The following is a 115,343-nucleotide window of genomic DNA, read 5'->3' as shown; positions in this document are numbered from 1 at the left end:
AGCGTACGCGCCACCGACACCGTGGCGCGGCTGGCGGGGGACGAGTTCGTCGTCGTGCTGGAAAACCTGCCTGCGCGGGACGCGGCGGCAGCCGTTGCACAGAAAATCCTCGCGCAGATTCGCGCACCCGCGTTTCGCCTCGACAGCCAGCGGCTGCAGGTCACGACGAGCATCGGCATCGCATTCCGCCAGGGCGGCGATGCACCGGTCACCGCCGAGGAATTGCTGGCGCATGCGGACAGCGCGCTGTACGCCGCCAAGTCGGCGGGAAGGAACAGGTTCGAGTTCTTTTCCGATTGATCCATTCATTGCCCATGAACCGCGGCCCCGGCCGCAGCACCGCTCCACGCCAAGGCACGTCATGCACGCCGGCGCGGAGAAACCAGAACAGGAGATCCCATCCATGCCATCCGCCGAAGTCACCACACCGGAACAACTGCTGGCCGAACTCGATGCCCAGACCCGCATGCCGATTGCGCAGATCGGCCAGACGCTGATGTCGCTGGGCATGATCACGGCGGAGCAGCTGCACGGTGGGCTGGCGCAGCAGCAGCTCGCCCCCACGGTGCCGCTGGGCGAGACGCTGGTGCGCATGGGCATGATCAACCGCGCCCAGCTGCAGACGGCGCTGGTGCACAAGATGGGCTATCCGCTGGTCAACCTGCACCTGTTCGCGCCGTCCGCCGAGGCCTTGCGCAAGATCGGCCACAGCGCGGCGCAACGCCTGCAGGTGATGCCGCTGATGCTGCACGAGGGCCGCCTGGTCCTCGCGCTGGACGATCCCTCGAACCGGCGTTCGGCGATCGACGAGGTGGAATTCATTGCCCAGGTGAAGGTGGTTCCGGTGGTCGGGAAATGCCTCGACCTGGACGGCGTGCTGCACAAGGCCTACGAGAAGCTCGGGGACCCCGCGACACCGCGCCCGGCCAGCCTCGATCCGATGCGGCCGCTGGAATTCGACATGGCCGGCACCAGCGAACTGCTCGAAACGCTCGAGAAAGAAGGCCGCTCGATCGCCAGCACCGAGGCGCCGATCGAGCAATCGGACAACTCGCTGGTGCGCATGATCAACAGCATGATCCTGGAAGCGCACCGCGAAGGCGCATCGGACATCCACGTCGAAAGCTCGCCCGGCGACGAAAAGACCCGTATCCGGTTTCGCCGCGACGGCCGGCTCTATACGTACCTGGAGCTTCCGTCCAGCTATCGCAACGCCGTGGTGGCGCGCATCAAGATCATGTGCGACCTGGACATCAGCGAGAAGCGCAAGCCGCAGGACGGCAAGATCAACTTCGGCAAGTACTCGCCGCAGCACCGCATCGAGTTGCGCGTTGCCACCATCCCGACCAACAACGGCCTGGAAGACGTGGTCATGCGCCTCCTTGCGTCGGCCAAGCCCATCGCGATGAACGCGCTGGGCCTCTCGCCGCGCAATCTCGCGCAACTCACCCAGGCGGTCGAGCGCCCCTACGGCATGGTGCTGTGCGTCGGGCCCACGGGTTCGGGCAAGACCACGACGCTGCACTCGGCGCTGATGCACATCAACACGCCGGAGCGAAAGATCTGGACGGCCGAAGACCCGATCGAGATCACGCAGGCGGGGCTCAGGCAGGTGCAGGTCAATCCGCGGATCGACTGGACCTTCGCCAAGGCACTGCGCGCCTTCGTGCGCGCCGACCCCGACGTGATCATGGTGGGCGAGATCCGCGACGAGGAAACCGCCAGGACGGCCATCGAGGCGTCATTGACCGGGCACCTCGTGCTTTCGACACTGCACACCAACAGCGCCCCCGAGACCGTGACACGGCTGCTCGACATGGGCATGGACCCCTTCAATTTCGCGGACTCCCTGCTGGCGGTGCTGGCACAGCGGCTGGTGCGTCGCCTCTGCACCCAGTGCACCACCCGCAGCCCCGCGAGCCCCGAGACGGTCGAGGAACTGCTCTCCGACTACATGCATGCGTTCGGCGCGGAGGCCACGCCCGCCGAACGCAAGGCGTTGCACGGCGACTGGATCGCGCGCCATGGGCACGACGGCCATCTGCACACCTTCAGCAGCACCGGGTGCGCGCATTGCGGCGACACCGGCTTCAAGGGCCGCGTCGGCATCCACGAACTCATGGTGGTGTCCAGGACGCTTCGCCGCCTGGTGCAGAACGGGGCGCGTGCCGAGGAACTGCAGGAGGCGGCGCTGCGCGAAGGCATGCGCACGCTGCGTCAGGACGGTATCGAGAAGGTGCTGGCCGGTCAGACGACCATCGAGGAAGTGCGCGCGACCAGCAACGTGTGAGCGGGAATCGCCCGCCCCGTCAGGCGGTGCCCCATGCCACGGGCGGCAAGGCGGCAATGGCGGGCCTTGCGAAGAAGTAGCCCTGGAACAGGTCGACGCCGAGCGCATGAAGGGTGCCGACCTCTTCCGGTATTTCGACGCCTTCGGCAATCACCCGGATGTTCAGTTCGCCGCAGGTGGCGACGAAGCCTCTCACGATGGCCAGCCGGACCGGGTCTGCATGGATGTTCCGCACCAGGCTCATGTCGATCTTCAAGACGTCGGGCTGGAACACGGCGAGCATTCCGAAGCCGGCATAGGCGGCGCCGAAATCGTCGATGGCCGAGGTGAAGCCGTGGCGCCTGAAGTCCTGGAAGACGGCCGCGAGTCCGGGCAGGTCGATCGTCCGCTCGCCCTCGGTGACCTCGAACATCAGGCGGTTCACCGGAAAATTGCAATGCTGCGCGGCCGCCATGGCGGTGCGAAAGCACTCGGGCCGACCGGCCACATCGTTGGGCAGCACGTTGAGGCTGAGCCTGGATGCCATGCCCAGCCCCGCCGCCATCTCGATGGCCTTCACGCGGCAGGCTTCGTGAAACGCGAAGCGCTGCGAGGCGTCGATGCCGGCGAGCACCTCCGTGGCGCCTTGTCCGGAGAGGCCGCGCACCAGCGCTTCATGCGCAAAGATTTCGCGCCGCGCGACATCCACGATCGGCTGGAACGCCATGGTGAACGACGAGCCGAAACCGGGAAAGCAGGCATCGGCGAGGTTGTGGGCTGTCGCGGACATGGGACTCGCGGTTGGGAAGGAAGGCGTTCTGGCGGGAGTGCGGGGCGACCACTGTAAGCGTTTTTTTACTTCCGGCGGTCGCGCTTGCGCACCGGGTCGCAGCAGCATCGTGCCGCAGGGGAGCTTCGAACTCGTCGACAGCGGAAATCGTGGTCGCGGGCCAGCGCACCGGCAAGCGGTAGACACCAAAGTTTGCGTGACCTATGGCACTGGTGAACATGGGTACTCCCGCGCCATAGTTCGGCGCGCCCGGAGGCGAATCCAAACCTCCGGGCTTCTTTTTAGAACAAAGAGGGAAGCTCATTCATGAACGCAAGATTTGTACTGGCGGCTGTGGCTGCTGCAACGCTGGCCGCCTGTGGCGGAGGCGGTGATGGTGGTGGCGGATTTCCGGCCGTGCCGGTTGTACCGATCGGCCCACCAGCCCCGGCCCCGGCCCCAGCGCCAGCCCCCGCACCGGCCCCCAACCCCGACAACACATCCTCCGCAGCCTGTTTCAACGAAGCCGACCTGCACGAGGGCACCACAGCGGTGGTGGAACTGGACGTCACCGCCAAGGACCAGACCTTCAAGCAGCGCGTGACCACCGTCACCCGCACCCGCGAGTCCTTCGCCGATGCGAACCCGGTGCGGCTGCTGCGCACCACCTTCAACTACTTCAACAACTCCGAAGGAACGGACCGGCAGTACATCGATTTCGTGGACGGCAAGATCCTGCGTTACGGCTCCCGCAACGGCGGCGAAGGCGCCGACCCTGCGCTCGGCACCAACACCAACGTGCCGACGTTCGCGATGCCCGTCATGTCGCCGGGTCAGGCGCTGGAGTTGAACTACGTGGTCAAGTCCGTGAGCGGCGCGAATGGCGAGATCCGGAACGAGCAGCCGATCTCGGGAACGGACACCTACGTCGGGCGCGAGACCCTCACGACGCCGATGGGCTCGTTCAGCGCCTGCAAGTTCTCGGGCATCACGCGCGTGCGGCAAGTGGACGGGACAGACCTCATCCAGAACCAGGACAACTGGATTGCCGCCGACGGCCCCTACCGCGGCCAGATGCTCAAGCTGGTGACACGCATCGGCGAGGACGTCGGCACGATCATCGCGACGCAGATCACCTACACGCCGAAATAAAACACGCGCCGCCGCCTGCCCTTGTGCTCAGGGGCAGACGAGCTCCGTCTTCGACGCCGCGCACAGCCGGGCCACCTCGGCTTTCGACAGGAACTCCGTCGCGAGGCTGTTGAGCATCAGCACGGCGGGATAGAGGCGCGCGTCCTGCGGGTTCGCGCGATACGCCTTCTGCAGCAGCTGCTGGCCCGCCTTGTTGCAGTTCTTGCGCTGCATGCGGTTGATTTCCTTGTCGCGCGCGGAGCCGTCGCCGTTGAACTCGCCCGCGAAGTGAAAGCACATCTCGGTGTCGGAGACGGCCTTCTGCAGGGCTTGCTCGTCCTTCGAGAATCTTGCGGGTCCGGCGGCAAACGACAGCGAGGCCGACAGCAGTGCGGCACCTGCGGCAATGAACATCATCGGCTTCATGGTGCGAATCTCCTCCTCGAATGAAAAAAGGGCCGCCCTGGGCGACCCTTTCCTTCTGCATCGCCGAAGCGATTACTTCTTGTCGCCGCCCGGCACCTTGCCTTCCACGCCTTTGACGTAGAAGTTGATGCCCGTCAGGAACTTGTCGTCGGCCACCGCGTCCTTGGCGACCACTTCCTTGCCGTCCTGGCCGAGGATGGGGCCCTTCCAGATCACGAAGCTGCCGTCCTTCAGGCCCTTCTTCACTTCCTCGACCTTGGCCTTGGTTTCGGCCGGCACGTCCTCGGCGATCGAGACGAGGTCGATGGCGCCTTCCTTCACGCCCCACCAGGCCTGGCCGGTCGTCCACTTGCCGTCGAGCGCGTCCTGCGTGGCCTTGATGTAGTACGGCGCCCAGTTGATGGTGGCCGAGCCCAGGTGGGCCTTGGGACCGTAGGCGGTCATGTCCGAATCCCAGCCGAAGGCGCGCTTGCCCTTTTCCTGTGCGGTCTTGAGCACGGCGGGCGAGTCGGTGTTCTGGAACAGGACGTCGGCGCCGCCGTTGATGAGCGCGGTGGCCGCTTCGGTTTCCTTCGGCGGGCTGAACCATTCGTTGACCCACACGACCTTGGTGGTGATCTTCGGGTTGACCGACTGAGCGCCCAGCGTGAAGCTGTTGATGTTGCGCAGCACTTCGGGAATCGGCACCGAGCCGACGACGCCCAGCGTGTTGCTCTTGGTCATGGCACCGGCAATCACGCCGGCCATGTACGCGCCTTCGTAGGTGCGGCTGTCGTAGGTGCGCATGTTGTCGGCGGTCTTGTAGCCGGTGGCATGCTCGAACTTCACATCCTTGCTGTCGTTGGCGACCTTGAGCATCGGTTCCATGTAGCCGAAGGTGGTGCCGAAGATCAGCTTGTTGCCCTGGCCGACCATGTCGCGGAACACGCGCTCGGCGTCGGCGCCTTCGGGCACGCTCTCGACGAAGGTGGTCTTGATCTTGTCGCCGAATTCCTTCTCGAGGGCCTTCCGGCCGTTGTCGTGCGCGAAGGTCCAGCCGCCGTCGCCCACCGGGCCGATGTATGCGAATGCGATGTTGAGCGGCGCTGCAGGCGCCGGCGCGGCGGCCGCGGGTGCCGGGGCGGGCGCGGGGGCCGCGGCCGGTGCTGCCGCTTCTTCTTTCTTGCCGCAGCCGATCAGGGCCGCCGAAGCGACCGCCGTGAGGGCGGCCAGCTTGAGCAGGGAGCGCTTGTTCAGATCATTCATTGTCGGAAATCCTCAAAAAAGGACGGGTTGGCGGGAAAACGAAAAACGCGATTATGAGCCGGGGTAGAACGGTTTCCCTATGGAAGCCGGCATGTTGATGCGGATGAACGCGGGGTTGCGCGAGATCAGCGCCAGCACCACGATCGGCGCGATGTACTGCAGCATGCTGAGGAACTGGGGCGGCACGTCGACGCCGCTGCTCTGCAGGTGGAAACCCAGCATCGAAACGCCGCCGAAGAGGTAGGCGCCCAGCAGCACGCGAATCGGCCGCCAGGTGGCGAAGGTGGTGAGCGCCAATGCGATCCAGCCGCGGCCCGCGACCATGCCTTCGACCCACAGGGGCGTGTAGACGGTCGAGAGGTACGCGCCGGCCAGCCCGCAGAGCGCGCCGCCCGCGATCACCGCCATGAAGCGGATGCGCCGCACCGGATAGCCGAGCGCATGCGCCGACTCGGGCGATTCGCCGACCGAGCGCAGCACGAGGCCGGCGCGCGTGCGGTACAGGAACCAGATGAGCCCGAAGGTCAGCACCACCGCGAAGTACACCATCGGGTGATGGCGAAAGAGCGCGGGGCCGACGAGCGGGATGTCGGCCAGCACCGGGATCGCGTAGGTCGCGCTTTCGGGCAGCTTGGCCTGCACGAAGTTGATGCCGGCGAAGGCCGAGAAACCGACGCCGAACAAGCTGAGCGCCAGTCCGGTTGCGTACTGGTTGGTGTTGAGCCAGATCACCAGCACGCCGAAGAACGCGGCGAGCAAGGCGCCCGCTGCCATGCCGGCCAGGAAGCCGAGCCAGGGGTTGTGCGTGGTGACCACCGTCGCGAAGCCCGCGATGGCGGCGCACAGCATGATGCCCTCGGCACCGAGGTTGACGATGCCGGCCTTCTCGTTGATGAGGAGGCCCAGCGCGGCGATCGCCAGGACGGTGCCGGCGCTCAGCGTGGAGCCCAGAAGGAGTGCGTAGCTGTCCATTTCAGAGGGCTCCTTCGGAGGAACGCGTGACCGGCGCGGTCAGTGGCGTGCTGGCTTGCAGCGAGCTCGTGGTCAGCACGGCCTTCGCGGCGGCCTTGCGGCGGATGCGGTACGCGATGAGCGTGTCGCAGGCCAGCAGCGTGAAGAGCAGCAGCCCCTGGAACACGCCGGTGAGCGACTTCGGCAGGCCCAGGCGCGACTGCGCGAGCTCGCCGCCGATATAGAACATGCTCATGAGGATGGCCGAGAACACCATGCCCACCGGATGCAGCCGCCCGACGAAGGCCACGATGATGGCCGCGAAGCCGTAGCCGGCCGGCACATACGGCGTGAGCTGGCCGAGCGGCCCGGCGACCTCCAGCGCGCCGGCGAGACCCGCCGCGCCGCCCGAGGTGAGCAGCGCGATCCACACCGCGCGCCGTGCCGAAAAGCCCGCATAGCGCGCCGCCGCGGGTGCGAGGCCGCCGACCTGCTGCGCAAAACCCGCCCGCGTTCGGAACAGGAACACCCACAGTGCACCGACGCCCACGAGCGCGATGATCAACCCGATGCTCACGCGCGAGCCCTTGAAGAGCCGCGGAATCTGCGTGACCGCCTCGAAGGTCTTGGACTGCGGGAAGTTGTAGCCCTGCGGGTCTTTCCAGGGGCCGAAGACCATGTAGCTCAGCAGCAGCGTGGCCACGTAGACCAGCATCAGGCTCACGAGGATTTCGTTGGCGTTGAACTTGTCGCGCAGGAACGCCACGATGCCCGCCCACACCATGCCGCCGAGCGTGCCCGCCACGAGGATGGCGACGACGATCCACGAGCCCGTGTTCTTGTCGGCCAGGAGCGCCACGCCGCCCGCGACGATGGCGCCGAACACGAACTGCCCTTCGGCGCCGATGTTCCACACGTTGGAGCGAAAGCACACCGCAAGGCCGAGCGCGATGATGAGCAGCGGCGTCGCCTTGATCATCAGTTCGCCGAGCGCATAGCCGCTCTTGATGGGCTCGTAGAAGAACACCATGAGGCCCTTGACCGGGTCCTTGCCGAGCGCGGCAAACAGCGCCACGCCGATCAGCACCGTGATGAGCAGCGCCAGGATCGGTGACGCAAAAGTCCAGAAGCGCGAAAGCTCCGGGCGGGGTTCGAGCTTAAGCATGGGCCGCCTCCTTGTTCCACAGGCCGCTCATCCATTCGCCGATCTGCGGCAGCGTGGCCGCGGCGCGGTCGATGGAGGGCGAGAGCCGCCCCTTGGCGATCACGTGCAGGCGGTCGCTGATGTCGAACAGCTCGTCGAGCTCTTCGCTCACCACCAGCACCGCGCAGCCGGCATCGCGCAGCGCGAGGATTTCGCCACGGATGAGCGCGGCCGCGCCCACGTCCACGCCCCAGGTGGGTTGCGAGACGATGAAGAGCTTGGGGTTGGCGTCGATCTCGCGGCCGACGATGAATTTCTGCAGGTTGCCGCCCGAGAGCGAACGCGCCGCGGCATTCGGGCCGCCGGCCTTGACGTTGAAGCGCTCGATGATTCCCTTGGCGTGCTTTTCGAGCGCCGAAGTGCGGATCCAGCCGCCCTTGCCCACCGCATTGCTGCGCGTGAGCAGCAGGTTGTGCGCGAGCCCCAGCGTGGGCACCGCGCCGCGGCCGAGGCGCTCCTCGGGCACGAAGTGCAGACCCAATGCCCGGCGTTTGCGAGGACCAAGACTGCCCGACTCGACGCCTGCGATGCGAATCGACGAATGCTTGACCCGTTCATCGAGGTCGTCCAGCTTGTTCCTGAATGCCCAGGTCTTAAAGGCCGGATTACCCGACCTGATGTCTTCGCCGGACAGCGCGTACAGCAGCTCACGCTGTCCATTCCCAGACACACCCGCAATGCCGACGACCTCACCGGACTGGACTGTCAGAGAGATCCCGTGGAGGTCTACGCCAAACTGGTCTTCGCGCGGCAACGAGAGATCGGAGACCTCCAACACAGCCGCCCCTCGTTTGGAAGGCCGGTGCTGCAACGGCGGCGGCTCGCTGCCGATCATCAGCCGCGAGAGCGATTCGTTGCTCTCGTTCTGCGGATTGCACACGCCCGTGACCTTGCCGCCGCGCAGCACCGTGCAGGCGGTGCACAGCTCGCGGATCTCGTGCAGCTTGTGGCTGATGTAGAGGATGCTGCAGCCTTCCGACGCCAGCTTGTTGAGCACCGTGAAGAGCTTGATGACGGCCTGCGGCGTGAGCACGGAGGTCGGCTCGTCCAGGATCAGGAGCTTGGGGTTGGTGAGCAGCGCACGGATGATTTCCACCCGCTGCATTTCGCCCACCGACAGCGTGTGCACCGGGCGCGAGGGGTCGATGTCCAGCCCGTACTCACTGGCCTTGGCGGTGATGCTGCGGGCCACTTCGGCCAGTTGCAGCGATTTGTCGAGGCCCAGCCACACGTTCTCGGCCACGGTGAGGGTGTCGAACAGGCTGAAGTGCTGGAACACCATGCTGATGCCCAGCGCCCTCGCCTGCTGCGGGTTGCGCAGGGTGACAGCCTGGCCATCGAAGGTGACGGTGCCTTCGTCGGGTTTCACCGAGCCGTAGATGATCTTCATCAGCGTCGATTTGCCCGCGCCGTTCTCGCCGAGAACGGCATGGATTTCGCCGGGGGCAACGGCCAGCGAGATGTCGCTGTTGGCCACCACCGCGGGATACCGCTTGGTGATGTGCGCGAGCTGGAGTCGGGGGGTTGTCATGCCGGGTTTCGTGGGTTTGTCTCGTTCAAAGCAACAACGCTGGGACAGCTATCAGTTTAATAGCGTCCCAGCAACCATCGGCGCCCGACGGCGCTCGGCTCAGTGTCCGCCGATGTAGGCGAACTTGAACAGGAAGATCGCCGCGATCACCCACACCATCGCATGCACTTCCCGTGCCCGGCCGGTGCAGAGCTTGAGCACCGCGTAGGTGATGAAGCCGAAGGCCAGGCCGTTGGCGATCGAGTAGGTGAAGGGCATGGCCAGCGCGGTCACGGCGGCAGGGATGACTTCGGTGGTGTCTTCCCAGTCCAGCTCGACCAGGTCGCGCAGCATGAGGCAGCCCACGAAGAGCAGCGCCGGCGCGGTGGCGTAGGCCGGCACCGAGCCCGCGAGCGGCGAGATCATGAGGCAGGCCAGGAACATCGCCGCCACCACCACGGCCGTGAGGCCGGTGCGGCCGCCGGCTTGCACGCCGGCCGCGCTTTCCACGTACGCCGTGGTGCTCGAAGTGCCGAGCAGCGAGCCCGCGAAGATGGCGCCGCTGTCGGCCAGGAGCGCCTTGTTCATGCGCTCCATCTTGCCGGGCACCAGGAGGCCCGCGCGCTTGGCCACGCCCATCAGCGTGCCGGTGGCGTCGAACATCTCGACCAGGAAGAACACCAGCACCACGTTCAGGATGCCGCCCTTCAAAGCACCGAGGATGTCCAGCTGCATGAAGGTGGGCGCGATCGACGGCGGTGCATCGAACACGCCATGGAACTTGTTGCCGCCGAAGAAGAACGACAGCACCGTCACCAGCAGGATCCCGATGAGGATCGCGCCGCGCACCTTGAGCTTGTCCAGCGCCACGATGACCAGGAAGCCCAGCGTGGCCAGCACCACCGGCGCCGAGTGCAGGTCGCCCAGCGTGACGAAGGTGGCGGGCGATGCGGCGACGACGCCAGCGCTCTTCAATGCGATGAGCGCAAGGAACATGCCGATGCCCACCGTGATCGCCGTTCGCAGCGACTGCGGTATGCCCGCAATGAACAGCTCCCGCAACCCGGTGACCGTGACGATGAGGAACAGGCACCCCGAGATGAACACCGCGCCCAGCGCGACCTGCCACGTGTAGCCCATGCCCAGCACCACCACGTAGGCGAAGTAGGCGTTCAGGCCCATGCCCGGCGCCATGGCGATCGGGTAGTTGGCGTACAGGCCCATGATCAGCGTGCCCAGCGCAGCGATGAGGCAGGTGGCCACGAAGACCGCGCCCTTGGGCATGCCCGCGTCGCCGAGGATCGTCGGGTTCACGAAGATGATGTAGGCCATCGTGAGGAAGGTGGTGAGCCCCGCGATGACCTCGGTGCGCACCGTCGTGTTGTGCGCACTGAGCTTGAACATGCGCTCAAGCAGACCCGAGCCGCTTGCGCTGCCCACAGCCGCACGCGGACGTGCGGACTCGACATGCCCCGGGGTGTGGGGCTCGGCGCCTTTGGGCGCCTGTTCCAACGTACTCATTTCGCTTGTCTCCAGCTGTTGTAGTGGCGGTTTCATCGTTGCCCCGCTCACGACGCCGGCGCGAACGGGGGTTTCTCAGGGGTCCGGGGTTTCAGGGGCGGCGGATGGGCGGGCCGCGCCGGATATCGCGGAAACCGGAGGCCGCAGCGACGCCGCCACCTCCTTGATGCATTCGCGGAGCCACCGCGCCGAGCTCGACGAATGGGTGCGTTCGTGCCAGAGCTGGTAGTACATGAGGCGCGGCAGCGCCACCGGGCAGTCGAGGATCTTCACCGGCAGCCGCGCGGCGAAACGCTCGCAATACTGGCGGCCGGTGGTGAGCACCAAGAGGCTCGAGGCCACCATGTCGGGAATGAGGCTGAAATGCGCGCAGCGCGCGGTGATGTTGCGCTGCCGGCCCAGCTCGTCGAGCATCTGGTCGATGATGCCGCGCCCGCCCGGGTGCATGGGCGTGGGCGCGATGTGCTCGGCCGCGAGCCAGGTCTCCAGGTCCCAGCCGCGGCGCACCGCCGGATGGTCCTGGTTGACCAGCGACACCACCTCGTCGCCGAAGAGCCGCGCCATGTGCAGGTCTTCCGGGGGCTTCCGCCAGTTGCCGATCACCAGGTCGACCTGCCCGAGCGCCAGGTGCCCGTGGTAGTCGGAGTCGGGCGAGAGCGCGTGGATCTCGATCTGGCAGAGCGGCGCCTCGCGCTTGACGTGCGCGACCAGCATCGGCAGGAAGAGCGGGTCCATGTAGTCGCTCGCCGCGATGCGGAAGGTGGTGGCCGCCGACTGCGGCTCGAAGCCGCGCGCATCGGAGAACAGCATCTCGGCCGCACGCAGGATGCTGGCCGCGGGCTCGATCATCCGAAGCCCCGCATCGGTGGGCACCATGCCCGAGCCCGAACGCACCAGCAGCGGATCGCCCGAGAGTTCGCGCAGGCGCTTGAGCGCCGCCGAGACGGCCGGCTGGTACATCCCCAGGCGAATGGCGGCGCGCGAGACGCTGCGGTCGGTCAACACGGTGTGAAGCACCCGGATCAAATGGAGATCGATCTTGTCGAAAAGCGCTTGGTCACGCATGTGGCTCCCCCCCAGTCTTCGCGCACTTCGTGTCGCTTCGCCAACCCCCTACCGGGGGCAACACCTGCGGCCCGGCAAAGCCGGTTCCGCGGTGTTTCGCGAAGGGGATCAGGGCGTAGGGCATTGGGATGACTTTGGACATGCGCCAAAGTCTACGAGTGACTATGCGGACTGGACAGCGGTGATGGCACGAAGGATCGATTCGCTCGTGGCGGGCGCCTTCAGCGGCGGATCGGTCCGATGTCCACCGGCCGCCGACACCGCATCGCGGATCGCGAAGAACACCGAGAACGGCAGCAGCAGCGGCGGCTCGCCCACGGCCTTGCTGCGGTGGATCGAGTCCTCGAAGTTCTGGCCTTCGAACAGGCGCACGTTGAAGACAGGCGGGCAGTCGTTGGCGGTCGGGATCTTGTAGGTGCTCGGCGCGTGCGTGGTGAGCTTGCCGCTTTGCGGATGCCACACCAGCTCCTCGGTCGTGAGCCAGCCCATGCCCTGGATGAAGGCGCCTTCGACCTGGCCGATGTCCACGGCCGGGTTCAGCGACTTGCCCGCGTCGTGCAGGATGTCGGCGCGCAGCAGCTTCCATTCGCCGGTGAGCGTGTCGACGACCACTTCGCTCACCGCCGCGCCATAGGCGTAGTAGTAGAACGGGCGGCCCTGCATCTTGTCCTTGTCCCAGCTCAGTCCAGGCGTGGCGTAGAAGCCGTCGGACCAGAGTTGCTTGCGGTCGAGGTAGGCCTCGCCCACCACGGTGCTGAAGGCCAGCGACTTGCCGTTGACCTCGACCTTGTCGTTGGCGAAACGCACCGCGCTCGCCTTGCCGCCGTGGCGCTCCGCCGCGCTCTCGGCGAGGCGCTCGCGGATCTGCCGTGCCGCATCCTGCGCAGCCTTGCCGTTGAGGTCGGCGCCGGTCGATGCGGCCGTGGCCGAGGTGTTCGCCACCTTGGTGGTGTCAGTCGCGGTGACGCGCACGCGCTCGAAGCTCACGCCCAGCTCGTGCGCCACCACCTGCGCCACCTTGGTGTTGAGGCCCTGCCCCATCTCGGTTCCGCCGTGGTTCACGAGGATCGAGCCGTCGGTGTACACATGCACCAGCGCGCCGGCCTGGTTGAAGTGCTTCACATTGAACGAGATGCCGAACTTCAGCGGTGCCAACGCCAGGCCCCGCTTGAGCACCGAGCTCTTCTTGTTGAAGGCCGCGATCTCCTCGCGCCGCGCGCGGTAGTCGCTGCTGGCCTCCAGCTCGGCCACGAGTTCGTGGACGATGTTGTCGGTCACAGTCTGGCGGTACGGCGTGACGTTGTTCTCCGCCTTGCCGTAGAAGTTGACCCGCCGCACGTCGAGCGGATCTCGCTTCAACTCGCGCGCCACCGAATCCATGATGTTCTCGATGGCGATGGCGCCCTGCGGGCCGCCGAAGCCGCGGAACGCGGTGTTGCTCTGCGTGTTGGTCTTGCCCGAGAAGCCGTGCATCGCCACGTTGGGCAGCCAGTAGGCGTTGTCGAAGTGGCAGAGCGCGCGCGTCATCACCGGGCCCGAGAGGTCGGCCGAGTGGCCGGCGCGCGAGACCATGGTGATCTCCGCGCCGAGGATGCGGCCTTCGTCGTCGAACCCCACGTCGTACTCGTACCAGAAGCAGTGGCGCCGGCCGGTGATCATGAAGTCGTCGTCGCGGTCCAGCCGCAGCTTCACCGGGCGCTGCAGTTGCCGCGCCGCGATGGCCGCCACACACGCGAAGATGGCCGACTGCGATTCCTTGCCGCCGAAGCCGCCGCCCATGCGCCGGCATTCGACATGCACTTCGTTCGACTGCAGATGAAGCGCATGCGCCACCAGGTGCTGCATCTCGCTCGGGTGCTGCGTGGAGCAGTGGATGTGCAGCGCGCCGCCTTCCTTCGGAATGGCGTAGCTGATCTGGCCTTCCAGATAGAACTGCTCCTGTCCGCCCACGTCGAGCGTGGCCTTGTGGCGATGCGGCGCCTTGGCGATGGCGGCGCGCACGGCCGCCTCGTCGCCTTCGTTGGCGCTGCCGCCGCTGCGCACGATGTGCATCGGCGGCACGACGTACTGGCCGCGCGCATGCGCGTCCTGCGGCGTGATGACAGGCGGTTGCGCTTCGATGGTCAGCGCATCTTTCGCTTTCGAGGCGGCGCGGCGCGCGGCCTCGCGCGTCTCGGCGATCACCGCGAACACGGGCTGGCCAAGGTAGCGGATCTCGCCGCCGTCGTTCACCGGCAACAGGATCGGGTCGTCGTGAATGATCGAGCCGCAGTCGTTGGTGCCTGGGATGTCGTCGGCCGTCAGCACCGTCACCACGCCGGGCATCGCGCGGATCGCGTCGAGCGACAGCGCCGTCACGCGGCCGCTGGCCACGGGCGAGAGGCCGAGCGCGCAATGCAGCGTGCCGGCGATTTCGGGAATGTCGTCGATGTAGGTCGCTTCGCCGGCCACATGCAGGTGCGCCGATTCGTGCGGCCGGCTGATGCCGACGCGTGCGCCCAGGTCGTGCGCGACGGCTTCGGCTGCGGGGTCGATGCGCGCGGCGGTGTTCTTCAGGTAATCGGCAAAGGCCTCGGCGGGCTGCAGCAGGCGGGCGTCGATGGGTTTGTTCATGGTCAGACTCCTTCCGCCTGCGCTTTGGCCGGGGCATGGGGCATCACGCTCCAGACGCTGGTTTCTTCGAGGGAAAGCGCGTCTTCGGTACGGGTTTCGAGCCACAGGCGCTGGATGAGGTTTTGCGCCACCTGCAGCCGGTAGTCGGCCGAGGCGCGCATGTCCGACAGGGGCTTGAAGTCCTGCGCCAGCGCGAGCTTGGCGGTGGCGACGCTGGCCTGCGTCCACGGCTTGCCGACGAGCGCGGCTTCCGCGTTCGCTGCGCGCTTGACGGTGGCGGCCATGCCGCCGAAGGCCAGTCGCACGGCCTTCACCGTGTCGCGGCCGGCCTCGAGTTCGATGGCGAAGCCCGCGCACAGCGCCGAAATGTCGCAGTCGAAGCGCTTGCTGATCTTGTAGGCGCGCACCTGGCGGCGCATGGCGGCCAGCGGAATCGCCAGCCCCTGCACGAACTCGCCGGGCTGCAGCTGGTTCTTCATGTAGTCGATGTAGAAGTCGGGCAGCGGCATGCGGCGCACCACATCGCCGCGGCGCAGCTCGATCTCGGCATCGAGCGACATCAGCACCGGCGGCGAATCGCCGATGGGCGATCCGTTGGCCACGTTGCCGCCCATGGTGCCGGCATGGCGGATGGGCGGCGAGGCGAAGCGAAGCCACACGTCCTGCAGGCTGGGCACGCGCTGCACCAAGGCTTCGAAGGCGGATTCGAGCGAGGCGCCGGCGCCGATGTAGAGCTCATCGGCCCGGGTCTCGATGGTCTTCATTTCGGCCACGTCGCCCACGTAGATGATGTCGCCCAGGTCGCGGAACTGCTTGTTGACCCAGAGGCCGACGTCGGTGGAGCCGGCCAGCAACTGGGCACGCGGCTTCTGTTCGCGCAGCGCAGCGAGCTGGGCGAGGGTCCTGGGGGCGTGGAAATGGTCGATGCGGGCACCGAGCGGCGCGGCGTAGTTCAGGTCCTGCCCGCCGTTCTGCAGCGCGGTGAGCGCGGCCACCACGGGCTTGGTGTCGAGCCGCACGGCCGGCAGGTCGAACATGCGCTGGCCCGCATCGAGGATCGGGCGGTAGCCGGTGCAGCGGCAGAGGTTGCCCGAAAGATCGTCGGCCAGTTGCTGGCGCGTGGGCTGCGTGCCCTCGGCCTGGTGGTGTTCGTAGGTGGACCACAGCGACATCACGAAGCCCGGCGTGCAGAAGCCGCACTGGGAGCCGTGGCAGTCGACCATCGCCTGCTGCACCGGGTGCAGCGTGTGGACGGGGTGCTTCTTGTCCTGCAGCGGCGGGGCGGCGCACTGTGCCTTCAGGTCCTCGACCGTGAAGAGCGCCTTGCCGTGCAGCGTGGGCAGGAACTGGATGCAGGCGTTGACCGTTTGCAATTGCAGGCCGCCGATGGCGCCCGGGGCATTCGCGTCGGCGGCCAGCTCGCCGATCACCACCGTGCAGGCGCCGCAGTCGCCCTCGTTGCAGCCTTCCTTGGTGCCGGTGCAGTGCGCGTCCTCGCGCAGCCAGTCGAGCACCGAGCGGGTCGGATGCACGCCGCTGACGTCGACGATCTTGCCGCGATGGAAAAAACGGACGGGCTGGATATTGTTGGACTCTGTACTCATGCGCTTCGCTCGTGGGCGGCTCGGTGTTTCCGGCCAAGCCTGGACGTTAGTCGCTTGCGCCGCAACCCACATACCGCGGGAGCCATATTGCGTATGTGGGCGCGGGTATGCGACCTAGGGGGAAACCCTGGAAAGCGAGAGCAATTCCCGGGCCACGGCCGCATGGGCGCGCCCGGAGCGCCTCTTCAGGTCAGCTCGGGCACCGCCGCGACGGCCGCTTTCGGCTGTGCGCAGCGCCAAGCGATCAGCGCGCCGATGCAGAGGAACACCGCGGCGATGAAGAACGGCGCGCCCGGCAGGTGAACCGGCGCGTCCGCGCCGATGAAATAGCCGAAGCTGCCGGCAAACATCGCCGGCCCGACGATGCCTGCCACTGACACCAGGCTCGTCAGCGCGCCCTGGATTCGGCCTTGCTCGCCAGCGCCGACCTCCCGGGTGACCAGCGCCTGCGCCGCCGGCCCGGCGAACGCCAGCAAGGTGCCGAACGGCAGCGCGGCCAGAAGCATCCAGCCGGCGTCGGCGAACCCGATGACGACGAAGCCGAGCACGCCAAAGCCCATGCCGAACAGCAGCGCACGGCGTTCGCCCAAGCGCTTCACGCCCGGCCCGATCAGCAGCGCATTGACCAGCACGCTGAGCACGCCCACCGCGCCGAGCACCCAGCCCACGGCGTCCTCCTTCCAGTGGTAGCGGTAGTCGGCAAACAGCACGAACACGCTCGGGTAGACGTACTGGGCCAGGTTGACGAGGAAGATCACCGCCGCCAACCCGAACACCTGCGGATAGCGCTTGAGCAGCAGCAGCGATCCGAGCGGATTGGCGTGAGACCAGTCGAACTTGCGGGCGCGCCGCTCCGGCGGCAGCGATTCGGGCAACACGAACCACCCGTAGCAAAAGCTGAGCAGCGTGAGGCCGGCCGCGAACCAGAACGGCAGGCGCGGATCGATGTGGCTCAGCTGCCCGCCGAGCACCGGCCCGAACACCAGCCCCATGCCGAAGGCCGCACCCACGATGCCGTAGCTCCGGGCGCGATCTTCCGGTGGCGTCACATCGGCGATGTAGGCATTGGCGATGGTGAAGCTGGCCGAGAACACGCCGGACACCACCCGGCCGACGAACAGCCACGGCAGGCTGTCGGCCAGGGCCATGAACACGAAATCCACGCCGAGGCCGAGGCACGACAGCAGAATCACCGGCCGCCGCCCGAAGCGATCGGACAGCGCGCCCTGGATCGGCGAGCTCACGAACTGGATCGCCGCGAACGCGGTGCCGAACACCGCGATCCAGTACGCCGCCGTCGCGGTGCTGCCGCCGGCCAGGCGCTCCACCAGGTGCGGCAGGCCGGGCAGGATCAGGCCGAACGCCAGGAAGTCGATCAGCACCGTGACGAAGATGAAGGCGAGCGCGGCGCGGCGCACGCGCGGCGCTGGAAGGGTCGAGGGGGTCACTCGCTGCGGCTCAGGTATTTGCCCATCCGGGGATGCGCCTCGACGAGGCCCCCGAGCCGCCCGAACATGCCATCGAAGCAGCCGAGCATCAGGGCGATGGTCTTTTTCAGGCGATCGCGCTCGAACACCAGCATGGGCAGGATCTGCTTGAGCGTGTAGACGTTGATGAACAGGATCGCGGGAAAGGCGCGCACATGCGCCCGCGAGAGATCGATGGCATTGCGCGCAATGTAGTAGCGCCGCGCTGCCGGATAGTTGATGAAGTGGATCTTCCAGCCGAACAGCGACCGGGCCCGGATATCGCCGATCTGGTGCCGCAGAACGACGTGGGGGTTCAGGTAGAGCGGCACCTCGCGGCCGAGGGCGCGCATGCAGTAGTCGGTGTCCACGTGGTCGATCACGTAGCGCTCGTCGAACCGGCCGACTTTGTTCCAGGCACCGCGCGAAATCAAGGAGCCCGAGGAGATCATGAAAGCGCAGCGCATCAACGGCTCGGTGAAAGGCTGCCGCAGGTCGAGTTGGTAGACGCGCTTGCCCTGGAGGCCGAATTGCGGGATCAGCGCGTCCAGGTTCGTGTCGTGGACGAGCGGTCCGATCAGGAAGGCCGCGTCTTCTTCGCACTCGCCCTTCCGCTCCCGGGCCACCATCGCAGCCGCACACATGGCATCGAAGTAGCCGGGCGGCAGCCTCGAATCCTGGTCGAGCAGGAAGAAGAGTTCGGCGCCCCGCGCCTCGAGTTCGGCGATGCCGCAGTTGAAGGCGCCCGCGATGCCGCCGCGGTTGCCGTTGTGCAGCACCGGGACGCCCGCATCGGCGAGCGCCCGATGCCAGCCACCCGCCTGCGGCGTGTTGTCGACCACGCACAGGCGCTCGCATGCCCCCGCAAGCGAATGCAGGTTCGCTACTTGCGCGTCGGTCGGGAAATAGGTAACGACGACGGCACCGAACGGGAGGGCCATCGCCAGTTTCAGCTGGCGTCGGCAGCCGTGGCCGCCACCAGCGAGCGCGGCCGCATGTCCTGCCAATTCGCCTCGATGTAGGCGCTGCAGGCGTCGCGGTCGGTCGGCGCCAGCGCCACCTGCCAGCCGGCGGGCACGGCGATGAAGGCGGGCCACAGCGAGTGCTGGCCCTCGTCGTTCACCAGCACCTGGAAGCTGGCGTTCTTGTCGTCGAACGGGTTGCTCATCGGCAATTTCCTTGGTTGTACGGATCGTGTGGGGGGGTCAAGCCATTTCCGCGGATGCGGAGGTTTGCAGAAGTGCCTCGAGGGCACCGGCGATGCCGGTCAGCGCGCGATGGCATGCGAAGTCTTCGCGCAGCACCGCCGCGCGTTGGCGGTAGGTGGAGTTGCCCAGCACCTTGCGCACCGCATCGCCGACCTGGCGCGCGGTCGGCTGGCCGGTGGCGAGGTTGATGCCCGCGCCCGACCAGGCCACGCGCGCGGCGATCTCGGGCTTTTCTTCGGAGGTCCCTGCGACCACCAGCGGCACGCCGAGGCTCAGCGCATGGTTGACCGAACCGTAGCCGCCGTTGGTGACCATCGCATGCAGCTTGGGCAGCAGCCGGTCGTAGGGCAGGAAGGGCACCACGCGCGCGTTGGCCGGCAGGTTCACCGCCAGGCCCGGCGGCACCGGGCCGCCGGTGGTGGCGATGACGAGGATGTTCTTGTCGCCGGCCAGCGCCTGCAGCGTCGGGCCGATCAGTTGCGACGGGTTCTGGTTGGCCAGCGTGCCCTGCGTCACCAGCACGACCGAACGGCCGTCGTCCAGTTCGTGCCACCACTCGGGCGGCGTGAAGTCGCGGCTCGCGGGCGAGAGCAGCGGACCGACGAAATGCACCGATGCGGGCAGGTCGCTGCGCGGGTATTCGAACGAAGGTGCGGTGAGCTGCAGGTAGAGGTCGGGCAGCTTCACCATCGCATCGACGAAGAAGTCCGGCAGCGCGGGCAGGCCCGAGCGTGCGAGCAGCGTGTCGAAGTAGCGCTGCACCTCGCCGAACATCGCCTGCTTGAGGTTGGTGTTCATCGCCTTGTTGCGCACCCGCCCTTCCGGCGTGGACGACGGCGGCAGCGCAGTGCCGAAGAAGGCGGTGTCGCAACTGGACAGCGGCAGCGCCGAGATGCCGATGCCGACGATGGCCGGGCGGTCTTCGCGCTCCTTTCCCAGCAGCAGCGGGAAGGTGCCGCAGAACATCGTGTCGACGAGGATGGCGTCAGCCTCGAAGTCGTCGAGGATCGACTGCAGGCCCGCATGCTGCGCGGCCATCGCATCGGCGAAGAAGTGCTTCAGGCCAAAGCACATCTGCGCATGCGCCGAGGCGATGCGCTGGCGTTCAGGAAAGCGCTTGTCCAGGTCGCGGTAGTCGAAGTCGATGGCGCGCTCGAAGGGCGTGAAGCCCGCGCCGGTCGCCTCGGCCTGCGCCTTGAACTGGCTCGCGGTGTGCACCCGCACCTCGTGCCCCTGGTCCACCAGGTGCTGCGCGATGGCCAGCATCGGCAGGACGTGTCCCGGCAAGGCGGTTGCGGCGATGAGATAGCGTGCCATGGCGTGGCTCCTTTGCTTCAAGAGGTGGTGGTTTCCAAAGCGCGGCGCGCCTTGGTGTCGATGCCCAGGTCGACGAAGTAGCGCTGCAGCAGGTCGCGGTCCACCGGGCGGATCGGCGCGCCGATGGCTTCGAGCTGCGCATGCGTGGCCGCACCGCTCACCTGCGGCGGCGTGGCCGTGGTGTCGTAGCGGTCGAGGATGGCGAGCACGGCGGCCAGGTCGCGGTCTTGCGCAACCTCCAGCCGTGCATGCGCGCGCTGCAGCCAGGGCTCCAGGCCGACCGGCTCCAGCCGCATGCCCATGCGCTCGAAGACGTGCGGAATGTCGCGCACCCGCAGCGCCGCCTGGCTCATCAGGTGGAACACCTGGCCCCACGAGGACTCCTGCGCCGCCAGGCCGAGGATGGCGCGCGCCACGTCGTCCACCGGCGTGAGGTTCAGCGGCAGGTCCATGTCGGGAATCGCTTCCAGGTCGGCATAGAGGTGCGCCACGCGCCAGATCAGGTCGTCGGCATTGCAGATCGCGTGCGTGTGGTCGCCGGTGACAGCGCCGAGCCGGTAGATGGCGACCGGCATGCCGCGCGCCTGCGCCTCTCGGGCCAGCGCATCGCCGACCCACTTGCTCTGGCTGTAGCCGTCGACCAGCCCGCTCCACGAGGCCAGCGCCGATTGCTCGGTGATGGTGTCTTCCTTGTTGTTCTGGTCGATCACCGCCAGCGTGGAGACGTAGTGCATGCTCTTCGCGCGGCCCTGCGACGTCCATTCGAGCAGCGTGACCACGCTGTCGACGTTCGCGGGTTTGAGGCTCGCGTAGGGATGCAGGAAGTCGACCTGCGCGGCGCAGTGGTAGATGGCGTCGCAGCCATCGCGCACCAGTTGCACGGCCGCGTCGTCCAGGCCCAGGCGCGGCTTGCCGAGGTCGCCGGTAACGACCTTGATGCGCGCGTCGTCCCAGATCGCGCCGAGCTGGCGCTGAGCCAGCGTGCGCTTCAGGCGCTCTTCGCCGGCCTGTTCGTCGGGCGCACGCACATGGCAGACCACGCAGGCCGCGGTGTCGCGCAGCAGTGCTGCCAGCAGGTGGCTGCCGACGAAGCCGCTCGCACCGGTGAGGAACACGCGGCGCGGTGCGAGCTTCGGCGCGGTGGCCTGCGGGCGGATGTGCGCGGGCAGATCGAGCTCGCGCGACAGGTCCAGCGCCTCGGCCGCGCCGCCCGCGTTGTCGAGCCACGCGGCCAGGCCGGCAATCGTCGGCCGGTTGTAGACCTCGGCATGCGGGAAGTCCGCGCGCACCTGCTGGCGGATGCGCATGCCCAGCTGGATGGCCATGAGTGAATGCCCGCCGATCTCGAAGAAGTTGTCGTGAATGCCGACGCGCTCAAGGTGCAGCGTCTCGGCCCACAGGCCCGCGAGCAGCTTCTCGGTCGGGGTGCGGGGCTCCACATACAGCGCAACGGGCTGCTGGTCGGGCACCGGCAGCGCCTTCTTGTCGAGCTTGCCGCTTTGCGTGAGCGGCAGCGACGGCAGGCGCACGAAGGCCGACGGCACCATGTAGTCGGGCAAGCCCTGCGCCATGTGGGCGCGCAACTCGGTCGGCTGCGGCTCGGAACCAGCGACGAAGTAGGCGACCAGCCGCTTCTCGCCGGGCACGTCTTCGCGGGCGATGACCGCGGCCTGCGTGACGAGCGGGTGCTTGAGCAGCACGGACTCGATCTCGCCCGGCTCGATGCGGAAGCCGCGGATCTTCACCTGCTGGTCGGCGCGGCCGAGGAAATCGAGCGTGCCGTCGGCGCGCCAGCGCGCGAGGTCGCCGCTGCGGTACATGCGGCTGCCGGGTGCGCCATGCGGGTCGGCGATGAAGCGCTCGGCGCTCAGCGCGGGCCGGTTGAGGTAGCCGCGCGCGAGGCCGCTGCCGGCGATGTAGAGCTCGCCCGCGACGCCTTGCGGCACCGGCTGCAGGGCGCTGTCGAGCACGTACATCCGCGTGTTCCAGATCGGCTGGCCGATGGAGGGCAGTTCCCCGGCCGTCATCGGCGCGCTCATGCTCGCGCAGATGGTGATCTCGGTCGGGCCGTAGGCGTTGATCATGCGGCGGCCCTGCGACCACTTCGCCGCCAGCGCAGCGGGGCAGGCATCGCCGCCGACCACCAGCGTCTGCAGGTGCGGGAACTCGCCATGCGGCAAGGTGGCGAGTGCGGCGGGCGGAATCAGCGCATGGCTCACGGCCTGCTTTTCGAGCAGGTCGGCCAGTTCCGTGCCGAGCAGTTGCTCCGGCCCCGGGACCACCAGCGCGGCACCGGCGCAAAAGGCCATCAGCTGGTCCATCACGGAAGCGTCGAAACCGCTGGAGGAGAACTGCAGCACGCGCGAGTCGTGGCCGATGACGAGCCGCTCCGCCATTGCCGTGCCGAGGCTGCTCAGGCCCGCATGCGGCACCACCACGCCCTTGGGCACACCGGTGGAACCCGAGGTGTAGATGAGGTAGGCGGCATCCTGTGGATTGGCCGCGTGCGCCAGCGGCGCATCCGACTGGATCGCCAGCGCGGCGACCATGCTGTCGCTGTCCAGCGCGATGCAGCGGGGAACACCGGCCAGTTCGGGCAGCAGCGCATCGTGCGTCAGCACCGCTGCGGGCGCCGCCTCCTCGAACACGAAGGCGCTGCGCGCGGCCATGTGGTTCGGGTCGATGGGCAGGTAGGCCGCGCCGGCCTTCACGATGGCCAGGTGCGCCACGATGAGGTCGAGCGAGCGCGGCAAGACGGTCGCGACGATCGCGCCGGCCCCGATGCCCTGCGTGCGCAGCAGGTGCGAGAGCCGGTTGGCCCGTGCATCGAGTTCGGCGTAGCTGACGGTCGCGTCGTCGAGCACCACCGCGTCCGCATGCGGGCGCTCTGCGGCGTGCGACGCCACCATGGCGGCGAACGAGAGCGGCGCGAGATCGCGCGTGCGGCCGCTCCAGTCGGACAGCAGGCGGCCGGTTTCCTCGGCGCTCAGGATGGCGAGGCCGCTCACCGCGTCGTCGGGCGCATCGCAGGCTTCCTCCAGCAAGCGCACCAGCCGCTCGCTCATGGCCTCGATGGTGCTGCGCTCGAACAGATCGGTGCTGTACTGGATGCCGCCGGAAATGCCACCGGGCAAGCCATCGGCGCCGCGCTGCTCGCCGAGGATGAACGACAGGTCGAACTTCGCGGTGTCGATGGCCACCGGCTGCGGCGTGATCGACAGGCCCGGCAGGCTGAACGACAGGCGGCTCGTGCCCTGGAAGCCCAGCATGACCTGGAACAGCGGCAGGTTGGCGCGCGAGCGGCCCGGGCGCAGCAGCTCCACGAGGCGGTCGTACGGGAACTCCTGGTTCGCATAGGCCGCGAGGTTGGTGGCGCGCACGCGCGAGACCAGCTCGCGCAGGCTCGGCTGGCCCGAGGTGTCGGTGCGCAGCACCAGCGTGTTGACGAAGCAGCCGATGAGCTCGTCCAGCGCATGGTCGCTGCGCCCGGCCACCGGGCTGCCGATGACGATGTCGTCGCCCGCGCCGAGCCGGCTCAGGAGGCCCGCAAGCGCGGCCTGCAGCACCATGAAGACGCTGGCCTGTCCGTCGCGCGCCAGTTGCAGGATGCGCTCGTGCACGTGCGCCGGAATCTGCAGCGGAACCACGTCGCCGCGGTAGGTGGGCGCGAGCGGCCGCGCGTGATCGACAGGCAGCGCCAGCTGCTCGGGCAGGTCGCTCAACGAGGAACGCCAGAACTCGCGTTGGCGGCCGGCCATGCTGTCGGCATCGTCTTCGCTGCCCAGCAGCTCCTGCTGCCACAGCGCGTAGTCGGCGTACTGCAGCGGCAGCGGCTCCCAGCCCGGCGCCTTGCCCTCGCAGCGCGCGGCGTAGGCGACGCTGAGGTCGCGCGCCAGCGGCAGCAACGAAGCGCCGTCGCCGGCGATGTGGTGGGTGAGCAGCAGCAGCACGTGCTCGTCGGCCACGAGCTTGAACAGATAGACGCGCAACGGCGCCGCGCTGCCCAGGTCGAAGGCGTGGCCCGCCGCGGCGTGAAGCTGTGCCGCGATTTCTTCTTCGCTGCTGTCGGCCTCGATCACCGCCGGGCGCGCATCCGCGCCGTCCAGGATGTGCTGGTACGGCAGCCCGTCTTCGTTCGGATAAACGGTGCGCAGGCTTTCATGGCGCTGCACAAGGTCGTCGAGCGCCGCATGCAGCGCGGCGCGGTCGAGCACACCTGAAAGGCGCAATGCCAGCGGCATGTTGTAGGCCGGGTTCGCACCTTCGAGCTGGTTCATCAGCCACAGGCGGCGCTGCGCAAACGACAACGGAATGCGCGCCGGGCGCGGCATCGGCACGAGGCTCGGGCGTGCGACCGATTCCTGGTCGAGCAGTTCGGCTAGGCCCGCGATGGTGGAGACCTGGAACAGCGTGTCGACCGGCAGATCGATCATGAACTGCTGCCGGATCATCGACATCAGCTGCACGATCATCAGCGAGTGCCCGCCGAGTTCGAAGAAGTTGTCGTTCACGCCGACGCGCGGCAGGTGCAGCGTCTCGGCCCAGAGGCCGGCCAGGATCTTTTCGGTCGGCGTGCGCGGCGCGGCGTACGGCGTGGCGGCCTGCACTTCGGGCGGTGGCAGTGCCTTGCGGTCGAGCTTGCCGCTCGGTCCGAGCGGCAGCGACGGGAGGCTGACGAAGGCCGAGGGGACCATGTACTCGGGCAGCGATTGCGCGAGGTGCGTTCGGAGTTCGGCCGCTTGCGGATCGGTTGCATCGGCGGCGACGACGTAGGCCACAAGGCGCTTTTCACCGGGCGTGTCTTCGCGCGCAATCACCGCCGCTTGCGCGACCTGCGGATGCTGCAGCAGCGCCGATTCGATCTCGCCCGGCTCGATGCGCAATCCGCGGATCTTCACCTGCTGGTCGGCACGGCCGAGGAAGTCGAGGCTGCCGTCCTTGCGCCAGCGCGCGAGGTCGCCCGTGCGGTACATGCGGCTGCCGGGCGTGCCGTAGGGATTGGCGATGAAGCGCTCGGCGCTCAGCAGCGGGCGCTTGAGATAGCCGCGTGCGAGGCCGACGCCCGCGATGTACAGCTCACCGGTCACGCCGGCCGGCACGGGCTGCAGGCCGCTGTCGAGCACGTGCATCTGCGTGTTCCAGATCGGGCGGCCGATGGGAACGCTCGCGGCTTCCGCGTCGTCCGTGCGCTCGCACTCCCACGAGGTGACGTCGACCGCGGCCTCGGTCGGACCGTAGAGGTTGTGCAGCTCGCACGACAGGCGCTGCTGGAACTGCGACTGCAGCGCGGGCGACAGCGCCTCGCCGCTGCAGATCACGCGGCGCAGCGTGCTGCATGCGGCGGCCGTGGGTTCGAGCAGGAAGACCTCGAGCATCGAGGGCACGAAGTGAATGGTGGTGATGCCCTCTTCCGCGATCAGCCCGGCGAGGTACGCCGCATCCTTGTGGCCGCCCGGCTTCGCGAGCACCAGCGTGGCGCCGTCGATCAGCGGCCAGAAGAACTCCCACACCGACACGTCGAAGCTCGAGGGCGTCTTCTGCAGCACGCGGTCGTCGGCCCGAAGGCCGTAGCGGTCCTGCATCCAGCGCAGGCGGTTGACGATGGCGCGGTGCGACACGACCGCGCCCTTGGGCATGCCGGTCGAGCCTGAGGTGTAGATCACATAGGCCGGATGCGAAGGATCGATCGCGATGCCGGGATCGGCGTCGTCGCAAGTCACCAGTTCGGCAATCGTTTGCGCTGCATCGAGCAGCAACTTCGGAGCGACTGCCGGCAACGACTCCGCGAGGGCTTCGGTGGTGACGAGGCACACCGGTTGCGCATCGCCGAGCATGAAGGCGATGCGGTCCTGCGGGAAATCCGGGTCGACCGGCAGGTACGCCGCGCCGGTCTTCAGCGTGGCGCACAAGGCAATCATCAGGTCCATCGAACGCGGAATCGCGAGCGCCACGGTGCGCTCCGGGCCCGCACCGCGTGCGCGCAGCAGGTGCGCAAGGCGATTGGCGCGGCGGTTCAGTTCGTCATTGCTCATCGCCTCGCCGTCGAAGCGCAACGCGATGGCTTGCGGGTTGGCGGCGAGCTGCGTTTCGATGAGCGCGGTGAGGTGCGTATCGGGCACCGCGCGGGCCGTGTCGTTCCACTCGACCAGCAACTGCTTGCGTTCGTCGGCGCCGAGCAGGTCGATCTGGCCGACGGCCTGCAACGGCAGCCGGATCACGGCATCGATGAAGGCAAGCAAGCGGCGCTGGTGGTCGGCCAGCTCCTGTGCGGTGTGCACCGCGGGGTTGGCGTCGAAGTCGATCTGCAGGTCCTGTCCGTTGCCGCGTTCGTACAGGAAGATGCCGAGGTCTTCCGCCGTGCCGTTCGAGAGGTTGCGCGGCTTGGCTGCATGGCCCGCAAAGCGGAAGTCGTAGTCGAAGGGCTCGACGTTGACCACGGTGGTGAAGAGCTGCCGGTTGTTCACCAGCATGTTGAGGTCGCTGCGCAGGTGCTCGTAGCGGTACGACTGGTGCCGCAGGATCTGCCGCATCTGCCGGCCGACTTCGCGGATCAATTCCGGAATCGGCAGGTCCGCGCGCATCGCAAGGCGCAGCGGCAACGCGTTGGCCACCATCGCGGGCACGCGGCGCATGCGGTCGTTGTGGCGCGCGGTGACGGGGATGCCGATCGCCATGTCCTCGATGCCGGTCGCGCGGTACAGGTAGGCCGCGGTGGTGGCGATGAGGATCTGCGGCAGCGTGGTGCCGAGCTCTTGCGCAATGACCTGCAGGGCCTGCACGCTGGCCGCGGGCAGGTGCACCGTCTGGCGCAGGAGGCCGCCGATGTTGACCGAACGGCGCGAGGCGAGGCTCAGTGGGTCGGGGGCGTCGGCGAAGCGCTCGGTCCAGTACTGGCGGTCACGCGGAAAGCGGCCGGACTCGCGGTAGGCATGCTCCTCGTCGGCCAGCTGCGAGATCGGTGCGAGGCGCGAGTCTTCGGGCACCGCTGCGTTGCCGTTGGCCATCGCGGTGTAGATGTCGGCGAAGCGGCGCGCAATGAGCCCGCCGCTGAAGCCGTCGAGCGCGATGTGGTGGCTGCGGTGGTACCAGATGTGGCGATCGGGCGCGAGGCGGATCAGCGCGGACAGCCACAGCTGCCCGTGCGCGAGGTCGATGTTCCGGGTGTAGTCGGCGCGCATCCAGCGCTCGGCCTCGGCCTGCGGATCGCTGTCGCCACTGAGGTCGAGGTAAGGCATCTCGCCAGTGAAAACAGGCGCGACCACCTGCCGCGGCCCTTGCGGGGTGTCGACGAAGCCAAGGCGCGTGGCCTCGACTTCATCGGCCACCTGCCGCATGGCCGCGAGAAAGATTTCGGGATCGATCTCGCCAGCGATGTCGATGGCTTCGGCGAGATTGAAATTGGTGTCGGGCGAGGCGAACTTTGCGCCGAGCCACATCGCCATCTGCCCCGAAGTAAGGGGGGCGGTGCGGCCCAGCTGATCGACGGTACTCATGCACTTCTCCAGGTCTTGAGTGAAATTGGCAACGATGCATGTGCGCGTGAAATGGACGCGTCATGCATCGGCCGCTCAAGGAGAAATGCCGGTGCTCCGCGGTAACAATCCGTTCACATTGCCAATCCACTGTACAAGTGGTTGCAACACTTTCAATGACGGTTTTTGGGTTGAAAACATTTCACGAACGTCTTTGAGCGCGAAAGATTTCATCCTTGCGATGCGATGTGAATCGCGGCTTTCGGAATCGAAGGCTTTCATCGTATTTCGGGGGCCATGCACCCCAAAAGCATGTTGCGATGCAGCAACTTGGCGAGGAAGTTGTAGGGGCATCGCTCGCCGTGTTATTCGTAAAGGCTGGCGCGTGCGCGCAGCGTGGCGCGTACTTTGGTTGTCGAACGCGTCGCCTCAGACGCGCTCGGAGAAGAGCGCAGTGATCACCTGCCGCAACCAGCGATTGGCCGGGTCGCCCTCGAAGCGTTTGCTCCAGTGCAGCGACACGCTGAAGTCGCGCAGCGGAAACGGCGGCTCGACGATCGCGTAGCCGCCCTCCTCCGCAAATCCGCGCGCGATGTTGCGCGGCATCACCACCGCGAGATCGGTGGCGCGCACGATGGCCGGCAGCACCATGAAGTGCTCGGTCGTGAGGCGCAGGCGGTCTTCGAGGTTGAGCAGTTGCAGGATGCGCAGCGTGTCGGCGTGCGTGCGCACCGCCACGTAGTCGAGCTCCTGCAGTGCCTTGAGCAGCGCCTGCCCCTTGCGCCGGCGCCTCACGAAAGGATGGCCCTTGCGCAGCAGCACGATGTAGCGGTCTTTCAGGAGATGCGTGCGCTGCGTGTCGCGCACGCTCGACAGAAAACCGAAGGCGAAATCGATGCGGCCGCTGTCGAGCGCGGGCGCGACCTCCGCGGGCTGCAGCGGCAAGGTCTCCAGCCGCACGCCGGGCGCCAGCTCGCCCAGCCGTGCCATCAGCGCGGGCAGGAAGCGCCCTTCGCCGATGTCGCTCATGTGAATACGAAAGCTCTTGCGCGAGACCTGCGGCTCGAAGCGATCGGGCTCGAGCAGCGCCGCCTCGATCGTGCTGAGCGCCGCCTGCACCGCCACCGCAAGCCGATCGGCGCGCGGTGTCGGCGCCACGCCCCCGGGGGTGCGCGTGAAGAGCGCGTCTTTCAAGAGCAACCGCAGTCGGCCCAGGCCGTGGCTCGCCGCGGGTTGCGTGAGACCCAGCGACTCTGCCGCGCGACTCACGCTGCGCTCGCGATAGACCGCATCGAACAGACGCAGCAGGTTGAGATCGACCGAGTCGATATGCATGCCATTCATATTGCTTAGCTTGATTATTTTATTGAGCGCAGACCCCATGGCACGCACACTGGCGAGCGGTTTTCAGTCGCCCCCAAGTCGACCCGTTTGAACACCCCACGACAAGAAGGAGACACGACATGGCCCTACGCCGTTCGCACGCGGTACTCGCCGCCCTGCTCTTCACAGTCACCGCCGCATGGGCCCAGCAGCCCCCGGCCGAGGAACCGGGGTGGGCCAAGGGCCGCCCCAAGAACGAAGCCGCCACGCGCCTGGCACCGGTGCCTTCCTTCCCGATTCCCACCGCGCCCGACCAACTGCCCACCGCCAAGTTCAAGCTCCCGCCAGGCTTCAAGGTCGAGACCTGGGCCTCGGGCGTGCTCGATGCGCGCGAATTGCGCCAGGGCGCCAAGGGCACGGTCTTCGTGAGCACGCTCTTCGTGGGCAACAAGGTCTACGCCATTCCCGAGAAGGGCGACCGCAAGCCCAGGACCATCATCGACAAGACCGAGTTCGCCACCGGCATCGAGTTCTACAAGGGCGCGCTCTTCCTGGCCACGCACAAGCAGATCGTGCGTTACGACGGCATCGAGGACAAGCTGGACAACCCCGGCACGCCCGTGGTGCTCAACGACAAGCTGCCCGGCGGCCAGGACCATAGCTGGCGGTACCTGCGCATGCACAAGGACAAGCTCTACTACGCCGTCGGCGCGCCCTGCAACCTCTGCGAGCCCGACGATGCGCATGCGCGCATCTTCCGCATGAACCCCGACGGCAGCGGCATCGAGACCGTGGCGCGCGGCGTGCGCAACACGGTGGGCTTCGACTTCGACCCGAAGACCGGCAACCTCTGGTTCACCGACAACGGCCGCGACTGGCTCAGCGAAGACCTGCCGAACGACGAGCTCAACGTGGTGACCAAGCCCGACCAGCACTTCGGCTACCCGTACTGCCACCAGGGCAACATCCTCGATTCGGAATTCGGCTGGGGCAAGCGCTGCGAGGACTACCAGAAGCCCGCAGCCCTGCTCGGCCCGCACGCCGCCGCGCTGGGCCTCACCTTCTACAACGGCAAGAGTTTCCCGGCCAAGTACCGCGGCGCCATGTTCATCGCGCGCCACGGCCCATGGAACCGCACCACCAAGTACGCCGACATCGCGGTCGCGTGGCCAGACGGCAAGGGCGGCGCGAAGGTCGAGCCTTTCATGACGGGCTTCGTCGAGAACAACACCTACCTCGGCCGGCCAGTGGACTTCCTCGTGCTGAAAGATGGCTCGATGCTGGTGAGCGACGACCACGCCGGTGCGATCTATCGCATCAGCTACGGCGGCCGATGAAGAGAGCAAGCGTCATTGCAAAAGCGATAGCGGCGGGCTTCATGGCGGTGGCGCTGTCGTCGGCGGTTGCGCAGCAGGGCACGACAAGGGCAGCGCAACCAGCGCCATCGGCCCAGCCCGGCTATGCGCACCGCTACGCGTCGCTGTGCGCCTCATGCCACGGCGCGAACGGGCGCAGCGACATGGCGGGCACGCCGGTGCTCGCGGGCCAGCATTCGTTCTATGCGATCACGCAGCTCTTTCTCTTTCGAGAAGGCCGGCGCGACAACCCGGCGATGACCGCAGTCGCCAAGACCATGACCGACGCCGACCTGCGCGGCTTCTCGGATTACATCGCCACGCTGCCCGCGGTGCCCGCACCGCCGGCCGCCACGCCGCCGGATGCCGCGCGCATGACACGCGGCCAGGCGCTCGCGCAGGAGCATCGCTGCGTGATCTGCCACGGCGCCGACCTGAGCGGCGGCCAGCAGGTGCCGCGCATCGGCCAGCAACATGAAGACTATCTGCAGCTCACGCTGCACGGCTTTCGCACGGGCAAGCGCCCGGGCTACACGCAGGCGATGGGCGAAGCGGTGAGCCGCATCGCACCGGAGGACCTGGACACGCTCGCCTACTACGTGGCGCGCTTCCCCGCCGCGCCCGCGAAGCCTCCACCACCGAAGTAACACCGTCGTACGACATCAGCGAATGCGCGAGGCGAGCGCAGCGCGCCGCGTACCCGTCACATCCCCAAACCATCAACATCGGAGCCGACTCTCTTGGAAGTCTCATTCAGCAAGGAAGTGGAAATGCTGCGTCTCGGCAGAGGCGAAACCTTCCATGGCGAGGGCATCCTCGCCATCACCAAGGGCCTCCTGCAGTCGGGCGTGGCCTACGTGGGCGGCTACCAGGGCGCGCCCGTCTCGCACCTGCTCGACGTCATGGTCCAGGGCAAGACCTACATGGACGAACTCGGCGTGCATGTCGAGGCCTGCTCGAACGAGGCCTCGGCCGCGGCGATGCTCGGAGCCTCCATCCACTACCCGCTGCGCGGCGCGGTCACCTGGAAGTCCATCGTCGGCACCAACGTGGCGGCCGATGCGCTGTCTAACCTCTCCTCGCCGGGCGTGACCGGCGGCGTGCTGATCGTGGTGGGCGAGGACTACGGCGAAGGTGCCAGCGTGATCCAGGAGCGCACGCATGCCTACGCGCTCAAGTCGAGCATGTGCCTGCTCGATCCGCGGCCCGATCTCGGCGTGATGGTGCGCATGGTCGAAGAAGGCTTTCGCCTCTCCGAGACCTCGAACATGCCCTGCCTCATGGAGTTGCGCATCCGCACCTGCCACGTGCGCGGCAGCTTCGAGTGCAAGGACAACATCGCGCCCGCCGTCTCGACGCGCGCGCTGATGACAGAGCCCGCGGGCTTCGACTACATGCGACTCGCGCACCCGCCCGTCACCTTCCGCCACGAGAAGCTCAAGGGCGATGCGCGCATTCCGGCGGCGCGCCGCTACATCGTCGAGCACGGGCTCAACGAGCTCATGCCCGGCAAGCGCCATGCGGACCTGGGCATCGTGGTGCAGGGCGGGCTCTACAACGCGCTGATCCGCAGCCTGCAGCAGCAGGGCCTGGCCGATGCGTTCGGCGAGACCGACATCCCGATCCTCGTGCTCAACGTGACCTACCCGCTGGTGCCCGAGCAGGTGGCCGACTTCTGCATCGGCAAGCGCGCGGTGCTGGTGGTGGAAGAAGGCCAGCCCGAGTACATCGAGCAGGACATCGCGACCTTGCTGCGCCGCCGCGACATCCAGACGCCGCTGCACGGCAAGGACATGCTGCCCGCAGCCGGCGAGTACGGCGTCGAGGTGCTGTCGGGCGGCATCGGCGCCTTCGCTGCGAAGTACATCGGGGCCGACGCAGCGTTGTCGTCCGCACAGGCCTGGCTCGCGGGCAACCGCGAGCGCCGCGAAGCGGTTGCGCGCCAACTCACGGCGCCGCTGCCCAACCGCCCGCCGAGCTTCTGCATCGGCTGCCCCGAGCGCCCGGTATTCTCCGCGCTCAAGCTCGCGCAACAGGAGACGGGGCCGGTGCACATCGCGGCCGACATCGGCTGCCATGCCTTCGGCACCTTCGAGCCGTTCTCGATGGGACACTCGATCCTCGGCTACGGCATGAGCCTCGCGAGCCGCGCGGGCGTGGCGCCGATGATGAACCGCCGCACGCTGTCGATCATGGGCGACGGCGGCTTCTGGCACAACGGCCTGCTCACCGGGGTGCAGAGCGCGCTCTTCAACGACGACGACGCGGTGCTCCTGATCTTCAAGAACGGCTACACCTCGGCCACCGGCACGCAGGACATCATCTCCACGCCCGACGACGAAGTGAAGGAACGCGCCGTCGACAAGCAGCAAAGCCTGGTCGACAAGAACCAGACCATCGAGGCCACGCTCACGGGCCTGGGCGTGAAGTGGATGCGCACCGTGACCACCTACGACGTGGAGCGCATGCGCAAGACGCTGACCGAGGCGCTCACCAGCGACTTCAACGGCCTGAAGGTGGTGATCGCCGAGGGCGAGTGCCAGCTCGAGCGCCAACGCCGCATCAAGCCGTGGATCGCCGGGCTGCTGAAGAAAGGCGAGCGCGTGGTGCGCGTGAAGTACGGCGTCGACGAAGACGTGTGCAACGGCGACCATGCCTGCATCCGCCTCTCGGGCTGCCCCACGCTCACGCTCAAGGACAACCCCGATCCGCTGAAGGTCGACCCCGTGGCGACCGTGATCGACGGCTGCGTGGGCTGCGGCCTCTGCGGCGCGAACGCGCATGCGGCCACGCTGTGCCCGAGCTTCTACCGCGCCGAGGTAGTGCAGAACCCGAAGTGGCACGAGCGCATCGTGCATTCGCTGCGCGGCGCGGTCGTTCGCGCACTGCAACCCGCATGAGCCTCGCCATGGAACAGAACCGTCCCATCACCCTCCTCGTCTGCGCCCTCGGCGGCGAAGGCGGCGGCGTGCTCACCGAATGGCTGGTGGACATTGCCCGCCACGCCGGCTACGCCGCGCAGAGCACATCGATTCCCGGCGTCGCGCAGCGCACCGGCGCCACCACCTACTACATCGAGGTATTCCCCGTGCCGCTCACGCAGCTCGCCGGCAGGCGCCCGGTGTTCAGCCTGAGCCCGGTGCCGGGCGCGCTCGATGCCATCGTTTCGTCGGAGCTGCTGGAGACCGCGCGGCAGATCGGCAACGGCATGAGCGCGCCGCTGCGCACGCTGGTCATCAGTTCGTCGGGGCGCATCTTCACCACCGCCGAGCGCATGGAGCCCGGTGACGGACGCGCCGATGCGCAGCGGCTGGTCGACGTGGTGAAAGCCTTCAGCCGCGAACACCACGTGTTCGACATGAACGCCATCGCGCGCGACACCGGCACGGTGGTCAGCGCGGTGATGCTCGGCGCCATCGCGGGCAGCGGCCTCTTCCCGTTCCCGCGCGAGGCGTATGAGCATGTGGTGCGCGGAGGCGACACGAGCGCACCCGAAAAGCTCGGCAAGATGGCCGCCGCCAGCCTGCGCGGTTTTGCGGCTGCCTTCGATGCGGTGAGCGCACCGCGCACGCAGGCCGCCTTCGTGAACAGCGTGATGGCGGGCGACACCGCCGATGCGCCGCCACCCGCACGCGCCCTGCCCGACGAACTGGCGCGCCGCTTCCCGCCCGCCGTGCACGACATGCTCGCGCTCGGCCATGCGCGCGTGCTCGACTACCAGGACGCTGCCTACGCGGCGCAGTACGCCGATCGATTGGGCAAGCTGCTGGATGCCGAGCGCGCCGCCGATCCGGCCGGCGCCCACGGCTTTGCCATCACCCGCGAGGCGGCACGCTGGCTCGCACTGTGGATGGCCTTCGACGACATCGTGCGCGTGGCCGCGCTCAAGGGCCGCGCGAGCCGCGCCCAGCGCGTCAGGCAGGAAGTGCGCGCCACCGATGAAGACATCGTGAAGCTCTACGACCACTTCAAACCCGGCGCTGCCGAGTTCGCAGCGCTGCTGCCGCCGGCGCTGTCGCGCCGCGTGACCGCGTGGGACCGCGGCCGGCAGGCGCGCGGCCGCGAGCCCTGGGCACTGCCGCTGAAGGTGGGCAGCCACTCGGTGCTGGGCATGGCGTCGCTGCGCCTCCTTTCATCGCTCAAGTGGCTGCGCCGCCGTGGCAGCCGTTTCGCCGAGGAGCAAGCGCTGATCGAACGCTGGCTTGCGGCCGTGGAAGCCGGCACGCGCGAAAGCTGGGCACTGGGCCACGAACTCGCGCTGTGCGGCCGGCTCATCAAGGGCTACGGCAGCACCAACGAACGCGGCAAGCACAACCTGCTCCATGTGATCGACGCCCTCGCGGCGAACCCGGCCCTGCCTGCGCCGGCCCGCGCGGAAGCGATTGCCGCAGCGCGCGAAGCAGCGTTGGCCGACGAAGGCGGCAAGGCGCTCGACGCGGCGCTGGTACGCCACGGCGCCGCGCCGCGGCCTGTGGTGGCGCAGCCGATCCGCTGGATGAAACGGCCGCCCTCCAAGGCCGCTTGAACCTCCCGCCTCACGAATCCATAACGACATCAGAGACAACCGCCATGACATCGACGCCACTCCCTTCCAAACGCCGGCTCGCGCTCGCCGCAGCCGCCGCGGCACTTCTGGTTTGCGCACAAGCGCAGGCCAACACGGGCTCCAGCGCTTGGCCCGCCAAGCCGATCAAGGTCATCGTCAACTTCCCGCCCGGCGGCGCAGCCGACCAGATCGCGCGCGCCATCTCGCAGCCGCTGCAGGAGGCGCTGAAGCAGCCGGTGGTGATCGAGAACCGCGCGGGCGCCAACGGCAACGTCGGTGGCGAGGCGGTGGCGCGCGCACCGGCCGACGGCTACACGCTCCTGATGAGTTCAGGCGGCATGGTGTCGGTCAACCCGCACCTCTACGCGCGCATGAGCTTCGACCCGGCCAAGGACCTCGTGCCGGTGGCCGCCGCCGCGCGGGTGCTGGTGTTTCTGGTGACCAAGCCTTCGCTGCCGCCCGCGAACGTGCAGGAGTTCATCGCCTACGCCAGGGCCAACCCCGGCAAGCTGTCGTACGGCTCGCCCGGCAACGGCAGCTCGCCGCACCTGGCGGGCGAGATGTTCAAGAGCCAGGCTGGCCTCTTCGCGCTGCACGTGCCGTACCGCGGCGCGGCGCCCGCGCTGCAGGACCTGCTCGCGGGCCAGGTCGACTACAGCTTCGACCCCGGCATCGCGCTGCAGCAGGTGCGTGCGGGCAAGCTGCGACTGCTCGCGGTCGGCAGCCCGAAGCGCTCGCCGCTTTTCCCGGACGTGCCCACGCTCGACGAGGCGGGCCTGCGCGGCTTCGATGCCGACACGGTGTTCGGCTTCTATGCACCTGCCGGCACGCCGCCGGAGGTGGTGGCGCAGCTCAATGCGCAGATCAACCGCGCGCTCGCGCTGCCGGCGGTGAAGGAGCGCATCGCGTCGCTCGGCGGAGAGGCGGTTCCCGGCTCGCCGGCCGACTTCCAGCGGCGCGCCGCCGCCGACTCGCAGCGCTTCGGCGCACTGATCCGCGAAAGGAAGATCGCCGCCGACTGACCGACACCGCCTCCGTATCCCCAGGCTGCTCCCTCGTTGCCGATATCGGCGCTTCAGAAGATTCACAACACAGAAAGAGAGACAAGACATGCAGACCCCTTCCGCCATCCGCTTCCGCTCCCGGGCGCCCGTGCTCGCACTCGCTGTCGCGGGCTTCTGCGCGGCGCTGGCTGCACCGGCCCTCGCGCAGGACAAGCCGGTGCAGCTCAAGCTCTCGAGCTGGGTGCCCGCGCAGCATCCGCTCAACCCGGCCCTGCAGGCCTGGGCCGACGACATCAAGAAGGCATCGAACGGCACCCTCACCGCGATCCTGTTTCCGTCGGAGCAACTGGGCAAGGCCTTCGACCACTACGACATGGCGCGCGACGGCATCGCCGACTTCTCGTACGTGAACCCGGGCTACCAGCCGGGCCGCTTCCCGGTGATGGCCGGTGCCTCGCTCCCCTTCCTCTTCGCCAACGGCAAGGAAGGCTCGGCCGCCATCGACGCCTGGTACCGCAACTACGCGGCCAAGGAAATGAAGGACGTGAAGTACTGCTTCGCGTTCGTGCACGACCCCGGCACCTTCCATTCGCGCAAGAAGATCACGCTGCCTACCGACATCAAGGGCATGAAGGTGCGCCCGGCCACCAGCACCGTGGGCCAGCTCATCACCTCCCTGGGCGGCACCAACGTGCAGGCCTCGGCGCCCGAGTCGCGCGACATGCTGGAGCGCGGCGTGGCCGATGCCATCACGTTTCCGTGGGGATCGATCGGCCTCTTCGGCATCGACAAGGTGGTGAAGTACCACATGGATGCGCCGCTCTACGTCACGCCCTTCGTCTGGGTGATGAACAAGGGCAAGTACGACGCGATGTCCGCCGCGCAGAAGAAGGTGATCGACGACCACTGCACCAGCGAATGGGCGCAGAAGGTGGCAGGGCCGTGGGCCGACTTCGAATTCGGCGGGCGCGCGAAGATCGCGGCGCAGTCGGGGCACGAGGTCTACAAGCTCACGCCGGAGCAGCTCGATGCATGGCGCAAGGCGGCCGCGCCGTCGGAAGCGCAATGGGCCGAGGGTGTGAAGAAGGTGGGCGAAGACCCGAAGGCGGTGATGGATGCGCTGAAAGGCAGCCTCGCCAAATACAAGTCGGCGCTCTGAGCGATGGCTGCCCGGTCCGCCAGCTACATGGACCGCGCGATCAATACGATCGAATGGCTCGCTGCCATTTTTGTAGGGATCGTCGCGCTCAACATCTTCGTGGCCGTGGTGCTGCGCAAGTTCTTCGACACCTCGATCCCCGACGCCTACGACTTCGGCCGCATGCTGCTGGGCATCCTGATCTTCTGGGGCATTGCGGCCACCAGCTACCGGGGCGGCCACATCACGGTGGACCTGGTGTGGACCGCGGCAGGCCCGCGCATGAAGCGGGTGATCGACGTGTTCGCCACGCTGGTGCTGCTGTTCGTGGTGGCGGTGCAGACCGCGATGCTGTTCGACAAGGTGCGCGGCACCTATGTCGACAACGTGCTCACCTACGACATGAACATTCCCACCTGGCCCTTCTATGCGGTGGCCTGGGCGGGCGATGTGTGCGCCGTGCTGCTGATCGCGATTCGCACCTACCGGCTGATCTTCCATCCCGAGCAGCTCGAAGAAATCCACGCTGAACAGAAGGCCGACGAATGAGCCCCGATGCAGTTGCCATCCTGGGCTTCGTCGCCCTCTTCGTGCTGATGCTGTTGCGCGTGCCGGTCGGCATGGCGATGGGTCTCGTCGGCGTCACCGGCTACAGCTACCTCGTAGGCCCCGGGCCCGCGCTCAAGCTCGTCGGCCAGACCTCCATGCGCACCGTGACCGACTACACCTTCGGCGTGATCCCGATGTTCATGCTGATGGGCGCGCTGGTGTCGGTGTCGGGCGTGAGCCGCGAGCTCTTCAAGGCGGCCAACTCGATGATCGGCCACCTGCGCGGCGGCCTGGGCGTGGCCACCGTGGTGGCCTGCGGCGGGTTCGCGGCGATCTGCGGTTCGTCGGTGGCCACGGCCGCCACGTTCTCGGCGGTGGCGTATCCGGAGATGCGGCGCTTCAACTACCCGCAGTCGTTCTCCACCGGCGTGATCGCCGCGGGCGGCACGCTGGGTGCGATCTTGCCGCCATCGACGGTGCTCGCGGTCTACGCCATCCTCACGCAGCAGGACATCGGCAAGCTCTTCATGGCGGGCATCGTGCCGGGCATCCTGGCGATGGCGATGTACGTGCTGACGATCGCGATCATCGTGAAGCTCAGGCCCGACTGGCTCCCCGGCGGCGAAGTGAAACCGTGGTCCGAGCGCTTCAAGGACCTGCGCAACGTGTGGGCGCCGCTGGTGCTGTTCGTGTTCGTGATCGGCGGGCTCTACGGCGGTTTCTTCACGCCGACCGAGGCGGGCGGCGTGGGCGCGAGCGGCGCGTTCATCCTCGGGCTGCTGCGGCGCAAGCTCGACGGCCCGAAGATCCGCGAGGCGCTGCTCTCGGCCACGCGCACGGCGGCGGCCGTGTTCACGGTGCTGATCGGCGCGCTCTTGTTCGGCTACTTCCTCACCATCACGCAGAGCCCGCAGAAGCTCACCGAATTCCTCACGGGGCTGGGCATCGGCCGCTACGGCGTGCTCGCGCTCATCATGGTGATGTACCTGGTGCTCGGCTGCCTGATGGATGCGATGGCGATGATCATCCTCACGGTGCCCATCATCTTCCCGGTGATCGTGCACCTGGGGTTCGACCCCATCTGGTTCGGCGTGATCATCGTGATGACGGTGGAGCTGGGGCTCATCCATCCACCGGTGGGAATGAACGTCTTCGTCATCAAGAGCGTGGTGAAGGACGTGAGCTTCACCACCATCTTCAAGGGCGTGCTGCCGTTCATCGCGACGGACATCGTGCGCCTGGTGATCCTGATCGCGTTCCCGGTCATCGCGCTGTGGCTGCCAACGAGAATGGGCTGATGAGTACAGGCAAAGAAATCATCTACACCGCACGCGTCGAATTCGGCGACTGCGATCCGGCCGGCATCGTCTGGTTTCCCAACTTCTTCCGCTGGATCGATGCGGCCTCGCGGCATTTCTTCGCCGGATGCGGCGTGCCGCGCTGGGAAGAAACCACGAAGACGCTCGGCGTGATCGGCACGCCGCTGGTCGATACGCACACGCGCTTCGTGAAATCCGCAAGCTATGGCGACACGCTGGAGATTGCAGTGCGCATCACCGAGTGGCGCGACAAGAGCTTCGTGCAGACCTACCGCGTGACCCGCGGCGAAGACCTGATCCTCGAATGCGAAGAGGTGCGGATATTTGCTGCGAAGCGCGAAGGCGGGGGCATCCGTGCGGTGCCGATTCCGCCGAGCATTCGCGCGCTCTGCGAATAGCCGGTCAGCGGGTCCCGGCCTCGGCCCGGAGCTTGGCGAGCAGGCCGTCGACGCCGCGATCGATCAGGTCGAAGGCCTCCATGAAGGCCTGCTGGCCGCCATACCAGGGGTCGGGCACATCGCCTTCGTCGTCCTTGGAAAAGTCGGTGAGCAGGTGCAGCTTGTGGGCCGTGCCCGCGGGCGCAAGGCGGCGCAGCGCGGCACAGTGATGCGCGGTCATGCCGACGATCCGGTCGAAGCGCTCGAAGTCGCTCGCACGAACCTGGCGCGCACGGTGCGCGGGCATCTCGATGCCGCGCCGGCGCGCCTCGGCGATCGAACGCGGATCGGGCGGGTTGCCGCGCTCCTCGTCGGAGATGGCGGCGCTGTCGACATCGACCGGAATGCCGGCGAGGCGGGCTTTGTGCAGCAGGAGCGCGTGGGCGGTCGGAGAGCGGCAGATATTGCCAGTGCAGATGAACAAGACGGCGGTTTTAGTCATCGAATTGAAAGCCTGTTGAAAGGTTGCAGCGCGGGCCGAGGCGAAATCGCAACAACGAGGCGATAACGACCCTGCTGGCATTGCAGGACAGGCGCTAAAAGGTTGACTCTCATTGTGACGCGGTGCAACAATCCTGCATCTTTACTTCGGAGCCCCGTGCGTGGACAGTGCCAGTTGGATCAGTGACAAGAAGACGCGTGCCTCGGCAGGCGTGACACATCCGGCCCTCTAGCGCAGGCTCTTTCGCGCTGTGGCCGCCGTGCACGCAGCGTGACCCGTTCGCCATTCAGGCCAGCGGTTCTCCCCTTCCGAAAATCCCGTCGTTCTCCGTCACTGACTTTTTCAGTCAGCTTGCGTGTCCGTGCGCGAGGTCCTTCCACACGAAGGAGCCTTGTCATGCGTCAGATTCAACTTCGTCAGCAGCAGCAACTCCAGCCGGTGCAGCAGCCTGCGCGCCCGTCGGCACACGTGCCTGCGCGCGCGGTGTCGGCGCAGGACGTGGAAAACGAAACGCTGGACCGGGCCGCCGCGCTCTGGACCACGCGGCGCATCCGCAGCTTCTTCCTGCTGCTTGAGCAACCGCCCCGCGCAGCGCAACGCTGACGCGCTGGCACACCGGACCGCACCACAGATCGCAAGGAGGCCACCATGGACCCAGACCCTCTCTGGCGCCCTAGCGCGCCCCACCCATCGATGCCCACCACAACGCAGCGCGCCGTGCTGCGAAGGATGCCTGCCGGCTGATTGAAGCGGGAGGTTCTTCCTTCGCGGGCGCCGCACCCGAACGAAGGAGAACCTCACCATGACCCGCGAACGCCTGCGGCGTGTCGTGCGGCGAACGGCCACGGCCGCCCGCCTCACCGCCCCCCGCCACTACCCTCACCGTCCTCTGTCTCGCCTGTGGGCGGCATACCTCTGCGGCCTCGCGGCAACGCAGACGCATGCCGCCGGCGGACACCATTCGGTGGACGACGCCGCGATCCTCGATGCGGACCAATGCCAGATCGAGACCTGGACCGACCGGCACGCGGACAGCGCGCAAGGCCTGCTCCACATCGGTCCTGCGTGCCGCGTCGGTGCGGTCGAACTCGGCCTGAACCTGGAGCGCGAGCACAGTGGCGAAGGCCGCACCGTGCGCGTCGGCCCGCAGGTCAAGTGGGCCTTCGACATCAATGACCGCCTGAGCGTCGGCGTGCTCGCCACGGTCGGCTGGCAAAGCGCCGCGCATGAAACCGCATTGCGCTTCGCGAGCAGCAGCGTCGTGGTCCCTGTGACCTGGCAGATCGACGAAAGCTGGCGCGCCCACGTCAACCTGGGCCGCGACTTCCGTCGCGCGCAGCCCAGCACCAGCCATTCGGGCGCGGCCATCGAATGGAGCGCCCTGCCCTCCGTTTCGTTCGTCGCCGAGCGCTTTCGCGAAGGCGGCGGCAACGCATGGCGCGCCGGCGTGCGCTGGATGCCGATGCAGGCGCTGAGCATCGACCTGAGCCGCGCACGCGGCCTGCGCGCCGACGCACCCGCGTGGTGGACGCTGGGCCTCACCTGGACCTTTGCGCGCTGATCCCATCGCTTCCCTCATCAAGGAGAAAACAACATGAAGAAAAACGTCCTGAAGTCCCTCTTCGAGAGCTTCCTGCGCAGCCGCCACATGCTGCATCACTTCGAGCGCTGGCAGACGCTGCTGGGCGCCAAGCCCGTCGGCGTGAGCTCGGTCGCGATGCCGCCCGACATCGCGAAAGCGCTGGCCACGGCATCGCGCACCGACGCGGGCGAAATGCTCGTCAAGCTCAACAGCTCGCCGCAGGGCTTGAGCGAGGGCCATGCGCAGGTGCTGCGCAAGCGCCTGGGCAGCAATGAGGTGCGCCACGAGCAGCCGCTGCCGTGGTGGACGCATCTGTGGCAGTGCTACCGCAATCCCTTCAACCTGCTGCTCACGGTGCTGGCACTGATCTCGTACGTGACCGAGGACATGAAGGCCACGCTCGTGATCGGCAGCATGGTGGTGCTGTCGACGGTGCTGCGCTTCCTGCAGGAGTCGCGCTCCAACAAGGCGGCCGACCGGCTCAAGGCGATGGTGAGCAACACCTCCACGGTGCTGCGGCCCGCGCCGGGTCGCAAGGCCGGCGCCGCGGGCGACGAGGGCTTCGATGCCACGCACGCGGGCACGGTGCGCGTCGAGGTGCCGATGCGCGACCTCGTGCCGGGCGACGTGATCGCGCTCTCGGCCGGCGACATGATCCCGGCCGACTGCCGCCTGCTGACCGCCAAGGACCTGTTCATCAGCCAGTCCGCGCTGACGGGCGAGGCCATGCCGGTCGAGAAATTCTCCATCGACCGCGGCGACCACGAAGCCGGTGTGCTCGAACGCGAAAACCTGCTCTTCATGGGCACCAACGTGATCAGCGGCACCGCCACCGCGGTCATCGTCCACACCGGCGACCGCACCTTCTTCGGCGCCCTCGCACAGCGCGTGACGGCCACCGACCGCGGCACCAGTGCCTTCCAGGCCGGCATCAACCGCGTGAGCTGGGTGCTGATCCGCTTCATGCTGGTGATGGCGCCACTGGTGCTGGTGATCAACGGCGTGGCCAAGGGCGACTGGTGGGAGGCGGCGCTGTTCGCGCTGTCGATCGCGGTGGGCCTCACGCCCGAGATGCTGCCGATGATCGTGACCGCCACGCTCGCCAAGGGCGCGGTCGTGATGTCGCGCCAGAAGGTGATCGTCAAGCGCCTCGAAGCGATTCACAACTTCGGCGCGATGGACGTGCTGTGCACCGACAAGACCGGCACGCTCACGCAGGACCGCATCGTGCTGGAGCGCCACACCAACGCGTGGGGCGAGGCCTCCAACCATGTGCTGCAGCTCGCCTACCTGAACAGTTTTCACCAGACGGGCCTGAAGAACCTGCTCGACAAGGCGGTGCTGAACCACGCCGAGATGCAACCGGAGACGCGGCTGCAGACCGCCTATCGCAAGATCGACGAAGTGCCCTTCGACTTCTCGCGCCGCCGCATGTCGGTGGTGGTGGAGAACGGCGGCAGCGAGCACCTGCTGATCTGCAAGGGCGCGCTGGAAGAGATTCTGTCGGTGTGCACGTCGGTCGAGCGCGGCGCCGAGGTGCTGGCACTCGATGCGGAGCTGCTCGCACGCATCCACAACGTGGCCTCGGAGCTGAACGCCCAAGGCCTGCGCGTGGTGGCCGTGGCAAGCCGCACGCTGGCGACAGAAGCACGCAAGGCGGCCTACAGCGTGGCCGACGAATCGGGGCTCACGCTGCTGGGGTACGTGGCCTTTCTCGATCCGCCGAAGGAATCGACCGCCCCCGCATTGCGCGCGCTGGCCGAGCACGGCGTGGCGGTGAAGGTGCTGACGGGCGACAACGAACTGGTCACGCGCAAGGTCTGCGGCGACGTGGGCATCGCGGCCGGCCACATCGTGCTCGGCCGCGAGATCGAGGACCTGCGCGACGACGAACTGCGCGTGCTGGTCGAACAGCACCAGGTGTTCGCCAAGCTCACGCCCGCGCACAAGGAGCGCATCGTGCACGCGCTGCATGCCAACGGGCACGTGGTGGGCTTCATGGGCGACGGGATCAACGACGCGCCGGCGCTGCGCGCGGCGGACATCGGCATCTCGGTGGACGGCGCGGTGGACGTGGCCAAGGAATCGGCCGACATCATCCTGCTGGAGAAGAGCCTGATGGTGCTGGAGCAAGGCGTGGTCGAGGGTCGCCGCACCTTCGCCAACATGCTCAAGTACATCAAGCTCACCGCGAGCTCGAACTTCGGCAATGTGTTCTCGGTGCTGGTGGCGAGCGCGTTCCTGCCCTTCCTGCCGATGCTGCCGCTCCACCTGCTGGTGCAGAACCTGCTGTACGACGTGTCGCAGATCGCGATTCCGTTCGACAACGTGGACGAGGAATTCCTGAAGTCGCCGCAGCGCTGGAACCCGGCGGACCTCGGGCGCTTCATGGTGTTCTTCGGGCCGCTGAGCTCGGTGTTCGACATCCTGACCTACACGGTGATGTGGTTCGTGTTCGCGGCCAACACGGTGGAGCACCAGACGCTGTTCCAGTCGGGCTGGTTCATCGAGGGGCTGCTGTCGCAGACGCTCATCGTGCACCTGATCCGCACCCGCAAGATCCCGTTCCTGCAAAGCCGCGCGGCCTGGCCGCTGCTGGCGATGGGAGCGGCGATCGCGGCCGTGGGCATCTGGCTGCCGATGGGGCCGCTCGCGCACTACTTCAAGCTGCAGGCGCTGCCGCTGGCCTACTTCCCGTGGCTCGTGGCGATGCTGGTGGGGTATGCGGTGCTGACGCAGACGGTCAAGGGGTGGTACGCGCGGCGGTATGGGTGGCAGTGAGGGCTGTTTGTTTGACGCTCTTGTTCAGGGCGGGTGCCGCCCTGAACAAAGCTACATGCAGATGACACCCAAGCCCCGCAAACTGGGCACAAAACATCGAAAGCCGTCTGATGCAAGCCATCCAAAACTTCAACCTGCCCTCGCTGCTCGACACCTTCGTCAGCGTGGCAGTCGCCTTCGCCCTCGGCTCTCTGATCGGCCTGGAGCGCCAGATACGCCAGCGCGCCGCGGGCCTGCGCACCAACACGCTCGTGGCGGTGGGTGCGGCGGTGTTCGTGGACATGGCGAATCGCCTGCACGGCCACGACGGGGCCGTGCACGTGGCGGCCTACGTGGTCTCGGGCATCGGCTTCCTGGGCGCGGGCGCGATCATGAAAGAAGGCACCAACATCACCGGACTGAACACGGCGGCCACGCTGTGGGGGTCGGCGGCGGTGGGTGCTTGCGCGGGCGCCGACCTGATCGGCGAAGCGATGATCGCCGCCATGTTCGTGCTGGCCAGCAACACGCTGCTGCTTCCGGTGGTCAACCGCATCAACCGCCGCCCGATCAAGGAGGAGTCGAGCGAGGCGACCTACACGGTGCGGGTGATCTGCTCGCGCGCAGCACGGCCCGAGGTGATGGACCAGCTGCTGCTCCTGCTCGAAGCCGCGAACTACCCGGTGCGCGATGTCGACCAGCACGCCTTCGGGCCGGCCGACACGGAAATCGAAGCGACGTTGTATGCCACCGCGGTCGAGCCATTGGAGCTCGACCAGGTGATTACAGAACTCGAAGCGCTGGATGGCGTCCAGCAGGCCTTCTGGAACGCCAGCGCAGACGACTGATCAGACGCCGAGGATCGACACCGCCTTGGTGTTCAGGTAGGCCTCGAGCGCTTCGGGGCCGCCTTCCGAACCGTAGCCCGAATCCTTCACGCCGCCGAACGGCATTTCGGGCGACGGGGTGGCGGGCTGGTTGATCCACAGCATGCCCAGCTCGAGCTTCTGGCTCAGCAGGTGCGCGCTCTTGATCGACTTGGTGAAGGCGTAGCCGGCCAGGCCGAAGGGCAGGCGGTTGGCTTCGGCGATGGCTTCGTCGAGGGTGTCGAAACCGCGGATCGCAGCGATGGGGCCGAAGGGTTCGTTGTTGAACACGTCGGCGTCCAGCGGCACGTCGGTCAGCACGGTGGGGGCGAAGAAGTTGCCCGAGTCGCCAACACGTTCGCCGCCGGCGGCCACGGTGGCGCCCTTCTTGCGCGCGTCTTCCAGCACATAGGCCATCGCGGTGAGGCGGCGGGCATTGGCCAGCGGGCCGATGGTCGTGCCTTCGGCGAGGCCGTCGCCGAGCTTCAGGCCCTCGGTGTACTTGACCAGCGTGCGGGCGAATTCTTCGCGCAGGCTGTTGTGCACCAGGAAGCGGGTCGGCGAGATGCAGACCTGGCCGGCATTGCGGAACTTGGCGGCGCCGGCGGCCTTGACGGCCAGGGCGACGTCGGCGTCTTCAGCCACGATCACCGGTGCGTGGCCGCCCAGTTCCATCGTGACGCGCTTCATGTGCGAACCGGCCAGCGCGGCCAGTTGCTTGCCGACCGGGGTCGAACCGGTGAAGGTGACCTTGCGGATGATCGGGTGGGCGATCAGGTAGTTCGAGATTTCGGCGGGGTTGCCGAACACGAGGCCCACGGTGCCGGGCGGAATGCCGGCGTCCACAAAGGCCTGCAGCAGCGCGGCGGGCGATGCCGGGGTTTCTTCGGGCGCCTTCACCAGGAACGAGCAGCCGGTGGCCAGCGCCGCGCCGAGCTTGCGCACGATCTGGTTGATGGGGAAGTTCCACGGCGTGAAGGCGGCGACGGGGCCGAGCGGCTCCTTCAGCACGAGCTGCTGCGCGGCCAGGTTGCGCGAGGGCACGATGCGGCCGTAGACGCGGCGGCCTTCGTCGGCGAACCATTCGATGATGTCGGCGGCGGCCAGCGTCTCGCCCTTGGCTTCGGCGAGCGGCTTGCCCTGTTCTTGCGTCAGCAGCTTGGCGATGTCGCCGGCGCGTTCACGGATGAGGCCGGCGGCGCGGCGCATGACGGCGGCGCGTTCGTTGGCGGGGGTGTTGCGCCACTTCTCGAAACCGCGTTGCGCGGCGGCCAGGGCGCGGTCCAGGTCGGCAATGCTGGCATGCGCCACCTTGCCGATGGCCTTGCCGGTGGCGGGGTTCACGACGTCCAGCGTCTTGCCGCCGGTGGCGTCGACCCATTCGTTGTCGATCAGCAGGCGGGTGTCGGTGTAGGTGGCGGTCATGGCGAACTTTTCCTTCGGGACGGGATGATGAAAAGGGGAAATCTGGGTGCGCGGCGCGGCACTCCGGGAGAGGCGCGCATGCGACAACGGCGGCAAATTGCCGCCGGGTGCATAGATTAACCCGAGTTAACAGTCTCCGCCGGGGCTCGGAAATCGCCCTTTCTGCCCCATTCAGCCATCGTTACAGGATCAAAAGCGCACGGAAGTCGTTGACGTTGGTGTTCGTCGGCCCGGTCACGAACAAGTCGCCGATGGCATCGAAATAGCCATAGGCGTCGTTGCGGTCGAGGTGGTCCGACAGCTTCCTGCCCGCAGCCGTGGCGCGCGACAGCGTGTCGGGCGTGACGAAGGCACCGGCGTTGTCTTCCACGCCGTCGATGCCGTCGGTGTCGGCGGCCAGCGCCCACACGTTCGGCACGCCCATGAGCGCACCGGCCAGGCCCATGCAGAACTCGCCCGCCCGGCCGCCGCGGCCCTTGGCCTGGCCCGGCTGGCGGGGGCGGATCGTGACCGTGGTCTCGCCGCCCGAAAGAATGACGCAGGGCCGCGCGAACGGCTGGCCGCGTTGGGCTGCGGCGCGGGCCAACGCGGCATGCACCTTGCCGACCTCGCGCGATTCGCCTTCGATCTCGTCGCTGAGGATGTGCGCCTCGATGCCGGCTTCGCGCGCCGCCTTGGCCGCCGCTTCGAGCGACTGCTGGGGCGTGGCGATCATGTGGGTCTCGTGGCCGGTGAAGGCCTTGTCGTTCGGCTTGGGCGTTTCGAGTTCGCCGCTTTGCAGCTGCGCCCGCACGGGTGCGGGCACTTCGATGCCGTAGCGGTCGAGGATGGCGAGCGCCTCGGCGCAGGTGGTCGCATCGGGCACCGTGGGACCGCTCGCAATGACCGCCGGGTCGTCGCCCGGCACGTCGCTGATGGTGAGCGTGACCACGCGGGCCGGCGCGCACGCCGCCGCCAGGCGGCCGCCCTTGATGCGCGAGAGGTGCTTGCGCACGCAGTTCATCTCGCCGATGTGCGCGCCGCTGTCGAGCAGTTGCTTGTTGATGCGCTGCTTGTCGGCCAGCGTGAGGCCTTCGGCCGGCAGCACCAGCAGCGACGAACCGCCGCCGGAGATCAGGCACAGCACGAGGTCGTCGGCCGTGAGCCCCTGCGTGAGCGCGAGGATGCGCTCGGCCGCCTGCTGCCCGGCCGCATCGGGCACGGGATGCGCGGCCTCGACGAGCTCGATGCGCTGCGGCACGCCTTCGGGGCGCGGCGGAATGTGGTCGTAGCGGGTGACGACGAGGCCCGAGAGCGGCGCATCGGCCGGCCAGAGAGCTTCGAGCGCCTGCACCATCGAGCCGCCTGCCTTGCCGGCGCCAAGCACCAGCGTGCGTCCCTTGGGCGGCTTGGGCAGATGGGCGCCCAGCGTGGACAGCGGCAGCGCGCGGTCCACCGCCACGCGGTAGAGGTGTTCGAGGAATGCGCGGGGTGCTTCGCGCGGATCGGGCGCGGGCCCGAAGGACGGGGTCGATGCGGTCATGGCTTGCTTTGTCTCCATCCGGCGATTGTGCGGGGAGCGGCAGCCCCGCTCTCTTGACCGCGGTCTATCTAGTTCGTCTTTGCCCCGGCCTGGAACCAGCGGCCGATGAGCGCCCGCTCCTCGTCCGTGATGCCGGTCGCGTTGTTCATCGGCATGATCTTCGTGACCACCACCTGCTGGTAGATCGCCTGCGCATGCGCCGTCACCTGGTCGGGCGTGTCGACGCGCACGTTCTTCATCTGCACCGCCGCGCCGTGGCACATGAAGCAGCGCTGCTCGAGCACCTTCTGCACATCTGCATAAGCGACTGCGGGCGCCGCAGCGGCTGCCACGGGAGGCGCAGCGGCCGGCTCGGGCTTCATCCAGACAATCGTGAGGCCCAGCACCACGATGCCGACCAGCGCATAGGGCAGCGGATTGCCCGCGTTGCCGAGCTTGAAGCGGTGGCGCACCACGAAGAACTGGCGAATGGCCGCGCCGCCCAGCATGATGAGCAGCAGCACCACCCAGTTGTACTTGTGCGTGTAGGTGAAGCTGTAGTGGTTGCTCAGCATCGCGAACAGCACCGGCAGCGTGAAGTAGGTGTTGTGCACGCTGCGCTGCTTGCCGCGCTGGCCGTGCACCGGGTCGACCGGACGGCCTTCGCGCAGTGCCTGCACGTTCTTGCGCTGGCCCGGGATGATCCAGAAGAACACGTTGCCGCTCATCGTCGTGGCCATCATGGCGCCCACCAGCAAGAAGGCCGCGCGGCCCGCGAACCACTGGCAGGCCAGCCAGGTCGCGAAGACGATGAAGATCGCGATCAGCACGCCGACGATGGTGTCGCCGTTCTTGCGGCGTCCGAAGATCTGGCAGATGCCGTCGTAGACCATCCAGAACACCACGAAGAACGCCAGCGCGACGGCGATGGCGGCGCCGGGCTGCCAGTCCATCTTCGACTTGTCGATGAGGTAGGTGCTCGCGTTCCACAGGTACGACATGGTGAAGAGCGTGAACCCGGTGATCCAGGTGGAGTAGCTCTCCCAGTACGACCAGTGCAGGTGGTCCGGCAGCTTCTTGGGCGCCAGCGCGTACTTCTGCATGTTGTAGAAGCCGCCGCCGTGCACGGCCCACTGCTCGCCGCCCACGCCCTTGTCGAGCGATTCGGGGTCCTGCGGCTTCTCGAGGCTGTTGTCCAGCATCACGAAGTAGAAGGAGGCGCCGATCCAGGCGATGGCGGTGATGACGTGGACCCAGCGCAGCAGCAGGTTGGCCCAGTCGAGGTAGTAGCTTTCCATGTGGTGCTCTCTCAACCCGGTCGGCGCGTGAGGACACCGAGACGGGGTTTCAGCCTGCTCACCACTGCGGGCGCTGTAAGCAGAGAAAGTGCCGCGAACGCAGGCTCCAGAAAATGGGCCTCGCTCCGCTGCGGCTTGTTGTGGACCGAAAGTGTATACAGTTTTGGCAAGAGGCGGAACGCTTTTTTGGGGCGTCGCCGCCGGGAAAACCCTGTTCAGCCCAGCGATTGCAACAACTGTGCCGCCACCGCCACCGCGATCACCTCGGGCTCCTTGCCGGTGATGCCGGGCACGCCGATCGGGCAGGTGATGCGCGCCAGCTCGTCCGCCGTGAAGCCGCGCGCCTCGAGCCGGTGGCTGAAGGTGGCCCACTTGGTCTTGCTGCCGATGAGGCCGATGTAGGGCAGGTCGTTGCGCGTGCGCAGACGCTTGAGACAGGCGATGACGATGTCGAGGTCCTCGGCATGGCTGAAGCTCATGATCAGCACGCGGCTGCCCGGGGCGAGTGCGGCGACGGCGTCCTGCACGGGCTCGGAATGCTCTGTGTCGATCTGCGCGGGGAGTTCGTCGGGGAAGACGCCGTCGCGGCTGTCGATCCAGCGCACCGAGAACGGCAGCGCGGCGAGCAGTCGCGCGAGCGCGGCGCCCACGTGCCCGCCGCCGAACAGCGCCACGGGCTTGAGCTGGGCGACCAGTTCGCGCTGCAATGCGGGCGCGTCGGCGGCCGTGATGCGCTGGTACGACAGGAACATCACGCCGCCGCAGCATTGGCCGAGGCTCGGGCCGAGCGGGTAGCGCTGGATGCCGTCGATGGCGCGCCTGCCCGCGAGCAGTTCACGCGCTTCCTGCGTAGCCTGGAACTCGAGCTGCCCGCCGCCGATGGTGGCCGTGAGCGCATCGGCCCACACCGCCATCCACGTGCCGGCCTCGCGCGGTGCCGAGCCCTGCGTGGACTCGACGCGCACCAGCACCGCGTCTTCTTTTCGAAGACGCGCCAGCAATTGATCGACCGCACCGCTCATGCCCGATACCTTCGGTTGCCGGGCCCGCGAGGACTCACGGTATAAACCCGGCGATGAATGCCCAGCTTACGCCGCGCCGCCTTGCATTGGCGGCATCCGTTCTTTCGTGCGCCCTCTGGCTCGCCGGGTGCGGAAGCCCCGGGGCCGTTCCCGGCCAGTTGAGCAGCGCCAAAGGTGGCGCATCCGGCGCCGTGCCGCGCGCATCGAATGCGGCCACCGCGCGCGACTACCGGCGCGATGCGGCGCGCCATGTGTACGACCTCAATCGCTCGCGCATCTACAGCGGGCAACTGCCGCCCATCCTCTACGCCGTCGGCACGCTGCAGGTGAACCTGGACACCGGCGGCAAGGTCGTCTCGATGCACTGGCTGCGCGCGCCGCAGCATGCGCCCGAGGTCATCGCCGAGATCGAACGCGCCGTGCTGCAGGCCGCGCCCTTCCCGGCCGCCACGCGGCTCGGCGCGGTGACGTGGACGGACACCTGGCTCTGGGACAAGAGCGGCCGGTTCCAGCTCGACACGCTCACCGAAGGCCAGCAACAAGGCGACTGACATCAAGACCCGCGGTAGGTGGAGTAGCTCCACGGGCTGACCAGCAGCGGCACGTGGTAGTGCTGGTCAGTGTGCGCCACGCCGAAATCCAGCGACACCTTGTTCAGGAAATTCGGCTCCGGCAGCTTCACGCCGCGCGCCTTGAAGTAACCCGCCACGTCGAACACCAGGCGGTAGGTGCCGACCTTGATCGAGTTGTTGTCGTAGAGCGGACCGTCGCTGCGGCCGTCCGAATTCAGCGTGAAGCGCTTCACCAGCGTGGCGGCGTCGCCATCGGTGGTGTACAGCGCCACTTCCATGCCGGCCGCGGGGCCGCCGTGCATCGTGTCCAGTACGTGAGTGCTCAAGCCCATGGGGCGCTCCTTCGAAGATCGAGCGCCAGGGCTCGGATCGGGTGCGGGATATTCCGGTGGACAAAAGTGTATACAGTTCCCGGCTTTGGGTCTATCATGAAAAACATGGAGTCCTCCACCACCCGTTCGATCGTCGATGCCCTCACGAAGGCCATCGTCGAGCATCGCCTGCAACCCGGCACCAAGCTCGCCGAGCAGAAGCTGGCCGATCACTTCGGCGTCTCGCGCACGCTGGTGCGCCAGGCGCTGTTCCAGCTCTCGCAGAACAAGCTGATCCGCCTGGAGCCCGCGCGCGGTGCCTTCGTTGCGGCGCCGGCCGTTGACGAAGCCAAGCAGGTGTTCGCGGTGCGCCGCATGCTCGAGGCCGAGATGACGCGCGAGTTCGTGCGCACCGTCACGCCCGCCAAGATCAAGGCGCTGAAAGAACACGTCGCGCTTGAAAAGTCGGCGGTCTCGGGCGAAGACATTTCGGGCCGCACCGAGCTGCTCGGCGACTTCCACGTGCGCATGGCCGAGCTCATGGGCAACCAGGTGCTGGCGCAGATCCTGGGCGAGCTGATCTCGCGCTGCGCCCTCATCACGCTCATGTACCAGAGCGCGAGCGCGGCCGAGCACTCCAACGACGAGCACGCCGACATCGTGAAGGCGCTGGCCGCCCGCGACGAAGAACGCGCCGTGCGCCTCATGACCGAACACCTGGAACACGTCGAGGCCAACCTCACCTTCGACCGCAAGGTTCCGACCAACGACATCTCCCTCGCGCTGTCCTGAAAAGCCTATGACCGTCTACGACACCACCCTGCCCTATCCGCGCGACCTCGTCGGCTACGGCCGCAACCCGCCGCATGCCCAGTGGCCGGGCGGCGCGCGCATTGCGGTGCAGTTCGTCCTCAACTACGAAGAGGGCGGCGAGAACGCCACGCTGCACGGCGACGCGGGCTCCGAGCAGTTCCTCTCCGAGATGTTCAATCCGGCGAGCTTCCCGGACCGCCACATCAGCATGGAAGGCATCTACGAATACGGCTCGCGCGCAGGCGTCTGGCGCATCCTGCGCGAGTTCGAAAAACGCGGCCTGCCGCTCACCGTGTTCGGCGTGGGCATGGCACTGGAGCGCTACCCCGAGTTGACGGCTGCCTTCAAGGAACTGGGCCACGAGATCGCCTGCCACGGCTGGCGCTGGATTCACTACCAGAACCTCGATGAAGCCACCGAGCGCGAGCACATGCGCCTGGGCATGGAGGCCATCGAAAAGCTCACCGGCGAGCGCGCCCTCGGCTGGTACACCGGCCGCGACAGCCCGCGCACCCGGCGCCTGGTGGCCGACTACGGCGGCTTCGAGTACGACAGCGACTACTACGGCGACGACCTCCCCTTCTGGATGAAGGTGCAGAAGACCGACGGCACCGTCGTGCCGCAGCTCATCGTGCCCTACACGCTCGACTGCAACGACATGCGCTTCGCGCTGCCGCAGGGCTACTCGCACGCCGATCCGTTCTTCCAGTACATGAAGGACACCTTCGATGCGCTCTATGCCGAAGGCGATCCCGACGGCGACAACAGCCCCAAGATGATGAGCATCGGCATGCACTGCCGCCTGCTCGGGCGGCCCGGCCGCATCACCGCGCTGCAGCGCTTTCTCGACCACATCGCGCAGCATGACCGCGTGTGGGTCTGCCGGCGCGTGGACATCGCGCGGCACTGGAAGCAGGCGCATCCCTTCACATCGGCCGTCACAGGAAGCTGACCATGAGCCTCACCATCGCCCAACTCAATGCTGCCGTGCCGGCCGAAGCCGTTGCCCTGCTCGATGGCATCTATGAACACTCGCCGTGGATCGCGCAGCGCGCGCTCGCCGCGCGCCCCTTCCGTTCGCTCGCGCACCTGAAGCACGCGTTGGTGAAGGCGCTGGCCGCATCGTCCGCCGACGAGCAGATCGGCCTCATCCGCGCCCACCCGGAGCTCGCGGGCAAGGCCATGGTGAGCAAGACGCTCACGGCCGAATCGACCAACGAGCAGAGCAAGGCCGGCCTCACCGACTGCACGCCCGAAGAGTTCGCCAAGATCCAGAAGCTCAACGCCGACTACAACGCGAAGTTCGGCTTTCCGTTCATCCTCGCGGTGCGCGGCCCGCGCGGCACGGGTCTGGCCAAGCGCGAGATCATCGAGACCTTCGAGCGGCGTCTCTTCAACCATCCTGAGTTCGAACTCGGCGAAGCGCTGCGCAACATCCATCGCATCGCCGAGATCCGCCTCGACGACAAGTTCGCCGCCGACGTCACGCTCGGCAACGACGTGTGGGACTGGCAGGAACAGCTCTCGGTGCACACCGACCCCGGCTATGCCGAGAAGGGCCAGCTCACCGTCACCTACCTCACCGACGCGCACCGCGCCTGCGCCGCGCAGATCAGCGCGCTGATGCGCGACGTGGGCTTCGACTCGGTGCACATCGACGCAGTGGGCAACGTGGTCGGCCGCTACGAAGGCGCGACCGCGGATGCCAAGACCCTGCTCACCGGCTCGCACTACGACACCGTGCGCAACGGCGGCAAATACGACGGGCGCCTGGGCATCTTCGTGCCGATCGCCTGCGTGCGCGAACTCGCGCGGCAAGGCAAGCGCCTGCCATTCGCCTTCGAGGTCGTCGGCTTCGCGGAAGAAGAAGGCCAGCGCTACAAGGCGACCTTCCTCGGCTCGGGCGCGCTCATCGGCCACTTCGACCAGCGCTGGCTCGACCAGAAGGACGCCGACGGCATCACCATGCGAGAGGCCATGCAGCACGCGGGCCTGAAGCAGGAAGACATTCCGAAGATCCAGCGCGATCCCGCGCGCTACCTCGGCTTTGTCGAAGTGCACATCGAGCAGGGCCCGGTGCTCACCGAGCTCGACCTGCCGCTGGGCATCGTCACCGCCATCAACGGCGGCGTGCGCTTCGTGGGCGAGGTGATCGGCACGGCCAGCCACGCCGGCACCACGCCGATGGACCGCCGCCGCGACGCCGCCGCCGCGGTGGCCGAACTCATCCTCTACACCGAGCAGCGCGCCGCGAAAGACGGCGACTCGGTCGGCACCGTCGGCATGCTCGAAGTGCCCAGCGGCTCCATCAACGTCGTGCCGGGCCGCTGCAAGTTCAGCCTCGACATGCGCGCGCCCAACAACGCGCAGCGCGATGCGCTGACCGCCGACGTGCTCGCCGAATTGAAGGCCATCTGCGAACGCCGCGGCGTGCGCTACGAGATCGAGGAAAGCATGCGCGCCTCGGCCGCACCGAGCGCTCCCGCGTGGCAGCAGCGCTGGGAGAAGGCGGTCGATGCGCTGGGCATTCCGCTGTTCCGCATGCCCAGCGGCGCCGGCCACGACGCGATGAAGCTGCACGAGGTGATGCCGCAGGCCATGCTCTTCGTGCGCGGCATCAACTCGGGCATCAGCCACAACCCGCTCGAATCGAGCACCAACGACGACATCCAGCTCGCGGTGCAGGCCTTCCAGAACCTGCTGAACGACCTCGCAGCCGAACAAGCCCACTGACTCTCAAAAGAACAAAACCATGACCGACTACGCCAAGCTCGACGCCTGGATCGACGCCCACTTCGACGAGGAAGTGAAGTTCCTGCAGGAACTCGTGCGCGTGCCCACCGACACCCCGCCCGGCAACAACGCACCGCACGCCGAGCGCACCGCCGAGCTCTTGAAGGACTTCGGCCTCGACGCCGAGAAGCACGCCGTGCCCGCGCAAGAGGTGAAGGACTACGGCCTCGAATCGATCACCAACCTGATCGTGCGCCGCCAATACGGCACCGGCGGCCGCACCGTCGCGCTCAACGCCCACGGCGACGTGGTGCCGCCGGGCGAAGGCTGGACGCACGACCCCTACGGCGGCGAGATCGCCGACGGCAGCCTCTACGGCCGCGCCGCCGCGGTGAGCAAGAGCGACTTCGCAAGCTTCACCTTCGCCCTGCGCGCACTGGAAGCCGTCGCCAAGCCGAGCAAGGGCAGCGTCGAACTGCACTTCACCTACGACGAAGAATTCGGCGGCATCCTCGGCCCGGGCTGGCTGCTCCAGAAGGGCCTGACCAAGCCCGACCTGATGATCGCGGCCGGCTTCAGCTACGAAGTCGTCACCGCCCACAACGGGTGCCTGCAGATGGAAGTGACGGTGCACGGCAAGATGGCCCACGCCGCCATTCCGACGACCGGTGTCGATGCGCTGCAAGGCGCGGTGAAGATCCTGAACGCGCTCTATGCGCAGAACACGCTCTACGAGCAGGTCACGTCGAAGGTCGAGGGCATCACGCACCCGTACCTCAACGTCGGCCGCATCGAGGGCGGCACCAACACCAACGTCGTGCCCGGCAAGGTGGTGTTCAAGCTCGACCGCCGCATGATCCCCGAGGAGAACCCGGTCGAGGTCGAGGCGACGATCCGCAAGGTGATCGCCGATGCGGCCGCCGAGAGTGCCGGCATCACGGTGGACATCAAGCGCCTGCTGCTGGCCAATTCGATGAAGCCGCTCGCGGGCAACAAGCCGCTGGTCGACGCGATCCAGAAGCACGGCGGCGAACTGTTCGGCGAGCCGATCAAGGCGATGGGAACGCCGCTCTACACCGATGTGCGCCTGTACGGCGAAGCCGGCATTCCCGGCGTGATCTACGGTGCCGGCCCGCGCACCGTGCTCGAGTCGCACGCCAAGCGCAGCGACGAGCGCGTGGTGCTCGAAGACCTGCGCCGCGCCACCAAGGTGGTGGCGCGCACGCTGAGCGACCTGCTGGCCTGAAGTCCGAGAGGCCCCGAGGCCGCCCTGCCCGTCAGCGGGCGGCCTTCAGCCGCTCGAGCTCGGCCTCTTCCTCGCGCAGCTTGCGCTCGCGCTGGCGCTCGGCACTTTCATCGCCGTGTCACGACGGGATTCCAGACTCCGGGTCTCTTTGAAACCCTGAAGCAACGGCCAGCCTCGTGCTGGCCGTTGCCTTGTCTGCCGTCATGAAATTGCATCCTCCCGCTCCCCGCTCCCCCGCCGCCCGCTTCTCCACCCTTGCGCTCGCCGCGGCCGCGCTGACCGCCTGCGGCGGTGGCTCCGGCGGTGGTGGCAATCCGTTCGCCGGGCTGCCTATCGTTCCTGCAGCACCGGCGCCTTCGCCTGCTGCACCGCCACCTCCCGCGCCGCCGGCCGCACCGACCGGCCGCTGGACCGTCGGCGACCTGCATGTGCACACCATCCAGTCGGACGACACCCAGCAGATCTCCACGCTCGACCAGGTGCTCGCCAAGGCCTTCGACCAGTTCGGGCTCGACTGGGCTGCGCTCTCGGACCACCTGCGCCTGTCGTCCTACGACAACGACGGCAACAAGCTGCCGGCGCAGACTCCCTTCTCGCTGGGCATGGCGAAGTACCAGGTGCCGCGCATCAAGGCGCTGCAGGCCGGCGGCAAGTACGCCGACAAGACGATCTTCTCGTCCTTCGAGTGGGACATGGCCACGCACGACCACGGCAACGTGGGCATCCTCACCGACAGCCCGATGTCGGATGCCGCGCTCAAGGCCGCGAGCCAGTTCGAATACCTGTTCACCAACCGCGACCCCGCGCTGTTCCCGGCCGACGACGTGGCGGCGTGGAATGCGAAGGACGCGCGCGCCTTCTCCACGCACGCCGACGTGCTCGCGGCCATCGCCTGGCTCAAGAAGAACTACCCGGACACGAGCTACCTGCAGATCAACCATCCCTCGCGCAACCCGGGCAAGTACACGGCCGCGCAGCTGCGCGAGATGAACGACGCCGCGCCCAGCATCGTGTTCTCGCTCGAAGGCATGGTCGGCAACCAGATGGAGCCCGACCGCGGCGGCTACAACAGCGCCTACATTCCGGCCAACCTGCCGTCCCGCACCTACGGCGGCGTGGACTACCTGGTCGCCAAGCTCGGCGGCACCTGGGACGCGCTGCTGTCCGAAGGCCGCCACATCTGGAACGTGGCGGATTCCGACTACCACTTCACCACCTCGCAGGGCCAGTACAGCAGCGGCTACGCGCCAGGCGAGTATGCGAAGAACCACCTCTGGGGCGACATCAAGGATCCGAAATCGCTGCTCGCGGCATTCCGCGCGGGCAAGCTCTTCGCGGTGAATGGCGGCCTGATCGATGCGCTCGACTTCAAGGTGCAGAGCGCCAAGGCCACGGGCGAGATGGGCGCCGAAGTGGTGGCCGCGCCGGGCGAGGACCTGAAGATCACCATCCGCTTCAGGAGCCCCGAGCGCAACAACTACGAGTTCCAGCTCGGCAGCGGCGTTTTTGCCAACGTGAAGCCGGTGGTCGATCACGTCGACCTCATCGCAGGCGACGTGACCGGCCGCGAAACCCCGGGCACGCCGGGCTACGCACGCGACACCAATCCATCGACCCGCGTGCTCAAGCGCTTCACGCGCAGCGACTGGAAGCTCGATGCCGACGGCTACTTCGCCGTGAGCTACACGGTGAAGGCCGGCAGCAACCAGTATTTCCGCCTGCGCGGCACCAACCTCGGAACCGACGTGCCCAACGAAACGGCCGGCGGCGAGCCGCTGTTCGATGCGCAGACGACCGGCGCGGACAACGTGGCGCGCTTCAACGCCATCAATGCGCGCAACTACGCCGACCTGTGGTTCTACTCGAACCCGGTGTTCGTGAAGGTGGCGGCGAAGTAAGCCGGCGCGAGCGGCCCGGCGCGCTCAGGCGTTCAGGCGTTCAAGCAGCGACGAAGCGGCGCTCGCGCATCCACTTCGTCATGACCCACTTGTCGCCCCGGGTCACGGGCGCGCTGGCATGCAGGGACCGCGTGTCGACGCGCCCGTTGCCATCGCAATACTCGAAGTAGCACGCATTGCCGCGAATCGGCGAGACCGCCAGGCCGAGCTGCGGAAAGACGGTCTGGCCGCCTTCCGGCACGTCATTGAGATAGGTCACCAGCGTGCTCACGCGCTGGCCGCTACGCGCAATCGATTCGCGGTTGGCGGCGTTGGTAGGCGCTAGGTAGTCGTGGTGCGGATCGCTGCCTGCACCTGTCGGGTAGTACAGCAACTGCAGCCCCTCGCCGTTTTCCAGCGGAAGGTTCATCAGCGCCGACAAGCGCCCGTCGAGGCGGGCGACCAGCTCGTTCTCGCAGAGGCGGAAGAACATGCCCCAGCTCGCGCGCTTGTCGCTCACCACATCGCGGCCGCTCATCGGATCGACCAGCGTGGAGGGCTTCAGCCGCGGCCGTGCCATCTCGATAAGGGCCTTGCATTCCTCCGCGTCCACGACGTTGCCGAGCGCGGCAAACACCGGGTCTTCACCGCGCGAGTGCACGACGATCTCGCGGTCGGCCGCGGGGATGCGCGTGCCCGGCGCGAGCCGCGCCACCGGCTTGGACGGCGCCTCGCCCGGCAGTTCGATGGCGTCGGCCGGCACGGGCCCGCCGCGCTGGCGCGCGTCGAGGTAGGCCGCGACGATGGCCTGCGCGGCCCGCTCGTTCATGCCCTGCCCCCGCATCGTGGCCATCAGCGCCTGCGGCATCTGGCCGGCATTGAGGTTGTGCGTGAGCCAGCGGCCCAGGTCGGGCGAGAAACGGACGACGGTGCTCATGGCGGGTTGCCTCTCAGCCTCTCAAACCGGCCCCGTCTGGGCGACCCAGCCCTTGTCGCCGCGCGTGAAACCCTGGCGCAGCTGCAGCTTGCCGCCCGCGCCGTGGGCGATGCGCGCGACCATCGGAAACACGCGCTGCGCGTCGGCGTCCTGCATCCACGGCACGGTGTCGATCTGGTAGGTGTAGCTCACCACCGCCATCGGACGTTGCGCGTTGGAAGCATCGACCTTGACGTCCACGATCTGCTCGCGCTTGAGATGCGCCACGCAGAAATCGTTGGCATGCGGTTGCCCGGCGCCCTGCACTGCCGACGCATGCGGCCTGTAGAACTTGCGGCCCGCGTCGGTCAGCTCGAAGCGCTTGACCGCGCCATCGGGGTTCTCGGTGCTCTTGGGCACGGCGACGATGGTGCTGTGCACCAGGCCCAGTTGCTCCATCACCGGGAACTGGATCGCGTGGCGGGCGCCGGAGCCGGCCTCGGCTTCGGTCAGGTCGATCGACCAGTCGAACATCGCGAGGCAGATGTCGCCGCGCTGGGCCAGGTAGTCGTCCAGCGGCGCCGCGAGGTTCTCTGCGGTGGGTGCGTTGGCATCGTGGCTGGTGCTGCACGCGGCCAGCGCGGCGACCAGGGCAATGCCCGCCAGGGTCCTGGCGTGGCGGCTCGGGCGAAGAGAGCGGAAATTCATGCGGGGTCTTGTTGTGGATTGACGGAGAGCGTGGCGGTCGTGGAGTCGGTCATTCAGTCAGTGCGCATCGAGTTCGTCCGCGACCCAGCCGCGCTGCGTCAGATGGACGCCCAGGCGCATCTGCATCGTTCCCTCGCGCTGGATGGCGCGCGCCAGCAGCGGAAAGGCTTGCTGCGCTTCCGGTGTCGCCGCCCAGGGTTCGAGCGCGATGCGGTAGGTGAAGAGCAGCGAGGTCGCGGTGCGGCCATCGCGCGTCTGCGGCGGGTCCCAGCCGATCAGGCGGTCCAGGCTGAGCGTGGCGGCGCAGAAGTCGGCCGGATGCGTGATGTTCTCGGTCGTGGTGCGGATCACCACGGGCACCTGCAGGTAGTGCTTGCGGCCCGCATCGGTCAGCGCGTATTCGCGGGCCGGCAAGCCGGCAGGCGCGTCCTTCGAGGTGGCGACGACATCCTTGCCGGCCACCAGCCCAAGCTTCTCGAGCACCGGCATCTGCTGCGCATCGGGGTCGCGCGATCCGGCCGCCACGGTGATCGGCCACTCGTACTTGGCCAGGCACACATGGCCGCGCTGCGCGAGGTAGTCGTTGGTCGTCGCGGTGAAGTTTTCCTGGCTCGGGATGCGCGCCGCTTCGTTGTCGCAACCGGCGAGCAAAGCCGACATCACCAGCAAGGACACGGCGCCGCCGATGCACCGAAGGATGGCGCTTGCATTCGTCTTCACTTCACGCACCTGCCGCTGGCCGATGGTGCGGAGGAAGGCTGGTAGCCATCGCTCAGCGTGCCCAGGAAGCAGACCAGGTCGGCGATCTGCTGCGGCGTCATGACCGGGGTGGAACCGGGCGCGCGCGGCTTCGTGCCGCTGGCGAGCGTCTTGTCGCCGCCCTCGCCGGTTCCCATCGGCAGTTCCTCGTCGATGCTGCCTTGCTGCACGGGCGGCAGGTCGTTGAACCTGTCGACTGCTGCGCCCGGCACATGGGTGGGTTGCAGCGCCCAGACCGGGTTGGCCTGGGGTGCACCGGTGCCGTCGTTCTTCGCCGGATACCAGTACTCCGGGTTCGTGTCCCGCGTGTTGTAGAAGTTGACGACCTGCTCCAGCGAATGGAGCACGCCGTTGTGGAAGAAGGCCCCGCGCGTTGCCACGTTGCGCAGCACGGGAACCTTGAACATGCCGCAGTACGGATGGGCCGTGCCGGGCGTGGCGGGCATGTAGTCGGTGCGGAAGGGGCCGCAGAGGCCCATGTCGAAATACTTCGGATCGTCGTTGGCCGGAATCGGGTCCGGGTTGTTCGGAATCGACCTGTCGTTGCGCGGCGCGCCCAGGGCCTGGTAGGTGAAGTCCGTCATCAGGCCGCTGTTGCCGTTGAAATTGGCGCCCGTGTAGTGGCAGCCCGAGCAGTTGGCAACGCCGGTGCTGTGGAACAGCACCTCGCCGCGCCGCTCGGCCGGCGTCAGCACGCCGCCGATCTTGTTGAAGACATACAGGTCGTACTTGCTGCTGTACGGATGAAAGCTCAGGTCCTCCGTCTCCAGTGCCTGGATCGCGGTGCCCAGGGCATCGAAGGCCGCATCGGTGTTGTCGAAGATGTCGGCGCCGAAGACCTGCTTGAACTGGCCGGCATAGGCGCCGTTCTGCACCGCCTTCACGACCGCGTCCTTCGAGCTGTTGTTCATCTCGACCGGGTTGAGCAGCGGCATGCCGGCCTGCGCCGCCAGCGTCGTCGCGCGGCCGTCCCACATGAAGCCGCCGCCCGGCGAATTGGAGGTCACGCCGTCGGGGTTCGGCGCGTCTTCGCTGAAGGCGGGTGTCGATTCCTTGTAGCGCAGCGAAGGCACGGCGCGCGCGCCGGTCTGCTTGATGTCGGAGCCCAGTTGCACCGAAATGCTGTTCGGCGGGCCGTAGGCGTACTGCGGGTCGTGGCAGCTCGCGCACGACATGTTCCTGCCGCTCGAGAGGTTCTTGTCGAAGAAGGCCAGCTCCCCGACCTGGGCCCGCGCACTCAGGACCTGCTTGCGCGGGGCGGAGGCGCTGTTTGCCGTCACCGCATGGCCATTGCCATCGCAGGCCGTCAAGGCCAATAGCGCTGCCGAAAGCGCCATGGCGAGGGGGGCCAACTTGTCCGTTGCCAGATTCATCAAAGGGGAAATCGCTTCAAGCTTTTGCCGCGGGGGTCCGCAGGCGAGACGCCTGCGAACCCTCCGCGGCTTTTCTGTCGTCTGTCGTCGGGGTCTGTTTACTTCGTCGCCCAGACGCTGCTCTGGCTCGCGTCGGCACCGACCTGCGGCGTGATCTGGCCTTCCAGCTTGCCCGTCTCCGGGTCCTGCACGCCGACGATGTCGTTCGCGTACAGCTTCTGCTTGTAGTTGGCCGGGATCACGTAGGCATGGTTGATCGGCCGCACCGAGTCGAAGTGCGTGTCCGCGCTGTTCTGGTACTCGGGCAGCGCCAGGATGTTGGCCGTGATGAACGCTTCCGAATACTTGGCGCGGTTCAGGTACGTCGCATCGACGGCCGGGTCGGCGATCTGGAACATGTCCTGCAGCGTGCGCAGGAACGAGAAGTGGCTGTAGGCGTCGCTGTCCGCGACCTTCTTCTTCGCCGTGCCCACGTCCTGCTGGTTGGTGAGGATGCCGAAGATCGAGTTGCCGTGGCCGAAGTTGCCGCCGGCGTAGTTGGCCGGCGGGGTGGTGGCGACGGCCTTGCCGCTCGCGTCCACGGTCACCGGTGCGGCGCCGGAGTTCGGGCCGCCCGCGTTCCAGCCGCAGCAAGAACCGTTGCTGCCGCCTTCGCCTTCGTCGAACATCACCACGATCGCCACGCGCTTGTGCGGGTTCTTCCACAGCGCCGAGTTCTGGATCGCCTTGACCGTCATGCCCAGGTAGATGTCGGCACGCTTGATGTTGGGGCCCTGGCCGTCGTTGCCGCCCTGGCAGCTCGCGTCGCTGCCCACGCCGTGCATGTCGTCGCACTGGTCCGGCACGATGAAGTTGATGTTGCCCACGTCGCCCGCGGCCAGGTCCTTGGAGAACTGGTCGTAGACCCAGCCGCTCGGCACCTTGTAGGCCGTGGTCTTGAGCCAGTCCGCTTCCTGGTACTGCGTGCCGAAGATGGTGCGGTTGGTGGCCGCGAACTCGGGCAGGTTGCGTGCGGACTGGAAGGCGATCGACGGACCGTGCTTGACCTTGTAGAGACCGTTCACCACCGCGAAGTTGGGCGTGCCGACAAGGGTCGGGATGGCCGAGCCGTCCAGGTTGGTGACGCCCTTCAGGCGGCTCGTGTCATATGTGGCGGTCACGCCGGCGTCGGCGATGCTGTCGCCGCGCACATCCTGGCCGGGGTTCATCGACTCGCTGTAGGTGCGGATGGTGCGGCCCGTCCTGGACATCAGCGTGAACAGGTTGTCGCCGGGAACGTTGTGCACGGTGCCGCCCGTCGGCGTGTCGCTGCAGGTCGCTCCGGCGGTCCCGCTCCAGCCGGCGCGCGTGTTCGTCGGCGGGCGATCGCCCTGGGCGGGCAGGGGCTGACCGTCGGAGGCGGTGCCGCCGGCGAATGCGACGTCCTTGATGTCGTAGGGCGCGACGGCGCCGCAGCCGAACCAGTTGTCGTCGTGGATACCGAAGTCGTCGCCGCCGCCCAGCGCGGTGTAGTTCGGCTCGGACGGGTTGCCGGTCGAGTAGTACGTGCTCAGCTGGTTGTAGTTGTTCAGGATGTGATTGATGTTCACGGCCCGCGGGTTGCCGACGATCGCATCGGTCGACTTGTTTTCTTCGATGATCACGAAGATGTTGTCGTAGGCCGGCACGCCTTCCACATTGAAGGCCGCCTGCTGCGCCTCTGCGAACGTGATGGCCGCCTGCTTCTGCGTCGGCGCCGAGGGGGTGGCCTTGGTGCCGTCGGAGTTGGTGAGGGTCACGCCCGCGAGGCCGACCAGGCGCGGGTCGCCGCCCGCGACGGCGAGGTTGTCGGGGAACATGTCCTTGCGGTCGAGCTTGGCCGTCGCGTAGGCGTAGCGGTTGGTCAGCTCGTTGTCCTGGTACAGCGCGGCGTACTGGGTGGCGCCGCCCAGGGTGTTCACGTCCGCCAGCGGGTCGCTGAACTTCGCATCGCCGAGGTTGAAGGCCGGGCCGTTCATGCGTGCGACGAGGTTGGCCTTTTCGGTCGCGTAGTCGCTGCCGTTGGCTTCCACCAGGCGCTGCGCTTCGCTCGACAGCGGGCTGATGACGATCTTGTCCGCGCCCTGGTCGGCGATCTGCGCCGCCGAGGCGCGCAGGATCAGGTGGCTGGCCACGGCAGCGCCGGTGGCGGTGTTGGTCGCCGAGGTGCCGATGTCGGCCACCAGCTGTCCGGTGGCGCTGGTGGTCAGCGTGAACTTGCCGCTTGCATCGGTGACGGTCGAGGTTTCGCCGCTGTCGAGCACGCCGTTGCCGTTGGCATCGACGAAGACGGTGGCCTTCTGGTAGTAGCCGGGCTTCAGGGTCGGGTTGCCGGTGGTGCTGCCCGGCACGTAGCCGCTGGCGGCCACCACGCCGCTGTAGGTCGTGCTGCTCGTGTTGCTCGGGGGAGGAACGATCGGGAAGAAGCCGCTCCCTCCGTCGCTTCCGCCGCCGCAAGCGGCCAGCACGCAGGCTGCAACCGTCGTCAATGACGAGAGCAAAACTCTTTTCTGGAAAATCATCATATATATGGGGCAGTTGGTTATCGATGGTTTTGACCGGCCTTCATGAGGCATGCGGGCATCGTGCGTTTGAGTACGAAACGCCACATCGAGGAGCAATGTAGAAATAGCGGGTGACATCCATGTGTCAAAAGAGCAGCGGGCTTTTTGCTAATTCTTTGCTAATTCAATGAATACATTTACGGCGCGCCAATTCACAGCCACAGGCATCCTGACCGCGGGCTGACCTATTGATTAGGAAAGAATTAGGGCGAAGATTGCGCTGGGTCGGACGTGGAGCCCTGCGGGCCGAAGACGGCCCCGCCTATGACTGGGCAGAGGGCGCAAACCGCTTTGTGTTCGAGTCCCCGGTATTGACAGCGGCTCGATGAATTCGATTTACACGTTACCTCAGGCAATTGGCATGTGCAATTGCCCTGCGCAATTCAATTGCCACCGGCAGCGGAACATGCTGCCCGATGAGTGCTTGAGCCGCGCCCCTGCCGAAGGAATTGGCTCCGCCCTAAATCATCGAGATAGACAATTAATCTCGGCCAATGGCATTGCTGTCGATTGCCGCCGAAATTGACCCGCTGGGCGTGCGAAAAAAATTGAGACCGCCGGGAGGCAGTTCGCTCCAGTCGGGACCGACGCTATTTCTGGGGGTGACGCCAACCGTCGACTCGAACACACCCGCACGAACCTTGCCGTCTTCCGCGTCGTCGAAGTCCCAGTTGCGGCATACGACCATGCGCCGTTACAGCTGCCCCTGGCACACGTACTTGATGTGCATGTAGTCCTCCAGGCCATGCACCGAGCCTTCGCGGCCATAGCCCGATTCCTTCACGCCGCCGAAGGGCGCGGCCTCGGCCGCCAGAGCGCCTTCGTTGATGCCGACGATGCCCGACTCCAGCGCATCGGCCACGCGCGCGATGCGGCGCACGTCGGTCGAATAGAAATACGCCGCGAGCCCGAAGGGCGTGTCGTTGGCGGCGGCGATCACCTCGGCCTCGGTCTCGAAGCGCGTGACCGGCACCACGGGGCCGAAGGTTTCCTCGCAGCTGCATTCCATCGTTGAATCGGCATTCACCAGCACGGTGGGTGCGTAGTAGTTGGGGCCGTCGCAATGCGCGTTGCGCAGCCGCTCGCCGCCGACGACGATGCGCGCGCCCCTGGAGACGGCATCACGCACGTGGCGCTCGATCTTGTCGACCGCGCGCGCGTTGATCATCGGGCCGATCTGCGAGTCGGACTCGGTCGCCGGGCCGACCCGCAGCGCACCGACCCGTGCGGCCAGCTTGTCGACGAAGGCGTCGTGCACCCGGGCCTGCACGAACACGCGGTTCGGGCACACGCAGGTCTGGCCGCCGTTGCGGAACTTGGCGGCCATCAGGCCTTCGACCGCGGCGTCGATGTCGGCGTCCTCGAACACGATGAAGGGGGCGTTGCCGCCGAGCTCGAGCGACAGCTTCTTCAGCGTGTCGGCCGAGGCGCGCGCGAGGTGCTTGCCGACGGGCGTGGAGCCGGTGAAGCTGATCTTGCGCACGCGCGCATCCGCGAGCCACACGTCGACCACGTCGGGCGTGCGTTCGCGCGAGGCGGTGACGATGTTGAGCACGCCCGCCGGCACGCCCGCTTCCTGGGCCAGCTTCACGAGCGCGAGCGAAGTCAGCGGCGTGTCTTCGGCCGGCTTGCAGACCACGGTGCAGCCCGCGGCCAGCGCGGGGGCGATCTTGCGGGCGATCATCGCGGCCGGAAAATTCCACGGCGTGATCGCGGCGACCACGCCCACGGGCTCCTTCAGCGCGAGCATGCGGCGGCCGCTCACCGGCGCGGGAATCACCTCGCCGTTGGCGCGCGTGGCCTCTTCGGCGAACCACTCGACATAGCTGGCCGCATAGGCCACTTCACCGCGGCCCTCGGCCAACGGCTTGCCCTGTTCGCGCGAGATCAGGCGGCCCAGGTCCTCCTGGTGCGCGAGCATCAGGTCGTTCCAGCGCTTGAGGATCTGCGCACGCTGCTTGGCAGGCACCGCACGCCATGCGGGGAAGGCTGCGTGCGCCGCATCGACAGCCGCGCGTGCGTCGGCGGCCGTGCCGTCGGGCACGCTCGCGAAGACGGCGTCGGTGGCGGGGTTGGTCACGTCCAGGCGGCGGGCGTCGCTGGCCTCGCGCCATTCGGCGCCGATGAGATGACGGCCTGGCAGCAGGTCCTGGCGTTGGAGTGTGAGTGGCATGGTCGAAAAAGTTGGTGAGGAATGACTGCAGGTTGCGCTTCAGGCGCCGGCCACGCGTTCGGCAATGGCGATGCCCAGTTCCGTCGTGGAAGCCGTGCCGCCCAGGTCGCGCGTGCGCGGCCCTTCGCGCAGCACCGCCTCGATCGCGCCGAGGATGGCGTCGTGCGCCGCGCGCCCCGCGCCCTGCCCTTGCGTGAGGAAGTCCAGCATCAGCGCGCCCGACCAGATCATCGCGATCGGGTTGGCGATGTTCTGGCCATAGATGTCGGGCGCCGAGCCGTGCACCGGCTCGAAGAGCGACGGAAACTTGCGCTCCGGATTGAGGTTGGCCGACGGCGCCAGGCCGATGGTGCCGGTGGTCGCGGGCCCGAGGTCGGAGAGGATGTCGCCGAACAGGTTGCTCGCCACCACCACGTCGAAGCGCGTGGGCTGCAGCACGAAGCGCGCCGAGAGGATGTCGATGTGCTGCTTGTCGACCGTCACGTCGGGAAAGTCGAGGCCCACCGCATCGGCGCGGCCGTCCCACCAGGGCATGCTGATCGCGATGCCGTTGCTCTTGGTGGCCACCGTCAGGTGCTTGCGCTTGCGCGCACGCGCGGTCTCGCAGGCGTACCGCAGCACGCGATCGGCGCCGTGGCGCGAGAACACCGACTCCTGCACCACGATCTCGCGGTCGGTGCCTTCGTACATCACGCCGCCCAGCGAGGTGTATTCGCCCTCGGTGTTCTCGCGCACCACGAGGTAGTCGATGTCGCCGGGCTTGCGGCCGGCCAGCGGGCAAGGCACGCCTTCGAACAGGCGCACCGGGCGCAGGTTGATGTACTGGTCGAACTCGCGGCGGAATTTCAGGAGCGATCCCCAGAGCGACACGTGGTCGGGCACGGTCGCCGGCCAGCCGACGGCGCCGAAGTACAGCGCATCGACACCCTTGAGCTGCTCCTTCCAGTCGTCCGGCATCATCTGGCCGTGCGCTGCGTAGTAGTCGGCGCTGGCCCAGTCGATGGTGCGGCAGTCGAGTTCGAAGCCGAAGCGCTCCGCGGCGGCCTGCACCACGCGCAGGCCCTCGGGCATCACTTCCTTGCCGATGCCGTCGCCGGCAATCAGCGCGATGCGGAAGGTCGGCGTCATTTCGGTCTTTCTCATGATGCGAGCGCCGTGGCGCGGTCCATGCGATCCATGTCGTCGAGCCAGCCTTGGCGCAACTCGGGGACCGAGCGCGCCAGCAGCTCGTAGTAGGGGTGGTGCGGGCCGCGGTCGTAGTCGGCGCGCGCCACCTGCGCGAGCTTCTTGCCGTGCTGCATCACCACGATTTCGTCGCACACCGCACGCACCGTGTGCAGGTCGTGGCTGATGAAGAGGTAGGACACGCCCAGTTCGCGCCGCAGCTCCGCCATGAGGTCGAGCACCGCCGCGCCGACCACCGTGTCGAGCGCCGACGTGACTTCGTCGCACAGGATCAGGTCGGGGTCGGCCGCGAGCGCGCGCGCCAGGTTCACGCGCTGCTTCTGCCCGCCCGAGAGGCCGCCCGGCAGGCGCCCGGCCACGGTCTGCGGCAGCTTCACCAGGTCCAGCAACTCGCGGATGCGCCGGCGCAGCGGCTCGCCGCGCAGGCCTTTGTAGAACTGCAGCGGCCGCGCCAGGATGCGCTCGATGGTCTGCGACGGATTGAGCGCCGTGTCGGCCATCTGGAACACGATCTGGATGCGGCGCAGCTCGTCGCGCTCGCGCTGCTGCAGCGTCGGCTTCAGTTCGCGGCCGTGGAACAGCACGCTGCCGTGGCTGGGCTTGAGAAGGCCCGCCACCGCGCGGGCCAGCGTGGTCTTGCCCGAGCCCGACTCGCCGATCACGCCGATGGCCTGGCCGCGGTAGAGCTTGAGGTCGATGTCTTCCAGGATCGGCTTGGCCGGGCGTCCCTGCGCATCCACCGGCCCGTAGCCGGCCGAGAGCTGGCGCACCTCGAGCAGCAGCTCGCGGCCGTCGTCGGTGGCTCCGGCTGAAGCACGCGGCACCGGCCGCGCGGCGGCCAGCAGGCTCTTCGTGTATTCGTCGGCCGGCGCGGCGAGGATCTGCCCTGTCGCGTTCAACTCGCGCATGCGGCCGTTGCGCAGCACCAGGATGTGGTCGGCCATCTGCGCCACCACCGCCAGGTCGTGGCTCACGTACACGGCGGTGGCGCGGCGCTCGCGCACCACGCGGCGGAACGCGCGCAGCACCTCGATCTGCGTGGTCACGTCGAGCGCGGTGGTCGGCTCGTCCAGGATCACCAGGTCGGGGTCGCCGATGAGTGCCATCGCCGCCATCAGCCGTTGCAGCTGGCCGCCCGACACTTGATGCGGATAGCGCGCGCCGATGCCTTCCGGATCGGGCAGCGCGAGTTCGCGGAAGAGCTGCACCGCCTTGGCCTCGGCCTCGGCGCGCTTGCACAGGCCGTGGATCACGGTGGGCTCGACCACCTGGTCCATGATCGTTCGCGAGGGGTTGAACGATGCGGCCGCGCTCTGCGCGATGTAGGCGACGGTGCGGCCGCGCAATGCGCGCTGCGCACGCGCATCGAGCGCCAGCACGTCGGTGTCGCCGATCCGCACGCGGCCGCCCGCGATGCGGCAGCCGTCGCGCACATGACCCATCAGCGCGAGCGCCGTGGTGGTCTTGCCCGAGCCCGACTCGCCGATGAGCGCGAGCACCTCGCCCGGCTGCACCGAGAAGCTCAGGTTGTCGACCAGCGTGCTGGCGCCGGCGCAGATGCACAGGCCCTGGACAGTGAGTGATGCACCCATCAGCGTTTCCCTCGTTCGCGCGCGGCACGGCCGGGCAGGTTGTCGATGACGAGATTGACCGCGATGGTCAGGCTCGCGATGGCCAGCGCCGGCACGATCACCGAGGCGCCGCCCATGGCCAGCGCGCCGATGTTCTCGCGCACCAGCGAACCCCAGTCGGCCGCCGGCGGCTGGATGCCCAGGCCAAGAAAGCTCAGGCTCGCCAGCAGCAGCACGACATACACGAAGCGCAGGCCCAGGTCGGCCAGCATCGGTCCGAGGATGTTGGGCAGGATCTCGCGCAGCATGATGTAGAGCGTGCCTTCGCCGCGCGTGCGCGCCACGGTCACGTAGTCGAGCGCGTTGATGTTCACGGCCAGCGAGCGCGCCATGCGGTAGGCGCCGGGCACGTAGATGACGGCCGCGGTGACCACCAGCATCGCCACCGACGAACCGAAGCCCGCCACCATGATCAGCGCGAACATCTTGCTCGGGATCGCGGTCAGCGTGTCGAGGCCGCGGCTGAGCACCGCGTCGATCCAGCGGCCGCTGGCGGCGGCCAGCAGCGCGAGCGCGGTGCCGGTTCCGCTGGCCAGCAGCGTGGCCAGCAGCGCGACGCCGATCGTGTAGCGCGCGCCCTCGATGATGAGCGCCAGCATGTCGCGACCGAGGTAGTCGGTGCCCAGCCAATGCGCCGCGCTGATCGGCTCGAAGACGTTGGAGGTGCCCATCGCCGCCGTGCTGTGCGAGAGCATCCACGGACCGAGCAGCGCCGCGAGCAGCCAGAACACAAGCACCGCGAGACCCAGCAGGCCCGAGACGCCGAAGCCGCCGAGCCACGGCAGCATGCGGCCCCTGCGTTCCTGCGGCGCCGGCACCACGGGCGCCGCGGCGCTTGCAGCGCCTGAAGAGGTGGAGGTTTCCATGAGGTTCCCCTTCAGCGGTGCCGCAGCCGCGGATTGGCGAGGATGCCGAAGATGTCGGCCGTCGTCACCAGGATCAGGTAGGCGCAGCAGAAGATCATGGCGCAGGTCTGCACCAGCGGCATGTCGCGCTGCGAGACGCCGTCGACCATCAGCTTGGCGATGCCCGGGTAGTTGAAGATGGTCTCCACGATGATCACGCCGCCCAGCAGGTACGACAGGCTCAGCGCCACCGCGTTGGCGATCGGCCCCACCGCATTGGGCAGCGCATGCGCGAGCACCATGCGCATCGGCGAGGCGCCCTTCAGGCGCACCATCTCGATGTAGGGCGCCTCGAGCTGGTCGATGACCGCGGCGCGCGTCATGCGCATCATCTGGGCCACGATCACGCAGCACAGCACCAGCACCGGCATGGCGAAGGCGCGCAGCAGCTGGCCCAGCGACTCGATGTCGCTGACGAACGAAAGCGCCGGCAGCCAGCGCAGCTTGACCGCGAACACCAGCACCGCCAGCGTCGCGACCAGGAACTCCGGCACCGACACCACCGCCACCGCGCTCGTCGAGGCGGCGCGGTCGAACCACGAGCCGCGCCACACCGCCGAGGCGATGCCCAGCGTCAGCGCGATCGGCACCGAGAACAGCGCGGTCACGGCCGCCAGCAGCAGCGAGTTGGGCAGGCGGCTGGCCACCAGGTCGGCCACCGGCATCTGCGTGGTGGCCGAGAGGCCGGGGTCGCCCTTGAGCATGCCCAGGAGCCACTTCGCATAGCGCTCGGGCGCCGGCACGTCCAGGCCCATCTGGGCGCGGAGCGCCGCCACCGCTTCGGGCGTGGCGTCCTGGCCGAGCTGCTCCTGCGCCGCATCGCCGGGCAGCACCGCGGTGATCGCGAACACGACCACCGACACCGCCAGGAGCGACAGCAGCGCAAGCGCGATGCGCTGGCCGAGGAGCTTGAGGATCACGCGGTTCATGGCGCACATCCCGTGGAGCGATGGCCCGCGCGCGTCATGCCTCGAGCCATACGTTCTCGGCGAAGTTGTAGCCCATGAGCCCGCCCAGCGGAATCGGCGACAGGCCCTTGAGCTTCGACGTGTGGCCGTCGATGCTCGCAAGGAACAGCGGAATGCCGATGCCCGCGTCCTGGTGGATCATGGTCTGCATGTCGGCATACATCTGCTTGCGCTTGGCCAGGTCGGTCTCGGCGCGCGAGGCGAGCAGCAGCTGGTCGAACTTCTCGCTCTTCCAGCGCGACTCGTTCCATGCCGCACCCGACTGGAAGAACTGGGTGAGCAGCACGTCGGCGCTCGGGCGCGGATTCACGTTGCCGAAACCGACGTGGCTGTTGAGCCAGTGGTTCGACCAGTAGCCGTCGGCCGGCATGCGCTTGATGTCCAGCTCCAGGCCGGCGCGCTGCGCGGTCTGCTGCAGCAACAGGGACATCTCGACCGAGTACAGCGCCGCGGGCGATGCCACCATCGGCACCTTGCCGGTGATGCCCGACTTCTGCAGGTGGAACTTCGCCTTGTCCAGGTCGAAGGGGCGCTGCGGCAGGCCGGCGAAGTGGAAGCGGTTGGTCGGGTCGATGGGCTGGTCGTTGCCGATCACCGCGTAGTCGAGCGCGATGGTCTTCTTCATCTGCTCGCGGTCGAACAGGTGCTTCATGCCAAGCACGAAGTCCGGGTTGGCGCCGGGCCCCACGTCCTTGCGCATCACCAGGTCGGAGTACTGGCCCGATTGCGTGACGAAGATGCCGAAGCCGGGCGAGCCCTTCACGCGCTCGACCGAGCGCGGGTTGACCGAGCCCACCAGGTCCATGCCGCCCGACAGCAGCGCATTGACCCGCGCGCTCTCGTCGCCGATGCCCACGAACTCGATCTCGTCCAGGTACGGCTTGCCGGGCTTCCAGTAGGCATCGTTGCGCACCACCACCGAACGGATGCCGGGCTTGAATTCCTTCAGCTTGTAGGGCCCGGTGCCGATGCCGGCGTTGAAGTCGGTGGTGCCTTCCTTGACGATCTGGAAGTGCGAGGTTCCCAGGATCACCGGCAGGTCGGCGTTCGGCGCGGTGAGCACCACCGTCACTTCGTTCGGGCCGCTGGCCTTCACGCTCTCGATCTGGTCGGCGAGCACCTTGGCCTTGGACGCGGTGGCCGGGTCCTTGTGGCGCATGACCGAGAACACCACATCGGCGGGCGAGAGTGCCTTGCCGTCATGGAAGGTCACGCCCTTGCGCAGCGTGAAGATCCAGATCTTTGCATCCTTGGTGGTGAACGACTCGGCCAGCGCAGGCTGCGGCGTGAGGCTGCCGTCGAGCGAGGTCAGGCCGTTGTAGACCATGTTGCAGCGCGAGTAGTCGGTCTGGTTCGACTGCTTGGCCGGATCGAGCGTGTCGGTGGCCGCGGCGGTGGCGCCCGCCACCCGGATGCGGCCGCCGCGGCGCGGCTTCTGCGCGTGGGCCGACACCGCCATGCCCGCGAGACTGCCCGCCAGCGTGGCCTGCATCCCGCCGGCCATCAGCATCGCCAGGATGTCCCGCCGCGAGGCGCCGCGCCGGAGCGATGTCATCACGCGCAGGCTTTCGCCGGGGCCGACAAGTTGTTCGAGGCTCTTGTTGTTGCTGTCGCTCATGGTGGGTACTCCTGGGAGGCCGTGGGGTGGAAGAAATCGAGGGGAATGCAGATCGGCGGCGGGTGCTCAGGCCAGCCTGTCCTTGAGCCGGTAGTACATGCCCACCGCCGGCAGGAACCAGGGCGCACCGAAGTGGCCGGGGATGGCGGGCCATGCACGGCCCTGCCAGGGGTTGGCGTTGGCGTCGCCGTTCATCGCGGCAGCCATGCGCTCGCCCATGTGGACCGACATCTGCGTGCCGTGGCCGCTGTAGCCCATGGCGTAGTAGAGGCCGTCGCGTTCGCCCGCGTGGGGCAGGCGGTCCTGCGTCATGTCGACCAGACCGCCCCAGCAGTAGTCCAGGCGCACGGCGCCCAGTTGCGGAAAGGTCTCGGCCAGCCCGGCGCGCAGGATCTCGCCGCTCGCGGCATCCGACTGCGGGCTGGAGATCGCGAAGCGCGCGCGCCCGCCGAACACCAGCCGGTGATCGGCCGTGAGGCGGAAGTAGTGATGGATGTTCGCCACCGTCGTGTAGGTGCGCCGCGCCGCCAGCAGCGCGTGTGCGCGCTCGGCACCCAGCGGCTCGGTCACCACGATGAAGCTGCCGATCGGCACGATGCGCCGGCGCAGCCAGCCGAAGCTGCCGTAACCGCCATGGCGCGTGGCGCCGGTGGCCAGCAGCACCTGCTGCGCGGTGACAGTGCCGCGCGCCGTGTGCAGCCTGTGCGCATGGCCCTGGCCCAGGCGCTCGATGCGCTCCACGGCGGTGCCGGTGTGAATCTGTGCGCCGTGGCGCTGCGCGGCCGTGGCCAGGCCGTGGGCGAAGCGGCCCATGTGCATCTGGCCGCTGCGCTTGTAGAGCAGGCCGCCGTGGAAGCGCTCGCTCTGCACCTCGCCGCGCACCCGCGCCGCATCGAGGATCTCGACCTCGGTGTCCACGCCGTCGCCGACCAGGCGCTGCGCGCTGCGTTCGAGCGCGTCCATCTGGTTGGCGCGCGTGGCGAGCTTGAGCTTGCCGTGCCGCATGAAGTCGCAGTCGATGCCCTCGTCGCGCACCAGCCGCGCCACGGTGTCCACCGCGGCGTCGTAGGCGTGGTACCAGGCGCGGGCTTTTTCAACGCCGACCTTGGCCGCCACATCGGCATAGTCCACGGCCAGCCCGTTGTTGACGTGCCCGCCATTGCGGCCCGACGCTTCTGCCGCCACGCGCGTGCCGGCCTCCAGCACCGCGACGCGGGCACCGCGCCGTGCGAATGCCAGCGCCGCCGACAGGCCGGTGAAGCCGCCGCCGACGATCGCGACGTCGAGCTGCCCCGGCAACGCACACGCTGCGGGGGAGAAGGCCGGCGCCGAATCGGTCCAGTAGGAGTCGAGCTTCATGGCGTGATGAGGAATGCGGACCGCAGGGCGATCAGAGACCGACGACGCCGGGAAGGCCGCCGATGTCCTGGATTTCCGTGTAGCGATAGGCCGGGTTGCCCGGGCCGTGGCCGCGGTTCACGAACACCTTGTTGACGATGCCCAGGTCGTCCGCCGACATCAGGTCGTAGCGCAGGCTGGACGACACGTGCAACACGTCCTCCGGGTTGCAACCGAGCGAGTCGAGCATGTACTCGAAGGCTTGCAGGCGCGGCTTGTAGGCCTGCGCCTGCTGCGCGGTGTAGACGCGGTGGAAAGGCGCGCCGAGCATCGCCACGTTCTTCTGGATCTGGTCGTCGGAAGCGTTCGACAGGATCACCAGTGGAATTTCCTTGGCGACCTTTGCCAGGCCGGCCGGCACGTCATCGTGCGGGCTCCAGGTGGGCACCGCGTCGTAGATCTTCTGCGCGTCCAGGTCGAAGTACTGGATCTTCCATTTCCTGCACAGGCGCCGCACCGCGTTCTTCAGCACCACCTCGTAGGGCTTCCAGTCGCCCAGCACCTCGTCGAAGCGATAGGCGGTGAAGTCGGCATGGAACTCTTCCATGCGCTCGGCCGGAATGCGGTCGGCGAAGAGGTCGGCGGCCATCTCCTTCATGCGGAACCGGGTGAGGGTGCCGTAGCAGTCGAAGGTCACGTACTTGGGACGGAAGGTCATGGTCTCGAATCCTTGATCAAAAAAGTTGGTACATGGACGGGAATTGCGACAAGCTCATTACGAAGTGATTGCAGCACGCAGTCGCGTGACGGATGTGTGGAAAAACGGTGTCCGCCGCGACGAAGCTGCGGTTTGCGGGGCCGGCGACGGCATGCCGTGCGGTCTGCCCTTTCAGCGTGCAGCCATGCACCTCGGTGCGTCGCGGCGAAGTCGATGGGCACGCTTTTGGGCCGGCAATCGGCTGGATGTATCGCGGATCGAAGACTTGCATGGCAAGGGAGTGAAGAAAGGCGGCGGGGTGTGGCGATGGCCGATCGATGCTAGGCAGATCGACACGGCATTTGTGTGCGTATGCGGGCTCGCTACCGCAGCAAATTGCAAGACCGGGGTGCGTGGCAGGCGAAGCTTGCGAGTTGCGGCGAAGGGCCGATTCGGTCTGGTGCAGCGCCGCAATGTCGTCCAAGATGGACGTGCCATTTCCGCCGCAACAAGAGAGATTTCCCGATGCCCGAACCCGCTGCGAACGCACCCGCCATGGACGGCGTGGTGCTCAGACCCATGACCTCCGCCGACCTGCCGCATGCTCATGCGCTGTCCGCCGAACTGCGCTGGCCGCACCGGCTGGCCGACTGGGAACAGGTGTTCGCGCACGCCGAAGGCACCGTGGTCGAGCGCGACGGCGAGATCATCGCCACCGCCTTGCGCTGGCGCTGGGGCGAGCGCCACGCCACCATCGGCCTGGTGATCGTCACGCCCGCATGCCAGGGCCGCCGCATCGGACATCGGCTCATGACTGATTTGCTCGAAGGGATGGAAGACCGCACCGTGCTGCTGCACGCCACGTCGGAAGGGCGGGGGCTGTACGAGCGGCTCGGCTTCGTGCGCACCGGCGAAGTCCGTCAGCACCAGGGCATTGCGCAGCCGGCGCCGCTGATCGCGCTGCAGCGCGGCTGGCGCCTGCGGCCCGCGGGCCTGAACGAACTGCCGGCGCTCCAGGCGCTCGATGCGGTGGCGCGCGGCATGCCGCGCGAGACGCTCGTCGATGCGTTGCTGCAAGGCGCCGATGCCTGCGTGGTGCTCGACCACGACAACACCCCCAGGGGCTTCGCCATGCTGCGCCGCTTCGGCCGCGGCCATGTCATCGGCCCGGTGGTGGCGCCCGATGCCGAAGGTGCGAAGGCTTTGATCGCGCACCTCGCGGGCCTGAATGCGGGCAACTTCACCCGCATCGACATCGATTTCGACAGCGGCCTGGCCGAATGGCTCGAGAGCATCGGCCTGCTGCGCGTGGATGCGCCCACGACCATGGTGCGCGGTGCGCCGCTGGCCCGGCCCGCGGGTGCGCCGGCGCTGTTCGCCATCGTGACCCAGGCCCTGGGCTGAAGGAGCCGTTCGTGGGAGCCTTCACCTTTCTCTACAAGTCCGATCCGGTGCGCGGTCGCCAGTGGGCCGAGGTGTTCAGCCGCCGCCGGCCGGACATCGATTTTCGCATCTGGCCCGACATCGGCGATGCGGCCGCGGTGCGTTTTCTCGCCGCCTGGGAACCGCCGCACGACATGGCCGAGCGCTTTGCGAACCTGCAGGTGCTGTTCTCCTCGGGCGCGGGCGTCGACCAGTTCGATTTCGCCGCGCTGCCGGCCGCATTGCCGGTGGTGCGCATGGTCGAGCCCGGCATCGTGCGCGGCATGGTCGAGTACGTGACGCATGCCGTGCTCGGCCTGCATCGCAACATGCCGCAGTACCAGCGCCAGCAGGACGAGGGCGTGTGGAAGCCGCTGCCCGTGCTGCCCGCCGGCGAGCGGCGCATCGGGGTGCTCGGGCTGGGCTCGCTCGGGCAGGCCGTGCTGGCGCAACTCGTCGCGCTGGGCTTCGACTGCGCGGGATGGAGCCGCTCGCGGCACGCGGTCGATGGCGTGCAATGCCATGCCGGTGCCGACGAGCTGCCGCCCTTTCTGGCCCGCACCGACATCCTCGTGTGCCTGCTGCCGCTGACCGACTCGACACGCGGCTTCCTCGATGCGCGGCTGTTCTCGCAACTGCCCGCGGGCGCGAGCCTGGTGCACGTGGGGCGCGGACCGCAACTCGTGGACGCGCACCTGCTCGCCGCGCTTGCCAGCGGACAGATCGGCGATGCGGTGCTCGACGTCACAGATCCCGAGCCGCTGCCGCCGGAACATGCCTTCTGGCGTCATCCGCGAATCCGGCTCACGCCGCACATCGCAAGCATGACGCAGCCGGTGAGCGCGGCGGAAGTTGTGCTCGACAACCTTGAGCGATTCGATGCGGGCAAGCCGATGCTCGGGCTGGTCGATCGCGCGCGCGGGTATTGATCGAACAACGAAGAGCCACCGCACGATCTGCTGCCGGCCACGCACACAACCGCAGCCTGCTTCGTGCGGCCCCCCCAAAGCAGCACCACGTCGTGCAGTGCGGCGCCTAAGCTGAAGGCATCCAAAGCTCCTTCGCGTTTGCACCCCACACCCCATGACGCACCCTTCCGCATTGCCCCACCAAGCCGCGCTCGACGCCATCGACCGCGCGCACCTGATCCACCCCGTCTCGCCCTGGCGCGTGCACGAGCAGCGCGGCCCCACCGTGCTGGCCTCGGGCCGTGGCGCCTGGCTGACAGATGGCAACGGCCATGAATTGCTCGATGCCTTCGCAGGCCTGTGGTGCGTGAACGTCGGCTACGGGCAGGAGAGCGTGGTGCAGGCCGCTGCCGAGCAGATGCGCCGTCTGCCTTACGCGACCGGCTATTTCCACTTCAGCAGCGAGCCGGCCATCCGCCTCGCGCAGAAACTCGTGCAGATCACGCCCGCGTCGCTGACCCGCGTGTACCTCACGCTGGGCGGCTCCGAGGCGGTCGATGCCGCGGTGCGCTTCATCGTGCAGTACTACAACGCGACCGGCCGGCCGTCGAAGAAGCAGTTCATTTCGCTGGAGCGCGGCTACCACGGCTCGTCGTCCACCGGCGCGGGCCTCACGGCGCTGCCGGCCTTTCACCGCGGCTTCGACCTGCCGCTGCCGACGCAGCACTACATCGAATCGCCCTACGCCTATCGCCATGCCGCGGGCGCCGATCCCGAGGCGCTGATCGCCGCGTCGGTCGCGGCCCTGCACGCCAAGGTGGCGGAGCTCGGCGCGGACAACGTGGCCGCTTTCTTCTGCGAGCCGATTCAGGGCTCGGGCGGCGTCATCGTGCCGCCCAAGGGCTGGCTGAAGGCCATGCGCGAGGCCGCGCGCGAGCTCGACATCCTCTTCGTCGTGGACGAGGTCATCACCGGCTTTGGCCGCACCGGCCCGATGTTCGCCTGCGAGGCCGAAGGCGTGGAGCCGGACCTGATGACCATGGCCAAGGGCCTGACGGCCGGCTACGTGCCGATGGGCGCGACGATGATGTCCGAGAAGGTCTATGCCGGGATCGCCGATGGCGCCCCCCCAGGCACCCCCATCGGCCACGGTGCGACCTATTCGGCGCACCCGGTCGGCGCAGCCGTCGCGCTCGAGGTGCTGCGGCTCTACGAAGAAGGCGGCATCCTCGCCAACGGCCAGCGCGGCGCGGCGCACTTCGCGGCGGGGCTCGATGCCCTGCGCGCGCATCCGCTGGTGGGCGATGCGCGCCACCGCGGCCTGCTGGGCGCGCTGGAACTGGTGAGCGACAAGGCCGGCAAGCGCCGCTTCGACCCGGCGCTGGGACTGGCCGACCGCATCTTCGCCGCCGGCTACCGCAACGGCCTGGTGTTCCGCTCCTTCGGCGACCACATCCTCGGCTTTGCACCCGCGCTCACCTTCACCGAGGACGAGTTCGCACAGATGTTCGCGCGGCTGAAGAAAACGCTCGACGAAGTGCTTGACGCGCCCGACGTCCGCGCCGCGCTGGCGAGTTGAGAGGCCGGCGCGCAAACGCAGGGGCTGCAAGACCCCGCAAGAGCCATCGGCCGACGCAGAATCGGAACTTCTCTCGCAATCGGGCACCGCCATGTCAGAAGCCAACAAGATCGACCGACTCGACCTGCGCATCCTGGCGCAACTGCAGAAGAACGGGCGCATGACCAACGTCGACCTGGCCGATGCGGTCGGGTTGTCGCCCAGCCCCTGCCTGATCCGCGTGAAGCGGCTGGAGCAGGCCGGCTACATCGCCGGCTACGGCGCCCACCTTCGGCTCGAGAAGCTGGGCGACACGCTGACGGTGTTCACCGAGGTCACGCTGCAGGACCATCACCGCGAAGACTTCGTGCGCTTCGAGGCCGCGATCCGCGAGATCGACGAGGTGCTCGAATGCCACCTGGTGAGCGGCGGCTACGACTACCTGCTGCGCTTTCTCACCCGCGGCGTGAATCACTACCAGGAAGTGATCGAGGGGCTGCTCGAGCGCAACATCGGCATCTCGAAGTACTTCAGCTACATCGTCATCAAGTCGCCGTTCATCAAGACGCACTGTCCGATCGAACGGCTCTTTCCTCACGAGCGTTGACCGGCGCTTCCGAATCGAACGACACCGCCTGGCCGAGGCGGCGTTCGACGGACACCAGGTGCAGCGAAACCTCGAGACCTCGGGCCGCAAGACATACGCCTGCCAAGATCGGCAGGCTTGCGCCGGCACCGATCCCCTCCCCGAACCAACGCCAACACGGCCCGGCCGACAGGTCGCCGGAGCCCTGAGTCTGCTCGACAGCAGGATATGCCGTGGCGAGTCGCACAACGGCAGGCTGCTTTGCGCAAAGCCCTCATTGAAGCATCGGCGCCAGGCCCGCGCCGCCTAAGCTTTGGGTCTTCCAATGCCCCGACTTCAGGCCCGTCATGACGCACTCCACCGCACGATCAAGCGCTCGCTTCGCCACGCTGTCGAGCATGGCAACGAACAACCCGTGCGCGGTCTCCGAAAGGCCCGCGCCATGAACGCCCCGATCGTCGAGCACCTCAGGCGCGCCGGGCGCCTGGATCGCATGTTCGTCGACGGCGAATGGGTCGTGCCCGATGCGCAAGCCCGCAGCGCCGTCGTCGACCCATCGACCGAGGAGCCCGTCGCGGAGATCGCGCTGGGCAGTGCAGGCGATGTCGCCGCCGCCGTGGCTGCGGCGCGGCGCGCATTCGCGGCCTGGTCCACGAGTTCCGCCGAGACCAGGGCCTTGCTTCTGGATCGCGTCCACGCCCTGATCCTGGAGCGCGCAGAACTGTTCGCGCAGGCGATCTCGCTGGAAATGGGCGCTGCCATCGGCTTCGCGCGCAGCACACAGGTGCCGTCCGCAGCGGAGCACATCCGCGTGGCCCGGGACAATGCACGCGGCTATGCGTTCGTCACCCACCGGGGCGGCATGGCCATCGTGCGCGAGGCCATCGGCGTGTGCGGCCTCATCACGCCATGGAACTGGCCGCTCTACCAGATCACCGCCAAGGTCGGCCCCGCCCTCGCGGCTGGATGCACGGTCGTCCTGAAGCCCAGCGAACTCTCGCCCCTGAGCGCCCTGCTCTTTGCCGAGGTGATGCACGACGCCGGCACCCCGCCGGGTGTGTTCAACCTGGTGAACGGCAATGGGCCGGAGGTCGGCGCTGCGTTGGCCGAGCATCCTGACGTGGACATGATCTCGATCACCGGCTCGACCAGGGCCGGCGTGCTGGTGGCCCAGGCGGCAGCCCCGACGGTGAAGCGCGTGGCCCAGGAGCTCGGCGGCAAGTCGCCCAACCTCATCCTGCCGGATGCGGACCTGTCGCGCGCCGTGCCGCCCGGCGTGGCGGCGGGCTTCCGCAACGTCGGCCAATCCTGCAGCGCCCCGACGCGCATGATCGTGCCCCGCGCGCGCCTCGGCGAAGTCGAACGGATCGCGCTCGAAGCGGCAGGCGGCATCGTCGTGGGCGATCCGCGTTCGCAGCGGACGACGCATGGCCCGGTGGCGAACCGCGCGCAGTTCAATCGGGTGCAGGAAATGATCGGCGTGGGCATCGCCGAAGGCGCGCGGCTCATCTGTGGCGGCCCTGGGCGGCCGGAGGCTTTGAGCCGCGGCTTCTATTGCCGTCCGACCATCTTCACCGCGGTGCACTCCCAGATGCAGATCGCGCAGGAAGAGATCTTCGGGCCGGTGCTTGCGATCATTCCGTATGACAGCGTGGACGAGGGCGTGGAGATCGCCAACGACACCGTCTACGGCCTGGGCGCCCACGTGCAAGGGACGGACCTCGGCGCGGCGCGCGCCGTCGCGGCACGCATCCGCTCCGGCCAGGTGCACATCAACTATCCGGCATGGAACCCGCATGCCCCCTTCGGGGGCTACAAGCGATCGGGAAACGGCCGCGAGTACGGAACAGAAGGTCTCGAGGAGTACCTGGAAACCAAAGCCATTCTTGGCTTCCGGGATGCCTCGGCACCCAGCAACGACTGACCGACAGCTTTCAGTGAAGACATTGCGCATCGCGCAGGAGCAATCAATGACCATGGCCCTGGTACTGCATCGCGCCGACGGCGCATCCGTTTCTTCCACCGCCTTCCGCAGGGCGGCGTTCGGCAAGGACGATCCTTTTGCGCGGCATCGCGAGATCGCCTGGGAGGGACCGGGCGCGATGAGCGCGGGCCGCACCAGCTTCATCGGCGAGATCGAAGTCGCAAGCTATCCCCACATCGAAACCATCGTCGTGGTCGAAGGAGAGCTGACCCTGACCGCAGCCGGGGCGGCCCCGCTGGTGGTCGGCCCCCAGGCGGGCGTCGTCATCGGATGCGGCACCTCGCTTCACATCCAGGCCGGCTCCCGGGTGCGTTTCGTTTTCTGCGCGGCAGCCTGCGAGAAACCGACCCAGCGCGGCCTTTTCCCCCTGCACGCCGACGCCAACTTCAAACCTTCGGCCACGCTGCCCGCGGAAGTGCTGCTGGGCCCTTCGCCGGAGTGCCGCAGCGACAACGTCTTCATCGACGACGGTGCGCAATACAGCGCCGGCACGTGGGACTCGACGCCTTACCACCGCATCGTTCGCCCGCATCGCGTGAACGAGTTCATGCATCTCCTGGCCGGCAGCGTGCGGTTCGCCACCCCGGATGGCAGCGTGCTGTCGGCGGGCGCGGGCGATGCGCTTTTCGTGCCCCAGGGTGCGCCGATCGGGTGGGAAAGCAACGATCGCGTGGCGAAGTTCTACGTGGTCCAGAGCGTTCCAGCCTGAACCGTCGAGCGAGCTGCACCATGTCGCCTCCGCTGAACCACATCCACACATCCACCCAACTGCCCGCCTTCGCCGATGTCGTCGTGATCGGCGGCGGCATCATCGGCGTCTTCACCGCCTACTACCTGGCCCAGCGCGGCGTGTCGGTGGCCCTCGTCGAAAAAGGCCGGATCGGCGCCGAGCAATCGAGCCGCAACTGGGGCTGGTGCCGCCAGCAGAACCGCGATGCGCGCGAACTGCCGTTGGCGAGCAAGAGCCTCGATCTCTGGGAACGCTTTGCCGCCGAGAGCGGCGAAGACACGGGGTTTCACCGCTGCGGGCTGCTGTACCTCAGCAATGACGAGGCCGAGATTTCCCGTTGGGCCAGTTGGCGGGAGTTTGCGAAAACCGCGGGCGTGACCACCCACATGCTGACTGGCCGCGAGGCTGCCGAGCGCGGGCAGGCAACCGGCCGTGCCTGGAAAGGCGGCGTCTTCTCGCCCAGCGACGGCACCGCCGATCCTGCCAAGGCAGCGCCCGCCGTGGCCGCTGCGCTCATCAAGCTCGGCGGCAGCATCCACCAGAACTGCGCAGCCCGCGGCATCGAGACGGAAGGCGGACGGGTCAGCGGCGTGATCACGGAAGCCGGCGTCATCAAGACACGGACGGCCGTGCTTGCAGGCGGCGCCTGGGCTTCGTCGTTCTGCCGCCAGCTGGGCATCCGTTTTCCGCAGGCTTCGGTCCGGCAATCCATGCTGAGCGTGGCCCCTGTGGCGCATCGCTTGCCGGACGCGCTGGTCAGTGGGGGCGTCTCCGCCACGCGCCGCAGCGACGGACGCTACGCGCTGGCCATCAGCGGCCGCGCACGCGTGGACGTGACGCCGCAGTTCATGCGCTTCTCGCCGCAATTCGTGCCCATGTTCGCCAAGCGCTGGCGCAACCTTCGTCCGGGTGGCCTGGAAGGCATTCGGGGCGGCCATGAAACGCTGGCGAGGTGGCGGCTCGATGCGCCGACGCCGATGGAGCGGGTGCGCATCCTCGACCCCAAGCCCGACATGTCCGCGATCAAGGAGACGCAACGCCGCGCGGTCGAACTGCTGCCCCAGCTTGGCGAGGCAAAGATCACGCACGCCTGGGCCGGCTATATCGACAGTACGCCAGACGGTGTTCCCGGCATCGGCGAAGTGCCTGGCATGCCTGGGTTCATCCTGGCCGCGGGATTTTCCGGACACGGCTTCGGCATTGGCCCCGGTGCCGGCCACCTCATCGCGGACCTTGCCACCGGTGCCCAACCGATCGTGGACCCCACGCCATACCGGCCGGAGCGGTTCAGCGGTACCGCATGGGGCAAGGTCGCCGATTTCTAGGCCGCGCGCATGTTCCCGGTCGCAGCACCGTTCACGAACTCGTCGAAGGCGTGATGCATTCGGCCGCAGAAGCGCGGCCCTTCATGTGCTCATGAAGGGCCGCGATGGCGGCGCTGCCTTTCCATCGCATGCGTCCTCGAACTCGAGAACGATCATTCACCGTCTTGAAAAACATCGGCAAGGTCGCACAGATCCCAATTGGCGCCTGTCAACACCACACAGACTTTCTCGCGCGGCTTCACCGTGAGTCCACCCGCCAGCAAGGCGCCAATGCCGATCGATGCAGCCGGCTCTGCGATCAGCTTGGCATCCTTGGCCAGCATGCGCATGCCAGCAACGATGTGTTCGTCCTCCACCAGCACGATCTCGTCGACGTACCTTTCGATGATGGGATAGGGGTTCCAGCCCGGCACACTGATTCGCAAGCCGTCGGCGATCGTGTTCTTCAGCGGCAGTGAAGTGCGCTTCTTGTTGACACGGCTATGGAAGTACTTGGGTGTCAGCGCTGGTTCCGCACCCACCACACGTACGGAGGGCCTGGTTTCCTTGATGGCGGTGGCAATGCCGGAGATGAGCCCCCCGCCGCCCATGGGGATGATGACAGTGTCCACGTCGGCCAGATCGTCCAGGATTTCGCAGCCAATGGTTCCCTGGCCCGCCATGACCATGGGGTCCTCGAATGCGTGCACGACGGCGTAGTGGTTGACTGCCGCGATCTCGTAAACGCGTTTCCATCGCGCCGCGGTGTCGCCGTCAAACAGAATCACCTCCGCCCCGAGCGCCCGGGTGCTCTCCACCTTGATTTTCGGCGTGGTGACGGGAACCACCAGAAGCGCCTTGACACCCAGCATCCGCGCGGCATAGGCCAGACCCTGTGCATGGTTGCCTGACGACGTGGCGATGATGCCGTTGGCAATCGCCTCGCGGGGCAACGACAGGGCCTTGTTCAGCGCGCCCCGGATCTTGAAGGCCCCGGTGATCTGCAGCGTCTCGGGCTTGAGGTACACCTCGCACCCGAGGGTGGTTTCCATCTTCTCGGCGCGCAGCAAGGGCGTGTGACGGATGTGCGGTTTCAGCCGCTCCCGCGCCTGGTGGATGTCGCGGAGGGTGGGGTGTTCAAGCGGGAGCGTCATGGGCACGTGAACTCGAAGGCCATGCCCGTGTTGCGGGCGATGGCGTTGCGATAGATCAGGTTCGCCGTCGTGTTGTCCTGGATGGCCATGCCCGTGGCGTCGAAGATCGTGATCTCGTCATCGGTCTCGCGCCCCGGTTTCCTGCCCAGCAGGATCTCGCCGATCTCGCCGTGGATGTCGTCCCCGTGGATGATGTTCTTGTGCAGCGGGTGCCAGGTTTCGCCCTTCTCGATGCACTGCGCGATCGAATCGTTGACGATCTTTGCGTTCCTGAAAATCTCCGGCTCCAGTTCCTGCTTGCCTTGCGTGTCCGTGCCGATGGCGACGATGTGCGTGCCGGGTCGCACCCAGGCGGCCTCCACCAACGAACCTTTGCCGCGGGTGGTGGTGACGAGGATGTCCGCCTGTTCCACCGCGTCTTGTTTGGAGCGTGCCGTCACCACCGGGATGCCGAACTCTCGCTCGATATCGGCCTTGTATTGGGCGAGTGCCTGGAGTTGGTCGTCCCATGCGTGGATGCTTTCGATCGTCATCACCTCCCGGATCGCCCGGATCTGCATCCGGGCCTGATTGCCGGTCCCGATAGACGTGATGGTCTTCGCGTTCTTGCGGGCCAGCGCCCTCACCGAAACGGCTCCGGCGGCGCCGGTTCTCAGGCCGGTGATGAGGCTGCCATCCATGACGCAGATGAGCGCGCAGGTTTTGGCGTCGAACAAAAGGACGGTTCCCATGCCGCTAGGCACGCCGTGCTCGGTGGGGTTGTTCGGGAATCCCCCGGACGAAGCCTTCATCGAGATGATCTCGTTGGTCTCGCAATAAGCCAGCTTGAAATCGATTTCGCCCCGCGGTGGCGGCAGGTGGATGCATGTATAGGCCGGCTGAATCACCTGGCCGCTGTTGAAGGCCTTGTACGCCTCCTCCACCGTCCCGATGACTTCCTTCATGGAGATCAGGCTTCCCACATCCTCTCTGTTCAGCAAAAGTGTCTTCATCGATGTGATCACTCCATGATCGAGGGCTCGGGCAGATTGCTCTCGGCGGCGGCGCGCGCGGTCGGCCATCAGGACCATCGGTGTGCCCAGCCGCTTCCGGCACCGTGATCGTGCGCACGAGATTACATGCGCGCCCCCGCGCCGTGATGCTGCAACTCGGGCTCGATGCAGAGCTTCATGTGGTTTTCGAGCAGGTCGTGGCAGATGATGCTTCGGCGGCGCGGGCCTCCCCACTTCGGCCCCGGGGGCCGCGTGACAGTAGATGGGCTTGTCGGCGAAGGAGCGTGTCTGGCCCGTTCCGCTCGCAGGCTCGTCTCTTTCGGCCCGGCGCCAATCCGATGAGATGACGACAGCGAAAGACTCGCGCTCACGAAGGAGTTCTTCCGGCAGCGGCAAATGGCTGAAGAACCTGTTGCTGGGGCTCCGCCGGCTCGGCGACCGTCCACCGCACGAATCCCGTGGCGATTCGGTTTCACCAGAAATCGGGCACCCCACCATGGCAGGGCCTCGACTTCAGAGCGCTTGGTGCCGGCATCCGGCGCCCCTGGCGATTGCCTCGAAAAATGAGCGTCTGAATTCCATTTTTCATGGCTAACGAAAGGTCCACGTTTCAGTAAACAATCAGCACGCAAGGTTACCGAATGACACATGGGTCCGCATCGCTCGCAAGAACCGAATCCCTTGCGAGCGATGCAGGGCGGTGGATGCGAATGCGCCCCCCAAGGGTCGGCGAGACAGCAACGGCGTGTGATCGACATCGAAATTCAAACCGCCGTTGGCGTCTTACCCCATGCTCCCTTTTCCCCTGCGGCTGCTGTGTGCCGCAATGATTCCTCTTGGTGCCCGGCCATTCGATCTGAGACGAACCGCCCGCCAGTGAAAGACCTCGGCGCACGGGGCGCTCTTCGGTTCAGGCTCCGGGCCGTGTGCCTGGGTCTGCTTGCGGCCGGCGCGCTCGGCAGCGCCTCTGCGCAGAACGCGATCAAGGCGGTCACGAGCGCCATGCAACAGGGCGCGGAGGTGATCCAGATCGACCTGGCACGACCGCTCGCCGCCGTGCCCAGCAGTTTTTCGGTCGCGACTCCCGCGCGCATCGCACTGGACTTCCTAGGTGCCACCAACGATGTCGGGCGGGCAGCCATCGAAGTGAATCAGCCCAACCTGCGCTCGATCCATGTGGTGCAGGCCGGCGAGCGCAGCCGGGTGGTGTTGAATCTCCGGCAGCCGGTGCAGTACGCGGCGGAGCTGCACGGCAATTCGGTGCGGGTCACGCTGCAGGCGGTTGCCGCAGCCGAGACACGGACGGTGGAAGCGCCCGCGCCGGTCGATGCCGCGCCAGCGCCTGCTGCTCGCAGCAGCCCGATCACGCTCAATTTCTCCAACGCCGACATCGAGGCCGTGGCGCGCACCATGGCGGTGGTCACCGGGCGCAATGTGGTGGTCGATCCGCGCGTGAAGGGCACGATGGACCTCGTGACCGACCGCGCCGTACAGCCGGCAGCCGCCTTCAATCAGTTCGCTGCGGCGCTGCGTCTGCAAGGCTTTGCGGTGCTGGAGACCGAGGGCCTCTACAAGGTGCTGCCCGAAGCCTACGCCAAGCTGCACAGCGTCGCCGTGAACACCTCCATCGGCGCCGTGTCGGCGTCGGCCAGCAACCAGGTCGTCACGCAGATCTTCCGGCTCAACCACGAGTCGCCCAACAGCCTGTTGCCGGTGCTGCGTCCGCTGATTCCGCCGAACAACCCCATCAATGTGAACCCGGGCAACAACTCGCTCGTGATCACCGACTACGCCGACAACATGCGCCGGCTCGCGCGCATCATCGCGGCGCTCGATGTGCCGAATGCGTCCGATGTCGAGGTCATCCCGTTGAAGTACTCGATCGCCACCGACCTGATTCCGCTGGTACAGCGGCTCATCGAGGGCGGTGCGTCGGGCGCGCCGAGCGTCAGCGAAGCACCGGGCGGTGCCGACGCATCGTTCCGAACCACGCTGCTGGCCGACCCGCGCAGCAATTCGGTGCTCATGCGCGCGGCCAACCCTGCGCGCGCGCAACTGGTTCGCACGCTGGTCGAGAAGCTCGATCGTCCGCCCGCGGAAAGCAGCAACGGCCTGGCCGGCAACATCTACGTGGTCTACCTGAAGAACGCCGATGCGGTGCGCCTGGCGGCCACGCTGCGCGCAGCGATGGCGGCGAACCAGCAGGCCACGCCGGGCACGCCCGGCGCCACCGGTGGCGGCGGCAGCCCCGCACCGCAGCAGACCAGCTTCCAGCCCAACAACCAGAGCAGCATGAGCGGCAGCGGACAAAGCGGTTCGCCGGCCGCCAATGCGCCGCTCAACAACGCCAACCAGCCGTCCACCGGCGGCCAGATCCAGGCCGACCCGTCGACCAACTCGCTGATCATCACGGCGCCCGAACCGCAGTACCGCCAGATGCGCGCGGTGATCGACAAGCTCGACGGCCGGCGCGCGCAGGTGATGATCGAGGCGCTGATCGTCGAGGTGAGCGCGAACAAGGCCGCGAACTTCGGCGTGCAGTGGCAAAGCGCGCTGGGCAACAACGCGGTCATCGGCACCAACTCCAGCCTGAACAAGTCGAACATCCTGGCGCTGACCCAGGCGCTGGCCACCCGCAATGCCGCCGGGCTGGCCTCCTCGATCCAGCCGGGGCTGAACCTGGGCATCGCCGGCAAGATCGGCGGCCAGTACATCCTGGGCGCGATCGCCAACTTCTTCAACAGCGATGGCGATGCGAATGTGCTCTCCACGCCCAACCTGCTGACGCTGGACAACGAAGAAGCCAGGATCATCATCGGCCAGAACGTGCCCTTCCCTACCGGCTCGTACGCCAGCACCTCGGGCTCGGTGGGCGTCAACCCGTTCACCACGGTCGAGCGCAAGGACGTGGGTCTCACGCTGCGCGTGCGCCCGACCATCAACGAGAACGGCACCGTGCGCATGACGATCTTCCAGGAGGCCTCGACCGTCGATCAAAACTCGCTGAGCAACCCCAATGGCCCGACCACCAACAAGCGCTCGATCGAATCGAGCGTGCTGGTGGAAGATGGCGGCCTCATCATGCTGGGCGGCCTGCTGTCGGACACCTACAGCAACAACATCGAGAAGGTGCCGCTGGCCGGCGACGTCCCGGTGCTGGGCAACCTGTTCAAGAACGAGAACCGCACGCGCAGCAAGAGCAACCTGATGATGTTCCTGCGTCCCGCAGTGATGCGCGACGGCGCCTCGACCGAGGCCTTCGCCTACGACCGCTACGACGAGATTCGCGGCCAGCAGCTGCAGACGCAGCCCAGCACCGACAACATCATGCTGCGCGGGGTGAACGCCGCGCCGCTGCTGCCAGATGCGACGCTGCAGCGCTCGAGCAACCGCGGCGCGGGCAGCACCCGCATGGAAGGCACGCAACTCATTCCGCCGCCGCAGCCGCTGCCCGATACGCGCAAGCTTGCGACCAGCCCGCTGCGTGGGGCGCTGCCGCCTACGGCCGATCCGGTCAGCGCACGGGAAATGCCATAGGTCGCCAGCGGCTCACCGCGGACCGAGCGTTCTGTTCGAGCGCTGCGGCTCCTGGGATCGCGCATCGAGCCCAAGGCGCCTCGGGAATCCGAAGCCGGTGAAATCAATCGGCCCTTGCTTTTGCCCGCGGTTCTTCAACGGAACGCCCGTAGCGGGGAGGTCCCTGCGGGCGCACAGTCTCTGAGCGCTATGCACTGGATGCTGGTACCCAATCCTGATGACTGAGCTTCTCCACAGCCATGTCGGCGAAAGCTGTTACCGCCAGCGGGCGCTGCTGGCGGCTGGGATAGACAACGCTCAGTCCGTGACCGGCCCGCGTGTACTGCGGCAGCACCCGCACCAGTCTGCCCGCCGCGATATCTGATGCAGTCAGGACCGACGGCAGCGCCGCGATGCCAAGGCCGGCGCACGCGGCCTTGCGCAGAACCTCTTGTGCGTTGCTGCTGAAACGCCCTCTCACGCGCACCTCCTTCTGCATGCCATCGATGTCCTGCAAGTGCCACGTGACGCAGCCACCGGCATTGGACTGCACCACGCACTCATGCGCGCGCAGTTCTTCCAGGTCGGCGGGCATGCCATGCGCCGCCAGGTAGGAAGGGCTGGCGATCAGTTCGCCGTAGCTCGCGAAGATTCGCCGGATCACCTGACTGGAGTCTTGCAAGGGTCCACCGCGAAATGCGACATCGATGCGCTCGGCAATCAGATCGACCAGGAGGTCACTGAGCACGAAGTCCAGGCGCACAAGTGGATGCTTGGCCAGAAACTTCTCCACCCATTCCATCTGGAAGAAATCGAAGAAGCCGGCTGGAGCAGCAACGCGCACCATGCCGCGGGGCTCCGCGTTTTCCGCCACATGCAGTTGACCGGCTTCGATGAGTTCCTCGACTGCCGGGCCGCATCGCTCATGGAAAGATTCGCCCGCGCTCGTCAGCGCGAGCTTGCGGGTCGAGCGCTGCATCAACCGCGTGCCCAACCGCGCTTCAAGTTGCTGGATGCGCCGGCTCACCGTGGCGGTAGGCATGCGCAACCGTCGCGCGGCCTCGGCAAAGCTGCCGTAGCGCGCCACTTGTACGAACATTGCCACTTCATTCAGATCGAGCACGAAGATTCTTTCTTTTTGTTGCCAGGATCGAGACTGCCTTCTTTGAAATTTCTCCAACTTGACCCACAGCTTCAAGAAACACCAATCATGGGAATCTCGACGCAACAGAAATGCACGAGAAAGTCTTGAGATGCGCCCCCTCGCGCAACACGCTGAACAGCGGCGGACATCCCGGAAGCACGAAGCTGATTCGCTCGATATTCGCGAGGAATGCTCGCCTGACAACGCGGCGTGCGAAGGCTCTTTGGCCGGCTGAGAACGGAGCTTTTCTATCCTCGGGGCCAGATACGCATGGTCATGCCGCTGCCCGCGCATGGCACGCCATCGGCGATAGCAAAGGAATTCAATCTGGCTTGGCTTCTGTCCATTGCGCCCCATCGGTGACGCCCTCTCCAAAACTGATGCTCGTTCGGCGGGGGTTCTTGTTGACCATGAGGCGTACGACGTCGCCGCGAGCGTAGTGGCCCGAGGGGTCGTAAGCCGCCTTGGCCACGGCAATGTTGGCGAGATCGATGTCTGCGTAGAGCAGGCCCTCCTGGTCCTGAGGCATGTGTGCCACCAATGGCTGTCCATCCGGTCCGAAGATCATCGAGTAGCCGCCACCAGGCTTGGCTCCGTCGGCATTGAGCAACTCCGCTCGCTCAGGCGTATCGCACAACACGTCGAACATGTCTTGTCCGGTGACCGCACTCGCGTGAAGCACGTAGCAGCCCCCTTCCAGCGCGTAGATCTGACTGGCGGAGAGATTGACCTCATGGCCAAGCGCAAAGGCCTTGCCGCGGTACAGCGTGAACGACGGCCAGGAAGCGACGTGCACTTGTTCGTGCATCGAGTACATCGCGTACTTGGAGAGCGGTTGGATGTGCTCCGCGCAGCACAACGCACCCAGCCGGCCAACGCTGCTGTCGGCGACCTGGAAGTCCGATCCATCGCCCTCGCCGAACAACGTGCGCTCGACGTGCGTGGGTTTCAGCTTCCGGCGCTTGAACACCATCTCGCCCTTGTCACTGATGAGCGCCTGGCTGAGGTACAGGGATCCACCCTCGATTTCGGAAAAACCGATCACTACATTGATGTCCGACCTCTTGGCAGCCGCGGCGATTGCCGCGAGTTCCGGTCCGTCGGACCGGAGCGAATTTGCGTGGTACCTGGAGACGAACTGCATCCCCCATGCAGGCGTTCCGAGCCACAGCCACCACGGATAGCCCGGGATGAAAACTTCGGGAAAGGCCACGAGCTTGGCGCCTTTTGCGCCTGCTTCGGCAATGAGGCCGATGGCTTTTTCCGTTGACGCCATCGCGTCGAGAAAGACCGGGGAAGCCTGGACGACGGCGACCTTGAATGCTGTTTCGGACATCTGGATTTCCTTGACCGGAAGTGAACTGAACTGAAGGGGATGAGGTCAGCGGCGAGGCATGTCGCGTCGCACGCCAAAAGGATCGATGGCCCATCGCCGGGTGACGAGGCTCCAGGCGCCGCCGGGTGCGAACACCATGGTGGCGATGGCCAGCGACCCGAGGCCGATGAAATACCACGAGCCGTAGCTGGCGAAGGACTCGCGCAAGAGGAAGTAAAGGATCGTTCCCAGGATCGGGCCTTCCAGTGTCCCGATACCGCCCAGGACTGCAATGAAGATGGCGGCAGCGGACCAATTCAACGAGAAGGTCGCATCCGGCGTCACCTGCAGCGTGTTCATGTAGGCCACTGCTCCCGCGAGCCCGGTGATGGAGCCGGCGATGACCCACAGCGCGAGCTTGGCCCGCTGGATCGAAACGCCGGATGCGGCCGCGGCGGCCTCCGAGTCCCTCACGCTCATCAGCGCCAGGCCCAGCTTGCCCCTGAGCATCAGGCGGGCGATGAAGAGCGCGCCGACGCCGGTGATGAGCGCGGACCAATAGACACCCGCGTTGCGCGTCCAACGATCGAAGCTCCCGAGGGCCTCGAGCGGCATGCCGCCGCCTGCTCCCAGCCATTCGTTGTTCAGCGTCAGGATCCGCAGCATTTCCGCGAGCACCCATGTCCCCACCGCGAAATGCGCGCCGCTGAGCCGAAACATCGGCAGCGCGCTCAGCAATGCGAAGAATGCGGTCGCCGCGGTCGCGAGCGGCAGCATCATCCAAGGGTTGATTCCCAACCTGTTGGACAGGGCGAAAAGGGCATAGGCCCCCACGCCGACAAACATCTGGTGCCCCACGACGACCAGCCCGCCGTAGCCTGCGAGCAGGTTCCAGGCCAGCGCCATCGCGAAGACGGTGAAGACTTCCACGAGGAGGCGTTGGGTTGCGAAGCTCGTGAACCACGGCGCCAAGGCCAGGGCGCCCAGCACGGCGAGCAACGCGACGCCAGCGACCGCCCTGCCCGCCTTGCGCGGCCGGGCCCCATTCATCAGTGCGACCGAGTTCATCGCGAACCCTTTCCGAAAAGCCCTTGCGGGCGTGCCAGCAACGCGATCAGGAAGACGAGGTGTCCGAAGAACGGGCCGAGGCCCGACGACACCTTGGCACCAAGGAGCTGCGCCACGCCGATGATCAAGCCACCGACGAACGTGCCCCAGACATTGCCGAGGCCGCCGAGCACAACGGCCTCGAAGGAGTACAGCAGGCGCTCGGGCCCGGCCGTGGGGGAGAACGGCGTCCTGATGCCGTACATCACCGATGCGAGCGCGATCACGGCGAGGACGAAGCCGGTGACCAGCGCGAAGAAGTTGCGGTCGTCGACGCCGACCAGCCGCGCGGTGCCGGGGTCGTCCGCGACGGCGCGCGCCTGCCGGCCCAGATGCGAGTGGCCGATCAACCAGCTGGTGCCCGCGAAGATGGCCACACTGATCAACGTCGAGACGAGCGGCAGCAGGCCTATGGACACCCCGCCCAGGTCGAATCCCTGCAGGGCGAACTCGCCGGCCTGGAGGCTGCGCGTATCGGCCGTATAGGCCTCCTGCAGGAGGTTCTGCAGGACGATCGAGAGCCCGAAGGTCAGCAGCAGCGGCGAAAGCGCTCCCCTGCCCACCACGCGATTGAGCAGGACCCTCTGCAGCGCATAGCCGATGACGAACATCATCGGGACCACGGCGAGCAACGAGATGAACGGACCTATGCCCAGGAGCTGCATCACCGTGCTGCACAGGTAGGCGCCCAGGACGATCAGGTCGCCGTGCGCGATGTTGATCATCTTCATCACGCCGAGGCTCAGGCTCAGGCCCAGCCCGAAGAGGGCATAGAGCGCGCCGAGCATCAGCCCGCCTGCGATGGTTTCGAGTAGTGCTTGCATGTCAGATTCCAAAGTAGGCCTGGGCAACTTGCGCGTGGTCCGCGTGTTCGGCGCTGCCTTCCAGCACCACGCGCCCCTTCTGGATGCAATAGAAGCGGTCGGATTCGGAAAGCGCGCGCTTCACGTTCTGTTCCACCAGCACGACCGCCAGCCCGTCCCTGCGTGCGCGGCCCAGGAGTTCATAGACTTCGTTGACGGCGACCGGCGAGAGGCCCAGCGAGATCTCGTCGCACAGCAGATAGTCGGGATTGCAGACCAGCGCGCGCGAAAGAGCCACGAGCTGCTGCTGGCCGCCCGACAACGCCGTCGCGGGACGGTGCTGGAAGGCTTCCATCACCGGAAACTCCTTCATCAGGCGCTCCACGGTCCACGGCCCCTTGCGGCCGTTGCGCATCGCCAGCTGAAGGTTTTCGCGGACCGTCAGGCTGGGAAACAGCCGCCGGCCTTCGGGCACCAGTGCAATGCCGCGATCGAGCTGCTTGCGCTCCGGCTCTCCGCCCACGGGCCGGCCGTCGAGCAGGACCCCGTCCGGGCGAGTGCGCACCGAACCGACGATCGAACGAAGCAGCGTCGATTTGCCCGCCCCGTTCGATCCGATCAGGGCGACGGTTTCGCCTGGCCTGACCTCGAACGTGAAACCGAACAGCGCCTGGAACAGGCCGTAGTACGCATCGAGACGGTCAGTGCGCAGCATGGTCGACCTCCTCGCCGATGTCGGAACCGAGGTAGGTGTCCCGCACGGTCTGGTCGCCCATGACCGATCCGGGATCGCCGTCGCAGATGACAGCGCCGCTGGCAAGCACCACCAGACGATCCGCGGCGGAAACCAGGGCATGCACCAGATGCTCGATCCAGAGAATGGTGACGCCGCTTTGATGGATCGTGACGATCAGCTGCAGCAATTGCTGCATCTCGCCGTCGGTCAGGCCTCCGGCCACCTCGTCGAGCAACAGGAGGCGCGGCTGCGTGGCGATGGCACGCGCAAGCTCGAGGCGCTTTCGCTGAAGCAGCGTGAGCGTGCCCGCCAGCTTGTCCGCGACCGGCGCGAGGCCGCAGCGTTCGATCGCATCGACCGCCAGGGCCTGTGCGGCACTCCCGGTCCCGCTGCGGCCGAAGCTCGCGGCGACCAGGGCGTTCTCGTAGGCGGTCATGCCTTCGAAAGGCTGCGGAATCTGGAAGGTGCGTCCGATGCCGGCGCGGCAACGCTGCGCCGCATCCAGCGTGGTGACGTCCATGCCGTCGAGAAAGACGCTGCCGCCGTCGCAGCGCGTGCTGCCGGAAATGAGCCCGAACATGGTGCTCTTGCCGGCACCGTTGGGGCCGATCACGCCGATGAAGTCGCCCTCCTCGACGCAAAGCGAGAGCTTCGGAATGATGACCATGTCGCCGTAGCGCTTGGTTGCGTCGCGCAGTTCGAGCAGCATGGCAGCTCCTCAGCCCAGCTTCAGGAGTTCGAACTTGCGCTGCACGGGAATCTCGGGCGCCGTCTTGTTGTTCGTGATGAAGAGCTCGGGCTTGCCTGCCGCGTTCACCCGCCACTGGCCGCCGACGACACGCATCTTGGAGACGTTCTTGATGCCGCTCGACGTGAAGTCGAGCCTGCCGATGATGGTGTCGTGTTTCATCACGCGCACGGCGTCGGCCACCTTGACCGGGTTCTTGGGGTCGCCGCTGGCCTTGAGTGCCTGGATGCCCGCTTCGAACAGCGCATGGACGACGCCCATCGGCTGGGTCCACTCGCGCTTCGTGGCGGCGGTGTAGGCATCGGCGAACTGCCTTGCCGTCTGGCCGGTGAGGCTCGACTTGAACGGATAGGCGGGCGTCCACCAGATCTCGGTGGACATGCCGTCGGCGCGCGGGCCGAGTGCGGCGACCCCGCCCGGGAAAAGCAGAGCCTTGGCGACAGTCGCGACCTTCGGCTTGAAGTTCATCTGCGCGGACTGCTTGACGAACGACGCCCACTCGGGCGGATTGAACAGGCCGGTGACGATCTCGACGTTGTCCTTCTTGAACGCCTGGATGTAGGAGGAAAAATCGTCGGCGCCCACCGGGAACCGGCCGATGTCCACGATCTTGTAGCCCGCCTTGGCGAAGGCGCCGGGCATGCCGAGCTTCAGGTCGCCCATGGCGTTGCCGGGCACGTCGTTGCTGAAGACCGATCCCACCGCCTTGTTCGACGGCACGCCGGACCAGATGTCCAGGTACACGTCGGAGATGTCTTCAAGGCCCCAGAAGAAGTGGAAGACGCTCTTGAAGCCCTTGGCCGGGTCGCCCTTGAGCGGGAACATCCACGCTTGCCACGGGCCGACCGTCGAGATGCAGGGCACGCCATTCAGCTCGCATTGCTGCGACGCGTTGGGGCCGATCGCCACCTGCGCCAGCATCAGGTCGATGTTCTCCTTGTTGATGAGTTCGGCCGCCAGGTTGGACTGCCGGTCGGGGCTGCTCTGGTCGTCGCGCGCCAGGATCTCGACCTTGTATTTCTTGCCCCCGACGACAAGGCCGTCCGCGAGCGATTTGCGCACCTGGTCGAGGATGAAGTCGTCGGCCTCGGCGAAGGGAGAGAAAGGCCCCGTCTTCGGGCTGATGTAGCCGATCCTGATCGTGTCCTTGTCGGCTGCCCAGACCGCGCTGGCCTGGCCAAGGGCCGCCACCGCGCCGAGCGCTGCCGCGCCGCGAAGCAGTTGGCGACGGTTGCCGAGGAGGCCGGTGTCGCCGGCGTTCTGCATGTGAGTGGATGTCTTCAAGGTGCGCTCCGTTGCGGTTACAGCCCTCCGCGAAGGCCTGCCGGAACTTTGCTTTTTTCCGGCACGCGCGACTTTGCTGGCGCGGCCGGAAAAGTTGACTGGAACGGCCCTTCCCAGAGGCTGAAACACGCGCGTCCCCGTGGCGTGACCTAGGGTTTCCTTGGCATCAACCTTGCGTGATTTCCATCAAACTCCGGGCATCCGGACTCATGCACCGGGCTTGCTCTACCCGGGCACCGAGCAAGTGCAACGTCAGCCCCAAGGCGGGCCGCCATGTCGACCTCCACCGTCACCTCGACCTCGATCCTCGCTTCCACCGCCGGCCTCGATCAGCACGACAAGTTCGGCTATTGGCAGGACGTCGTGTGCCGTGCGCTGGTCGACCTCGAGTGCAGGCCGATGAGCGGAATGGCCTTCGAGGCCTCCGTCGAGGGATCGCGCCTCGACGGGCTGAGCGTTGCCCGCATCGAGGCTTCGGCGCATCGCGTCGAGCGCCAGCCTTCGGCCATAGCGCGCGCCAGCGAAGAGTCGCTGATCTTCAATTTCGTGCTCTCGGGCGTGGCCATGGCGCAGCAGGATGGAAGAAGCGTGGTGCTGAAGGCGGGCGATGGCGCCGTCTGCGACGCGCAGCGCCCCTACTCGCTCAGGTTCGACGACACGTTCAAGATCATCACGATCAAGCTGGCGCGCTCGGCCATCACGCACCGGGCCGGGAGCATCCATCGCATCACGGCCAGAAGCCTCGGCGAATCGAGCCAGATGTGCCCCATCCTTTTCGGGTATTTGGTCAGCTTCAGCAAGCAAGCCTCGCTTCTGCCGCCCGCGGCCTCGGAGAAGGTTGTGAGGAACTTCACCGAACTACTGGCCGCCGCCCTGGACGAGGTCATCCTGGCCTCACCGCTGCCGCTCTCCGAATACCGGGCAACCGCATTGATGCGCGTGAGGGACTTCGTGGAGCGCCATCTCGACGTGTGCGAACTCGACACGTCGATGGTGAGCACCGCCTTGAACCTGTCGCCGCGCTACATCAACAAATTGTTCGAAGCCGAGAACACATCCCTGACGCGGTACATCTGGCGCCGGCGCCTGGAGCGTGCGGCGGCCGACCTTCAGGATCCGGCGCGCGCCGGCCTTGGCATCTCGGCGATCGCGATGGCGCACGGCTTCAACGACCTGAGCCACTTCAGCCGGGCATTCCGGCAACGGTTCGACCTCTCGCCCCGCGCCTACCGCGCAAGCGGCGCTGTCTCGACGGGTTCGACCGCTTCAAGCGCCTGAGGCGTCACCCGCCACCCGGCGAGCCGGAAGATCGCGCACCGTTGTGGCACCGAGCAGGGTCATGTTGCGCGTCAGATCGTCGGCCAGGATTTTCAGCACGGCTGCCGCGCCCTGCTGCCCGCCCACCGCCAGGCCGTAGAGGGTGGGCCGGCCCACGAACACAGCCGTCGCACCCAAGGCCAGGGCCTTCGCGACGTCGCCACCACGGCGGATTCCGCCGTCCATGAACACGGGAATGCGTCCGGCGACTGCCCCCGCGACGCGCGGCAGCGCGGAGATCGCCGAGGGAGACGCATCGTTCTGGCGGCCGCCATGGTTCGACACGATCAGGCCGTCGATGCCATGGTCGACCGCCATGCGTGCGTCGTCCGGATGGAGCACGCCCTTGAGAAGGAGCGGTCCCTTCCACAATCCGCGAAGCCACGACAGCGATTCCCAGGCGAGCGACCGGTCCATGGCACGAGCCAGCAACGCCGCCTGCATGCTGGTCGAACCCGCGCCGCCGCCCGAGGGCGTCAGATTGGCAAAGTCCGGTGCGCCGCGAGGGGCCATCCGAAGCGACCACCTGGGGTGACTCACCAGATCCCAGGCCAGGCGGGGCGTCGGCCGAAAAGGCATGCGGAACCCGTTGCGCAGGTCGAGTTCGCGGTTGCCGCTGACGGGAACGTCCACGGTCAGCACCAACGCCTGGTAGCCGTCCCTCTGGGCACGCTCGACGATCTGGCTCGCCATCTCGCGGTGCATGACGTACAGCTGCATCCACTGCACGCCGCCTGGAGCGGCTGCGCGCACATCCTCCAGCCGCATGTTGGAAGCGGTCGACAGTGAAAAAGGAATGCCTGCATCGGCCGCCGCGGCCGCCAGCAGCCGGTCGCCTTCCGGCCGGACGAGGCCGTTGAGACCTGTCGGCGCAATGCCGATGGGCAGTGCCCATTTCCGGCCGAAGACCTCGACGGAGGTGTCGACCTGCGTGGTGTCGCGCAGCACGCGCGGCGTGAGCTCGATGGTCGACAGGTCGCCCGCATTTCGACGCATGCAATGGCCATCGTCGGCAGAGCCTTCGATGTAGTCATGAACGAATCGCGGCAGCACCGCGCGGGCTCTGCGCCGGTAGTCTTCAATGTTCAACAGCATGAGAATTTCCTGAGCGGCGGTGCGCGTGTCTCGTATCGATTGCGGCGTCAGGCGATGGTGCGCGCTTGCGCAAGACGCACGAGAGCCAACAATGTCTCCGTGACAGGCAGCGCGATGTTCAGGGGACCGGCCAGCGCCACGACGGCGCCGTTGATGCTCTCCACCTCGGTACGGCGGCCGGCCAGCACGTCCTGCAGCATGGAGGGCTTGTGTCCCTTGTGCTGGGCGATGGCGCTCGCCACATTGCCCCGGCATTTGGCGAGATCGACATCGATGCCCAGGCGCAGTGCGACGGACAGAACTTCGGTGACAACGTCGTTCGCGAGGCGGCTGCCGTCGGGCACTTTGCCGAGTTCGTCGACCGTGCAGCCGGATACGGCGCAGATGCTGTTCAATGCGGCGTTGAACGCGACCTTCTCCCAGATCGCCGCCCACACGGTGCTGTCCGAGGTGCAATCGAGCCCGGCCTTCGTGAGCACTTCGGTCACTTCGGAAACGAAGGGGCGATCGATTCCGTCGGCCGCCATGAGCCGCACGACGCCCTTGCCGTGCGAGTGCACGTGGCCGGGGCCGATCATGTCCGCCGGCCATGTGGTGACACCGATCAGGACGCGCTCCGGCGGCACGAACCCGGCGATCTTCTCGATATTGCCCAAGCCGTTCTGCAGCGACAGCACATGCACGCCTGGACCGATCAGATGCCGCACTCCGGACAGGGCCGCGCTGGTGTGCAGCGTCTTGGTGAATACCAGGAGCAGATCGGGGAAGCCAGCGGCATCTTCCGGGCGCACGGCCTTCAGCGCCGTGACCTGCCGATCGCCGCCATCGGTCGCCAGGCGAAGCCCCTCGGTGCGGACCGCGCCGATGTGCGCGTCGTTCACGTCGATCAGCGTGACTTCGTTGCCCGACTCGGCGAGCAAGCCACCGAACAGCGACCCCATCGCCCCTGCGCCGACGATCGAGATCTTCATGATGACCTCTCCCGCGAAATGCTTTGCGGCGGCAACACACCTGGCAAGCCCTGGTCTCGACCACGCCGCAACAGCACCTCGCGCCTGGGAATGTGCCGGCGAACGACGAGCAGCGCGACCATGGCGAAGAACATCGCCGTACCCAGCAATGCCAGATACGCCGTGGCCCCGCCCGCCGTGATCACGGCCGCCCCTGTAAAGGCGCTCAGGATCGCGCCGAGGCGCCCGAATGCCAGTGCGGATGCGGTCCCCGTGGCTCTGACGCTGGTCGGGTACATGAATGCGCACAGGGCGTACATGGTGGACTGCACGGCGTTCACGAACATGCCGTGCACGCCGAATCCGAAGATGAGCAGGCTGGTGTCCTTTCCAACATTCAGGGTCTGCAGGGCAAACGCGCTTGCAGCAGCGCCGGCACAGCACAGGACCAACGGCCAGCGGGATCCAAAGCGCGTTATTGCCACCGCGCAGGCCAGCGCGCCAATCACGCCACCAAGGTTGTATGCCGTCAGTCCCGAGCCGGCGACCGCCATCGAAAGCCCTTCCGACGTCAGCATCGTCGGCAGCCAGCTGAAGGCGGTGTACACGGCCGTCAGGCACATGAAGAACGCAGCCCAGGTCGCGAGCGTGTCGCGGGCCAGGCCGTCCGAAAAGAGTGCGCCGAAGCCGGCGCGCTTCTCGACGACTTGTTCAGCGGCGTCGGTGTAGGTCACGTCCTGAGCCATGGGGCGCCCCATGCGTCCGAGCAGCCTGCTCAGTTCGCCCCAGCGGGCCGGATGGCGGGCGAGGAACCGCGGCGACTCCGGCAACATGAAGAGCAGGAGCACCGCCAGGGCCATAGGGAAGGTACCGCCGATGAAGAACAGTGCGCGCCATCCAAAGGCCGGCAGCACTTGCGCGGCGAAGAGGCCTGCCAGCATGCCGCCGAGGGGCACGCAGACAATCGTGGCCGTCACGGCAAGCGTCCTGCGGCGGGCAGGCGTGAACTCGGCGGTGACCGTGGTCGAGCTCGGCAGCGCGCCGCCGATGCCCAGGCCGGCAATGAATCGAAGCACCGCCACGGTCAGCACATCGGGCGCAAGGCCGATCGCGCAGGTGGCCACGCCGAACAGGAAGACGCTTGCGATGACGGCCATCCGGCGGCCGAAGCGATCGGCGAACAGCCCCGCACAGGCGCTTCCGATACCCATGCCGATCAGGCCCGCCGCCACCGCCGGGACGAAGGCTTCGCGCGTGATGCCCCACTCCTTGATCATCGAAGGAATGGCGAACCCGATGAGCTGGCCGTCGAATCCATCCATCACGATCGAGAGGGCGGCCAGGAAGACCACGAGCTTCTGCATGGTCGTGTAGGGACCGTCGTCCAGCAGCCGGCCGATGTCGGCATTGCCCTTGAAGGCCGCAGCAGTGGCGTTCAAGGGCGCCCCCGTGAGCCGGCGGCATTTGCCGAAGGGAAGTGATGGTTCATGTCTTGTCTCCATGTCGGGCGTTCGGCATTGCCTCGCGCCCAGGGGTGGGTCGACTCTTTCTGCTTCCGCCTCTTGGCGAGCGGTCGTGCACGGGTCAATGGGCGAGTTCGTCGAACGGCAGCCCGACGTAGTTCTCCGCCAAGGCGGTCGAAGCAGCACGCGAGCCGGTGACGTAGTCGAGTTCCGCGATCTGCACCTTGTGCTGGAATTCGTCGGCACCCGGAAAGCGATGCAGCATCGAGGTCATCCACCAGGAGAAGCGCTGCGCCTTCCAGATGCGCCGCAGCGCGATGTCGCTGTAGCGTTCGAGCAGGTCTTCGCGGCCCGACTTGTAGAACTCCCCGAACGCACGAGCGAGAACGCGCACGTCGGCGACCGCCAGATTCAGGCCTTTCGCACCGGTCGGAGGCACCACGTGCGCCGCATCCCCTGCCAGGAACAGTCGGCCGTACTGCATCGGCTCGGTCACGAAGCTGCGCATCCCGACCACGGTCTTGCTGAAGATCTCGCCTTCGATGGGCGCCCAGCCGTCGCGGGTGGCCAGGCGGGTGCGCAGTTCGCTCCAGATGCGGTCGTCCGACCAGTTCTCGATCTTGTCGGTCGGCTCGCATTGAAGGTACATGCGCTGCACTTCGGGCGACCGGGTGCTCACCAGCGCGAAGCCGCGGTCGCTCAGCGCGTAGATCAGTTCTTCGGACGACGGCGGCGCCTTGCAGAGGATGCCCAGCCAGCCGAACGGATAGAGCCGCTCGAAGCCCTTCAACACGCCTTGTGGAATCGAGGGCCGGCTGACGCCCTGCGTGCCGTCGCAGCCGGCGATGAAATCGGCCTCGATGGTCTGCAGTTCGCTGCCGGGTTGCCGGAAGCGAACGCTCGGCGACGCGGAGTCCAGCCCATGCAGGCTCACATCCGACACTTCGAACCGGATGTCGCCGCCCGATGCCAGGCGCGCCGCCACGAGGTCCTTGATGACCTCATGCTGCGCGTAGACCATCACCGCCTTGCCGCCGGTCAGCGCCGGAAAATCGATGCGGCGGTCGATGCCGTCGAAGCGCAGGATGGTTCCTTCATGCCGGAAGCCCTCGCGCTCCATGCGGGCGCCCACACCGATCTCTTTCATGAGGTCGACGGTACCCTGTTCCAGCACGCCGGCGCGGATCGTGGCCTCGATGGCCTCGCGGCTGCGCGTCTCCAGAATGATCGACTCGATGCCCTGGTGGTGAAGGATGTGGGAGAGCATCAGTCCCGCGGGGCCGGCTCCGATGATCGCGACTTGCGTTTTCATGGCAGTTGTTTTCAGTCGAGCTTGATGTTGTTCTTGCGGACCAGAGCGCCCCAGCGGTCGCGCTCCGTGCGGACGTAGGCGGTCATTTGCTGGGGCGTTCCGGGCAACGCCTCCAGGGACAGCGTCTGGAAGCGGGCCTTGACGGGCACGGAGTCAAGCGCAGCCTGCAGTGATTTGCTCAGTGCCGCGACAGTGGCCGGCGGCGTTCCGCTGGGCACGACCAGTCCCTGCCATGCCGAGGCTTCGAACCCGGGCAGGCCCTGCTCGGCCAGCGTAGGAACCTCAGGGAAGTTCTTCAGCCGCTCCGCGCTGGCGACACCAAGTGCACGCAGCTTGCCTGCAGTCACGTACTGTTGAACCGAAGCCGAATCCATGAGTGCGAACGGCACCTGACCTCCTACCAGGTCGATCACTGCCGGCGCGCCGCCGCGGTAGGCGACGTGGGTCATCGGCAGGCCGGTGCGATCTTTCAGCAGTTCCGCTGCCAGATGCTGCGGACTGCCGATGCCGGCAGACGCATAGTTCACGCCACCGGGACTGCCCTTGACCCATGCCACAAACTCCTTGAAGTTCTTCGCGGGATTGCTGGGGTGCACGACAAGCATTAGCGGGAATCGCGCCAGCAGGCCGACCGGCGTGAAGTCCTTTTCCGCGTCGTAGGGGAGCTTTGCGAACAAGGAGGGATTTGCAGCCAGGGTGGCAAAGTCGGCGGTGAACACGACATTGCCGTAGTCCTTGGACTTCGCCACATAGTCGGCGGCGATGTTGGTGGCCGCGCCGGGCTTGTTGTTTACGATGATGGTGCGGTTGAGGGTCTTGCTCATGGCCTCGGCCACAGTGCGCGCCACGGTGTCCGAGCCACCGCCGGCAGCATAGGCAACCACCCATTCGACCGGCTTGGCCTCCTGGGCAACGGCCAGGACGGGTGCTGCGGCCAGCAGGGCAAGCCCTTGGGTCAGAACGCGACGCTTGATGTTCGAAAAGTTCATGAATGTCTCCGGGGTGGACGATTGAGGTGAGGGAAACCGAGTCGCCTTCCAACGATGAATTTGGAGGGAGGAGGTACAGCGACGGAACGAGGCGATCAGTCGCCGACGATCTTTCTCTCCCGAATGACCTTGCCGAATCGCTTGCCGTCCTCCAGCGCCTTGTCATGGAACTGCGCCGGAGTCATGGGCGCCACTTCACCGCCGAGCGCTGCGATTCGCTCACGCGGGCCAGGCAACGTGAGCGCCTTGTTGATCTCACGATTCAAGCGGGCAATGATTTCCGCGGGCGTGCCGGCCGGTGCGTAGAAGCCGAACACCGTGTCGGCATCGAATCCTTTGAGTCCCACCTCGTCCAGGGTCGGCACATCAGGAAACAAGGGTGATCGCTTGGGACTGCCAACGGCAAGAACCCTGACCTTGCCCGCCCTGATGTGCGGGATGGCCACGCCTGGATCGAACAGAAAGTCCAGTTGGCCCGCCAGCAGATCCGTCAGCGCAGGTGCAGCGCCCCGATAGGGGACGTGCGTCGCAAAGACGCCCGCCTGTGACTTCATCATCTCGGCAGCCAGATGAGGCGAGCTGCCATTGCCTGGGGAGCCGAATGACAGCTTGCCCGGGTTCGCCTTGAGATGCGCCAGGAAGTCCTTGGCGTCCTTCGCAGGAAACGATGGCTGCGTCACGAGGAAGACAAGCACACGCGCTGCCGCAGCCACCGGGACCAGGTCCTTGGCCGGATCGAACGACATCTTCGGATAAATGTGGGGGTTGACCGAGACCATGCCGCCCGAGCTCATGAGCAGCGTGTAGCCATCGGGCGCGGCCTTCGCCACCGCCTCGCCACCTATGTTGCCGCCGGCACCGCTCTTGTTCTCGATGACCACCGGCTGGCCTAGCGCGTCCTGCAGCGGCTGCGTCAGAGACCTTGCGATCTGGTCGGCCGCACCTCCCGGGGGGAAGTTGACGATGACCTTGACGGGCTTTGCCGGCCAGGCTTGGGCAAAGGCGGCACCGGGCAAGGCGAAGGCCAGGGCCACAGAGACGACCAGGCCGGCGCACCGGGCAGCTGAAGTCATCGCGAACAACCGAAATTGAATGAAGCTCACTTTTGTCTCCTGTGAATTTTGGGCGCAGTACTCCACGCCCGGCCGCAAGGCGGCCGGGGCGATGCCAACTGGCGGGGGGCAGCTAGAAGGGGTAGTGGCGCGGCGTGGTCTGCACCGTCAGCCAACGCAGTTCGGTGAAGGCCTCCACACCGGCCTTGCCGCCGAAACGCCCGATACCGCTGCCCTTGACGCCGCCGAACGGCATCTGTGCTTCGTCGTGGACGGTGGGACCGTTCACATGGCAGATGCCCGACTCGATGCGCCCCGCGACCTGGATGGCTCGCGCCACGTCGCGGCCGAACACCGCGGCTGCAAGGCCGTATTCGTTGTCGTTGGCGCAGGCCACGGCGGCTTCGACGCCGCTGACTCGCACGATGCCTTTCACAGGACCGAAGGCCTCCTCCCTGAAGATGCGCATCTCCGAGGTGACGTGATCGAGCAGCGTCGCGGGCATCAGCGTGTCCTTCGCCTTGCCGCCGATGACGAGCTTGGCGCCCTTGGACAGCGCGTCGTCGATCAGTTCGTTGCAGCGATTGACGGTGCCCATGTCGACCACCGAACCGAGCACCACCGGCCCATGTCGCGGATCGCCCAGCGGAAGGCTCGCGGCCCGCGCGCTGAGTTTGGCGACAAATTCATCGGCGATGCGCTCGTCGACGACGATGCGTTCGGTCGACATGCAGATCTGTCCGGAGTTTGCAAATGCGCCGAACACCGCTGCATTGACGGCAGCATCGACGTCGGCATCGTCCAGGATGACCAGCGGGGCCTTGCCGCCGAGTTCGAGCACCACGGGCTTGAGGTACTTGGCGCAGGTGGCCGCGATGAGCTTGCCGACGTGGGTCGAGCCCGTGAAATTGACGCGTCGAACCGCGGGGTGCGCCACCATCGCTTCGACGATGGCAGCAGCGTCCGCAGGCGCGTTGGTCACGAAGTTCACCACGCCCTTGGGGAGACCGGCCTCCTGCAGCGCCTCGATGATCAACCCGTGCGTGGCGGGACAGATTTCGCTGCCCTTGAGAACGACCGTGTTGCCGCAGGCCAGCGGCGTCGCGATGGCACGCACGGCCAGGATCACCGGCGCGTTCCAGGGGGCGATGCCAAGAACGACGCCCGCAGGCTGCCGCACGGCCATGGCCAGATTGCCCGGCACATCCGAGGGGATGACCTCGCCGCTGATCTGGGTGGTGAGCGACGCGGCCTCCAGCAGCATGCCGGCGGCCAGGTGGACATTGAAACCTGCCCAGATGGCCGATGCGCCGGTCTCGGCGGCAACGGCCGCCGCGAAGGCCTCCGCCTTGGCTTCCAGCGCATGCGCAGCCTTCATGAGCAGCGCCCGGCGTTCGCCGGGCCCGGTGGTGGACCAGGTCTTGAAGGCTTCCGCCGCGGCATCCACGGCGGCAATGGCGTCTTGCGTCGTGGCCGCGGGTGCGGTCGTCGCGACGCTGCCGTCCAGAGGATTGCGCCGCTCAAAGGTTGCGCCGTTGCGAGCGTCCGTGCGCTCGCCATTGATCAACATCGAAATCTTCATCGGCTTGTCTCCGTAGGTTGGTTTGAAAGAATGCGTCGCGCGCTGGAACGGCAATGACTGGCGGGGGTCAGGCGACCCGGACCTCCACGACGCCGGGCGCGTCACTGGACAGGGCCTCGTCGAGGGCCTTGCGCAGCTCGGCCGGGTCGGTCACGCGCACTGCGGTGCATCCCATCCCTTTGGCCAGCGACTGGAAGTCGAGGTCGGGCAGTTCAGTGCCCTGCACGACATCGGTGGGCGAAAAGCCGAACACCGGCGCGAAATCCTGGAGTGCGGCGTACCGGCGGTTGTTCAGGATCACGAAGGTGATCGGCAGCTTGTTCTGCGCCGCGCTCCACAGCGCCTGGATGGAGTACATGCTGGAGCCGTCACCGATCAGGCAGATGACCCGGCTTCCCGGCTTGCCCAGTGCAACACCCACGGACGCGGGCATGCCGTAGCCGAGCCCGCCGCTGTCCATCGTGTAGAAGGTTTCGCTGCGTGTGAACGGCAAGTGGGCCTGCATCACGGGCCTTGCGCTCGGCGCCTCTTCGACCACGATGTGTTCCGGCTTCTTTGCTTCGGCGAGCGTCTGGAGCACGTACGCCACCGACATCAGCGGCGTCGGCTCCGCGCGCGGCGCGGCCTTTCTTGCGGGGGGAAGCGGGCGGGTCTTCTTCGGCGGCAGGGCCAGCAGGTCGAGCACGCTCAAACGGATGCTGCCGACCGCCGAGATGCCGACGGGCGCCCAGGCCGCCGTGTCGGGATCCTCGGTCAGCTGGCACAGGGCGGCACCGGCGGGCACGTGAGGGCCCGCGCCTTCGACGTGGTACGCGAAGGCCGGCGCGCCGATGGCGAGGACGAGATCGTGACCCTCCAGCAGTTCGACGATGCGCTCGCGCATGGCCGGAAGGAAGCCGGCGAACAGGCGATGGTCTTCCGGAAAGCTGCACCGTCCGGACATCGGAGCGACCCACACGCGGGCGTTGTGGGCCTCCGCCAATGCAACGACTTCGTTCCACGCGTCGTCTCGGTCGGTTGCGGCGCCCACCACGAACGCCGGGCGCTCGCTTGCTTCCAGCGAGGCCGAAATCCGGGCGATGAGCTCCGGCTCCGGGCGGGTTCGAGTGCTCACGGTCCGTGTCGGAACCAACTCGGTGTATTGGTCCCAGTCGTCCACAGGCACCGACACCAGCACCGGACCGCGAGGCGGCATCATGGCCAGGTAGTAGGCCCGGGCAATCGCCAGCGGCACGTCTTGGGCACGTGCAGGCTCGATGCTCCATTTGACGTAGGGCTTCGGCAGTTCGGTGGCCTGGGCCGACGACAGGAACGGGTCGAAGGGAAGGATCGAACGCGCCTGCTGCCCGGCGGTGATCACCATGGGCGTGCGGTTCTTGAAGGCGGTGAAGATGTTGCCCATGGCGTTGCCCACGCCGGCAGCCGAATGGAGGTTCACGAACGAAGCGTTCCGGGTCGCTTGCGCATAGCCGTCCGCCATGCCGACCACGCAGGCCTCCTGCAGGCCGAGGACGTAGCGGAAATCACTCGGGAAGTCGCGGAACATGGGCAGTTCGGTCGACCCTGGATTCGCGAACACGGAGGTCATTCCGAAGCGGCGCATCAAGTCGAACACGGCCTCGCGAACGGTGATGGTGCGGGCGGCGATGGCAGCTTGTGCGGGCGTCGCGGCAGCGGCGTGCGGTACGGGTCCGGTCATTGCGTGTTGTTCCTGCTGTGCACCGCGAATTCGCAATGCTGTCTCGATGGCAGAAGTGTGAAATCACGGCCCCATCTTGAAAATTGCCTTTTAGAGAAAAAGTCATTACCTTTCAGCATGACTTTCGATCTGCAGCAGCTCGTCGCCTTCAATGCCATCGTTTCTTCGGGAAGCCTCGGGCGAGCAGCCGAGGCGCTCAACATCACCCAACCCGCGCTGAGCCGCACGATCCGCAGGCTGGAAGAACAGGCCGGGGCACCGCTGTTCGAGCGCCACTCGAAGGGAATGCAGCTCACCGACGTGGGCCGCGCGCTGCAGCCGCATGCACTGCTGCTGCAACGCGAATCGGAGCACGCGAGCGAGAACATCCAGGCCATGCTCGGGCTGGCGAAGGGCACGATCCGCGTCGGTGCGGTCGGCAGCATCGCCTGTCTCGTCCTTCCTTCGGCCATTGGCCAGACCTGCAGGAAGTGGCCGAACCTTCAGGTTCAGATCATCGAAGGCGTCTGGGACCGACTCGCGGACGCGCTCGTCTCGCACGAGATCGACCTGGCGCTCGGCGTCGACACCGAAGACACCGCCGAGATCGTCGCCGTCAAGGACTGCCGATGGGAAGACACCAGCTACGTTGTGGCTGGCCGTCACCACCCTCTGCGCAAGAAGCCGAAGCTGAAGCTTTCAGACACCCTCGCCGAGCGCTGGGCGATCCTTCCAAAGGGAACCGCACCGTTCGAGCACATGAAGAGCGTCTTTGCGCGGCACAACCTTGCGCTGCCCAACGTGGTCGTCGAGACGCGCTCGGTCATGGCGCTCAAGAGCCTGATCGGCCACTCGGGCTTTCTCGGGTGGATGCCGGCACCGATGTACGACGCCGAGCGAAAGGCCGGGCTTATCGATGTCCTCGACATTCCCGGCGCAAGCGACAAGCGAGTCCTGACGGCCTTTCGCCGGCGGGCCGGCATGCTGCCGGGCCCCTCGGTCAAGCTGCTCGAGGAGCTTCGCGCGCTGACGGCAACGTGAAGCACGCATCGAGCGAAGATGCTCAGACGACCATGTGCTGCTCGATGCGCTCGCGGCCCAGGGCAGCGAAGTTGCCTTGCAAGACAACCTCGCCGTGGTCCAGGACCAGGACCGAGTCGGCAAAGGCTGCCACGAACTCCAGGTTCTGCTCGACGATGATGAATGAATCGCCGCCGGCCTTCCTGCGATTGACCATCGCGGCCATTCGGTCGATGTTTTCCGGCTGGACGCCTTCGGTCGGCTCGTCGAGCATCGCGAGCTTTGCCTTCAGCCCCATGGTCCTGGCGAAGGACAGCAACTTGCGCTCGCCGCCGCTGAGCGACCCCGCCCGTTGGCCCAGCCGGCGTTGCAGCAGCGGAAAGTGCCCGAAGGCCTCCGCATAGCGTTCGGCGTTCCGGTCATCCAGGTGCAGCCACAGGTTGTCCGCCACCGTCAGTTCGCCGAAGACGACGTTCTCCTGGGGCGCGAAGGCGATTCCCAGGCCGAGCCGGGCGTGAAGCGGCCTGTCGCCGAGCGCCTGGCCGTTCCAGTCGATGCCACCGCGCGTGAGCGGCAACTGGCCGGCCAGCGCCTTCAGGAGCGTGCTCTTTCCGACGCCGTTTCTTCCCACGATGGCGAGTGCATGGCCGGTCTGGACTTCGCCAGAGACCCCCCGGACCACGACGGTGTCGCCGTAGCCGCATACCAACTCATTGAAGACCAGTGTCATTTGCGACCTCCCGCATACACCGCACGCACCACCGCGCTGGCCTGGATGTCCGCGAGCGAACCCTTGTCGAGAAGTCGCCCCTGGTGCAGCACATACACATCGCCGCCCATGGCATCCACCGCCGTGATGTCATGCTCGATCAGCAGCGCGGCCGCGCCGATCTGGTTCACCAGGGTCTTGATGGCGTCGATCATCTGATGCGTCTCGCTGGGTGACAGGCCCGCGCAGGGCTCGTCCAGCAGCACCAGCTTCGGCTCGGGAAGCAGCGTCATCGCCAGTTCCAGCGCTTGCCGATGCCCTTGCGCCAGCGTGCCGGCCGGAGCGTCGAGCTGCGACGCGAGGGCGGGAAACTCTTTCAGGATGTCGGCGAGAAGCCGGGTGTGCCATCCCAGCGTGGCCAGCCTCAGCGTGTCGATGGCAGAGGCTCGTCCGGCCCAGACAGCCAGCCCCAGGTTCTCTCGCACCGTGAGGTCGGAAAACACCGATGGCACCTGCATCTTGCGTCCGATGCCCTTGCGCGCCACGCGCCACGCGGACAAGCCGCCGATGTCGTGGCCGTTGAGCTCGACGCCACCGCCGAGCAGAGGAAGCCGACCCGTGATGACGTTGAACGAAGAGGTTTTCCCCGCGCCGTTGGGGCCGATGACGCAGCGGATGCCGGGCCCGTCGAGGGCCAGTGAAAGCCCATCGAGAATCGTCACGCCGGACTGGGCCGTCTTCACCTCATGGAGGGTCAAGGAAACGGGCGCCGCGGACATGGCCGCCTGATGCGCCGCCGGGGCCGGCGAATCCTTGCCGTGGCGCGGGTCGGCCCGACGCTTGAGCAGGCCCGCAACCCCGTTCGGCAGGAACAGCACCACGACGATGAAGAGGGCCGCCACCGCGACTTCCCAGTAGAGAAACTGCTCGCGAAGCTCGGCGGACGCATAGCCCACCACGGTGGCACCGAGCAAAGGCCCGAGCGCGCTGCCCTTTCCCCCCACCGCAGCCCAGATGACGAACTCGGTCGAGAGGATGAAGCTCATCGCCTGCGGGGTCACGATGCCCTGGTGCGCGGAGAACAGCACACCCGCCGCCGCCGCGAGCAAGGCGGAGAACGCATAGGCGTTCGCCTTGACCCGGTCCGTGGCGTACCCGAGCAGTTGGAGCCGTTCCTCGTTCTGCGCCACCGCCTCCCAGATCACCCCGATGGGTCGGGACGCCAGCATCGCAAGCACGAGGGTCGAGACGACTGCGACTGCCGCCACGAGCCAGTACAGGGTCTCGTACCGGGACGTGCCGGGAATGTCGGGAATGTTCGCCATGCCGTTGAAGCCGCCGGTGAGACCGCTCCACTGCTGCGCCGCAAGGAAGCCCAGCATGGTCAGCGCCAGGGTGATGAGCGAGAAGTAGGGCCCGCTGCGCGAGCTCCTGGCGAAGACCAGGCGCGCGATGACGTAGGCGAGCAACGCCGGCGCCGCCACGGCAAAGGGCAGCGCCAGGTACAAGGCAGGGTTAGACTCCGCGCCCTTGAGCATCCCCCCGAAGAGGTAGGCACCCAGACCGAAGAAGAGCGCGTGCCCCAGAGGCAGGAAACCAAGGCGTCCCCAACAGAGGGCGACGCCCTGCGCGGCAATCCCATAGATCAGGAACAGGGCAATCTGGTACGCCACGAATTCGCTGGACGCGAACGGCAGCGCAACCAGGACCGCGGCCAGAAAGGCCGCCGATTTAGCGTCGCGAGAAAAGGCCATTGGGCTTGAGCCACAGAAAGAGGATTGAGAGCATCAGCACGACCGCATAACCGCTGGTCTGCCCTGCCACGCTGCTGGTGATTGCCTGCGAGCCGCCGATGATTCCGACACCGCCGAACATGCCGCCCAGGGTGCCGAGGCCGCCCACGACCAGCACGAAGAAAGCGTCCAGGAGGTAGTCGACGCCGATGCCCGGTTCGATGCGGATCAACGGCGCCAGGAGCACCCCCGACAGTCCGGCGAACACGACGCCGATGACGAACGCCTGCGAAGCGAGGCGCCTGGTGTTGATGCCCAGCGCCTGCGCGAGAACAGGGTTTGCCGTCATCGCACGCACTCGAAGCCCGGCCGCGCTTCGCCGATACCAGAGGTAGAGCCCCGCCATCACCACGATCGCCAGAACGATCAGCGCCAGGCGATAGGCAGGGTACTGCGAACCGAAAACCGTCATCGGGTCGGTCAACGTCGATTCGACGTTTCGGTACTCTCTACCGAAGACCGCTTCGACGAGTTTTCGCATGAGCATGGCGAGTGCCCAGGTCGCAAGCAGCGTATCGAAAGGCCGCGAATAGAGCGGCCGTATGAGCCAGCGCTCCACCACGTACCCGAGCACGCCGCACACCACCACCGCCAGAGGCGCCGCGGCCACCAGCGGCAGCCCCAGCTTCTGCACCGTCACCACCGAATAGGCCCCGAGCATCACGAATTCCCCGTGCGCCATGTTCATGACGCCGAGCAGGCCGAAGACGATGGCCAGGCCCAGCGTCGTGAGCGCGAGCGTGGCCAACTCGTAGGCCAGATTCAGGCCGTGCAGCGCGATGTTGCCGTCGAGCATGGTCAGACCTTGCAAGTCTGGCCGGCACTGACTTTCGGGAAGGTCTTCACCACGCGGAAGCCCTTGTCCGTGACGTCGGCCACGTAGATGTCCTGCTCCACATGGCGCGCCTTGACGGTCACCGTGCCTCTGGGACCGTTGTAGGTCGTTCCTTCGGAGGCGGCATCGAGCTTCGCCGGATCGAGGCTGCCGGCTTTCTTGGCAAGTGCTTCGAGCATCAGGAAGCCTTCGTAGGTCGATTCTGCAAGGCCGTTCAATGCCGGCGCATTGGCGCCATTCGCCTTGGCATAGTCCGCAGCGAACGCCTTCGCCGCGGGCGTGTCGATGTTGGCGAAGTAGCCGGAGCTCGAATAGAGGTTGCGCGCATTGGCGAAGCCGATGCCCGCGAGGGTGTTCTCCTCGATCAGCGTGCCCAGGCGAATCGCCTTGTCCGAAAGACCGAAGCTCGCGAACGACTTGTTGAAGGTCACCGAAGCGCCGCCCACCAGCGACACCAGCACGGCATCGGCACCACTGTCGCGAATGCGCGCGAGGCTCGCATCGAAGTTGTCCACGGTGAAGGGAAGGTACTCGTCCCCGACCACCTTGGCGCCGGTCTTCTCGATGTAGGCCCGGGCGGTGGCATTGGTGTTCCGGCCCCAGATGTAGTCGTTGCCGATCATGTACCACTTGGTCGGCTTGCGTTCGGCTGCCAGCCATGGGATCACAGGCTCGAGCTGTTGCTGCGGCGTCTCGCCCTTGACGTACGTGCCCTTCGCGCACTCCCCGCCTTCATAGACGGGCGTGTACAGGTACGGTACCTGGCCCTTGAACAAACCCACGAGCGCTCCGCGCACCGCGCTGTCGTGCATGCCGATGACGGCACCCGCCTTTTGCCCCTTCCAGAGCTTCAGCGCAGCCTGGCCTGCTTCCGCGGGCGCGAGGCCCGCATCTCCGTACAGGAGCTCGATCTTGCGGCCCAGCAGGCCGCCACGGGCGTTCAGTGCTGTCGCGGCCATCTCGGCGCACGCCTTGCACGACGGGCCGAACAAGCCCCCGGGCCCGCTTTGGGGAATCATCACGGCCACCTTGAGCGGGTCGGCCGCGAAGGCTGCGGGCAGTGCGGAAGCTGCCCCTGCGGCCAGCGTTGCTTGCAGGAAATGACGACGATCCATGGAATGCTCCTTCGGGGTTTCAGTTGGGTATTTCGAGTTGAGGGGCGGGCGGAAGCGCCGACTGGACAGCCTCGGCGATCGCCAGCAGACGGCGGTCGGAACCGATGGGCCCATCGAGTGCGAGACCCACCGGCAGGTTGTTCGCAAGGCCCAGCGGGATGGTCACGCCGGGCAACGATGCGTTGCTTCCGGGGTCTGTGTTGCGAATGAATGTCCCGAAGGTGGGCAGCCGGATGCCGTTCAGCTCGACGGTTTCGTCTTCACCGATGAGGGCCGCGGCGCGCGGGGTCGTCGGGAAGACCAGCGCTTCGATCCGATGCGATTCGAATGTCTGCGCGTAGAGGGCCTGCATCTTCTCTCTTGCCTGAAGCGCACTGTTGTAGACGTCTTCGGGAATGCCTCCGCCGGTCAGGAGCGTACCGACGGCACCGCGTACGTCCGGACTGCCGACGGCTGCGATCATCTCCTCGAGCGTGACGCCGCGCCCGCGCACCGCGAGATATTCCCGCATGTCACGCACGAACTCGAAGAGCACCACCGGGAAGCTGACACTGGCGTTGAGCTCGCTCAGCGCGGGCATGTCGACATTTATCAGCTCGACGCCGGCTTGCCGCAGCGCCTCGAGGGCGGACTCGGCCACCTGTTCGATTCCAGGCTCCAAGTCATTCCAGAACGGAAGCCGGGGGACGCCAAGGCGCAGCCCCTTGAGCGTTATCTTGATCTGGCTGTCCTTCGCGCCCGTCATCACCTCATCGAGAAGGGCGCAGTCCGCAATGGTGTAAGCCAGCGGCCCTGCGGTGTCACGAGTGAGCGAAATCGGTGCGATGCCTTGTGCCGACACGCGCCCGACCGTCGGCCGGAAACCACTGACCCCGCAGAGGGCCGCCGGAATGCGGACCGAGCCGCCCGTGTCCGTTCCGATGGAGGCGGGGACGATGCGGGCACCGACCACGGCGCCCGAGCCTCCGCTGCTGCCGCCGGGAATCCTGGCGCGGTCCCAGGGATTTCTGACGGCGCCGGTGACCGCGTTGTTGGTCGTGATGCCGAACGCCAGCTCGTGCATACCCACTTTGCCCGCAATCACGGCCCCGGCCGCCCGCAGGCGGGCGACCAACTGCGCATCCGCTTGGGGCTGCTTCCCGCTCAATGAGGCCGTGCCGGCCCCACAGGGCATGCCGGCTGCTTCGATGTTGTCCTTCAAGGCGATTGGAATGCCAAGCAAGGGAAGACGCTCGCCAGCCGCAAGACGGCTGTCCGCATCGCGCGCTTCCTTCCGCAGAGCCTCGGGGTCGAAGCAAACCCATACGTTGAGGTCGCCATGAGCTTGAGACCGCGCGATGCAGGCCTCGGCCAGATCAAGGCTTGAAACGGTTGCTCCATCGAGGAGCTTACGAATGGCAGAGAGAGGAAGATCGATCGCGTGCATGGCTCGTTCGGCGTTTGTGACGATTCAATGTACGCAGCGGGGCTTTGCCGGGGACCTATAGAAATCGTTAGGGGTCTCGCTTTCCGGTCGAAACGTAGGGTCAGACCGGACTGGTGAAAGCCACTGCACTGCCTAGCATTGACGCCCCGCGCATGAAGCTTGCTTGGAATCGACCATGCACCTCTCCACCATTCAGACCAGAGCCTTGTCGGATCTCATGCGCCTGGTCGCGAACGCGACCGACGGTAGCGAGCTGCGGGAGCGCATGGCACTTCCATTGCTCGACCTCCTTCGTGCGGACACCTATGTGTCGATGGTGTGGGACGGCGAAAGGCAGCGTTTTGGTCGAACGACCGCGCTCAACATGTCGGAGGAGAGCCTGCGGTCCTGGGACGACTACTTCCGCTTCGTGGACCCGCTGACCTACCCCATGATGCAACGTCGCAAGCCGACCTTGGCAACGCAGGTGCTTTGCCAGACAGACCTGTCACGCACAGAGTTCTTCAATGACTTCCTTCGTCGCGACCGCATGTATTGGGGAGTGAATGTCTATTTCTACGACCGGGAGCGGTGTGTCGGGGACGTTCGCATTTGGCGCAATCGGGAGCGGGGAAATTTCGATGCCGGCGAAATCGAGATCCTGAATCTCGTCGAGCCGGCAATCACCGCCGCGCTTTCACGGCTGGGCTGGAAGGAATCCGCACCCGCCATCGAGGAAGGCGAATCCGCGGAGGCAACGCTGCAGCGTGAAGGACGCCTGAGCAAGCGCGAATCCGAAGTGGCGTGGCTTGTGAGTTGCGGCTGTCCCGACAAGGAGATCCAGAGTCGGCTCGGCCTGGAGTATCCGACGGTCCGCTTCCATCTGGGCAACGCCTTCAAGAAGCTGCGCGTTGCCAACAGAGCCGCGCTCGTGGGCCGAGTCCGGGCGCTGCTGGCGCACCAGGAGCACGGAGATACCGCAACGGCCATTGCG

At 67.0% G+C, this 115,343-nt stretch carries 91 protein-coding genes (2 of these 91 running past the window's edge); 33 read left to right on the top strand and 58 right to left on the bottom strand.

Features of this window, described 5'->3' with window-relative positions:
* Together J2W23_RS11290 and J2W23_RS11285 are read left to right on the top strand one after the other, a co-directional pair.
* Nucleotides 1-300, top strand: the end of a protein-coding gene (locus J2W23_RS11290; protein WP_307648776.1) for a sensor domain-containing diguanylate cyclase. 2,745 nt of this gene lie to the left of the window's left edge; 300 of the gene's 3,045 nt are visible here — the last part of the coding sequence; the start codon falls outside the window, past its left edge; the stop codon is at nucleotides 298-300.
* Between the two features lie 103 nt (nucleotides 301-403).
* Nucleotides 404-2,290, top strand: a complete 1,887-nt coding sequence (locus J2W23_RS11285) for a GspE/PulE family protein (protein ID WP_307648775.1) — start codon at nucleotides 404-406, stop codon at nucleotides 2,288-2,290.
* Nucleotides 2,291-2,309: 19 nt separating this feature from the next.
* Here the strand turns inward: J2W23_RS11285 and J2W23_RS11280 are convergent, their stop codons facing one another.
* Nucleotides 2,310-3,059 carry an EAL domain-containing protein gene (locus J2W23_RS11280; protein WP_176659697.1) on the bottom strand — a complete coding sequence of 250 codons (750 nt, stop codon included), beginning with the start codon at nucleotides 3,057-3,059 and terminating at the stop codon, nucleotides 2,310-2,312.
* A 306-nt stretch (nucleotides 3,060-3,365) separates the two neighbouring features.
* Between J2W23_RS11280 and J2W23_RS11275 the strand changes: the two genes are divergently transcribed.
* The gene (locus J2W23_RS11275; protein WP_307648774.1) at nucleotides 3,366-4,190 is read left to right on the top strand and encodes a hypothetical protein; all 825 of its coding nucleotides are present in this window, start codon (nucleotides 3,366-3,368) and stop codon (nucleotides 4,188-4,190) included.
* A gap of 27 nt (nucleotides 4,191-4,217) precedes the next feature.
* On the opposite strand, the gene J2W23_RS11270 is transcribed toward J2W23_RS11275, so the two are convergent.
* From J2W23_RS11270 to J2W23_RS11200, 15 genes are all read right to left on the bottom strand, one after another.
* Nucleotides 4,218-4,595 carry a hypothetical protein gene (locus J2W23_RS11270; protein ID WP_307648773.1) on the bottom strand — a complete coding sequence of 126 codons (378 nt, stop codon included), beginning with the start codon at nucleotides 4,593-4,595 and terminating at the stop codon, nucleotides 4,218-4,220.
* 72 nt (nucleotides 4,596-4,667) lie between these two features.
* Nucleotides 4,668-5,840, bottom strand: coding sequence for a BMP family ABC transporter substrate-binding protein (locus J2W23_RS11265; protein WP_176659695.1), 1,173 nt, complete (start codon nucleotides 5,838-5,840; stop codon nucleotides 4,668-4,670).
* Nucleotides 5,841-5,891: 51 nt separating this feature from the next.
* Complete coding sequence (locus J2W23_RS11260) at nucleotides 5,892-6,812, bottom strand: ABC transporter permease (RefSeq protein ID WP_176659694.1); 921 nt, start codon at nucleotides 6,810-6,812, stop codon at nucleotides 5,892-5,894.
* 1 nt (nucleotide 6,813) lies between these two features.
* The gene (locus J2W23_RS11255; RefSeq protein ID WP_307648772.1) at nucleotides 6,814-7,956 is read right to left on the bottom strand and encodes an ABC transporter permease; all 1,143 of its coding nucleotides are present in this window, start codon (nucleotides 7,954-7,956) and stop codon (nucleotides 6,814-6,816) included.
* Nucleotides 7,949-9,526 carry an ABC transporter ATP-binding protein gene (locus J2W23_RS11250; RefSeq protein WP_307648771.1) on the bottom strand — a complete coding sequence of 526 codons (1,578 nt, stop codon included), beginning with the start codon at nucleotides 9,524-9,526 and terminating at the stop codon, nucleotides 7,949-7,951. The genes J2W23_RS11255 and J2W23_RS11250 overlap by 8 nt, the downstream gene beginning before the upstream one ends.
* Before the next feature lie 99 nt (nucleotides 9,527-9,625).
* On the bottom strand, nucleotides 9,626-11,026 hold the full coding sequence (locus J2W23_RS11245) for an NCS2 family permease (RefSeq protein WP_373423918.1): 1,401 nt from the start codon (nucleotides 11,024-11,026) through the stop codon (nucleotides 9,626-9,628).
* A 75-nt stretch (nucleotides 11,027-11,101) separates the two neighbouring features.
* A complete protein-coding gene (locus tag J2W23_RS11240; protein ID WP_176659691.1) occupies nucleotides 11,102-12,091 on the bottom strand; it encodes a LysR family transcriptional regulator in 990 nt (329 codons plus the stop codon).
* 162 nt (nucleotides 12,092-12,253) lie between these two features.
* On the bottom strand, nucleotides 12,254-14,704 hold the full coding sequence (xdhB, locus tag J2W23_RS11235) for a xanthine dehydrogenase molybdopterin binding subunit (protein ID WP_307648770.1): 2,451 nt from the start codon (nucleotides 14,702-14,704) through the stop codon (nucleotides 12,254-12,256).
* A gap of 2 nt (nucleotides 14,705-14,706) precedes the next feature.
* Entirely contained in the window at nucleotides 14,707-16,308 is a 1,602-nt protein-coding gene (gene xdhA / locus J2W23_RS11230; protein WP_307648769.1) for a xanthine dehydrogenase small subunit, read from the bottom strand.
* Nucleotides 16,309-16,493: 185 nt separating this feature from the next.
* A complete protein-coding gene (locus J2W23_RS11225; protein WP_307648768.1) occupies nucleotides 16,494-17,756 on the bottom strand; it encodes a TCR/Tet family MFS transporter in 1,263 nt (420 codons plus the stop codon).
* Nucleotides 17,753-18,715 carry a glycosyltransferase family 2 protein gene (locus J2W23_RS11220; RefSeq protein WP_307648767.1) on the bottom strand — a complete coding sequence of 321 codons (963 nt, stop codon included), beginning with the start codon at nucleotides 18,713-18,715 and terminating at the stop codon, nucleotides 17,753-17,755. Before J2W23_RS11220 ends, J2W23_RS11225 begins: the two co-directional genes overlap by 4 nt.
* Before the next feature lie 8 nt (nucleotides 18,716-18,723).
* Nucleotides 18,724-18,942 (bottom strand): MbtH family protein, encoded by a 219-nt coding sequence (locus tag J2W23_RS11215; RefSeq protein ID WP_307648766.1) that lies wholly within the window; start codon nucleotides 18,940-18,942, stop codon nucleotides 18,724-18,726.
* A gap of 37 nt (nucleotides 18,943-18,979) precedes the next feature.
* Nucleotides 18,980-20,299 carry a glycosyltransferase gene (locus J2W23_RS11210; protein ID WP_307648765.1) on the bottom strand — a complete coding sequence of 440 codons (1,320 nt, stop codon included), beginning with the start codon at nucleotides 20,297-20,299 and terminating at the stop codon, nucleotides 18,980-18,982.
* 17 nt (nucleotides 20,300-20,316) lie between these two features.
* Entirely contained in the window at nucleotides 20,317-27,792 is a 7,476-nt protein-coding gene (locus J2W23_RS11205) for a non-ribosomal peptide synthetase (protein ID WP_307648764.1), read from the bottom strand.
* A 408-nt stretch (nucleotides 27,793-28,200) separates the two neighbouring features.
* The gene (locus tag J2W23_RS11200; RefSeq protein WP_307648763.1) at nucleotides 28,201-29,115 is read right to left on the bottom strand and encodes a LysR family transcriptional regulator; all 915 of its coding nucleotides are present in this window, start codon (nucleotides 29,113-29,115) and stop codon (nucleotides 28,201-28,203) included.
* 119 nt (nucleotides 29,116-29,234) lie between these two features.
* On the opposite strand from J2W23_RS11200, the gene J2W23_RS11195 reads away from it, so the two are divergent.
* The 9 genes from J2W23_RS11195 to J2W23_RS11155 all read left to right on the top strand — a co-directional run bounded on the left by J2W23_RS11195 (nucleotide 29,235) and on the right by J2W23_RS11155 (nucleotide 39,403).
* The gene (locus J2W23_RS11195) at nucleotides 29,235-30,431 is read left to right on the top strand and encodes a PQQ-dependent sugar dehydrogenase (protein ID WP_176659682.1); all 1,197 of its coding nucleotides are present in this window, start codon (nucleotides 29,235-29,237) and stop codon (nucleotides 30,429-30,431) included.
* Entirely contained in the window at nucleotides 30,428-31,096 is a 669-nt protein-coding gene (locus tag J2W23_RS11190; protein ID WP_307648762.1) for a c-type cytochrome, read from the top strand. Before J2W23_RS11195 ends, J2W23_RS11190 begins: the two co-directional genes overlap by 4 nt.
* A 93-nt stretch (nucleotides 31,097-31,189) precedes the next feature.
* Complete coding sequence (locus J2W23_RS11185; RefSeq protein WP_307648761.1) at nucleotides 31,190-33,349, top strand: indolepyruvate ferredoxin oxidoreductase subunit alpha; 2,160 nt, start codon at nucleotides 31,190-31,192, stop codon at nucleotides 33,347-33,349.
* An 8-nt stretch (nucleotides 33,350-33,357) separates the two neighbouring features.
* The gene (locus J2W23_RS11180) at nucleotides 33,358-34,974 is read left to right on the top strand and encodes an indolepyruvate oxidoreductase subunit beta family protein (RefSeq protein WP_307648760.1); all 1,617 of its coding nucleotides are present in this window, start codon (nucleotides 33,358-33,360) and stop codon (nucleotides 34,972-34,974) included.
* A 44-nt stretch (nucleotides 34,975-35,018) separates the two neighbouring features.
* A complete protein-coding gene (locus J2W23_RS11175) occupies nucleotides 35,019-36,017 on the top strand; it encodes a Bug family tripartite tricarboxylate transporter substrate binding protein (RefSeq protein WP_307648759.1) in 999 nt (332 codons plus the stop codon).
* An 88-nt stretch (nucleotides 36,018-36,105) separates the two neighbouring features.
* Nucleotides 36,106-37,158, top strand: a complete 1,053-nt coding sequence (locus J2W23_RS11170; RefSeq protein WP_307648758.1) for a TRAP transporter substrate-binding protein — start codon at nucleotides 36,106-36,108, stop codon at nucleotides 37,156-37,158.
* A gap of 3 nt (nucleotides 37,159-37,161) precedes the next feature.
* Nucleotides 37,162-37,686: a TRAP transporter small permease gene (locus tag J2W23_RS11165; protein ID WP_307648757.1), complete on the top strand. Its 525-nt coding sequence runs from the start codon at nucleotides 37,162-37,164 to the stop codon at nucleotides 37,684-37,686.
* Nucleotides 37,683-38,984, top strand: coding sequence for a TRAP transporter large permease (locus J2W23_RS11160; RefSeq protein ID WP_307648756.1), 1,302 nt, complete (start codon nucleotides 37,683-37,685; stop codon nucleotides 38,982-38,984). The genes J2W23_RS11165 and J2W23_RS11160 overlap by 4 nt, the downstream gene beginning before the upstream one ends.
* Nucleotides 38,984-39,403 (top strand): acyl-CoA thioesterase, encoded by a 420-nt coding sequence (locus J2W23_RS11155; RefSeq protein WP_176659676.1) that lies wholly within the window; start codon nucleotides 38,984-38,986, stop codon nucleotides 39,401-39,403. Before J2W23_RS11160 ends, J2W23_RS11155 begins: the two co-directional genes overlap by 1 nt.
* 4 nt (nucleotides 39,404-39,407) lie before the next feature.
* On the opposite strand, the gene J2W23_RS11150 is transcribed toward J2W23_RS11155, so the two are convergent.
* Nucleotides 39,408-39,884, bottom strand: a complete 477-nt coding sequence (locus J2W23_RS11150) for a low molecular weight protein-tyrosine-phosphatase (protein WP_307648755.1) — start codon at nucleotides 39,882-39,884, stop codon at nucleotides 39,408-39,410.
* 396 nt (nucleotides 39,885-40,280) lie between these two features.
* On the opposite strand from J2W23_RS11150, the gene J2W23_RS11145 reads away from it, so the two are divergent.
* From J2W23_RS11145 to J2W23_RS11130, 4 genes are all read left to right on the top strand, one after another.
* Entirely contained in the window at nucleotides 40,281-40,487 is a 207-nt protein-coding gene (locus tag J2W23_RS11145) for a hypothetical protein (protein ID WP_176659674.1), read from the top strand.
* Between the two features lie 199 nt (nucleotides 40,488-40,686).
* Nucleotides 40,687-41,445 (top strand): hypothetical protein, encoded by a 759-nt coding sequence (locus tag J2W23_RS11140; RefSeq protein ID WP_307648754.1) that lies wholly within the window; start codon nucleotides 40,687-40,689, stop codon nucleotides 41,443-41,445.
* 33 nt (nucleotides 41,446-41,478) lie between these two features.
* Nucleotides 41,479-44,247, top strand: coding sequence for a magnesium-translocating P-type ATPase (gene mgtA / locus J2W23_RS11135; RefSeq protein ID WP_307648753.1), 2,769 nt, complete (start codon nucleotides 41,479-41,481; stop codon nucleotides 44,245-44,247).
* 110 nt (nucleotides 44,248-44,357) lie between these two features.
* A complete protein-coding gene (locus tag J2W23_RS11130) occupies nucleotides 44,358-45,074 on the top strand; it encodes an MgtC/SapB family protein (protein ID WP_307648752.1) in 717 nt (238 codons plus the stop codon).
* On the opposite strand, the gene J2W23_RS11125 is transcribed toward J2W23_RS11130, so the two are convergent.
* From J2W23_RS11125 to xdhC, 4 genes are all read right to left on the bottom strand, one after another.
* Nucleotides 45,075-46,517 (bottom strand): NAD-dependent succinate-semialdehyde dehydrogenase, encoded by a 1,443-nt coding sequence (locus J2W23_RS11125; RefSeq protein ID WP_176659670.1) that lies wholly within the window; start codon nucleotides 46,515-46,517, stop codon nucleotides 45,075-45,077.
* Nucleotides 46,518-46,698: 181 nt separating this feature from the next.
* Nucleotides 46,699-48,039: a glycerate kinase type-2 family protein gene (locus J2W23_RS11120; RefSeq protein ID WP_307648751.1), complete on the bottom strand. Its 1,341-nt coding sequence runs from the start codon at nucleotides 48,037-48,039 to the stop codon at nucleotides 46,699-46,701.
* Between the two features lie 68 nt (nucleotides 48,040-48,107).
* Entirely contained in the window at nucleotides 48,108-49,316 is a 1,209-nt protein-coding gene (locus J2W23_RS11115; RefSeq protein WP_307648750.1) for a urate hydroxylase PuuD, read from the bottom strand.
* Nucleotides 49,317-49,531: 215 nt separating this feature from the next.
* Nucleotides 49,532-50,338: a xanthine dehydrogenase accessory protein XdhC gene (gene xdhC / locus J2W23_RS11110; RefSeq protein ID WP_307648749.1), complete on the bottom strand. Its 807-nt coding sequence runs from the start codon at nucleotides 50,336-50,338 to the stop codon at nucleotides 49,532-49,534.
* A 53-nt stretch (nucleotides 50,339-50,391) separates the two neighbouring features.
* On the opposite strand from xdhC, the gene J2W23_RS11105 reads away from it, so the two are divergent.
* Nucleotides 50,392-50,889, top strand: a complete 498-nt coding sequence (locus J2W23_RS11105) for a hypothetical protein (RefSeq protein ID WP_176659666.1) — start codon at nucleotides 50,392-50,394, stop codon at nucleotides 50,887-50,889.
* Between the two features lie 2 nt (nucleotides 50,890-50,891).
* Here the strand turns inward: J2W23_RS11105 and uraH are convergent, their stop codons facing one another.
* Complete coding sequence (uraH, locus tag J2W23_RS11100; RefSeq protein ID WP_307648748.1) at nucleotides 50,892-51,242, bottom strand: hydroxyisourate hydrolase; 351 nt, start codon at nucleotides 51,240-51,242, stop codon at nucleotides 50,892-50,894.
* Nucleotides 51,243-51,338: 96 nt separating this feature from the next.
* Here uraH and J2W23_RS11095 point away from each other — a divergent pair, with 96 nt between their 5' ends.
* From J2W23_RS11095 to J2W23_RS11075, 5 genes are all read left to right on the top strand, one after another.
* Nucleotides 51,339-52,013, top strand: a complete 675-nt coding sequence (locus tag J2W23_RS11095) for a GntR family transcriptional regulator (RefSeq protein WP_093058863.1) — start codon at nucleotides 51,339-51,341, stop codon at nucleotides 52,011-52,013.
* A gap of 7 nt (nucleotides 52,014-52,020) precedes the next feature.
* Entirely contained in the window at nucleotides 52,021-52,986 is a 966-nt protein-coding gene (puuE, locus tag J2W23_RS11090; RefSeq protein ID WP_176659664.1) for an allantoinase PuuE, read from the top strand.
* Between the two features lie 2 nt (nucleotides 52,987-52,988).
* Nucleotides 52,989-54,767, top strand: coding sequence for a 2-oxo-4-hydroxy-4-carboxy-5-ureidoimidazoline decarboxylase (uraD, locus tag J2W23_RS11085; protein ID WP_307648747.1), 1,779 nt, complete (start codon nucleotides 52,989-52,991; stop codon nucleotides 54,765-54,767).
* A gap of 19 nt (nucleotides 54,768-54,786) precedes the next feature.
* Nucleotides 54,787-56,013 carry a M20 family metallopeptidase gene (locus J2W23_RS11080; protein ID WP_307648746.1) on the top strand — a complete coding sequence of 409 codons (1,227 nt, stop codon included), beginning with the start codon at nucleotides 54,787-54,789 and terminating at the stop codon, nucleotides 56,011-56,013.
* Nucleotides 56,014-56,216: 203 nt separating this feature from the next.
* The gene (locus tag J2W23_RS11075; RefSeq protein ID WP_307648745.1) at nucleotides 56,217-57,911 is read left to right on the top strand and encodes an S-layer protein; all 1,695 of its coding nucleotides are present in this window, start codon (nucleotides 56,217-56,219) and stop codon (nucleotides 57,909-57,911) included.
* A gap of 40 nt (nucleotides 57,912-57,951) precedes the next feature.
* Here the strand turns inward: J2W23_RS11075 and J2W23_RS11070 are convergent, their stop codons facing one another.
* The 14 genes from J2W23_RS11070 to J2W23_RS11005 all read right to left on the bottom strand — a co-directional run bounded on the left by J2W23_RS11070 (nucleotide 57,952) and on the right by J2W23_RS11005 (nucleotide 75,035).
* Nucleotides 57,952-58,827, bottom strand: a complete 876-nt coding sequence (locus J2W23_RS11070) for a 2OG-Fe(II) oxygenase (RefSeq protein WP_307648744.1) — start codon at nucleotides 58,825-58,827, stop codon at nucleotides 57,952-57,954.
* Between the two features lie 21 nt (nucleotides 58,828-58,848).
* Nucleotides 58,849-59,514, bottom strand: a complete 666-nt coding sequence (locus J2W23_RS11065) for a hypothetical protein (protein ID WP_307648743.1) — start codon at nucleotides 59,512-59,514, stop codon at nucleotides 58,849-58,851.
* 57 nt (nucleotides 59,515-59,571) lie between these two features.
* A complete protein-coding gene (locus J2W23_RS11060) occupies nucleotides 59,572-60,234 on the bottom strand; it encodes a hypothetical protein (protein WP_307648742.1) in 663 nt (220 codons plus the stop codon).
* On the bottom strand, nucleotides 60,231-61,646 hold the full coding sequence (locus J2W23_RS11055) for a cytochrome-c peroxidase (protein ID WP_373423917.1): 1,416 nt from the start codon (nucleotides 61,644-61,646) through the stop codon (nucleotides 60,231-60,233). The genes J2W23_RS11060 and J2W23_RS11055 overlap by 4 nt, the downstream gene beginning before the upstream one ends.
* A 98-nt stretch (nucleotides 61,647-61,744) precedes the next feature.
* Nucleotides 61,745-64,189: an alkaline phosphatase family protein gene (locus J2W23_RS11050; RefSeq protein ID WP_373423916.1), complete on the bottom strand. Its 2,445-nt coding sequence runs from the start codon at nucleotides 64,187-64,189 to the stop codon at nucleotides 61,745-61,747.
* Between the two features lie 733 nt (nucleotides 64,190-64,922).
* The gene (locus J2W23_RS11045; protein ID WP_307648740.1) at nucleotides 64,923-66,401 is read right to left on the bottom strand and encodes an NAD-dependent succinate-semialdehyde dehydrogenase; all 1,479 of its coding nucleotides are present in this window, start codon (nucleotides 66,399-66,401) and stop codon (nucleotides 64,923-64,925) included.
* Nucleotides 66,402-66,440: 39 nt separating this feature from the next.
* Nucleotides 66,441-67,529, bottom strand: a complete 1,089-nt coding sequence (locus J2W23_RS11040; RefSeq protein WP_307648878.1) for a tartrate dehydrogenase — start codon at nucleotides 67,527-67,529, stop codon at nucleotides 66,441-66,443.
* An 11-nt stretch (nucleotides 67,530-67,540) separates the two neighbouring features.
* Nucleotides 67,541-69,178, bottom strand: coding sequence for an ABC transporter ATP-binding protein (locus J2W23_RS11035; protein WP_176659654.1), 1,638 nt, complete (start codon nucleotides 69,176-69,178; stop codon nucleotides 67,541-67,543).
* Entirely contained in the window at nucleotides 69,178-70,083 is a 906-nt protein-coding gene (locus J2W23_RS11030; protein WP_176659653.1) for an ABC transporter permease, read from the bottom strand. The genes J2W23_RS11035 and J2W23_RS11030 overlap by 1 nt, the downstream gene beginning before the upstream one ends.
* 11 nt (nucleotides 70,084-70,094) lie before the next feature.
* Nucleotides 70,095-71,051, bottom strand: a complete 957-nt coding sequence (locus tag J2W23_RS11025) for an ABC transporter permease (protein ID WP_176659652.1) — start codon at nucleotides 71,049-71,051, stop codon at nucleotides 70,095-70,097.
* A gap of 34 nt (nucleotides 71,052-71,085) precedes the next feature.
* Nucleotides 71,086-72,708 (bottom strand): ABC transporter substrate-binding protein, encoded by a 1,623-nt coding sequence (locus J2W23_RS11020; RefSeq protein WP_176659651.1) that lies wholly within the window; start codon nucleotides 72,706-72,708, stop codon nucleotides 71,086-71,088.
* A 66-nt stretch (nucleotides 72,709-72,774) separates the two neighbouring features.
* Nucleotides 72,775-74,067 carry an NAD(P)/FAD-dependent oxidoreductase gene (locus J2W23_RS11015; protein WP_307648739.1) on the bottom strand — a complete coding sequence of 431 codons (1,293 nt, stop codon included), beginning with the start codon at nucleotides 74,065-74,067 and terminating at the stop codon, nucleotides 72,775-72,777.
* A gap of 31 nt (nucleotides 74,068-74,098) precedes the next feature.
* Nucleotides 74,099-74,764, bottom strand: a complete 666-nt coding sequence (locus J2W23_RS11010; protein ID WP_176659649.1) for a haloacid dehalogenase type II — start codon at nucleotides 74,762-74,764, stop codon at nucleotides 74,099-74,101.
* A gap of 16 nt (nucleotides 74,765-74,780) precedes the next feature.
* Nucleotides 74,781-75,035: a hypothetical protein gene (locus J2W23_RS11005; RefSeq protein WP_307648738.1), complete on the bottom strand. Its 255-nt coding sequence runs from the start codon at nucleotides 75,033-75,035 to the stop codon at nucleotides 74,781-74,783.
* 233 nt (nucleotides 75,036-75,268) lie between these two features.
* Here J2W23_RS11005 and J2W23_RS11000 point away from each other — a divergent pair, with 233 nt between their 5' ends.
* The 7 genes from J2W23_RS11000 to J2W23_RS10970 all read left to right on the top strand — a co-directional run bounded on the left by J2W23_RS11000 (nucleotide 75,269) and on the right by J2W23_RS10970 (nucleotide 83,256).
* Nucleotides 75,269-76,147: a GNAT family N-acetyltransferase gene (locus tag J2W23_RS11000; RefSeq protein WP_307648737.1), complete on the top strand. Its 879-nt coding sequence runs from the start codon at nucleotides 75,269-75,271 to the stop codon at nucleotides 76,145-76,147.
* 11 nt (nucleotides 76,148-76,158) lie between these two features.
* Nucleotides 76,159-77,094: a 2-hydroxyacid dehydrogenase gene (locus J2W23_RS10995; protein WP_307648736.1), complete on the top strand. Its 936-nt coding sequence runs from the start codon at nucleotides 76,159-76,161 to the stop codon at nucleotides 77,092-77,094.
* 154 nt (nucleotides 77,095-77,248) lie between these two features.
* Nucleotides 77,249-78,652, top strand: coding sequence for an aspartate aminotransferase family protein (locus J2W23_RS10990; RefSeq protein ID WP_307648735.1), 1,404 nt, complete (start codon nucleotides 77,249-77,251; stop codon nucleotides 78,650-78,652).
* A 91-nt stretch (nucleotides 78,653-78,743) separates the two neighbouring features.
* On the top strand, nucleotides 78,744-79,238 hold the full coding sequence (locus J2W23_RS10985) for an Lrp/AsnC family transcriptional regulator (protein WP_176659645.1): 495 nt from the start codon (nucleotides 78,744-78,746) through the stop codon (nucleotides 79,236-79,238).
* 421 nt (nucleotides 79,239-79,659) lie between these two features.
* On the top strand, nucleotides 79,660-81,141 hold the full coding sequence (locus J2W23_RS10980; protein ID WP_307648734.1) for an aldehyde dehydrogenase family protein: 1,482 nt from the start codon (nucleotides 79,660-79,662) through the stop codon (nucleotides 81,139-81,141).
* Between the two features lie 46 nt (nucleotides 81,142-81,187).
* Nucleotides 81,188-81,910 (top strand): cupin domain-containing protein, encoded by a 723-nt coding sequence (locus J2W23_RS10975; RefSeq protein WP_307648733.1) that lies wholly within the window; start codon nucleotides 81,188-81,190, stop codon nucleotides 81,908-81,910.
* A gap of 20 nt (nucleotides 81,911-81,930) precedes the next feature.
* Complete coding sequence (locus J2W23_RS10970; RefSeq protein WP_307648732.1) at nucleotides 81,931-83,256, top strand: NAD(P)/FAD-dependent oxidoreductase; 1,326 nt, start codon at nucleotides 81,931-81,933, stop codon at nucleotides 83,254-83,256.
* A gap of 152 nt (nucleotides 83,257-83,408) precedes the next feature.
* On the opposite strand, the gene J2W23_RS10965 is transcribed toward J2W23_RS10970, so the two are convergent.
* Together J2W23_RS10965 and J2W23_RS10960 are read right to left on the bottom strand one after the other, a co-directional pair.
* The gene (locus J2W23_RS10965) at nucleotides 83,409-84,389 is read right to left on the bottom strand and encodes a threonine/serine dehydratase (RefSeq protein ID WP_307648731.1); all 981 of its coding nucleotides are present in this window, start codon (nucleotides 84,387-84,389) and stop codon (nucleotides 83,409-83,411) included.
* Entirely contained in the window at nucleotides 84,386-85,459 is a 1,074-nt protein-coding gene (locus J2W23_RS10960) for an ornithine cyclodeaminase family protein (RefSeq protein ID WP_307648730.1), read from the bottom strand. The genes J2W23_RS10965 and J2W23_RS10960 overlap by 4 nt, the downstream gene beginning before the upstream one ends.
* An 846-nt stretch (nucleotides 85,460-86,305) precedes the next feature.
* Between J2W23_RS10960 and gspD the strand changes: the two genes are divergently transcribed.
* Nucleotides 86,306-88,918: a type II secretion system secretin GspD gene (gene gspD / locus J2W23_RS10955; RefSeq protein ID WP_307648729.1), complete on the top strand. Its 2,613-nt coding sequence runs from the start codon at nucleotides 86,306-86,308 to the stop codon at nucleotides 88,916-88,918.
* Nucleotides 88,919-89,105: 187 nt separating this feature from the next.
* On the opposite strand, the gene J2W23_RS10950 is transcribed toward gspD, so the two are convergent.
* The 7 genes from J2W23_RS10950 to J2W23_RS10920 all read right to left on the bottom strand — a co-directional run bounded on the left by J2W23_RS10950 (nucleotide 89,106) and on the right by J2W23_RS10920 (nucleotide 96,034).
* On the bottom strand, nucleotides 89,106-90,020 hold the full coding sequence (locus J2W23_RS10950) for a LysR family transcriptional regulator (protein ID WP_307648877.1): 915 nt from the start codon (nucleotides 90,018-90,020) through the stop codon (nucleotides 89,106-89,108).
* 343 nt (nucleotides 90,021-90,363) lie between these two features.
* Complete coding sequence (locus J2W23_RS10945; RefSeq protein ID WP_307648728.1) at nucleotides 90,364-91,377, bottom strand: nitrilase; 1,014 nt, start codon at nucleotides 91,375-91,377, stop codon at nucleotides 90,364-90,366.
* Nucleotides 91,378-91,422: 45 nt separating this feature from the next.
* A complete protein-coding gene (locus J2W23_RS10940) occupies nucleotides 91,423-92,424 on the bottom strand; it encodes a branched-chain amino acid ABC transporter permease (protein ID WP_307648727.1) in 1,002 nt (333 codons plus the stop codon).
* Nucleotides 92,421-93,287 (bottom strand): branched-chain amino acid ABC transporter permease, encoded by an 867-nt coding sequence (locus J2W23_RS10935; protein ID WP_307648726.1) that lies wholly within the window; start codon nucleotides 93,285-93,287, stop codon nucleotides 92,421-92,423. The genes J2W23_RS10940 and J2W23_RS10935 overlap by 4 nt, the downstream gene beginning before the upstream one ends.
* 1 nt (nucleotide 93,288) lies before the next feature.
* On the bottom strand, nucleotides 93,289-93,981 hold the full coding sequence (locus J2W23_RS10930) for an ABC transporter ATP-binding protein (protein ID WP_176659635.1): 693 nt from the start codon (nucleotides 93,979-93,981) through the stop codon (nucleotides 93,289-93,291).
* On the bottom strand, nucleotides 93,968-94,711 hold the full coding sequence (locus J2W23_RS10925) for an ABC transporter ATP-binding protein (RefSeq protein WP_307648725.1): 744 nt from the start codon (nucleotides 94,709-94,711) through the stop codon (nucleotides 93,968-93,970). Before J2W23_RS10925 ends, J2W23_RS10930 begins: the two co-directional genes overlap by 14 nt.
* A gap of 9 nt (nucleotides 94,712-94,720) precedes the next feature.
* Nucleotides 94,721-96,034: an ABC transporter substrate-binding protein gene (locus tag J2W23_RS10920; protein WP_307648724.1), complete on the bottom strand. Its 1,314-nt coding sequence runs from the start codon at nucleotides 96,032-96,034 to the stop codon at nucleotides 94,721-94,723.
* Nucleotides 96,035-96,307: 273 nt separating this feature from the next.
* Here J2W23_RS10920 and J2W23_RS10915 point away from each other — a divergent pair, with 273 nt between their 5' ends.
* Nucleotides 96,308-97,312 carry an AraC-like ligand-binding domain-containing protein gene (locus J2W23_RS10915; RefSeq protein ID WP_176659633.1) on the top strand — a complete coding sequence of 335 codons (1,005 nt, stop codon included), beginning with the start codon at nucleotides 96,308-96,310 and terminating at the stop codon, nucleotides 97,310-97,312.
* Here the strand turns inward: J2W23_RS10915 and J2W23_RS10910 are convergent.
* The 8 genes from J2W23_RS10910 to mdlC form a co-directional block, all read right to left on the bottom strand.
* Nucleotides 97,301-98,446: an alpha-hydroxy acid oxidase gene (locus J2W23_RS10910; RefSeq protein ID WP_307648723.1), complete on the bottom strand. Its 1,146-nt coding sequence runs from the start codon at nucleotides 98,444-98,446 to the stop codon at nucleotides 97,301-97,303. The two genes, J2W23_RS10915 and J2W23_RS10910, sit on opposite strands and share 12 nt — an antisense overlap.
* A 47-nt stretch (nucleotides 98,447-98,493) precedes the next feature.
* Nucleotides 98,494-99,417, bottom strand: a complete 924-nt coding sequence (locus tag J2W23_RS10905; protein WP_307648722.1) for a ketopantoate reductase family protein — start codon at nucleotides 99,415-99,417, stop codon at nucleotides 98,494-98,496.
* Entirely contained in the window at nucleotides 99,414-100,835 is a 1,422-nt protein-coding gene (locus tag J2W23_RS10900) for an MFS transporter (RefSeq protein ID WP_307648721.1), read from the bottom strand. Before J2W23_RS10900 ends, J2W23_RS10905 begins: the two co-directional genes overlap by 4 nt.
* A 145-nt stretch (nucleotides 100,836-100,980) precedes the next feature.
* Entirely contained in the window at nucleotides 100,981-102,171 is a 1,191-nt protein-coding gene (gene pobA / locus J2W23_RS10895; RefSeq protein ID WP_307648720.1) for a 4-hydroxybenzoate 3-monooxygenase, read from the bottom strand.
* An 11-nt stretch (nucleotides 102,172-102,182) separates the two neighbouring features.
* Nucleotides 102,183-103,160: a Bug family tripartite tricarboxylate transporter substrate binding protein gene (locus J2W23_RS10890; RefSeq protein ID WP_307648719.1), complete on the bottom strand. Its 978-nt coding sequence runs from the start codon at nucleotides 103,158-103,160 to the stop codon at nucleotides 102,183-102,185.
* Between the two features lie 95 nt (nucleotides 103,161-103,255).
* Nucleotides 103,256-104,233: a Bug family tripartite tricarboxylate transporter substrate binding protein gene (locus J2W23_RS10885; RefSeq protein ID WP_373423923.1), complete on the bottom strand. Its 978-nt coding sequence runs from the start codon at nucleotides 104,231-104,233 to the stop codon at nucleotides 103,256-103,258.
* 112 nt (nucleotides 104,234-104,345) lie between these two features.
* The gene (locus J2W23_RS10880; RefSeq protein WP_307648717.1) at nucleotides 104,346-105,794 is read right to left on the bottom strand and encodes an aldehyde dehydrogenase; all 1,449 of its coding nucleotides are present in this window, start codon (nucleotides 105,792-105,794) and stop codon (nucleotides 104,346-104,348) included.
* A gap of 67 nt (nucleotides 105,795-105,861) precedes the next feature.
* Nucleotides 105,862-107,493, bottom strand: coding sequence for a benzoylformate decarboxylase (gene mdlC / locus J2W23_RS10875; protein ID WP_307648876.1), 1,632 nt, complete (start codon nucleotides 107,491-107,493; stop codon nucleotides 105,862-105,864).
* A 117-nt stretch (nucleotides 107,494-107,610) separates the two neighbouring features.
* Here mdlC and J2W23_RS10870 point away from each other — a divergent pair, with 117 nt between their 5' ends.
* A complete protein-coding gene (locus J2W23_RS10870) occupies nucleotides 107,611-108,513 on the top strand; it encodes a LysR family transcriptional regulator (RefSeq protein ID WP_307648875.1) in 903 nt (300 codons plus the stop codon).
* A 22-nt stretch (nucleotides 108,514-108,535) separates the two neighbouring features.
* On the opposite strand, the gene J2W23_RS10865 is transcribed toward J2W23_RS10870, so the two are convergent.
* From J2W23_RS10865 to iaaH, 5 genes are read right to left on the bottom strand one after another with little or no spacing between them, the layout of a single operon-like run.
* Nucleotides 108,536-109,222: an ATP-binding cassette domain-containing protein gene (locus J2W23_RS10865; RefSeq protein ID WP_307648716.1), complete on the bottom strand. Its 687-nt coding sequence runs from the start codon at nucleotides 109,220-109,222 to the stop codon at nucleotides 108,536-108,538.
* Entirely contained in the window at nucleotides 109,219-110,955 is a 1,737-nt protein-coding gene (locus J2W23_RS10860) for a branched-chain amino acid ABC transporter ATP-binding protein/permease (RefSeq protein ID WP_307648715.1), read from the bottom strand. The genes J2W23_RS10865 and J2W23_RS10860 overlap by 4 nt, the downstream gene beginning before the upstream one ends.
* Complete coding sequence (locus J2W23_RS10855) at nucleotides 110,933-111,790, bottom strand: branched-chain amino acid ABC transporter permease (RefSeq protein ID WP_176659626.1); 858 nt, start codon at nucleotides 111,788-111,790, stop codon at nucleotides 110,933-110,935. Before J2W23_RS10855 ends, J2W23_RS10860 begins: the two co-directional genes overlap by 23 nt.
* A gap of 2 nt (nucleotides 111,791-111,792) precedes the next feature.
* Nucleotides 111,793-112,944: a substrate-binding domain-containing protein gene (locus J2W23_RS10850; RefSeq protein WP_307648714.1), complete on the bottom strand. Its 1,152-nt coding sequence runs from the start codon at nucleotides 112,942-112,944 to the stop codon at nucleotides 111,793-111,795.
* A gap of 19 nt (nucleotides 112,945-112,963) precedes the next feature.
* A complete protein-coding gene (gene iaaH, locus J2W23_RS10845; RefSeq protein WP_307648713.1) occupies nucleotides 112,964-114,370 on the bottom strand; it encodes an indoleacetamide hydrolase in 1,407 nt (468 codons plus the stop codon).
* Nucleotides 114,371-114,545: 175 nt separating this feature from the next.
* Between iaaH and J2W23_RS10840 the strand changes: the two genes are divergently transcribed.
* On the top strand, nucleotides 114,546-115,343 hold the 5' portion of the coding sequence (locus J2W23_RS10840) for a helix-turn-helix transcriptional regulator (protein WP_307648712.1). 99 nt of this gene lie beyond the right edge of the window; only the first 798 of its 897 coding nucleotides appear in the window; its start codon is at nucleotides 114,546-114,548; the stop codon falls past the right edge of the window.

The sequence above is a fragment of the Variovorax boronicumulans genome, from assembly GCF_030812215.1.
GTDB lineage: Bacteria > Pseudomonadota > Gammaproteobacteria > Burkholderiales > Burkholderiaceae_C > Variovorax > Variovorax boronicumulans_C.
Note: the sequence above shows the minus strand (reverse complement) of the source record. Positions and strands in the feature narration are given on the sequence as shown.

What these genes read in the sequence shown, in the direction of transcription:
- J2W23_RS11275 (WP_307648774.1), top strand. Translation starts at nt 3,366, where the DNA reads ATGAACGCAAGATTTGTACTGGCGGCTGTGGCTGCTGCAACGCTGGCC.
- J2W23_RS11215 (WP_307648766.1), bottom strand. Translation starts at nt 18,942, where the DNA reads ATGAGCAACCCGTTCGACGACAAGAACGCCAGCTTCCAGGTGCTGGTG.
- J2W23_RS11205 (WP_307648764.1), bottom strand. Translation starts at nt 27,792, where the DNA reads ATGAGTACCGTCGATCAGCTGGGCCGCACCGCCCCCCTTACTTCGGGG.
- pobA (WP_307648720.1), bottom strand. Translation starts at nt 102,171, where the DNA reads ATGAAAACGCAAGTCGCGATCATCGGAGCCGGCCCCGCGGGACTGATG.
- J2W23_RS10985 (WP_176659645.1), top strand. Translation starts at nt 78,744, where the DNA reads ATGTCAGAAGCCAACAAGATCGACCGACTCGACCTGCGCATCCTGGCG.
- uraH (WP_307648748.1), bottom strand. Translation starts at nt 51,242, where the DNA reads ATGGGCTTGAGCACTCACGTACTGGACACGATGCACGGCGGCCCCGCG.
- J2W23_RS11270 (WP_307648773.1), bottom strand. Translation starts at nt 4,595, where the DNA reads ATGAAGCCGATGATGTTCATTGCCGCAGGTGCCGCACTGCTGTCGGCC.
- J2W23_RS11035 (WP_176659654.1), bottom strand. Translation starts at nt 69,178, where the DNA reads ATGGGTGCATCACTCACTGTCCAGGGCCTGTGCATCTGCGCCGGCGCC.
- xdhC (WP_307648749.1), bottom strand. Translation starts at nt 50,338, where the DNA reads ATGAGCGGTGCGGTCGATCAATTGCTGGCGCGTCTTCGAAAAGAAGAC.
- J2W23_RS11160 (WP_307648756.1), top strand. Translation starts at nt 37,683, where the DNA reads ATGAGCCCCGATGCAGTTGCCATCCTGGGCTTCGTCGCCCTCTTCGTG.
- mgtA (WP_307648753.1), top strand. Translation starts at nt 41,479, where the DNA reads ATGAAGAAAAACGTCCTGAAGTCCCTCTTCGAGAGCTTCCTGCGCAGC.
- J2W23_RS10930 (WP_176659635.1), bottom strand. Translation starts at nt 93,981, where the DNA reads ATGCTGCGCACTGACCGTCTCGATGCGTACTACGGCCTGTTCCAGGCG.
- J2W23_RS11120 (WP_307648751.1), bottom strand. Translation starts at nt 48,039, where the DNA reads ATGACCGCATCGACCCCGTCCTTCGGGCCCGCGCCCGATCCGCGCGAA.
- J2W23_RS11195 (WP_176659682.1), top strand. Translation starts at nt 29,235, where the DNA reads ATGGCCCTACGCCGTTCGCACGCGGTACTCGCCGCCCTGCTCTTCACA.
- J2W23_RS11145 (WP_176659674.1), top strand. Translation starts at nt 40,281, where the DNA reads ATGCGTCAGATTCAACTTCGTCAGCAGCAGCAACTCCAGCCGGTGCAG.
- uraD (WP_307648747.1), top strand. Translation starts at nt 52,989, where the DNA reads ATGAGCCTCACCATCGCCCAACTCAATGCTGCCGTGCCGGCCGAAGCC.
- J2W23_RS11220 (WP_307648767.1), bottom strand. Translation starts at nt 18,715, where the DNA reads ATGGCCCTCCCGTTCGGTGCCGTCGTCGTTACCTATTTCCCGACCGAC.
- J2W23_RS11285 (WP_307648775.1), top strand. Translation starts at nt 404, where the DNA reads ATGCCATCCGCCGAAGTCACCACACCGGAACAACTGCTGGCCGAACTC.
- J2W23_RS11045 (WP_307648740.1), bottom strand. Translation starts at nt 66,401, where the DNA reads ATGCCACTCACACTCCAACGCCAGGACCTGCTGCCAGGCCGTCATCTC.
- J2W23_RS11190 (WP_307648762.1), top strand. Translation starts at nt 30,428, where the DNA reads ATGAAGAGAGCAAGCGTCATTGCAAAAGCGATAGCGGCGGGCTTCATG.
- J2W23_RS11070 (WP_307648744.1), bottom strand. Translation starts at nt 58,827, where the DNA reads ATGAGCACCGTCGTCCGTTTCTCGCCCGACCTGGGCCGCTGGCTCACG.
- J2W23_RS10970 (WP_307648732.1), top strand. Translation starts at nt 81,931, where the DNA reads ATGTCGCCTCCGCTGAACCACATCCACACATCCACCCAACTGCCCGCC.
- J2W23_RS11050 (WP_373423916.1), bottom strand. Translation starts at nt 64,189, where the DNA reads ATGATGATTTTCCAGAAAAGAGTTTTGCTCTCGTCATTGACGACGGTT.
- J2W23_RS10905 (WP_307648722.1), bottom strand. Translation starts at nt 99,417, where the DNA reads ATGAAGATCTCGATCGTCGGCGCAGGGGCGATGGGGTCGCTGTTCGGT.
- J2W23_RS11245 (WP_373423918.1), bottom strand. Translation starts at nt 11,026, where the DNA reads ATGAGTACGTTGGAACAGGCGCCCAAAGGCGCCGAGCCCCACACCCCG.
- J2W23_RS11140 (WP_307648754.1), top strand. Translation starts at nt 40,687, where the DNA reads ATGACCCGCGAACGCCTGCGGCGTGTCGTGCGGCGAACGGCCACGGCC.
- J2W23_RS11155 (WP_176659676.1), top strand. Translation starts at nt 38,984, where the DNA reads ATGAGTACAGGCAAAGAAATCATCTACACCGCACGCGTCGAATTCGGC.
- J2W23_RS10860 (WP_307648715.1), bottom strand. Translation starts at nt 110,955, where the DNA reads ATGGCCTTTTCTCGCGACGCTAAATCGGCGGCCTTTCTGGCCGCGGTC.
- J2W23_RS10880 (WP_307648717.1), bottom strand. Translation starts at nt 105,794, where the DNA reads ATGAAGATTTCGATGTTGATCAATGGCGAGCGCACGGACGCTCGCAAC.
- J2W23_RS11095 (WP_093058863.1), top strand. Translation starts at nt 51,339, where the DNA reads ATGAAAAACATGGAGTCCTCCACCACCCGTTCGATCGTCGATGCCCTC.
- J2W23_RS11250 (WP_307648771.1), bottom strand. Translation starts at nt 9,526, where the DNA reads ATGACAACCCCCCGACTCCAGCTCGCGCACATCACCAAGCGGTATCCC.
- J2W23_RS11030 (WP_176659653.1), bottom strand. Translation starts at nt 70,083, where the DNA reads ATGGAAACCTCCACCTCTTCAGGCGCTGCAAGCGCCGCGGCGCCCGTG.
- J2W23_RS11040 (WP_307648878.1), bottom strand. Translation starts at nt 67,529, where the DNA reads ATGACGCCGACCTTCCGCATCGCGCTGATTGCCGGCGACGGCATCGGC.
- J2W23_RS11065 (WP_307648743.1), bottom strand. Translation starts at nt 59,514, where the DNA reads ATGAATTTCCGCTCTCTTCGCCCGAGCCGCCACGCCAGGACCCTGGCG.
- J2W23_RS11165 (WP_307648757.1), top strand. Translation starts at nt 37,162, where the DNA reads ATGGCTGCCCGGTCCGCCAGCTACATGGACCGCGCGATCAATACGATC.
- J2W23_RS11015 (WP_307648739.1), bottom strand. Translation starts at nt 74,067, where the DNA reads ATGAAGCTCGACTCCTACTGGACCGATTCGGCGCCGGCCTTCTCCCCC.
- J2W23_RS10965 (WP_307648731.1), bottom strand. Translation starts at nt 84,389, where the DNA reads ATGACGCTCCCGCTTGAACACCCCACCCTCCGCGACATCCACCAGGCG.
- J2W23_RS11175 (WP_307648759.1), top strand. Translation starts at nt 35,019, where the DNA reads ATGACATCGACGCCACTCCCTTCCAAACGCCGGCTCGCGCTCGCCGCA.
- J2W23_RS11130 (WP_307648752.1), top strand. Translation starts at nt 44,358, where the DNA reads ATGCAAGCCATCCAAAACTTCAACCTGCCCTCGCTGCTCGACACCTTC.
- J2W23_RS10940 (WP_307648727.1), bottom strand. Translation starts at nt 92,424, where the DNA reads ATGAACTCGGTCGCACTGATGAATGGGGCCCGGCCGCGCAAGGCGGGC.
- J2W23_RS11080 (WP_307648746.1), top strand. Translation starts at nt 54,787, where the DNA reads ATGACCGACTACGCCAAGCTCGACGCCTGGATCGACGCCCACTTCGAC.
- mdlC (WP_307648876.1), bottom strand. Translation starts at nt 107,493, where the DNA reads ATGACCGGACCCGTACCGCACGCCGCTGCCGCGACGCCCGCACAAGCT.
- J2W23_RS11280 (WP_176659697.1), bottom strand. Translation starts at nt 3,059, where the DNA reads ATGTCCGCGACAGCCCACAACCTCGCCGATGCCTGCTTTCCCGGTTTC.
- puuE (WP_176659664.1), top strand. Translation starts at nt 52,021, where the DNA reads ATGACCGTCTACGACACCACCCTGCCCTATCCGCGCGACCTCGTCGGC.
- J2W23_RS11105 (WP_176659666.1), top strand. Translation starts at nt 50,392, where the DNA reads ATGAATGCCCAGCTTACGCCGCGCCGCCTTGCATTGGCGGCATCCGTT.
- J2W23_RS10915 (WP_176659633.1), top strand. Translation starts at nt 96,308, where the DNA reads ATGTCGACCTCCACCGTCACCTCGACCTCGATCCTCGCTTCCACCGCC.
- J2W23_RS11020 (WP_176659651.1), bottom strand. Translation starts at nt 72,708, where the DNA reads ATGAGCGACAGCAACAACAAGAGCCTCGAACAACTTGTCGGCCCCGGC.
- J2W23_RS10855 (WP_176659626.1), bottom strand. Translation starts at nt 111,790, where the DNA reads ATGCTCGACGGCAACATCGCGCTGCACGGCCTGAATCTGGCCTACGAG.
- J2W23_RS11200 (WP_307648763.1), bottom strand. Translation starts at nt 29,115, where the DNA reads ATGAATGGCATGCATATCGACTCGGTCGATCTCAACCTGCTGCGTCTG.
- J2W23_RS11115 (WP_307648750.1), bottom strand. Translation starts at nt 49,316, where the DNA reads ATGGAAAGCTACTACCTCGACTGGGCCAACCTGCTGCTGCGCTGGGTC.
- J2W23_RS11210 (WP_307648765.1), bottom strand. Translation starts at nt 20,299, where the DNA reads ATGGCACGCTATCTCATCGCCGCAACCGCCTTGCCGGGACACGTCCTG.
- iaaH (WP_307648713.1), bottom strand. Translation starts at nt 114,370, where the DNA reads ATGCACGCGATCGATCTTCCTCTCTCTGCCATTCGTAAGCTCCTCGAT.
- J2W23_RS10935 (WP_307648726.1), bottom strand. Translation starts at nt 93,287, where the DNA reads ATGCAAGCACTACTCGAAACCATCGCAGGCGGGCTGATGCTCGGCGCG.
- J2W23_RS11005 (WP_307648738.1), bottom strand. Translation starts at nt 75,035, where the DNA reads ATGCAAGTCTTCGATCCGCGATACATCCAGCCGATTGCCGGCCCAAAA.
- J2W23_RS10865 (WP_307648716.1), bottom strand. Translation starts at nt 109,222, where the DNA reads ATGACACTGGTCTTCAATGAGTTGGTATGCGGCTACGGCGACACCGTC.
- J2W23_RS11265 (WP_176659695.1), bottom strand. Translation starts at nt 5,840, where the DNA reads ATGAATGATCTGAACAAGCGCTCCCTGCTCAAGCTGGCCGCCCTCACG.
- xdhA (WP_307648769.1), bottom strand. Translation starts at nt 16,308, where the DNA reads ATGAGTACAGAGTCCAACAATATCCAGCCCGTCCGTTTTTTCCATCGC.
- J2W23_RS10945 (WP_307648728.1), bottom strand. Translation starts at nt 91,377, where the DNA reads ATGTCCGAAACAGCATTCAAGGTCGCCGTCGTCCAGGCTTCCCCGGTC.
- J2W23_RS10925 (WP_307648725.1), bottom strand. Translation starts at nt 94,711, where the DNA reads ATGCTGCTCGAACTGCGCGACGCAACCAAGCGCTACGGCGACATGGTC.
- J2W23_RS10885 (WP_373423923.1), bottom strand. Translation starts at nt 104,233, where the DNA reads ATGACTTCAGCTGCCCGGTGCGCCGGCCTGGTCGTCTCTGTGGCCCTG.
- J2W23_RS10910 (WP_307648723.1), bottom strand. Translation starts at nt 98,446, where the DNA reads ATGCTGTTGAACATTGAAGACTACCGGCGCAGAGCCCGCGCGGTGCTG.
- J2W23_RS11125 (WP_176659670.1), bottom strand. Translation starts at nt 46,517, where the DNA reads ATGACCGCCACCTACACCGACACCCGCCTGCTGATCGACAACGAATGG.
- xdhB (WP_307648770.1), bottom strand. Translation starts at nt 14,704, where the DNA reads ATGAACAAACCCATCGACGCCCGCCTGCTGCAGCCCGCCGAGGCCTTT.
- J2W23_RS11075 (WP_307648745.1), top strand. Translation starts at nt 56,217, where the DNA reads ATGAAATTGCATCCTCCCGCTCCCCGCTCCCCCGCCGCCCGCTTCTCC.
- J2W23_RS11255 (WP_307648772.1), bottom strand. Translation starts at nt 7,956, where the DNA reads ATGCTTAAGCTCGAACCCCGCCCGGAGCTTTCGCGCTTCTGGACTTTT.
- J2W23_RS11260 (WP_176659694.1), bottom strand. Translation starts at nt 6,812, where the DNA reads ATGGACAGCTACGCACTCCTTCTGGGCTCCACGCTGAGCGCCGGCACC.
- J2W23_RS11010 (WP_176659649.1), bottom strand. Translation starts at nt 74,764, where the DNA reads ATGACCTTCCGTCCCAAGTACGTGACCTTCGACTGCTACGGCACCCTC.
- J2W23_RS10980 (WP_307648734.1), top strand. Translation starts at nt 79,660, where the DNA reads ATGAACGCCCCGATCGTCGAGCACCTCAGGCGCGCCGGGCGCCTGGAT.
- J2W23_RS11170 (WP_307648758.1), top strand. Translation starts at nt 36,106, where the DNA reads ATGCAGACCCCTTCCGCCATCCGCTTCCGCTCCCGGGCGCCCGTGCTC.
- J2W23_RS11000 (WP_307648737.1), top strand. Translation starts at nt 75,269, where the DNA reads ATGCCCGAACCCGCTGCGAACGCACCCGCCATGGACGGCGTGGTGCTC.
- J2W23_RS10890 (WP_307648719.1), bottom strand. Translation starts at nt 103,160, where the DNA reads ATGAACTTTTCGAACATCAAGCGTCGCGTTCTGACCCAAGGGCTTGCC.
- J2W23_RS10870 (WP_307648875.1), top strand. Translation starts at nt 107,611, where the DNA reads ATGACTTTCGATCTGCAGCAGCTCGTCGCCTTCAATGCCATCGTTTCT.
- J2W23_RS10850 (WP_307648714.1), bottom strand. Translation starts at nt 112,944, where the DNA reads ATGGATCGTCGTCATTTCCTGCAAGCAACGCTGGCCGCAGGGGCAGCT.
- J2W23_RS10975 (WP_307648733.1), top strand. Translation starts at nt 81,188, where the DNA reads ATGACCATGGCCCTGGTACTGCATCGCGCCGACGGCGCATCCGTTTCT.
- J2W23_RS11240 (WP_176659691.1), bottom strand. Translation starts at nt 12,091, where the DNA reads ATGCGTGACCAAGCGCTTTTCGACAAGATCGATCTCCATTTGATCCGG.
- J2W23_RS11055 (WP_373423917.1), bottom strand. Translation starts at nt 61,646, where the DNA reads ATGAATCTGGCAACGGACAAGTTGGCCCCCCTCGCCATGGCGCTTTCG.
- J2W23_RS11025 (WP_176659652.1), bottom strand. Translation starts at nt 71,051, where the DNA reads ATGAACCGCGTGATCCTCAAGCTCCTCGGCCAGCGCATCGCGCTTGCG.
- J2W23_RS10990 (WP_307648735.1), top strand. Translation starts at nt 77,249, where the DNA reads ATGACGCACCCTTCCGCATTGCCCCACCAAGCCGCGCTCGACGCCATC.
- J2W23_RS11180 (WP_307648760.1), top strand. Translation starts at nt 33,358, where the DNA reads ATGGAACAGAACCGTCCCATCACCCTCCTCGTCTGCGCCCTCGGCGGC.
- J2W23_RS10960 (WP_307648730.1), bottom strand. Translation starts at nt 85,459, where the DNA reads ATGGTCCTGATGGCCGACCGCGCGCGCCGCCGCCGAGAGCAATCTGCC.
- J2W23_RS11150 (WP_307648755.1), bottom strand. Translation starts at nt 39,884, where the DNA reads ATGACTAAAACCGCCGTCTTGTTCATCTGCACTGGCAATATCTGCCGC.